The sequence below is a fragment of the Streptomyces sp. NBC_00988 genome (assembly GCF_045162645.1).
In the GTDB taxonomy this organism is placed as follows: domain Bacteria; phylum Actinomycetota; class Actinomycetes; order Streptomycetales; family Streptomycetaceae; genus Streptomyces.
The window spans coordinates 2866363-2981705 of sequence record NZ_CP108730.1; the positions used below are offsets into that span (position 1 = coordinate 2866363).

The following is a 115343-nucleotide window of genomic DNA, read 5'->3' on the forward strand; positions in this document are numbered from 1 at the left end:
ACCCGGCAACCGTGCGCGGGCGACTATGAGCCCGGCCTGTTCGGCTGAGCGAAACAACTACCGGCAGGGGAAGGGGATTCGGCGTGAGCAAGGTCGAGGAGTTCGAGGAGCTGCGGCCGCTGCTGTTCTCGATCGCCTATCGGATTCTGGGCAGTGTGGGCGAGGCCGAGGACGCGGTGCAGGAGACCTGGCTGCGGTTCGACGGCACGGCCACCCGGCCCACGTCGACCAAGGCCTTCCTGTCGGCCACGGTGACGCGGATCGCGATCGACGTGCTGCGTTCCGCTCGGGTACGGCGGGAGGAGTACGTCGGCCCCTGGTTCCCCGAGCCGCTGCTGAGCGACCCGTACCAGGATCCCGCGCGGTCGGTGGAGCTGGCCGACTCGGTGTCGATGGCGGCCCTTCTGCTGCTGGAGCAACTCAGCCCGCTGGAGCGGGCGGTGTTCGTGCTGCGGGAGGTGTTCGCCTTCGGCTTCGACGAGATCGCCACGACCGTGGGGCGATCGGAGTCGGCGTGCCGGCAGTTGCTGGTACGGGCACGGCGGCACATGGCCGACCGGCGTCCCCGGTTCGCCGCGGACCGGCAGGAGCGGGAGGAGCTGGCGACCCGGTTCTTCGACGCGTTGAGGGACGGCGACGTGGGCGGACTGCGTGAACTGCTCGCCGCCGACGTGCAGTTCGTCGGTGACGGCGGCGGGAAGGCCCCCCAACTGGCCAAGGCCGTCGCCGGGGCGGAGAACGTGGCCCGGGTGCTGGGCACGGTCTTCCCCTGGCTGATCCGCATCGACGTGTCGTGCGAACCGCACGAGGTCAACGGCCAGCCCGGCGCGCTCTTCCGCGACCGCGACGGGAAGGTGCTCCACACCCTGGCCCTCGACGTGCTCGACGGCCGGATCCAGACCATCCGCGCGGTGATCAACCCCGACAAGCTCGGCCACATCGGCCCGGTCGCCGACGCCTGGGCAGTCGACCGCGAACTGAGGCAGGCACGCCGCCGGCCGAGCTGACGGGTGGGGGCGCTGGAAGCTGGGGGTAAAACTAACCGCTGTCCACCCCCGTGACCGGTTAGAAATAACCCCAGCCTGCGGAGGGGGCGGGTCCGGCGAGCGGGTGGCGCGACGGCAGACGGTGGGACGAGTTGTCGTACGGCGGTCAGGCAGTTGTCTCCCGGGCGGCCGGCTCGCGTTCCGGGCCGCCGCCGGCCACCGGTTCCCCGGAGCTCTTCGTGGGTGCGGAGGACTGTGCGATGAAGGCGCCCAGCAGGACGACCGCTCCCCCGGCGATCTGCGGCGCTGAGAGGTGTTCGCCGAGCAGGATCCAGGCCAGGACGGTCGCGATGACCGCTTCGAGGCAGGCCACGACGCCCGCGACCTGCGGGGAGAGGCGGCGGACGGAGACGACTCCGGTGACGTACGCCAGAACCGTGGCGATCAGGACGATCCAGGCGAGCAGGAAGGCGGCCGGGACCGGGGTGCCGTTCATGTGGGCGTCGCCCGCGAGGATCGACCAGTCCATGGTCCACGGGCGGGCCACAGCGGTCAGCACGAGGGCGCCGACGAGCAGGCCGTAGGCGATCACGCCGAGCGGGTCGGGGGCCTCGTCGCCGGCGTCGCCGCCCTGGTCGGACAGGACGAAGTAGCCGACCTGACAGCAGGCCGCAGCGAGCGCGAGCAGCAGTCCCACGGCGTCGAAGCTCAGGCCCGCCCACACCTCGACGACACAGGCGAGCCCGCCGGCCGCGAGGACGACGCCGAGCGCGGCGGCACGGGTGACCGGCCGCCGCTGCACGAACCGCACCCAGCCGAGCACGAGGGCGGGTGCGAGGTACTCCACGAGCAGGGCGACGCCGACGGGTATACGGGAGATCGCGGCGAAGTAGCAGGCCTGGACACCGGCCACGGCGAGCAGCCCGAACCCGAGGAGCAGCGCGGGACGGCTCCGTACGAGCGCCCGGTGCCGTACGGCGAGGGGCAGCATCACGAGGGCCGCGCCGGCCACCCGCAGCCACACCACGTGCAGCGGGTCGAGCCCCGCCTCGATCAACGGCTTCGCCGCGACCCCGGACCCCCCGAAGGCCAACGCGGACCCGAGCGCCAGGCCCAGCCCGACACCCTTGCCACCGCCACCTCCGGCCGCACTGCTCTCAGACGTATGCACGGGCACATGATGACAGGGGATGACAGGACCGTCACCCCCGTTGACACCTGTCTCACGGCGTGGACTTTCAGGGCGTCGCCCCGACCAGTCCCCCGACCCGTCCCCTGACTCACACCGCCGGCCCGTTCAGCAGCCCGTCTCGGCGCCCCTGACGTACTCCCCCGAGCGGCCCTCGATCCAGATCAGCACCTCGGGGGACTCGATGCCCGCACGGTGGAGGACCTCGACGGCGCGGGCCTCCGGGTCCGCGACGATCGCGGCAAGGAGGTCGATGCCGCAGGCCAGGTCGCCGTCGCGGAGCTCGGCGCGCTCGCAGGCGTACTCCAGGGCCCCGGCGGCCAGCGGCGACCAGCCCTCCGCCGCGGGGATCACGGGGATCGCGCCGGAGTCCTCGACCGCGCCCTGCCAGCGGAGGCCGTAGCCGATGCTGCGCTGGACGAGGTAGCCGAGGAGCCGGGCGATCTGCGGGCCGTCGCCGAAGACGGCGCGTGCGTCGGGGTCCGATTCCAGGAGGCTGTGCAGCAGGTGGGCCGTGTCGATCTGGCGGTCCCCGTCCCGCAGGGCCCGGCGGCGCGCACCGGCGACCACCGCTGCCAGCTCTGCACTGAGTCTGGCATCGTTGTCCGCGCGGTGGATTCCTTGCTCGCGGGCCGACTGCCTGGGGATCCGGGGTTGCACACTCTTACCCCATCAGTCCCCCGCATTGAGGGCATCCCCGGAGGGTTGCATTTCGGCGTCCCACGCAAAGTGGACCCGGGCCGACGGAATCTCCTCCTTACGGATGAGATCACGGGCCACAACCCCGAGAGGCGCGCGCCTCCCCGCCGCGCGCCCCGTGCGCAACCGAGCTGCACCCGGCGTACGTCTTTCGCGAACATGGAGAGCAGGTGCTGGCTGGTGGCACTGCCGGCGGTCGACGGCAGGCAGTACGTGTACCGGGTGTACGCCCCGGAGGACGCACTGCTCGCCGACCTGTTCTGGGACGCGTGGCACTGCCACGACGAAAGCACCCACCCGCGCGCGTGGGACCTGTTCGACGCGGCGGAGATACGACGGGTGAGCTGAACGCGGCAAGTCGGCGCAGGTACACAATTTCTGACGGTTCATCAGTATTGAATGTTGCGCGCCCTGCGGCTACGTTCCGCGACACGGTAGCCCGATACGAAGAGGTGGTCGCATGGCCGAAATCAGCGCGGAGGCACGCATCGAGGCCCCGGCCGAGAAGGTGTGGACTCAACTCACGGACTGGTCCGCGTACGGCGAGTGGAACGCGACCCACACCAACTTCCCCAAGGGCGGCCCGGAAGTCCTCGAAGTCGGCGGGACCTTCCAGGAGAACATGAAGCTGATGGGCTTCCCGGCCGAGGTCGAGTGGACCATCGAGGAGGTCGAACCGGCCCGGGTGTTCGCCATCCGCGGCAAGGGTCCGATGGCCGTGAACGTCGCCACGCGCTACACGCTCACGCCCGACGGCGACGCCACGACGGTCCGGATCGACGGCGAGTTCACGGGTGCGGCTGTGTCGCTGATGGCGGGCAAGCTGAAGGACTCGGGTACGGCTGCCCTGAACGAGTCGCTGCGCAAACTGGCCGGGCTGGTGGCCTGAGGAACGCGCCGGGGCACCGCAGGAACGGAACGCGCACAGGGAAGGCGCCCCACGGAAGTTCCGTGAGGCGCCTTGGCCTGCCACCTCTTCCGACCCCGAGGACATCAGTCCTCGTCGGCCAGAATCAGGTACAGCTTCTTGCGGGCGTCGTTGATGACGGTCAGCGCCTTCTCGCGCTGCTCCTTGCTGCCGGTCTTCCAGACCTGGCCGAAGGCCTCCATCAGACCGAAGCCGGCCTGGCGGATCTCACTGAGGGCCTCCCAGTCGACCCCGCGGGAAGCCTCTTCCCAGGGGGCGTCCGGGCCCTCTTCGGCCGCGGTACGGCCGGCCTCGGTGAGGGCGAACAGCTTCTTGCCGCCCTCCGACTCACTGACGATCAGGCCCTCGTCCTCCAGCAGCTGCAGGGTGGGGTAGACCGAGCCGGGGCTCGGCTTCCACGCGCCGCCGCTGCGCTCGGCGATCTCCTGGATCATCTCGTAGCCGTGCATCGGCCGGTCCTTGAGAAGCGCCAGGATCGACGCGCGTACGTCACCGCGCCGCGCCCTGCCGCCCCTCGGGCCGCCGCGCCCTCGTCCGCCCCAGGGGCCGGGACCGAAGCCCGGTCCGAAGCCGGGGCCTCCGGGACCACCAGGTCCACCGGGCCCGAAGGGACCGAAAGCCCCACGCCGCCCGTCAGGGCCACCCCGGCCGCGCCGGGAGGGTCCGTCCTGTCCATGTCCACGCTCGTATCCGTGGGTACGCATCGCAATCACTCCATTCCATCGTTGATCTGTCGCGATGCGTCAACGATATATCGGAACTGTTCGGATGACAACCCCCTTCCGACAGCCTGGTCCGAGAGTCCGGTCCGACGGCCCCGTCCGCCCCCTTCTCACGACGCCCCCTAGAGTCACCGGCGTGACCGAGCAGCCGCCTTCCTACCTCGCCGCGATCCGGGAGTCGTACGACACCGTCGCCGCCGCCTACGTCCAACTCGTCAAGGAACCGGGCGAGTTGGACCCGCTGCCCCGCGCGATGCTGGCCGCGTTCGCCGAGACCGTGCGGGCGGCCGACCTAGGGCCGGTGGCTGATCTGGGGTGCGGGCCCGGCAAGATCACGGCCTATGTGGCGGGCCTGGGGGTGCCTGTCTTCGGCGTCGACCTCTCCCCGAGGATGATCGAGCTGGCCCGCCGCGCCCACCCGGACCTGACCTTCACCGTGGGCTCGATGACGGCACCGCCGATCGGGGACGGCGAGCTCGGCGGCATCCTCGCCCACTACTCCACGCATCACACGCCGCCCGACCAACTCCCCGTCATCTTCGGCGAGTTCCACCGCACACTGGCCCCCGGCGGCCACCTGATGCTGGCCGGACACGTCGGAGAGGGCCAACTCCTGCGTCCCACACAGGCGTACGGCGGCCATCCCGTGTCCTACGAGTCCCACCTGCTCCCGCCGGACCGGATCGCCGGGCTGCTCGCCCAGGCCGGACTCGTCCTCATCGCGCACCTGATCCTGGAACCGGCCGAGGGGGCGAAGCGGACCCACGCCGCCTTCCTGGCCCGGAAACCGGAACACCCCTCGCCGTCGTAGCGGCCCCGAATCGGTCCAGTCCCCCCGGATTGGCCTTGGCTCGCGGCTCCACGCTGCGCCTAGCGTCGAGCCATGCGGATTCGAATCGTCGACGCCTTCACCGACCGTCCCTTCGCCGGTAACCCGGCCGGGGTGCTGCTCCTCGACGCCTTCCCGGCCGACGACCGGCTTCAGAAGATCGCGGCGGAGGTGAATCACGCGGAGACGGCGTTCGCGCACCGGCTGCCCGAAGGCGGGGACGCCGACTGGGCGTTGCGGTGGTTCACGCCGGCGACCGAGGTCGCGATGTGCGGGCACGCGACCCTCGCCACGGCCCATGTGCTGCACACCACCGGCGCCCACGAAGGGACCGTGCGGTTCGCCACGCGGAGCGGGGTGCTCGTCGCCACGCCGGCCGAGGACGGGTCGATCACGCTCGACTTCCCGACCGCCCCGCTCACCCCCGAGACAGTTCCGGACGGCGTCGCCGAGGCTCTTGGGGCGGAGACGCTCCGCACCGCGTTCGACACCGGCCCGAACATCGGCGACCTCGTCGTCGAACTCGCCGACGCGAAGACCGTCGTAGGACTCGCGCCGGATCTCAAGGCGCTTGCCGCCGCCTCCGAGCGCGGCATCATCGCCACCGCCCGGGCCGAAGACCCCGGCCGGGGCTACGACTTCGTGTCCCGCTGCTTCTTCCCGAACATCGGGATCGACGAGGACCCGGTCACCGGCAGCGCGCACACGGCGCTGGCTCCCTACTGGTCCGAGCGTCTCGGCGGCACGGTCCTCACCGGGCTACAGGCCTCGCCCCGCTCGGGGCGCGTCCGTACCGAACTCCGGGGCGACCGAACCCTGTTGACCGGACGCGCGGTCACGGTCATCGACGGCGAGCTGCTCGCCTGAGCCTCAAGCCGCAAACCTCAAGCCTCAAGTGGCCTGCCCCGCACGGGACTTACGCCGTCGGCAGCCAGCCCACCTTCCCCGCCAGCAGTGCGTAGCCGACGAACGCCCCGATGTCGAGCAGGGAATGCGCCACCACCAGGGGACCCACGCGACCCCAACGCCGGTACAGGTACACGAACACCACGCCCATCACCATGTTGCCGACGAAGCCGCCGATGCCCTGGTAGAGGTGGTAGCTACCGCGCAGTACGGAACTGGCCACCAGCGCGGTGCCGGGCGTCCAGCCCAACTGGCCGAGGCGGCGCAGGAGATAGCCCACCACGATCACTTCTTCGAGGATCGCGTTCTGCATCGCGGAGAGGATCAGGACCGGGTACTTCCACCAGACGTCGGGCAGCGCCTCCGGCACCACCGTGAGGTTGAAGCCGAGGCCGCGGGCGGACAGGTAGAAAGCGATGCCGGTGCTGCCGATGACCGCCGCGATCGCAGCCCCACGGCCCAGGTCGGGCCAGGGGCGGGTGCGGTCGAAGCCGATCGTGCGCAGGCTCTCGCCCTCCCTCAGGAGGAAGTGCGCGACGAGCGCGACGGGGACGAGTGCCGAGGCGATCCCGAACAACTGCCAGGCGAGATCCAGCCACGGACGGCCCGGCGCGGCCGAGGCGTTGAGGGTGGCCGCCTGGTCCTTGAGACCTCCCGGTTTCGTGACCGATCCGACAAAACTGATCAGGGCTGACACACCGCTCGCACCGAGCGAAAGCCCCAGAACGAGCAGTGCCTCGGACCGGAGAATCCGCCGTGTGGGCCGCTCCAGCGGAAAAGATTCGGCCACCTGCCCTGCCTCCACCTGCACACCTGCCTTCAGTTCGGAAATCCCGCCTCATGCCCATCTTCGCCCCGCTAGGGTCTCGAAAGAACTTACGAAGATCGTGCGTGACAGGCCGTTGGGGGGACGGACGCGATTCGGGGCGTACCTCCCCCATGTCTGCCATACGGCCGCATACCGGCACGTGGTTCAACAGGGAGGGGCATCACCGTCATGGGACGTCACAGCTTGCCCGATCAGTACGGGGCGGGCGGCAGCGACCCCCGTCCTCGCGCGCGCCGCCGTACGGTGGCCATCGCCACGGTGCTCGTGCTGACCGTCGCCGGCGGTACCGCCGTGGCGGTGCAGAGCGGGTTGCTCTCCTTCGGTTCCTCCTGCCGGAAGGACGCGGTGCGGCTGAGAATCGCCGCCTCCCCCGACCTGACTCCCGCTCTGCGCGCGGCGGCCGGACAGGCGCGCGACGAGGGCATCACGTCCGACGGGCAGTGTCTGAACATCTCGGTGACCGCCCAGGAGTCGTACAAGTTCGCGGACACGCTCAAGGCGGGCAAGCACCCGGACGCGCAGGTGTGGGTGCCCGACTCGGAGCTGTGGGTGAACGAGGTCTCGTCGGCCGCCGACAGCGACGCCACGGAGGTCACTCCCGCGGGCAACGTGGCGTCGACACCGGTCGGGGTGGCGATGGTCCCGGCCGCCGCGAAGTCGCTCGGGTGGCCGCAGAAGACGTACAGCTGGCTGGACCTGGCCGGTGCCACCCTGACGGACGACTCGCTGCGGCTGGGCGCGGCCGACCCGGCGCGCAGCGCGACGGGGCTGCTGGCGCTCACGCAGCTGAGTACGGCCGCCGCGAAGGTCAAGGGCGGGGCCACGCAGGCGGCGGCGATGATGAAGACGCTGTCTCAGCGGACCTCGGACACCGACAGCCAGGTCCTGGACACCTTGCCGCGCAACGCGTCCGGCACCGAGCAGGGCAACCCGAAGCGCAACCAGGCACTGGTCCTCAGCGAGCAGTCGGCGTTCGCGTACAACGCGTCGGCCGACGGCGACGGGAGTCTCGACCTGTTCTATCCGAAGGACGGCTCCCCGCGGCTCGACTATCCGTACAACCTGGTCGACCAGGAACGGCTGACCACGGACCAGAGCCGGGCCGCGATCCGGTTCATCACGTATCTGAGCCAGCCGGCGCAGCAGAAGCTCATGGAGAAGTACGGCTTCCGCACGGATGACGATGCCGCGCCGAAGGACGTGGTCGCGAAGGCCGGTGGCAGCAGTCCGCAGCCGTACGCCGTGGCGGCGGCCGAGCCCGCCTCCGACGCGGCGCTCCAAGAGGCCCTGGGCACCTGGACGATCACGGTGCAGAGCGCGCGGATCACCACGGTCGTCGACGCGTCCGGCTCGATGGCGGAGACGGTGCCGGGAACCGGGCAGTCGCGGATGGACGTCACGAAGGCCTCGCTGCTGCAGGCGCTGGCCACGTTCACGCCCGAGGACGAGATCGGGCTGTGGGAGTTCTCGACGAAGCTCGACGGCGACAAGGACTACCGCGTGCTCGTACCGACCGAACGGCTCGGCGACCACAAGGGCGACGGCACCCAACGGGACGCCCTGTCAGCGGCGTTCGGCTCGCTGAAGCCGGTGCCGAACGGCGCGACCGGGCTCTACGACACCACGCTCGCCGCGTACAAGGCGGCCACGTCCTCTTACGCGAAGGGGAAGTTCAACGCGCTGGTCATCCTGACCGACGGGGTCAACCAGGACCCGGGCAGCATCTCCCGCTCCACGCTCATCAACCAGTTGCGGCAACTCGCCAGCCCTGAGCGGCCGGTGCCGCTCATCATGATCGGGGTGGGTCCGGAGGCCGACAAGGAGGAGGCCCGGCAGATCGCCGAGGCCACCGGCGGCTCGGGCCACGAGGTGACCGACCCGGCCCAGATCCAGTCGGTGATCCTCCAGGCCATCGTGGCGGCGGGCGCGTCGGGCGCATCGGCCAACGCGGGCTGACACAGCGGCAGTTCACCCCACCCCCACACCCCACCCCCACACCTCACCCCAGCGGCACCGGCTCCGGCAGCCCCACCGGCCATGTGTGCACCGGCTCCCCGAGGTGCATCAACTCGCTGTAGCGGCGGGTCGTCGCGGCCAGCGCGGCCTCCCGGGTGAGCCCCTGTTCCAGCGCGCGGTGGAACGTGGCGGACTGCCAGGTCGCGCCATTCGCGCGACGGCGGCAGCGCTCGTCGATCACACCCAAGTACAGGTCCCGGTCTGCCGGTTCGACCCCCCACGCGTCCAGGCCGGCCTCAGCGAGGGGCAGCAGTTCGTCGCGTACGAGGGCCACCGCGTCGATCTCGGTGGTGCCGCCGAGGCGTCCGCGCCGGGGCCAGAGCAGGCGGGCGTCGATGCCGTGGCGGCACGCGGTGTCGAAGTTGGCGGCGGCGGCCTCGAAGGGCAACCGGGTCCACACCGGCCGCGACTCCTCGGCGAGGGCGCGCACGACGCCGTAGTAGAACGCGGTGTTGGCGATGACGTCGGTGACCGTGGGGCCGGCCGGCAGGACGCGGTTCTCGACGCGCAGATGCGGGACGCCGTCGGCGATGCCGTAGACCGGGCGGTTCCAGCGGTACACCGTGCCGTTGTGCAGGACGAGTTCGGCGAGGGTGGGGATGCCGCCCGCGTCGAGGACGTCGAGGGGTTCCTCGTCGTCGTGGATCGGGAGCAGGGGCGGGAAGTAGCGCAGGTTCTCCTCGAAGAGGTCGTACGCCGACGTGACCCAGCGCTCGCCGAACCAGGTGCGGGGGCGGACGCCCTGGGCCTGGAGTTCTGGCGGGCGGGTGTCGGTGGCCTGCTGGAAGAGCGGGGGCCGGGACTCGTGCCACAGCTCACGGCCGAACAGGAAGGGCGAGTTGGCGCCCACGGCGACCTGTACGGCGGCGACGGCCTGGGCCGCGTTCCACACGTCGGCGAAGCGGTCCGGGGTGACCTGGAGGTGCAGCTGCACGGAGGTGCAGGCGGCTTCGGGCGCGATGGAGCCCGAGGTACAGGTGAGGTGCTCGACGCCGTCGATGTCGAGGACGAAGTCCTCGCCGCGGGCGGCCACGATCTGGTCGTTGAGCAGGGTGTACCGGTCGACCGCGGAGAGGTTCGAGGAGACCAGGTCGTCCCGGTCGAGCGTCGGCAGAATGCCGATCATCAGTATTCCGGCGTCGACCTCGCCCGCTTTCCGATGGGCATATGCCAGTGACGTACGGATCTCCTCGGCAAGCCGGTCGAATACCCGGCCCTCCAATCGGTGTGGGGCAATGTTGACTTCCAGATTGAACATGGCGAGTTCTGTTTGGAAATCTCGGCTCGCGATGCGTTCCAGCACCTCGCCATTCAGCATTCTCGGCATGCCGTCGGAGCCGACGAGGTTGAGTTCGATCTCCAGCCCCATGAGGTTCTTGGGACGGTCGAACCGCTTCTCGGCCAGCAGCCGCTCCAGTCCCGTCAGACAGCGCCGCAGCTTGGCGCGGTAGCGCTGACGGTCGGCGAGCTCGAACGATCCTCCCGAAACGACCTTCTCCCCCACGATGCGTCACCTCCTCGTCCCACTCGTCCCCGGGTCAGGAAGGATGATGCCCAGACCTGGCGATCGATAACGTCCCCGGACCGGCCCGGCGCCCGCTACTCTGGTCGAACGTGACCCGCGGCACATTCACGAGGCATGCGGCAGCGAGCAGTTCCCGCACAATGAGAACCTCGTGAAAAACGCCGACGAGAATTGGCCGACCCCATCGGTGCCATATCCCGAGGTCATCGCCGTAGGGCCCGTTCGGAACCGGGATGATTCCCGTGAATCGCTGGCCTAATAGGTCCTTGTTGTTCATACGGGAAACGGTTAGACGAAACATCGTCTGAACCCGTGTCGTATAAACTCCGCGAACAAGGCAGAAGGTTGGCGCCCCGGTCCTGGAACCTGCCGTCTAGGTGACGTGCGGCAGGCCGTACCCATGTTCACGGAACCCGGCCCGGCCTCCCTGACCCCGAGAGCTGACAGCGCCGTCCGCCCCCGCCCCGCCCTCGCGCCATCAGTGCCTGTCGAATGAGAGGCGACCCACCATGCCGCTGCATGTCCCCCCGGCTCCCGCGCCCGCCCTGCGCTCCGTTCTCACGGCACTCGGTTCCCCCACCGCGGTCCGCGAGGCCAAGACCCCGTCCCTGCGCGCGGCCCAGGGCCCGGCGACACCCGAACTCCCTCTGCCCCTGCATCTGTTGGACCGCGTGTCCGCGGACGGGACGGCCGTCACCCGGCTGGCCGGATGGCGTTTCCTGATCCGCTGCGGGGACCGCGCGGTCGCCGCGGCCGAGACCATGCTGACCCCCGACGGCTGGGCGTTCTCGCACTTCTTCGAGGGCCCCTACATCGCCTCCACCGAGCGGGCGCTGCGCCAGGCCGAGAACATGAAGGCCGCCTACCAGCCGCGCCTCCTCTCCGTGCCCGGCCTCTACATGCTCACGCTCTGGCTGCACGGCGACCTCACCGAGGACGGCGCCGGCGGCCACCCCGTCGCGTCCGATCTGCTGGTCCCGCTGGCCCCGGCACCGCCCGGCATCGCGGCCCATCGTCCGCACCGGGTCGCCGAGTTGCTGCCGATGCTGACCCATCGGGTGACTCCGGCGCCACTGCTCGGTTCTCCCGCCTGACTTTCCCCCGCCGTCACCCCCGTACCCCGCCGCCGAATTCCCGGCAGCGGGGTACGATCGCGTTTCCGGCCCTTTCACGCTCGTAACGCTCGTCCGAGCACGAAAAAGCTCGTACGAGCTGGGAATTGGGATGAACCGTCCGCGCGGGTGATGCGTCATCAACCTGTGAGAAGCGGTGCTGCTAAATCCCTGCGGATTGACGTCCATGGGGCAACACTGGGTTCGGACCGACTCAACACCACGGGGGACGGACATGACCACAACAGAGCGAGAGATCCCACCAATGTGCAAGCACCAGCCACCGTGTCCCACAGCCGAATCCGCCGACCGGGAATCCGCCCGCCTCATGGCGCACCACCCGGAACAGGGCTGGAGCCTGCTGTGCAACGGCGTTCTCCTGTTCGAGGACACCGGTGAGCTCCTGCCCGACGGGCAGATCATCGCCCCGCATCGCCAAGTGGTGACAGCCGCTTGAGCATTTCAGGGACATGAGGGGCCGGCCGCACACATGAGGTGCGCACCGGCCCCGACGCATTTCCGGGGTCGGTCACCCCGCGTAGTCGGCCGCTATCGGAGTGCCTCCTGGTAGTCGAACCAGTCGAAGGCCGCTTCCCCCTCAGTGACGTACATTCCGATCACCCGTCCGGTGAATCCCCCCGCCACTTGCGTGGACAGATAGCGTCCGTCCAACTCGGCCAGTTCTACGGCGCCTTCGGGACCCTCCACGGAAAAGGTGAGGATGTCGGGGGCGCGTGTGTCGCCGTCGGTCGCGGCGATGTCGACGGTCAGCGTGACCGGCCCCGGCTCCACCGGGTACTCGGCGACCCGCTGCCCTACAGGGCCGATCCGCGCGACCACGCTCACCACTCCCCCGGCGACCTCGATGTCGTAGTGATGCGCCTCGTCCATGCGGACGGAGAGGCCGGCGCGGCCGGAGCCGGGGTCGATCCGGGTGGAGGCGCGGCAGTCGGGGTGCTGCTGCCTGCGGGCGAAGAACGCGGGGCCGGACTTCGCGTCGAGGGTCAGCCAGCCTGGGCGCTCGGTCAGTGACCAGCTATGGTCCGGCCTGCTGCGCGGGGAGATCCAGGAGTGGGCGAGGGTCGGGGCGTCGAAGTCGTCGCGTACCGGCGGGAGTTCGACGGGGTGCCAGGCCTCCGGTGCCGGGTGCTGTTCCCGTACCGGGCCGACCCGGGGCCAGCCGTCCGCCCACTCCACCGGGGTCAGGAACGTCTCGCGGCCGAGCACGTGGAAGCTGGGGAACCAGCCCCGCGGCCGGGTGCCGAGCAGCACCATCCACCAGGTGCCGTCGGGGGCGGTGACCAGGTCGGCGTGGCCGGTGCTCTGGATGGGGAGGGCGGTGCTGCGGTGGGAGAGGATCGGGTTCGCGGGGGCCGGTTCGTAAGGACCGCGCGGGGAGCGGGCGCGGGCGACGGAGACGCTGTGGCCGTCCGCGGTGCCGCCCTCGGCGATCATCAGGTACCACCAGTCGCCGACGCGGTAGAGATGCGGGGCCTCCGGGTGCTGGAGTCCGGTACCGGACCAGATCGGGAGCGGGCCCTCCAGGACCTTGCCGGTCGCCGGGTCGATGCGGGACACCGTCACCCCGGCGACGGCGCACCAGCAGTTGCCGTCCTCGTCCCAGGCCAGGTCGGGGTCGATGCCGGGCACGTCGACGAGCACGGGGTCCGACCAAGGGCCCTCGGGGCGGTCGGCGGTGACGAGGAAGGTGCCCTTGCCGCGCACGTCGGTGGTGATCAGGTAGAAGCGGCCGTCGTGGTGGCGGAGGGTGGGGGCGTAGATGCCGGCCGAGGCGGGGGTGTCGTCCGGCAGGTTCAACTGCCCTGGCCGGTCAAGGACGTTGCCGATCTGACGCCAGTGCACCAGGTCCCGGCTGTGGAAGAGCGGGACCCCGGGGAAGTACTCGAAGCTGGAGCACGCGAGGTAGTAGTCCTCGCCGACCCGGCACACGCTGGGATCGGGGTGGAAGCCGCCGATGACCGGGTTGTCGTAGGTCCGCATGTGTCCCCGCCCCTCCGTACCGCCCGTACTCGAAAGTTTCGGACCGTATGTCGAATATTACGGAGCCGGACTGTAGGTGGAACCTTCGGCGGGGGCAAGGGCGGGTGCGGGGGCGAGGTGGAGGCTGAGGACCATCGTGAGGCCGCCGCCCGGGGTGTCCTCGGCGCTCAGCGTGCCGCCGAGGGCCTCGGTGAAGCCGCGGGCGACCGCGAGGCCGAGGCCGACTCCGGCGCCGCGCGGGGCGTCGCCGTAGCGCTGGAAGGGTTCGAAGATGCGGTTCTTGGCCTCGTCGGGGACGCCGGGGCCGCGGTCGACGACCCGGATCTCGACGCGGTCGGCGATGGCACTCGCCTTGACCAGTACGGGAGTTCGCTCCGGGCTGTACTTCACCGCGTTCTCGACGATGTTGGCGACGGCGCGTTCCAGCAGGCCCTTGTCGACGGGGACCATGGGCAGGCTCTCGGGGATGTCGAGTTCGACGCTGTCCTCGGGGACTCCGCCCAGCGCCATCGGGATCACCTCGTCGAGGTCCGCCTCGCGGATGATCGGGGTGACCGTGCCGGTCTGGAGGCGGGACATGTCGAGGAGGTTCCCGACGAGGTTGTCGAGGCGGTCGGCGCCGTCCTCGATGCCGGCCAGCAACTCGGCCTGGTCCTCGTCCGACCAGGCCACGTCCTCGGAGCGAAGCGAGGACACCGCCGCCTTGATGCCGGCGAGCGGGGTGCGCAGGTCGTGGCTCACGGCCGCCAGGAGTGCCGTGCGGATGCGGTTGCCTTCCGCCAACGCCCTTGCCTGGTCCGCCTCTTCGCGGAGGCGGCGGCGGTCCAGGACCACGGCGGCCTGCGCGGCGAAGGCGGCCAGGACGCGGCGGTCCTCGGCCGGCAGGACGCGGCCGGAGAGGGCGAGGGCCATGTGGTCGCCGACCGGTACGTCGACGTCCGCGTCCTCCGGGTTCTGGCAGGGGCGGGGGCCCACGCTGCCCGCGCAGGTCCAGGGTTCGACGTCGCTCGCGCGCTCCAGCAGGGCGGCGGACTCCATGCCGAAGGTCTCCCGGACGCGTTCCAGGAGCGCCTCCAGGCTGGTCTCGCCGCGCAGTACGTTGCCCGCGAGGTAGGAGAGGATCTCCGACTCGGCGCGCAGCCGGGCCGCTTGGTGGGTGCGACGGGCCGCCAAGTCCACCACCGACGCGACCGACACCGCCACGGCCACGAAGATCGCGATGGCGACGATGTTCTTGGGGTCGGCGATGGTGAAGGTGTGCACGGGCGGGGTGAAGTACCAGTTCAGGAGCAGCGATCCGACCGCCGCCGAGGCCAGTGCCGGGAAGAGTCCGCCGAGCAGGGCCGCCGCCACCGTCAGGCTCAGGTACAGCAACATGTCGTTGGCCAGGCCGACTTCGGGGGCGACACCGCTCAACAGCCAGGTCAGCAGCAGAGGTCCGCCGATTCCGGCCAGCCAGCCCCAGACGATCCGGGCGCGCCCGAGCCGCGTGCCCCGGTTCACGGGCAGTCCGCGGCCCTTGCCCGCCTCGTCGTGGGTGATCAGGTGGACGTCGAGATCGGGGCCGGACTCGCGGGCGACCGTCGAGCCGACGCCGGGCCCGAAGACGTACTGCCAACCCTTGCGGCGGGAGACGCCGAGGACGATCTGGGTGGCGTTGACCCCGCGTGCGAAGTCCAGCAGTGCCGCCGGTATGTCCTCGCCGACGACGTGGTGGAAGGTTCCGCCCAAGTCCTCGACCAGGGTGCGCTGTTGGGCCAGTTCCTTCGGGGAGGCGGAGGTCAGTCCGTCGCTGCGGGAGATGTAGACCGCCAACACCTCACCGCCCGCGCCCTTTTCGGCGAGGCGCGCGGCCCGGCGGATCAGCGTGCGACCCTCCGGACCACCCGTCAGGCCTACGACGATCCGCTCCCGCGAGCCCCAGATCGCCGAGACGCGGTGTTCGCTGCGGTACTCCTGGAGGTAGGCGTCGACCCGGTCGGCGAGCCAGAGCAGCGCCAACTCCCGTAGGGCGGTGAGGTTTCCGGGGCGGAAGTAGTTGGAGAGGGCCGCGTCGACCTTGTCCGGTTTGTAGATGTTGCCGTGGGCCATCCGGCGCCGTAGCGCGGGCGGTGACATGTCGACCAGCTCGATCTGGTCGGCGCGGCGCACGACCTCGTCCGGGACGGTCTCCTGCTGCCGTACACCCGTGATGGACTCGACGATGTCGCCCAGGGATTCCAGGTGTTGGATGTTGACGGTCGAGATCACGTCGATGCCCGCCGCCAGCAGCTCCTCGATGTCCTGCCAGCGCTTGGCGTTGCGGGAGCCGGGGATGTTGGTGTGGGGCAGTTCGTCGACGAGGGCGACTTCGGGGTGGCGGGCGAGGACCGCGTCGACGTCCATCTCGGTGAACGTCGTGTCCCGGTAGGCGAGTTCGCGGCGCGGGATCTCCTCCAGGCCGTGCAGCATCACCTCGGTGCGCGGTCTGCTGTGGTGTTCCACGAAGGCGACCACGCAGTCGGTGCCCCGCTCGATTCGCCGGTGCGCCTCGGACAGCATCGCGTACGTCTTGCCGACGCCCGGTGCCGCGCCGAGGTAGATCCGGAGCTTGCCGCGTCCCATGTCATCCTTCGAAGCGGTAGCCCATGCCGGGCTCGGTGATCAGATAGCGGGGGCTCGACGGGTCCCCCTCCAACTTCCTCCTCAACTGGGCCATGTAGACCCGGAGATAGTTGGTCTTGTGGCTCTGGGTCACCCCCCACACCTCCTGCAACAGGTACTTCTGCGTGATCAGGCGGCCGGGGTTGGTGACCAGGATCTCCAGCAGATGCCACTCGGTCGGGGTGAGCCGGATGTCGTGTCCGGCGCGGGTGGCCTTCTTGGCGAGCAGGTCGATGGTGAAGTCGTCGGTGGTGACGAGGGTGGTCGTCGGGGCGAGCGGCACGTCCTCGACGCGGCGGACGGCGGCCCGTAGCCGGGCGAGGAGTTCGTCCATGCTGAACGGCTTGGTGATGTAGTCGTCGGCGCCCGCGTCGAGGGCGGCGACCTTCTCGTCGGAGGCCTGCCGCGCCGACAGCACCAGGATCGGGACCCGGGTCCAGCCGCGCAGCGCCTTGATGACGTCGACGCCGTCCATGTCGGGCAGCCCGAGGTCGAGCATCACGACGTCCGGCTGCCGCGCGGCCGCGAGCCGCAGCGCGGTGGCGCCGTCGGGGGCCGCGTCCACGCCGTACTGCCGGGCCTGCATGTTGATCACGAGGGCCCGTACGAGCTGCGGGTCGTCCTCCACCACCAGCACCCGTGTCATGGGGGTGTGCCTTTCGTGTGGTCCCTGGCATGGCGGCGGGAGTCGGCGACGCCGGGATCCCTCCCGGGCCGCCGACTCCCCTGCCGGTCGTGTAACGCCATCAGCTCTTCGTCACAAGGGACTTGAGCGCGATGTTGAGCTCCAGCACGTTCACCGTCGGCTCGCCGATGAAACCGAGGGTGCGGCCGTCGGTGTGCTCGTCGACCAGCTTCTGCACCTGGGTGACGGACAGGCCGTTCTTCTCGGCGATGCGGTGGACCTGGAGGTCCGCGTACGCCGGGGAGATGTCCGGGTCGAGACCGGAGCCAGAGGACGTCACCGCGTCGGCGGGCACCTCGGACGCCTTGACCGTGTAGCCGGGCACCGAGTTGTCCTTGACGACGGCGGCCTTGGCGTCCTTCACCTGCTGGACGAGGACCTTGCTGTCGGCGGAGAGGTTGGTGGCGCCGGAGAGGATCAGCTTGTACTGGGTGTTGATCGAGTTCACACCCAGCCCGTTGGCCGGTCGGCCCTGGAACCACTTGAGGTCCGGGTCCGGGGTCTCCTGCCCCTTCTTCAACGGCAGGTTGTACGACTGCCCGATGAGGGACGAGCCGACGACCTTGCCGTCCGCCTTGATCTCCGAGCCGTTCGCCTTGCCGGGGAAGATCCCCTGGGCGATGCCGGTGACGACCAGCGGGTAGATGACACCGGTCACCAGGGTCAGCACGAGCAGGGCGCGCAGGCCCGCCCAGAGCAACCGGGCTGTGTTCGATACCGAGTTGTTCATGCCGATCAGCCGATTCCGGGGATGAGGGAGATGAGGAGGTCGATGATCTTGATGCCGATGAAGGGGGCGATCAGTCCGCCGATGCCGTAGATCCCGAGGTTGCGGCGGAGCATCTTGTCGGCGCTGACCGGCCGGTACTGCACGCCCCGCAGGGAGAGCGGGACCAGCGCGATGATGACCAGCGCGTTGAAGATGACCGCGGAGAGGATCGCGGAGTCGGGCGAGGCCAGGTGCATGATGTTGAGCTTGTCGAGGCCCGGGTAGACGGCCGCGAACAGCGCCGGGATGATCGCGAAGTACTTCGCGACGTCGTTGGCGATGGAGAACGTCGTCAACGCGCCCCGGGTGATGAGGAGTTGCTTGCCGATCTCGACGATCTCGATGAGCTTGGTCGGGTTCGAGTCGAGGTCGACCATGTTGCCGGCCTCCTTCGCGGCCGACGTTCCGGTGTTCATCGCGACGCCGACGTCCGCCTGGGCCAGCGCGGGCGCGTCGTTCGTGCCGTCACCGGTCATCGCGACCAGCTTGCCGCCGGCCTGCTCCCGCTTGATGAGCGCCATCTTGTCCTCGGGAGTGGCCTCCGCGAGGAAGTCGTCGACGCCCGCCTCCTCGGCGATCGCCTTGGCGGTCAGCGGGTTGTCGCCCGTGATCATGACGGTTTTGATGCCCATGCGGCGCAGTTCGTCGAACCGCTCGCGCATGCCCGCCTTGACGACGTCCTTGAGGTGGATGACGCCCAACACCCGTGCGCCTTCGGTGTCTTCGACCGCCACGAGCAGCGGGGTGCCGCCGGCCGCGGAGATCCGGTCGGTGAGCGCGCCGGCGTCCTCGGACACCTCGCCGCCCCGCTCCCGGACCCAGGTGACGACCGAACCGGCCGCGCCCTTGCGGATCTTGCGCCCGTCGACGTCCACACCCGACATCCGGGTCTGCGCGGTGAAGGCGATCCACTCGGCGTGGGCCAACTCGCCCTGGTGGCGCTCCCGCAGACCGTACTTCTCCTTCGCCAGGACGACGATGGAACGACCCTCGGGCGTCTCGTCGGCCAGCGAGGAGAGCTGGGCGGCGTCGGCGACCTCGGCCTCGGTGGTGCCGGTCACCGGCACGAACTCGGAGGCCTGACGGTTGCCGAGGGTGATGGTGCCGGTCTTGTCGAGCAGCAGCGTCGAGACGTCACCGGCGGCCTCAACCGCCCTGCCGGACATGGCCAGTACGTTCCTCTGCACCAGTCGGTCCATGCCCGCGATGCCGATCGCGGAGAGCAGTGCGCCGATCGTGGTCGGGATCAGACAGACCAGCAGAGCCACCAGCACGATCATCGTGAGGTGCGTGCCCGCGTAGTCCGCGAACGGCGGCAGCGTGGCACAGGCGAGCAGGAAGACGATGGTGAGGGACGCCAACAGGATGTTCAGCGCGATCTCGTTGGGCGTCTTCTGCCGGGCGGCGCCCTCGACCAGGGCGATCATCCGGTCGATGAAGGTCTCGCCGGGCTTCGTCGTGATCTTGATGACGATGCGGTCGGAGAGGACCTTCGTACCGCCGGTGACGGCCGACCGGTCGCCGCCGGACTCACGGATGACGGGCGCGGACTCACCGGTGATGGCCGACTCGTCGACACTCGCCACTCCCTCTACGACGTCACCGTCGCCGGGGATGACGTCGCCGGCCTCGCACACGACCAGGTCGCCGATGCGCAGCTCGGTGCCGGGGACCTGCTCCTCGGTCGTGCCGTTGAGGCGGCGGGCCACCGTGTCGGTCTTGGCCTTGCGCAGGGTGTCGGCCTGGGCCTTGCCGCGGCCCTCGGCGACGGCCTCCGCCAGGTTGGCGAAGATGACGGTCAGCCACAGCCAGGCGCTGATCGCCCAGCCGAACCAGTCGCCCGGGTCCTTGAAGGAGAAGATCGTGGTCAGCACGGACCCGATCCACACCACGAACATGACGGGCGACTTGACCATCACGCGCGGGTCGAGCTTGCGGCAGGCGTCGGGCAGGGACCTGATCAGTTGCTTCGGGTCGAACAGGCCCGCGCCGACCCGTCCCTCGTCCTTGTGACCGGTCGGCACATCGCTGTGCGGCGCCCGGGTCGGAGTGGCAGTGGACATCGAGTCCTCTTGGTCTTCTTGGTTGTCTGTGCGGGTGGTCATGACGCCAGCCCCTCGGCCAGCGGTCCCAGCGCCAGCGCCGGGAAGTAGGTCAGACCGGTGATGATGAGGATCGCGCCCACCAACAGGCCGGTGAACAACGGCTTTTCGGTGCGCAGGGTTCCTGCCGTGACCGGCACCGGCTTCTGCTCGGCGAGCGAGCCGGCCAGCGCCAGCACGAACACCATCGGCAGGAAGCGGCCGAGCACCATCGCGAGTCCGGTCATGGTGTTGAACCAGTCGGTGTTCGCGTTCAGCCCGGCGAAGGCGGAGCCGTTGTTGTTGGCGGCTGAAGTGAAGGCGTACAGCACCTCGGAGAAGCCGTGCGCGCCGGAGTTGAGCATGGAGTGCGGCGGGGTCGGCAGCGCCATGGAGGCGGCCGCGAAGATCAGCACCAGGGCCGGGGTGATCAGGATGTAGCAGGCCGCGAGCTTCATCTCACGGGTGCCGATCTTCTTCCCCAGGTACTCGGGCGTACGGCCGACCATGAGCCCGGCGATGAACACCGCGATGACCGCCATGATCAGCATTCCGTAGAGGCCGGAGCCGGTGCCACCGGGTGCGATCTCACCCAACTGCATGCCCAGGATGGTGATTCCGCCGCCGAGACCGGTGAACGAGGAGTGGAAGGAGTCCACCGCGCCCGTCGAGGTCAGCGTCGTCGACACCGCGAAGATCGAGGAGGCGCCGACGCCGATGCGCGTCTCCTTGCCCTCCATCGCTCCGCCCGCGGCCTGCAACGCCGCGCCGTGGTGGGCGAATTCGGTCCACATCATCAGGGCGACGAAGCCGACCCAGATGGTGGCCATGGTGGCGAGGATCGCGTAGCCCTGCTTGATCGAGCCGACCATCACGCCGAAGGTGCGGGTCAGCGCGAACGGGATGACCAGCAGCAGGAAGATCTCGAAGAGGTTCGTGAACGGGGTCGGGTTCTCGAAGGGATGGGCGGAGTTGGCGTTGAAGTAGCCGCCGCCGTTGGTGCCGACCTCCTTGATGGCCTCCTGGGAGGCGACCGCGCCGCCGTTCCACTGCTGGTGGCCGCCCATGAACTGGCCGACCTCGTGGATCCCGGAGAAGTTCTGGATGGCGCCACAGGCGACGAGCACGAGCGCGGCTACGACGGACAGCGGCACCAGGATGCGGATGACGCCACGCACCAAGTCGGCCCAGAAGTTGCCGAGTTCACCGGTGCGCGAGCGCGCGAAGCCTCGTACGAGAGCCACCGCGACGGCGATACCGACGGCCGCGGAGACGAAGTTCTGCACAGCAAGCCCGGCGGTCTGCACGACGTGACCCATGGTCTGCTCGCCGTAGTACGACTGCCAGTTGGTGTTCGTCACGAACGACACGGCCGTGTTGAACGACTGCGCCGGGTTGACCGAGGAGAACCCCAGCGAGCCGGGCAGGATGCCCTGCAGGCGCTGGAGCAGATAGAGGAACAGGACGCCGACCGCCGAGAAGGCGAGCACGCTGCGCAGATACGCGGGCCAGCGCATCTCGGTGTTCGGGTCGGCACCGATGCCCTTGTAGATCCACTTCTCGACACGCAGGTGCTTGTCGGAGGAGTAGACCCTGGCCATGTAGTTGCCGAGGGGGATGTAGGCGAGTGCCAGCGCGCCTATGAGGGCGAGCAGCTGGAGGACGCCTGCGAGTACGGGACCCATGTCGTGGCTCAGAACCTCTCCGGGAAGATCAGGGCGAGGACGAGATAGCCCAGCAGGGCGACGGCCACGACGAGGCCGACGATGTTCTCGGCGGTCACAGCTTCGTCACCCCCTTGGCGACGAGGGCCACCAGCGCGAAGACCGCGATCGTGGTGACGACGAAGGCCAGATCGGCCATCGTGAGCTCCTGGAATGAGGTTCGGATGGAACGGACGCTTAGAGGTAACCGCGCCCGTGACCCGATTCGGCCGCCGTTGACGGCTCCCTTACGGCGACGCACACGCCTTTGACGCGACTCTTACGGCGGGGCCGCGAACCGGGCGCGTGCACCGCGCCCGGGGATCAGAACAGCCGGAACCGCAGCCGGCAGATCACCGCGTCCGTGTCCCGCCGTACGGCGTGGGCGACGAGGGCGCCCCGCTGGTTCTGGAGCAGGCGCTGCCACAGCCGTACGGGCTCCACCTCCGCGATCAGGACGGTGACCCGGGTGTCCGGTTCCGTCGCCGAGACGTCCCGTACGTAGGCGGCGATGGGGCGGCCCAACGTGCGGCGCTCGCAGGCGAGTCGGACCAGGGGGACGCCGGGGTCCCATTGGGCCCAGGCGCGTTCCAGGGCGTGGAGGCTGGCGCGGTCCTCGGGGTCCGGGTAGCAGACCGTGACCGCGCGTACCTCGTCGCCGAGGGAGGCGGCGGCCGTCAGTGCCTCGGAGGTGAGGCGGGAGAGGGACGAGACGGGCACGATCACGACGGACCGGTCGCGGTGCGGGGGTTCCGGGATACGGCCGAGGCCGAGCCGCTCGCCGATGTGCGCATAGGCGCGGTGCACGGTCTCGAAGGCCAGCACGAGCAGGGGCAGGGTGATCACGATCAACCAGGCGCCGTCCTCGAACTTGGTCGCGGTGACGACGACGGCCGCGACGCCGGTGAGGAGCGCGCCGAACCCGTTCAGCAGGGCTTTTCCACGCCAGCCGGTGCCGCGTTCGCCGCGCCAGTGCCGGACCATGCCGACCTGGGCGACGGTGAAGCCGACGAAGACGCCGATCGCGAAGAGCGGCACGAGGGTGTTGGTGTCGCCGCCGGAGAACACCAGCAGGCCCGCCGAGACCGCGGCCAGCGCAAGCACCCCGTGCCGGTGCACCTGGCGGTCGGCCTTGAGGGCGAAGACGTGCGGGAGGTAGTTGTCGCGGGCCAGCAGCTTCAGCAGGACCGGCAGCCCGCCGAAGGACGTGTTCGCGGACAGGGCGAGCAGGATCATCGTCGCGAACTGGATGACGTAGAAAGCCCAGTTGTGGCCGAGCGAGGCGTCCGCGAGCTGGGCGAGGACGGTGACTCCCTGGACCGGCTGCAGGTGGAAGCGGGAGATCAGCACCGACAGGCCGATCAGCATCACGCCGAGCACCGCGCCGAGGGCGACCTCCGCGCGCTGGGCCCGCTTCGCGCGGGGCGTGCGGAAGGACGGCACGGCGTTGGCGATGGCCTCGACGCCGGTGAGGGCGCTGCATCCGGAGGCGAAGGCCTTCAGCAACAGCAGGGTGCCGACGCTCGTGGCGTTGTCGGCGAGCGCGGAGGCGTGTCCGTCGGCGGTCGCGGTGCTCACCGGCGCGGACCGGAACAGGCCGACCGCGATCAGCACGAGGATGGAGCCGACGAACACGACGGTCGGCACGATGAAGGCGCGGGCCGACTCGACGATCCCGCGCAGGTTCACCGCCGTGACCAGCACGAGCACGGCGAGGCAGAGCCACAGCCGGTCGTCGTAGAGTCCCGGAAACGCCGAGGTCAGAGCCGCGACACCGGCGGTGACCGCCACGGCGACGTTCAGGACGTAGTCCAGCACCAGCGAGGCAGCCGCCACCAGGCTGGTCCGCGCGCCCAGGTGGGTCTTCGCCACGGCGTAGGAGCCGCCGCCGTCCGGGAAGGCCGCGATGACCTGCCGGTACGAGGCGACGAGCACCGCGAGCAGACCGGCGATGGCGAGCGTGACCGGCAGGGTGAAGCCGAGCCCGTGCGCACCGGCGGCGGCCAGCACGAGGACGATCGCCTCGGGCCCGTAGGCGACCGACGCCATGGCGTCCAGGGACAGCGCGGCGAACCCGGCGAGGGCGGTCAGCCGGTGGCGTTCGCCGGTATCCGGGGGCTCCTCGTCGGCCGGTGTCTCACCCGGCTGGACAGTCAGAACGGTCATGCTGGTGGCTCCTTCACGTACGGACGCGCGGTGACGGGAACGCGCGGGTGCGCTTCAGGTTCTGTCCCGCCGCCGCCGGTTTCTCCTTCTCCTTGCGTCTTCTTCGCGCCGAACACGCGTTCTTTGACGCGAACTTGACGACCGTGTGACCAGGGCAACTGCCCGCCACCGCTGCGACGGCGTCAAGAACCGCCGGCCACCCGTCAGAGTCGCGTCAAGGCCCGGCCCCCGCACGCCCGGAGTCCCTACCGTCACCACCATGGGACGCCCCGACGACGCGCACGCGTCCGCGCACGACCGCCGGTGGAGGCGCGACCTGCGCGACACGTTCCGCTGCGCGGGCGCGCTGCTCGGACTCCTGCTGCTCGTCGACGACTTGAGCGGCCGGCTCACCCTGTGGCGCGGCGCGCTCTGGCTCGCCCTCGCCGTCCTGCTCCTCGTGGTGCTGTACCCCGCCCGGATCCGGGCGGGCGAAGGCTGGCTGTCCTCACGCGGGCTGCTGCGCGAACGCCACGTCCGCACGGACCGGCTCAAGTCCGTACGCTGCCTGGACGGGGTCTCTCAACGGCTGGTCCTGCGCGACGAGTTGGGCGGCCGGGTGGAGATCGATCCCGATGTGCTGGTGCAGAACCCGGACCTGTGGCACCGGGTCTCCGAGGACTCCCGCAAGTCGGTGGCTTCCGGCTCGCTCACATGCGGGGCGACCGCGCTGCGCCGGGTCGCGGAACGCGTCGAGCGCGAGACCGCGGAGACCGTGTTCAAGATGTCCGGCCTGGAGTAGCGGCCGCTGTTGAGGCTGTCGGGTCCATCCGTTCGGCCAACGGCAAGGACACGACCATCGTCAGGCCTCCACCCGGCGTGTCCTCAGGTGTGAGCGTCCCGTTCATCGCCTCGGTGAGGCCGCGCGCGAGGGCGAGACCCAGCCCGAGCCCGGTGGTGTTGTCCGTGTCGCCGAGCCTCTGGAAGGGCTCAAAGAGCCTCTCGCGCCCGGTAGTTGGCAGCCCAGGGCCTCGGTCTACGACCCTCAACTCCACCCGCCCGCCCAGCGCACTGGCGGTGACCATGACCCGCCGCCCGGCCGGGGTGTGCCGGGCCGCGTTGCCGGCCAGGTTGGCGATCACACGTTCCAGCAGCGGCGGATCGACGAGCACCGGCGGAATCGACTCCACGTCCCGCAGATCCACATCGGGCACGTCCGCGAGCGCCATCGGCAGCACCTCCTCCAGACTCGTGGCCCGCAGGCTCAATGGAAGGACGCCCGCCTCAAGCCGACTCAGGTCGAGGAGGTTCTCCAGCAACCGGTTCAGCTTGGCCATCGACTCGTCGGCGGTGGCGAGGAGTTCGTCACGATCCTCGGCGGAGAACTCGACATCCCGCCCGCGCAACGAGGTGACGGCCGCCCACCCCGCAGCGAGCGGCGTCCGCAGATCGTGTCCTACGGCCCGCAGCAGCGCGGTACGCAAACGGTCGGCGGCCTTCACCGGCTCGATCTCGGCGGCGGCTTCGGCGAGTTGGGCCCGTTCGACGGCGGAGCCGACATGCGCGGCGAAGGCGGCCAGCACCCGGCGCTCCGAGGATGACAGGGTGCGTCCGCGCAAGACCAGGTAGGCGCCGGGACCGGCGGGGACGGTGGTGACACCGACCCCGACCTCGTGGTCCGGTGGCTCGTCGACGAGTTCCGCCGAGTCGGTGCCGAAGGTCTCGCGGGTGCGTTCCAGCAGGGCCGGGATCGTCTGGCCGCCGCGCACGATGCTGCCCGCGAGGGACGACATCGTCTCCGCCTCGGCGGTGGCACGCGCCGAGCGGCGGGAGAGTCGTAGCGAACGGTCGACCACGGCGGCCACGGTTGCCGCGACCACTGTGAACACCCCTAGCGCCAGAAGGGCGTTGGGGTCGTTCAGGGTGAACTGCCCGATGGGCGGGATGAACCAGTAGTTGAGCAGCAGCGAGGCCGTGACCGACGCGATGACCGCCGAGGCCACGCCGCCTATGCAGGCCACCCCGACCACGGCGAGCAGGAACAGCAGCGCCTCGCTGGTGAGGTTGACCGTGCCGCGCACCTGGGCGAGGCAGACGGTGAGCAGGACCGGCAGCACAAGTCCCGCCACGGGCCCGGCAATTAGCCGTGCCGTCGAGAGAGTACGGCGGCGGGACGGCAGCAGGGTGCCGCGCCCGGCCCGCTCGTGGGTGACTCGATGAACGTCGATGTCTCCGGACAACTCGGTCACCGTCTCGCCCGTGCCGGGCCCGGTCAGGAACCGCTCGAACCGGCCCCGGCGGCTGGTGCCGAGGACGAGTTGGGTGGCGTTCTCGGTGCGGGCGAACTCGACCAGGGCGGTGGCGACACCGTCGCCGACCACCGAGTGGTAGCTGCCGCCCAGGTCCTCGACGAGGCGCCGCTGCCGGGCGAGCGAGGCATGGGACACCCCGGCGGCGAGTCCGTCGCTGCGGGCCACGTGCACAGCGAGCAGATCGCCGCCGGCGGACCGGTCGGCGATGCGGGCCGCGCGCCGGATGAGCGTGTCGCCCTCGGGCCCGCCGGTGAGCGCGACGACCACCCGTTCCCGGGTCTCCCACACCCCGCCGATCGCGTGCTCGGCGCGGTAGGTGTGCAGGGCCTCGTCGACCCGGTCGGCGACCCACAGCAGCGCCAACTGCCGCAGGGCGGTGAGGTTTCCGGGCCGGAAGTAGTTGGCGAGGGCCGCGTCGATCTTCTCCGGTGTGTAGATGTTGCCGTGCGCCATGCGCCGCCGGAGTCCCTCGGGCGGCATGTCGATCAACTCGATCTGGTGGGCCCGGCGTACGACGTCGTCGGGCACCGTCTCGTGCTGCGGGACCCCGGTGATCTTCTCGACGACGTCCTTGAGCGAGGCCAGATGCTGCACGTTGACGGCGGTGACGACGTCGATGCCGGCGGCGAGCAGCACATCGATGTCCTGCCAGCGCTTGGCGTTGCGCCCGCCGCCGGGGACGTTGCTGTGCGCGAACTCGTCGACGACGGCGACCTCGGGGTTGCGCGCGAGCACGGCGGGGAGGTCCATCTCCTCGAACTCCCCGCCCCGGTAAGCGCATTGGGCGCGCGCGACGACCTCCAGGCCGTCGAGCATCGCCTCGGTGCGCGGGCGCCCGTGGCACTCCGCGAACCCCACCACCACATCGGCGCCGCGAGCGGCCCGGCGCCGTGCCTCGTCGAGCATGCGGTAGGTCTTGCCGACACCCGGGGCCGCCCCGAGGTAGACCTTCAGTCGCCCGCGTCGTACGTCGTTCATCGCCTCCCAGACAAGCGCCCCGCAGCCCCTCGGGCGGGCTTCTTGACGCGTCTCTGGCGCCGCCCGCGAGGACGTTGACACTGTCTTGACGGCGCCCGGCCGGGTTAGGGTGACCGCGGTGTGCCGGGAAGTCTGGTCGGCGGGGAGTCCGCATGGGCTCGTCCAAGACCACAAGGGGACGGCATGCGCGGCGTCGGTACGGTTCTGGCACTCGTGGTTCTGGCGACGCTGGTCGCGACGTTCGCCCGCCGCTGGCGGATCCCCGCTCCCTCCCTGCTCGTCGTCGCCGGCCTCGCCGTGGCCCTGCTGCCAGGCACCCCGGCGATCGAGATCAGCCCGGACGTGATCGGCCTGGTCGTCCTGCCGCCGCTCCTGTACGCCAGCGCCGAGGAGATGTCCTGGCGCGAACTGAAGGCGGTGTGGAAGCCGGTAGGGATCCTCGCGATCGGCCTGGTCCTCGCGTCGGCAGCAGCCGTGGGCTGGGTGGCATCGACAGTCACCCCACTCTCCTGGCAGATGGCGTTCGTGCTCGGCGCGGTCCTGGCCAGCACCGACCCGGTCGCCGTCACCGCACTGGGCCGACGGCTCGCCCTGCCGCCCCGGGTCCAGGTCCTGGTCCAGGCGGAGTCCCTCTTCAACGACGCGACCTCGCTGGTCCTGTTCCGGGTCGCGGTGAGCGTCGCCGTGGCCTCGGCGGCGGCCAACTGGGGTGCGGCGGGCGGGGAGTTCGTCGTGCTCGCGGGCGGCGGCACGGTCATCGGGGCGGCCGTCGCCTACGTCGTCACCCTGATCCGGCGGCGCACCGAGGACCCGGTCCTGGAGACGGTGATCTCCCTGGTCACGCCGTACGCGGCCTACGTCCTGGCGGAGGGCGCCCACACGTCCGGCGTGACGTCGGTCGTGGTCGCCGGGGTCGTCCTCGGCGGTCGCGGCGACCGCCTCACCAACGCCCGCATCAGGCTCCAACTGCACGCCGTCTACGGCACGGTGGTGTTCCTGCTGGAGAGCGTGGTGTTCTCCCTGATCGGATTGGCGCTGCCCGCCCAGGTGCGGGCACTGTCCGACGGCGACCGCGCGTGGCCCCTGTACGCGCTCGCGGTGGCGGGCACCCTGATCGCCGTACGACTGCTGTGGCTGGCGCCGCTGTCGGCGGTGGTGCAGCGCAAGGGCGGTGTGCACAGGGTGAATTGGCGGGTGCCGATGGTCCTGACGTGGGCGGGCACCCGGGGTGTCCTCCCGCTGGCGGCGGCCCTGTCGATCCCCGAGGTCACCAAGACCGGCGCCACCCTGACCGACCGCCCCCTCGTCCTGGTCCTCACCACGTCGGTCGTGGTCGTCACCCTCGTCGTCCAGGGCTTCACCCTCGCGCCGGTCGTCCGCCGCTCCGGAATCGCCCTCGAACCCGACCACACGGAACGCGAAGAGGCCTCCGCCCGCTGCCGGTTGGCCGACGCGGGCATCCGCCGCCTGGACGAACTGGCCGAGCTGGAAGCGGTCCCGGACGTGGTCCTCGACCGCCTCCGCCGCGGCCTCAACGCCCGCCTCGACGACGCCCGTGACCGCCTCTCCGACAACAACGGCCAAGCGGCCCACGCGGAGTCGGCCGACCTGGTCTACCGCCAACTCCGCCGCGACCTGATCGCCGTGGAGACGGTCGAACTGCAGCGCCTCTACGACGACCACACCATCAGCGACACGACCCGCAGGCGCCTCCAGCGGTCCTTGGACCTGGAGGAGGCACGGCTGGCGGACGTGTGACCGCTCACCGGAACCCGGCGGGCCGCACCCCGCTCCCGGTAACTCTCGGTGTCCGCCGAAGACCACCGCCCGCCCATCACCCCCATACAGCCCAACGTGCCCCAGATCGGTCCCGGCCACCCCTTCCTGATGCGCCCCCTCCCCCAACCCGGCCAGTCTTAACGCAAGATTGACGCCGAAGGCCCCCGCATCCGTGGGCCCACGCGTCACTCTCCGCTTACGCTAGTGCCGCCGTCCGCGTGATGGCCAGAGACCACACGCTGACCCGCACTCCAGGAGCACGCCGATGGCCACCACCGAACACCCTCCTCCCAGTCGCCTGCGCGCCTGGATGCTGGAGGGGCTGGCCGACATGGGCAAGGGCGGGCAGCAGGCCACGCGGAGCGCGCCGGAACCCGAGCTGCACGTCCACCAGGGCCAGCGCTGGTGGCGGGTGATGTGCCTGACCGGCGTCGACTACTTCTCCACCCTCGGCTACCAACCCGGCATCGCGGCCCTCGCCGCCGGCCTGCTCTCCCCCGTCGCGACGATCGTCCTCGTGATCGTCACCCTGGCCGGCGCCCTCCCGGTGTACCGCCGCGTCGCCGAGGAGAGCCCGCACGGCGAGGGCTCCATCGCGATGCTGGAGCGGCTGCTGTCGTTCTGGAAGGGCAAGCTGTTCGTCCTGACCCTGCTCGGGTTCGCGGCGACGGACTTCCTGATCACGATCACCCTGTCGGCGGCGGACGCCTCCACCCACCTCGTGGAGAACCCGCACCTGACGAGCATGCTGCACGACAAGCAGATGCTGATCACGCTGATCCTGGTGGCCCTGCTCGGCGCGGTGTTCCTCAAGGGCTTCCTGGAGGCGATCGGCGTCGCCGTGTACCTGGTGGCGGCCTATCTCAGCCTCAACGTCGTCGTCGTGATCGTCGGCATGTGGCACGTGGTCACCGAGGAACATGTCGTCACTGACTGGACGAGCGCCCTGACCACCGAACACGGCAACATCTTCGCGATGATCGGCGTGAGCCTGCTGGTCTTCCCCAAACTCGCCCTCGGCCTCTCCGGCTTCGAGACCGGCGTCGCCGTCATGCCGCACGTCGAGGGCGACCCGGACGACACCCACGACAACCCCAAGGGCCGTATCCGCGACACCAAGAAGCTGCTGACGACCGCCGCGCTCATCATGAGCGTGTTCCTGATCGCCACCAGCTTCATCACCACCGTGCTGATCCCGGAGAAGGAGTTCAAGGCGGGCGGTCAGGCCAACGGCCGCGCGCTCGCGTATCTCTCGCACGAGTACCTGGGCAACGCCTTCGGCACGGTCTACGACCTCTCCACCATCGCCATCCTGTGGTTCGCCGGCGCCTCCGCGATGGCCGGCCTCCTCAACCTGATGCCGCGCTATCTCCCCCGCTACGGCATGGCCCCGCACTGGGCCCGCGCCGTCCGCCCGATGGTGATCGTCTTCACCCTGGTCGCGTTCCTGGTCACCTGGATCTTCGACGCCAGCGTCGACGCCCAGGGCGGCGCCTACGCCACCGGCGTCCTCGTCCTCATGTCCTCCGCGGCGATCGCGGTCACCATCGCGGCCCGCCGCGCCCAGCAGCGCAACTGGACCGTCGTCTTCGGCATCGTCTCCGCGGTCCTCCTCTACGTCACCGTCGTCAACGTCATCGAACGCCCCGACGGCGTGAAGATCGGCGCCTGCTTCATCGCCGGCATCATCCTGGTCTCCCTGCTGTCCCGGCTGGCCCGCGCCTTCGAACTCCGCGTGACGAGCGTGCAGTTGGACTCCATGGCGGAACGATTCATCCGCGACATGGCCAGCCGGAAGATCCGCTTCGTCGCCAACGAGCCCGACCGCCGTGACAAGGCCGAGTACCGGGACAAGATCGAGCAGATCCGCAACGACAACGACATCCCCGGCGAGGACTTCGTGTTCGTCGAGGTGACGGTCCTCGACGCCTCCGAGTTCGAGGCGGGCCTGACGGTGCGCGGCGAGGTCCTGCACGGCCGCTACCGGGTCCTGACCCTGGAGTCGTCCTCCATCCCCAACGCCCTGGCCGCGCTGATGCTGCACGTCCGCGACTCGACGGGCCGTATCCCGCACATGTACTTCGAGTGGACCGAGGGCAACCCGTTCGCCAACTTCCTCCGCTTCTTCCTCTTCGGCCAGGGCGAGGTCGCCCCGGTCACCCGCGAGGTCCTGCGCGAGGCGGAACCGGACCGCACACGACGCCCGCGCGTCCACACGGGCTGACCGCACACCGCGACCGCGTATGCACACCGGCGACCGTTCGCAGACCGCCCGAGCCGACGTCACCGTAAGAGGCACGACAAAATCCGGCACCGGTGTGTAAGAGCCCCGTCAGCGGCCCGCGCGGCGCGCTCGTGGCGGCCTACCGTCGGCCTCATGCCGCACAGCACCCTCCCACCGGACCCGACCGGCGACCGCCACTGGCGTGGCGACGCCCGGCTGGCGACGGGCTGCGCGCTCGGCTTCCTCGTCATGACCCTGCTGGTCGACGGGGAAGCCGGAACCCTCACCCTGATCCGCGCCCTGCTGTGGTTCGCCCTGTCGGCAGTGCTCTTCGTCGTCCTGCTGCCGCACCGCGTCACCGCGGGCCCCGGCTGGCTCACCGTGGACAGCCCGCTGCTCCGACGCACGGTGCACACGGACGCGCTGACCGTCGTACGACAGTACGGCGACGTCTCCACACGCCTGGTCCTGCGGGACACGTACGGTCAATGGCTTGAACTGGACCCCCGGGTCCTGGTCGCCAACCCCCTGCTCTGGCACGAGCTGGACACGGGCATGCGGCACTCGATGGAACGCGGCACACTGCGCCAGGGCACCGATGTCCGGCGTCACCTGGGTCATCTGATCGACGACGAGACCGCGCGGTCGGTCCTCAGGGCGTCGGGGATTTCCTGACCCCGCGCCGCGTCCGGCGCACCACGACCTTCCCCAGCCGTATCTGCCCGACGATCTCGATCCGCAGGCCGACCGGCGCATCGGCGTCAGCGCGCCCGCGCTTCTTGATCTTCCCGTAGCTGAACACCAGGGAGTCGGTGTCCACCACGATGCCCGGCGGGATCAGCAGCCGTAGCGCACCGAGGTGCATGTCGAGGTCGATGCGGAGCGTGGGCTGGGTGATCACCGCCTGGGTGAAGTCGAGTGTCACGTCGCCCAGGCTCGACTGGATCTCCAACCGGCGTGGCACCACCCAGCCGTCACCGCGCTGCGCCGAACCGCCGTGCTGCTCGATGCGGACGACGTCCCTGACCTCGGCCGCGACCGTACCGGCAACCACCGGCAGGTCGGCCGTCAGGACCGCCAACTCGCCCATGGTGCGGGCGGTCAGGGCCGCCTCGACGCGCTCGTCGAGTTCCTCGGCGGTCAGCCGTCCGTCACCGGCCGCGCCGGTCAGCACGTCCACGACGCGGTCCCGGTCCGCATGCGAGGCCCGCAAAGCGGTCGTGCTCATCAGCTCACCCGACATACCCTCACCCCGATCGACGGACTGACGCTATATCGCGTTATACCCCAGAGCCAACCCCCCGTCCACCGGTTCACGTTTCTGGCCCTAGGGTGGCGCGTATGCAGTCCTACACAATCGGCCAGGCGGCGCGGCTGCTCGGCGTGAGCCCGGACACCGCGCGCCGGTGGGCGGACGCGGGCCGGGTGACGACCCACCGCGACGAGGGCGGCCGTCGGCTCATCGACGGGGTCGCTCTGGCCGCGTTCTCGGTCGAGTTGGCGAAGGCGGGCGAGGTCGAGGAGGACCCTTCCTACACCTCGGTCCGCAACGCCTTCCCTGGCATCGTCACCGCGATCAAGCTCGGCGATGTCGCGGCCCAGGTCGAGATCCAGTCGGGCCCGCACCGGCTGGTCTCCCTGCTGACCCGCGAGGCCGTCGAGGAACTCGGCCTGGAGGTCGGCATGGAGGCCACCGCCCGCGTGAAGTCGACGAACGTGCACATCGACCGCGTGTGAGACGTGCGGTGGCCTCCGTCCGTCACCGCGTCACTTGTTGACCGAGTAGGAGTGCGCGCCGGTACCCGCCAACGCCCCGCCGTCCACGATCAGATACTCGTCCCGGATGGGCCGCCCCGCGAAGAACGCCTCCAGGATCTCCCGCGTGCCCGCCGCGTACCGGGCCTGCGCCGACAGCGACGAACCGGAGATGTGCGGGGTCATCCCGTGGTGCGGCATGGTGCGCCAGGGGTGGTCCGCCGGGGCGGGCTGCGGGAACCAGACGTCACCGGCGTAACCCGCCAACTGCCCACCGCGCAGGGCCCGGTCGACGGCGTCCCGGTCGACGATCTTCGCCCGCGCGGTGTTGATGAGATAGGCGCCGCGCTTCATCTGCGCGAGCAGCTTGTCGCCGAACAGCCCCTCCGTCTCGGGGTGCAGCGGCGCGTTGATGGTCACGACGTCGCAGTGCGGCACCATGTCCTCGGCACTCTCGTGCCAGGTCAGCCCCAACTCCCGCTCCACGTCCCCGGGAAGCCGGTGCCGGTCGGTGTAGTGCAGCTTGACGTCGAAGGGCGCGAGCCGCCGCAGCACCGCGAGCCCGATCCGCCCCGCGGCGACCGTCCCGACGTGCATGCCTTCGAGGTCGTACGAACGGGCCACGCAGTCCGCGATGTTCCAGCCGCCGTCGAGCACGACCTGGTGGGACGGCAGGTAGTTGCGCACGAGGGACAGCGTCATCATCACGACGTGTTCGGCGACGCTGATGCTGTTGCAGTACGTCACCTCGGCGACCGTCACGCCGTGCGAGATCGCCGAGTCGAGGTCGACGTGGTCGGAGCCGATGCCGGCGGTGACCGCGAGCTTGAGGTTCTTGGCGGCGGCGATGCGCTCCGGGGTGAGGTACGCGGGCCAGAACGGCTGCGAGATCACGATGTCGGCGTCGACCAGTTCCCGGTCGAAGACCGAGCCCTCGCCGTCCTTGTCGGAGGTGACGACCAGGGTGTGCCCGGCCGCCTCCAGGTAGGCACGCAGGCCGAGTTCACCGGAGACGCTGCCGAGCAACTGGCCCGGGGTGAAGTCGACCGCCTCGGGAGTGGGGGTGGTCTGGCCGCCGGGGTAGTGGTCGATCACCGGCAGGTCGTCGCGGGCGTACGAGGTCGGGTATCCGTCGATCGGGTCGTCGTACAGGACACAGAGAACCTTGGCCATGTCGCGGCTCCTCAACTCCGTTGTCGGAAGATGCACTTCACGATCCTCGGGGTGAATCGCCCTGGTCAAAGCGAACGTTGCTATGCCGACATAGCCCGCTCCTATCAACGACCGTCAGCGTCCGTCGCCGCCCAGATAGGTGTGCAGCAGTGCGTCGAGCTCGTCCCGTACGCCCGCCTCCCTCGCCACCTTCAACAGCGCCTCCGCCAGCACCGATCGGGGCTCGCTGCGGGCGACGACCAGTCCGACCCGGGGCCCGTGCGCGGGCCCCTTCAGCGGTACGACCCGCATCCCCTCCGGTACGTCGAACATGTGCAGCCACGCATGCGAGATCACGCTGGACCAACGGCCGCCCGGCAGCAGCGTGTAGAGCCCGGCGACGCTGTCCGACTCGATCGCCGGGGAGGCCGTCGCGCCCTCGGCCGCGAAGCACTCGTCGATGATGCGGCGGTTGCGCATCCGCGAGTTGAGCAGGCAGAGGGGAAGAGTCGCCGCCTGGGCCCAACTGGCCTTGGAGACACCGGCAAGTGGCCCGTCGACGGGCGTGAGGAGCACATACCGCTCCTCGTAGAGCGGGAGTCGGCGGACGTTGCGGAGCGTGTCGTCGTCCAGGTACGTCATCGCCGCGTCCAGCTCGAACTCGGCGAGCCCCTGGGTGATGCCGACGGACGACAGCGACTCCAGGGCGACCCGGGCCCGGGGATGCCGTACGCAGAACGGGGTGGTGAGAAGGGACGCGGCGGGCAGCGCGGTGGGCACCACACCCAGCCGCAGCGTGCCGGTCAGTCCACCCCGCAGCACCGACAACTCCTGGTGCAGCGCGTCCCGTTCGGCCAGGATGCGGTGCGCCCAGGCCAGCACCACCTCGCCCTCCGGGGTCAGCCCCTCGTACCGTCTGCCGCGCCGCACGATCGGTACGTCCAAGTCGTGTTCCAGGCGACGGATCGCGGCCGAGAGCGAGGGCTGCGAGACGTAACAGGCCGCAGCGGCGCGCGCGAAGTGCCGCTCACGGGCGAGCGCGACCAGGTACTCCAGCTGACGCAGCAACATGTCCAACCTCCCCTGACGTGCAGGTTAGGCGCTGTCCGCCCGGCACAACAGGGCCGCCCGCAGGTCGAGGCGGTCGTAGAGGCGGGAGAGGTCGCGGCCGGTGAAGTGCTCGATGCGCCCGATCCGGTAGTGCACGGAGTTCACGTGCAGATGCAGCGCCTCCGCCGTCCGCGCCCAGGAACCGTCACAGGCCAGGAAGGTCTCCAGCGTCTCCAACAGCACGGCGTTGGACCGCAGTTCACCGAGGACGGTCCGGCTGTAGGCGGTACGGACCTCCGCCGGAACACCGGTGAGCAGCGCGTCGAGCCCCGTGAGGGTGGAAGCGTCGGTGAGCGCCGAGCCGTCCGCCGCAGCGGTACTCCGCGCCGAGACGAGCGCGTAACGCGCCTCCGCCAGCGCCCCGTTGAGCTCCCGCGCGGTGGCGACTGGTGCCCCGGTCCCGCCGTAGAGCGGCACAGCGGGTTCGGCCGCGGCGACGAGCGGCCACACCTCGTGCAGCGCGTCGGCCTCGGCGGTCCCGGCCACGACCGCGAACGCGGCACCGTCGGGCAACCGTCCCACGGCACCCGCGACCGCCGTACCGTCCGGCACCGCATGCGCGACGACTTCCGCCAACGCCCCCTCCGCCAGCCCCGCCCGCTGCGCCCCGGTCTCCGCGACCAGTACCCGATACGGCCCGTCGTCCGGCAACCCACAGGCCCGCAGCGCAGCCGCCACAGCCGCGCCATCGACACCCGGCACGGCGAGCAACGCCCCCAACTCGTCGGCCGTCTGCCGCTCTTCGGCCCGCGCGCGGACCCGCGCCTCCTGGCAGCGCCCCAGCACCGAGGCCAGCTCGTGCACCATGCGCGGCGGCGCGTCATCGGGATCGGGAAGGTAGAGGTGCCAGCGCTCGTACGGCGAGACCCCGTCGGCGTCGACGGGCACGGCCTCCGCCAGCAGGCCGGCCGCCTTCCCCACCGGTATCGCGGGCGCACCCGGCGTCGCCGCGACGGTCCGTCCGGAGGGCGTGAGGACATACGCGACGGCCCGTTCGAGGTGGGCGAAGGCCGTCGTCACGATCGCCTCCGGACCCGCACCCTGCGCGGCCATCCGACTAAGCCGCCCCCGTACGTTCTCCGGCAGCGTGTGCCGACGGCTCAGCTCGCCCCATCGCCCGAGGTACACGGTGTCGGTGATCGCGCGGAACATGATGTGCGCCGGTACGGCGGCCACCGGGACTCCGTGCCGCACACAGGCCTCGACAAGATCGTCCGGCACCGAACCGTGCGTCTCCTCCCCCGCGAGCAGCGCGGCGGCCCCCGCTCCCCGCAGAGCGGACACGAACCGCTCGGCCCGCGCGGGCCCGTCCTCGGCCGACCACCACACGAGCCCACTCAGCACGACCTCGTCCCGCCGCACGAACCGCGCGGGGTCCTCCAGGTCGGTCACGGTCACTCCGCTGATCTCCCGGGCCAGCTGGGCGTCCTCGGCCCACAGCAGGCGCAGGCCGAGGGACTCGTCCTGAAGAAGGTGTTCGACGTGCATGGTTCCGGCTCCTCGCATCTCGCATTCGCCAGGTGAATGCGAGTGATTGCATGGTAAGTGCAAGACCAATCGGCCGAAACGCCTCTTGGTTGATCCTCCAGTGTCCGGCCGTGGAACGTCGGCGTTTCCGTGCTGTGAACCAGTCGTCCCGACCGGGTCCGCGTTGCTTCACTGGCGGTCATGGACCTGAACACGGTGGCCGAGATCCTCGACGCCCGGCAGCCGACACCCTGGCGGCCGGGCGACGCCTGGCTCGGCGGCGGCACGTATCTCTTCTCCGAGCCGCAACCGCACCTGCGCCGCCTGGTGGACCTGAGTCGCACCGGCTGGACACCCGTCGAGCGACACCCCGACGGTTCCGTAGAGATCGCCGCGACCTGCACGATCGCCCAACTCTCCCGTTTCGCGAAGGAGTTGACGACCACCGCGGCCCCGCTCTTCGAGCAGTGCTGCCGCGCCTTCCTCGCCTCCTTCAAGATCTGGAACATGGCGACGGTCGGCGGCAACCTCTGCAACGCCCTCCCCGCGGGCCCGATGATCTCCCTCACCGCCGCCCTGGACGCCGAGTGCCTCCTCCTGTCCCAGGACGGCCTACGGCGCCGCGTCCGCGTCGCCGACTTCGTTACCGGCGCGGGCCGCAAGGACCTGTCCGACGGCGAACTGCTCCGCTCGATCACCGTCCCGCCCCGCACCCTGACCTGCCGCACTGCCTTCCGCCAGGCCTCGCTCTACGGCCTCGGTCGCTCCGGAGTCCTGGTCATCGGCACCCTGGACCCGCTCGACGGCTCCCTCGCGCTGACGATCACCGCGTCGACGGTCCGCCCGTTCCGCCTGTGGTTCCCCCTGCCACCGACGGCCGAGCAACTGCGCACCGCGATCGCCGCCGCCGTAGCGGACGACGAGTGGTTCGACGACATCCACGGGCTGCCGGAATGGCGAGCGCACATGACGTTCCACTACGCGGAGGAGATCCGCCGGGAGCTGGGAGAGACCGCAGCATGAAGATCGAGGTCAACGGCCGGTCCTTCGCCGAGGAACCCCGCCCGGGTCAGTGTCTGCGCACGTACCTCCGCGACCGCGGCTGGTTCGGCGTGAAGAAGGGCTGCGACGCGGGCGACTGCGGCGCCTGCACGGTCCACGTGGACGGCGAACCGGTGCACAGCTGCCTCTACCCGGCCTTCCGCGCCGACGGCCGTACCGTCACCACGGTCGAGGGCCTGGCCGCCGAGGACGGCGAACTCCACCCCGTCCAGCGGAAGTTCCTCGACGCCCAGGGCTTCCAGTGCGGTTTCTGCACGGCCGGCTTTCTGATGACGACGGCCGCCCTGAACGAGGACCAACTCACCGACCTCCCGAGGGCGTTCAAGGGCAACCTCTGCCGCTGCACCGGCTACCGCGCCATCGAGGACGCGGTACGAGGCGTCTGCCACGCCGAGGCACCGGCCGCGGGCGAGGCGGTGGGCCGCAACCTCCCCGCCCCGGCCGGCCCCCAGGTGGTCACCGGCACCGCCCGCTACACCTTCGACATCGACGTCCCGGGCCTGCTCCACATGAAGCTCCTCCGCTCCCCGCACGCCCACTCCCGCATCACCGCGATCGACACCGCTGCCGCTCTCCAAGTCCCGGGCGTGCAAGCGGTGTTCACCCACTACGACGCCCCCGAACGCCACTTCTCCACGGCCCGCCACGAGCACCCCACCGAGGACCCGGACGACACCCGCGTCCTCGACGACACCGTCCGCTACGTCGGCCAGCGCGTCGCCGCCGTGGTCGCCGACAGCGAGGCCGCCGCCGAGGAGGGCTGCCGACGCGTAGAGGTGACGTACGAGATCCTGCCCTCGGTCCTCGACCCGGAGGAGGCGATGCGCCCGGGCGCCCCGGTCGTCCACGACAAGGACGCTGCTACGGCGAGGATTTCGCGCCCCCACGACAACGTGGTCGGCGAGGCACACGGCGAGATCGGCAGCGTGGAGGCAGGCTTCGCGGAGGCCGACGCCGTCTACGAGGACACGTACCGCACCCAACGCGTCCAGCACGCGAGCCTGGAGACGCACGGTGCGGTGGCATGGTTCGACGAGAACAACAGGCTGACGGTACGCACCAGTTCACAGACCCCGTTCCTCACCCGTCGTGCCCTGTGCGCGCTGTACGACCTCCCCGAGGAGCAGGTCCGGGTCGTCGCCGGCCGGGTCGGCGGCGGCTTCGGCGGCAAGCAGGAGATGCTCGTCGAGGACATCGTCGCCCTCGCGGTCCTGCGCCTGCGCCGCCCGGTGAAACTGGAGTACACCCGCGCGGAACAGTTCTACGGTGCGACCACCCGCCACCCGTTCACGATCAACGTGAAGGCGGGCGCCCGCCGCGACGGCCAACTCACCGCACTCCAGCTACGCGTTGTCTCCAACACCGGCGCCTACGGCAACCACGGCCCCGCCGTCATGTTCCACAGTGTCGGCGAGTCGATGGCCGTCTACCGCGCCCCGCACAAGAAGGTCGACGCCTTCTCCGTCTACACGCACACCGTCCCGGCGGGCGCCTTCCGGGGCTACGGCCTCGGCCAGGTGATGTTCGCCGTGGAGTCGGCCCTGGACGAACTCGCCCGCCAACTCGACCTGGACCCATTGGAGTTCAAGGCGAAGAACATCATCGGCCCCGGCGAGCCGATGCTCTCCCCCGGCGGCGAGGAGGAGGACCTGCACATCGCGAGCTACGGCCTCGACCAGTGCCTCGCGATCGTCCGCCGCGCCCAGGCGGAGCCCGTCTCCCAACTCCCCCCGGACGGCTGGCTGGTGGGCGAGGGCACCGCCCTGGCGATGATCGCGACGGGCCCGCCCGGCGGCCACCTCGCCGACGCGAAGGCGAGCCTTCTCCCCGACGGCGGCTTCGATCTCGCCGTGGGCACAGCGGAGTTCGGCAACGGTACGACCACGGTCCACCGCCAGATCGCGGCCGGTGAACTCGCCACCACCGTCGACCGGATCACCGTCCGCCAGTCCGACACAGACGTCGTACGGCACGACACGGGCGCCTTCGCCTCCACGGGCACGGTCGTCGCGGGCAAGGCAACCCTCCGCGCTTCCCGCACTCTCGCCGACCAGCTGCTCGACTTCGCCGCCGCCCACCTGCAACTCCCGCGCGCCGACTGCGCGTTGGCCGAGGAGGCCGTACTGCACCCGGGCGGTCGTCTCACCCTGAAGGAGCTGCACGCGGCGGGTGCGGCGGTCGGGGTGGAGTTCAGCGCCGACGGGCACTTCGGCGGGACACCTCGCTCGGTGGCCTTCAACGCGCAGTGGTTCAGGGTCGCCGTGGACCCGGACACGGGCGAGATCCGCATCCTGCGCAGTGTGCACGCGGCCGACGCGGGCAAGGTGATGAACCCGATGCAGTGCAGGGGGCAGGTGGAGGGCGGGGTCGCCCAGGCGCTCGGCGCGACGCTCTTCGAGAACGTCCGCATCGACGGGCAGGGTGCGGTGGAGACAGCCGCGTTCCGGCGTTACCGGCTCCCGCAGTACGCGGATGTGCCGCGCACCGAGGTCCACTTCATGGAAACGGCGGACGCCATCGGCCCGTTGGGCGCCAAGTCGATGAGCGAGAGCCCCTTCAACCCGGTCGCGCCCGCCTTCGCCAACGCGCTGCGGGACGCAACCGGCGTGCGCTTCACCGAACTTCCGCTGACCCGAGACCGGGTGTGGCAGGCACTGGCCGACTCATCCCGTATCCCCCGTCCACCCGTATCGCGCTGATCCCACTGATGTGCCGGGCCCCGCAACGGTCCTGCGGAAGCACCAGTTGCGGTCCGGCACGGTCGAGAGGGGTGTCGTCGATGCTGACAGCGAGCAGAACAGGGGCATGAGCGAAGTCGGGGTCGATCTCGGCCCAGGACAGCAGCGCGTGGTGCCCGTCCGCACCGCTGACCGCGATGAGGAAGCGCAGCCGGTCCTTGCGGCGGACGGGGTCGAAGCCGGGGCCGGCCGAGGTCAGGACGTCGTAGAGGCGCGGTCCCGCGAAGCGGTGCACTTGGGTGCCGCTGGTGGCGCACTCGAAGCTGACCCGCACGTGGTGCAGCGGCCAGTCGAACAGGTCGGGCACGGTCAGCCGGGCCGGGCGGGCGAGGTCCCCGGTCAGGTCGAGCTGCGCGAGCGTCACGAGCCATCACCTCCCGGAATGTGGTACCCGGACGGCACTCCCGTACAAACGCACATGCGCACCCCACAAGCGAACAGTGCAGCTCATGCGATGCGACAGGAGACTTATGCCTTGCATATGCGGCAGTATCATCGCGGCACGGCCGTTGCGGTCGTCCCAGGGCGCGACAACCCCTTTCATGAGCCCCTTTCATGAAGAGACCAGAGGAGTAGAACCGTGATGACCCGTTCCGCGCGTCGGACCCGCCGGACCCTGCAGGTAGCGGGGGCCGGAGCCGCCGCGCTGCTGGCCCTGAGCGCCTGCTCCTCCAGCGACGACTCGTCCTCCTCGAAGTCCGACTCCTCGGCGTCCGCGTCCCCGAAGATGTCCGGCACCGTCACCGTCTTCGCCGCCGCCTCGCTCCAGGAGTCGTTCACGACCCTGGGCAAGGAGTTCGAGACGGCCCACCCGGGCACCAAGGTCACCTTCAACTTCGGCGGCAGCGACACCCTCGCCGCGAGCATCACCGGCGGCGCCCCGGCCGACGTGTTCGCCGCCGCGAGCCCCAAGACCATGGCCATCGTCACGAACAAGGGCGACGGCGTCGGCACGCCGGCCACCTTCGTCCGCAACCAGCTGGAGATCGCCACCCTGCCGGGCAACCCCGACAAGGTGACCTCCCTGAAGGACCTCACGAAGTCCTCGCTCAAGGTCGTGCTCTGCGACAAGACGGTGCCGTGCGGTGCGGCGGCCCAAAAGGCGCTGACGGCAAGCAAGTTGAAGCTCACCCCGGTGTCGTACGAGGCGGACGTCAAGAGCGCCCTGACGAAGGTGGAGCTGAAGGAGGCCGACGCGGCGGTCGTCTACAAGACCGACGTGCACGCCGCCGGCAGCAAGGTCCAGGGCGTGGAGTTCCCCGAGTCCGCCAACGCCATCAACGACTACCCGATCGTCCTCCTCAAGGACGCGCCCAACGCCGTCGCCGCCAAGGCGTTCATCGCGCTGGTGCAGTCCACCGAGGGCCAGAAGGTGCTGTCCACGGCGGGCTTCCTCAAGCCGTGACCCAGCTCGACACCTCCGACGCCGCGGCCGAGACCCTCAAGGGCGGTCCGCGGCGTCGCCGTGTCCGGATGACAGGGCGGGGAGTGCCACTCCCCCTCCTGATCCCGGCGCTGGTAGGGCTGGCGTTCCTACTCCTGCCGCTGATCGCCCTGCTGGTACGGGCCCCATGGCGGTCCCTCCCATCCCAGCTGACGAGCACGGAGGTCTGGCAGGCGCTCCAGCTGTCCCTGTTCAGCGCGACCGCGGCGACGGCCGTGAGCCTGGTCCTGGGCGTACCGCTGGCCTGGGTACTGGCCCGCACGGAGTTCCCCGGCCGCGGCTTCCTCCGCGCCCTGGTGACCCTCCCGCTGGTCCTGCCACCAGTGGTCGGCGGTGTGGCACTCCTGCTCGCCCTCGGCCGCAACGGCGTCGTAGGCCAGTGGCTGGACTCGTGGTTCGGCATCACGCTCCCCTTCACCACGACCGGTGTCGTGGTCGCCGAGGCCTTCGTCGCGATGCCGTTCCTCGTCATCAGCGTCGAGGGCACCCTGCGCGCCGCGGACCCCCGCTACGAGGAGGCGGCCCAAACCCTCGGCGCCTCCCGTTTCACGGCGTTCCGCCGGGTCACGCTCCCCCTGATCGCCCCGGGCATCGCGGCGGGCGCGGTCCTCGCCTGGGCCCGCGCACTGGGCGAGTTCGGCGCGACGATCACCTTCGCCGGCAACTTCCCCGGCCGCACCCAGACCATGCCGCTAGCGGTTTACTTGGCCCTCCAGAACGACCCGGAGGCGGCCATCGCGTTGAGCCTGGTCCTCCTGGCCGTGTCGATCGCGGTTTTGGCAGGCCTACGGGACCGTTGGATGACCACGTCATGAGCAACACCCGTACGACCGCCCGCACATCAGCCCCCTGGACGTGCACGTCATGACCGACACCGCCGACGTCGAACTCACCGGCGCCCAGGGCCTCGACGCCCATCTCGTCGTGGACCGCGGCACCTTCCGCCTCGACGTAGAACTGACCGCCGCCCCCGGAGACGTCGTGGCCCTGCTCGGCCCGAACGGCGCGGGCAAGACGACCGCGCTACGCGCCCTGGCCGGCCTGGTCCGCCTGACGGACGGTCATCTACGGCTGGACGGTGAGCAGTTGGACCGCACACCACCGGAGTCCCGCCCGGTAGGAGTCGTCTTCCAGGACTACTTGTTGTTCCCCCACCTGACAGCACTCGACAACGTCGGCTTCGGCCCACGCTGCCAGGGCGCGACGAAGGCGGAGTCCCGCGCCATCGCCGCCGAGTGGCTGGACCGCATGGGCCTCGCCGAGCACGCGGCCGCCAAGCCCCGCAGACTCTCCGGCGGTCAGGCCCAACGCGTCGCCGTGGCAAGGGCGTTGGCGACCCGCCCGCGCCTGCTCCTCCTCGACGAACCCCTCGCCGCCCTGGACGCCCGCACCCGCCTCGACGTACGCGCCCAACTCCGGCGCCACCTGGCCGAGTTCGAGGCGGTCGCCGTCCTGGTCACCCACGACCCGCTGGACGCCATGGTGCTGGCCGACCGCCTGGTCGTGATCGAGCAGGGCACGATCGTCCAGGAGGGCACCCCCGCCGACATCGCCCGCCACCCGCGCACGGACTACATCGCCCAACTCGTAGGCCTCAACCTCTACAAGGGCCGGTCCGACGGCCACACGGTCACCCTCGACACCGGCCCCACGGTCACCACCACGGAGGACCTCCAGGGCGAGGTCTTCGTAGCGTTCCCGCCGAGCGGCGTAACTCTCTACGGCGACCGCCCCACCGCCGCCAGCGCCCGCAACCTCTGGCACTGCGAGGTGGCGGGCCTGGAAACCCACGGCGACCAGATCCGCGTAGACCTGACCGGCGAACTCCCCCTGACCGCCGACCTCACGACAGTAGCGGCGGCCGAACTGGACCTGCACCAGGGCGCGTTGGTCTGGGCCGCGGTGAAGGCGACCCAGACGCACGCATATCCGGCTTGAGATGCCCCGCGCCCGAAGTCCCGGTCTACCAGCGGAGCGTCTAGTCCTCGTAGGCGTCCAACGGCGGGCAGGAGCACACCAGGTTCCGGTCACCAAAGGCCTGGTCGATCCGCCGCACCGGCGGCCAGTACTTGTCGGCGACGGACACACCGGCCGGGAAGACAGCCTCCTCACGCGTGTACGCGTGCTCCCACTCCCCACCCAACGCGGCAGCGGTGTGCGGCGCGTTCCTCAACGGGTTGTCCTCGCCCGGCCACTCCCCCGCGCCGACCTTCTCGATCTCGCCACGAATGGCGATCATCGCCTCGCAGAACCGGTCCAGCTCGATCAGGTCCTCGGACTCGGTCGGCTCGATCATCAGGGTCCCGGCCACAGGGAACGACATCGTCGGCGCGTGGAAGCCGTAGTCGATGAGCCGCTTGGCGATGTCGTCGACGCTGACGCCGGTCGCCTTGCTGATCGGCCGCAGATCGATGATGCACTCGTGCGCGACGAGCCCACCGGGCCCGGTGTAGAGCACGGGGTAGTGCGGCTCAAGGCGCTTGGCGATGTAGTTGGCGCTGAGCACCGCCACCTGCGTGGCCCGCTTCAGCCCCTCGCCACCCATGAGCCGGACGTACGCCCAAGAGATCGGCAGGATCCCGGCGGAACCCCAGGGAGCCGCCGAGATCGGCCCAACTCCCGTCTCCGGCCCGGCCGCAGGCTGCAACGGGTGGTTCGGCAGATACGGCGCGAGGTGCGCGCGCACCCCGACCGGCCCGACCCCCGGACCACCGCCACCGTGCGGAATGCAGAACGTCTTGTGCAGATTCAGATGCGAGACGTCCCCGCCGAAGTGCCCCGGCTTGGCAAGCCCCACAAGGGCGTTGAGGTTGGCGCCGTCGACGTAGACCTGCCCGCCGGCTTCGTGCACCTGCGCGCAGATGTCGGCGACGTGCTCCTCGAACACCCCGTGCGTGGACGGGTAGGTGATCATCAGCACCGACAGCTCGTCGCGGTACTGCTCGATCTTCGCCCGCAGATCCTCGACGTCGATCTCACCGTCCTCGGCGGTCTTCACGACGACGACCTTCATCCCGGCCATCACCGCGCTCGCGGCGTTGGTGCCGTGCGCGGACGACGGAATCAGACAGACGGTCCGCTGCTCATCGCCATTGGCCCGGTGATACCCGCGTACGGCGAGCAGCCCGGCCAACTCCCCCTGGGAACCGGCATTCGGCTGCAACGACACCTTGTCGTACCCGGTGACCTCGGCGAGCCGCTCCTCCAACTCCCGGATGAGCGTGAGGTATCCCTGCGCCTGCTCGGCGGGCGCGAAGGGGTGCAGCTGTCCGAACTCGGGCCAGGTGACCGGCTCCATCTCGGTGGTCGCGTTGAGCTTCATGGTGCAGGAACCGAGCGGGATCATGCCCCGGTCCAGCGCGTAGTCCCGGTCGGCGAGCCGACGCAGGTACCGCAGCATCGCGGTCTCGGAACGGTGGTCCCGGAAGACGGGGTGCGTGAGGTAGGCATCGGTGCGCAGCAGCCCGGCGGGCAAGGTGTCCTCGGCACTCGCATCAAGCGCCTCGATGTCCCCGTCGACCCCGAACGCGGTCCATACGGCGGCCAGTTGGGCACGCGTGGTGGTCTCGTCGCAGGCGATGGACACCTGGTCGGCGTCCACGAGGTGCAGGTTGACGCCGTCCTCGCGCGCGGCGGCGACGACCTCGGCGGCCCGGCCGGGAACGCGCGCGGTCAGCGTGTCGAAGTAACCACCGTGCACGACCTCGACACCACCGGCCTTCAGACCCGCGGCAAGGATCGTGGCGTACCGATGCGTCCGCCGCGCGATGCCCTTCAGCCCCTCGGGCCCGTGGTAGACGGCGTACATGCCGGCCATCACCGCAAGAAGCACCTGGGCGGTACAGATGTTGCTGGTGGCCTTCTCGCGGCGGATGTGCTGCTCGCGGGTCTGCAGGGCGAGGCGGTAGGCCTTGTGTCCGTCGGCGTCGACGGAGACGCCCACGAGCCGCCCGGGCAGGCTGCGCGCGAACTTCTCGTGCACGGCCATGTATCCGGCGTGCGGCCCGCCGAAGCCCATCGGCACCCCGAACCGCTGCGTCGTACCGACCGCGATGTCCGCGCCCAGCTCACCCGGCGACTTCAGCAGCGTCAGCGCGAGCAGATCGGCGGCGACGGTGACGAGCGCACCGAGCGCGTGCGCCTGCTCGATCAGCGGCTTGATGTCGCGTACGGCTCCGGAGGCGCCCGGGTACTGCACGAGCACGCCGTTGATCTCCCGCTCCGCGATCCTGGCCGGGATGCCCTCGCTGAGGTCGGCGACGACGACCTCGACACCGGCCGGCTCGGCACGCGTCTCGATCACGGCGATGGTCTGCGGCAACACGTCCGCGTCGACCAGGAACAGCCCCTTCTTGTTCTTGCCCATGCGCCGCGACAGCGCCACGGCCTCCGCGGCGGCGGTCCCCTCATCGAGCAGGGAGGCACCGGAGGTCGGCAGCCCGGTCAGATCGGCAACCATCGTCTGGAAGTTGAGAAGGGCTTCGAGCCGCCCCTGGGAGATCTCCGGCTGATACGGCGTGTAGGCCGTGTACCAAGCCGGGTTCTCCATGACGTTGCGCAGGATCACGGGCGGGGTGAAGGTCCCGTAGTACCCGAGCCCGATCATGGAACCGAGGACCTCGTTGCGGTCCGCGAGGGAACGCAGCTCGGCCAGCACCTCGGCCTCGGTACGGGCGCCCGGCAGATCGAGAGCGTCGGCGTTCTTGATCACATCCGGGACCGCGGCGGCCGTGAGCTCGTCGAGCGAGCCGTAGCCGACCTGCGCGAGCATCTTGGCCCGCGCCTCCTGGTCGGGACCGATGTGACGCTGCTCGAACGGGATTCCCTGTTCGAGCTCGGAGAGCGGAATGCGAGGGGCAGTCATTAGGGAGGCCTCCTGGTCGGACACGACCTTCGAGGGCACCACGACAGCGGGGTGCCGGACGGCCTCCCCCTCTGTCATCTCAACCTGAGAGCTTCACCGGGCATCCCGAAGGCACCCGGCTTTCACCGTCGGTGAGGGCGAAAACCGTCGACACCGTCGACGACACCCGCCCTGCTTTCCAGAGTGACCTCGTCCGTGCGGTACGTGAGCCTGAGAGATTCCGGGGAGGATTTGCTCCTTCGGCGCCTCCGATGAAGTCTGGAGGACTCTCCCGCACGGGGTCAGCAGCCGATGGCCAGCCTACCAGCGAGCGTTGAAGCCGAGCTTTCGAGTGGCCACCTTCCCCAATGTGCTCTTTTGTAGTGCTTACGGATGAGTTGCGACCAGGAGGAGGGCCCGTGCAGACCGATATCGATCCGCGCAACCTGATCGGCCGCAAGGCGTTCGACCGCACCGGCGCCAAGATCGGCACGATCGACGAGGTCTACCTCGACGACGCGACCGGCGAACCGGAGTGGGCGGCCATACGCACCGGCCTGTTCTCCAGAGACGCCTTCGTCCCCCTGGAGCCCAGCGAACTGATCGAGGGGACCCTGCACATCCCCTTCGACCGCTCCCTGATCAAGGACGCCCCCGACTTCGGCGTAGGCCGCCACCTCTCCCCGGACCAGGAACTCCAGCTCTACCACCACTACGGCCTCGACGTGGGCCCACCCCCATCGCTCCCAGACCACGACTTCGGCAAACTGGCGGGCTCCGACGACACGTGAACGGGTTCGGCGGGCGGGGCGTCGCTGGGTCGTGCAGCCTCCGGGGGTGACGACGCGCCGGGCTGGGCATCCGGGCGTCGAGTGTCAGGGGGCGTTGATACGGCGGGCTGGGTATCCGGTTGCGCCGCCACCAAGGGCGTCCGCGCAGCAAGTCCGACGCTGGAACGCCACGCGTCGTCCGGTGACACCTGAACCCCGCGCAACCGACAGCAGCGACTCGCTCTGCGGGACAACGAGGCCCGGCTCCACCAACGGCGTCAGCGCGGAAGCCACGACCTCGGAACGCCACACGACCGACGGCAGCAGCTCGCTCTGCGGGACAACAAGGCCCGGCTCCACCAACGGCGTCAGCGCGGAAGCCACGACCTCGGAACGCCACACGACCGACGGCAGCAGCTCGGCTCGCGGAACGCCAGGGCTCGGCTCGACCGACGACAGCGGCGTACCCCGCGGAACGCCGGGACTTGGCTCCACCGACCGCACCGGCTCAGCGGGCTCGGCGCCGGAACCCCGCGCAACCGATGGCAGCATCTCGGAAGACGGCTCGTCGGGGCCTCAACTTTCTAACGGCGTCGGCGCCGCAGGCAAGGCGTCAGGATGCCGCGCGGCCGACGCCGACGGCTCAGCAGGCAAGCCACCGGGACCCCGTGCCGACAACGGCAGCGCCTCACCCCGCAGGGCATCGAGGCCTGGCTCCACCGACGGCAGCAATTCGACAGGCGGCTCGCCGTAGCCTCGGCCCTCCGGGGCCGCCGGCAGGGCATCCGGACGCCGCGCGACTGACGCCGACGACTCGATCGGCGGGTCGTCGGGGCCCGGCGCCGCCAACGGCATTGGCATCGGCTCCCCGGGCAAGTCACCCCGCTCCCGCCCCGCCAAAGGCAACGGTTCCTCCGACGGTTCACCAGAACCTCGCGCCACCAACCCAGGCGCCGCACCCGGCACCACATCAGGAAGCCGCGCCACCAACGGCAACGGCTCCGCCAACTCCAGCTCAGGATCGTCGGTCCGGAACGTCCGCACCCGCCCCGGCCCCGAATCCTCAGGCGTCTCGAACCGCACAGTGACCCGCCCCAGCCCGCTCCCCTGCACCCACCCATGCCCGAACCCGGCGTGCCGCACATCGTGCCCCGCGGGCCAGCGCCGCTCCACCGGTGCCGCCGGCTCCTCGCCCCCCTCCTCCTCGGTGTGCTCCTCCTCAAGAAGATCGGCCTGTTCCCCCGCCGCCTGCGCGAACAGGTCCTCCTGCGTGTAGTCGGCGAGCCCGGAGACACCCACCCCAAGCAGCCGTACCCCGCCCGTGGTGTCCACTGAGTCCAGCAACCGGGCCGCCGCCTCCCGCACCACCCCCGGGTCGTCGGTGGGCCCGCGCAGCGTCTCGGACCGGGTCAGCGTCGAGAAGTCGTACCGCCGCACCTTGAGCACGATGGTCCGCCCCGACAACCCGGCCGCGCGCAGTCGCCGTACACACCGGTCGGCGAGCCGCTGCACCTCCAGCCCCACCCTGATCCGGTCGTGGATGTCGACGTCGTACGTGTCCTCGACCGACACCGACTTCGTCTCCCGCTCGGCCACCACGGGCCGCTCGTCGTGCGCGAGCGCCATGGCGTACAGCGACTGCCCGTGGGCCTTGCCCACCAGCCGTACGAGCTCGTCCTCACCCGCCTCGGCGATCTCGTCGACCGTGGTGATCCCGGCCCGCCGCAGATGATCACCTGTCGCAGGCCCGACACCCGGCAGCGTGCGCACGGACAACGGTCCGAGCAGAGCCCGCTCACTGCCCGGCTCGATCAGCACGAGTCCGTCCGGCTTGGCGCGCTCGGAGGCGATCTTCGCGATCATCTTGGACGCGGCGAGGCCCACCGACCCCGTGAGCCCCGTGACCGCCCGTATGTCGGCCCGCAGCCGTGCCCCGGTCAGCTGCGCCGACTCCGCGTCCCAGGCCGCTCCCGCGGCCTCCAGGTCCACGAACGCCTCGTCCAGGCTCAACGGCTCCACCAGCGGCGACAACGCCCTCAGCAGCCCCATCACCTGCTCGCTGATCGACCGGTAGAACCCGAAGCGCGGCACGAGATACGCCGCGTTCGGAGCGAGCCGGCGCGCCTGGGCCATGGGCATCGCCGAGTTCACCCCGAAGACCCGTGCCTCGTACGACGCGGTGGCGACCACCCCGCGCGGTCCGAGCCCGCCCACGACGACGGCCTTCCCGCGCAGGCTCGGCTTGGACGCCTGCTCCGCCGAGGCGAAGAAGGCATCCATGTCGAGATGCAGGATCGTGGGCGCGGTTCTCACATCTCCGATGCTGCCCTACGCCACTGACAATGCCCCGCTACGGCTCCCGCCGGGCCCTCAGACGGCCCGGTTGCGCCGCCTGGCCAGCTCGTCGGCGGGGTTGGACCCGACGAGTGTCTCGCCGGTGTCGACGCGCTCCCCGTGCAGTTGCGACAGGGCGCTCTCGACATCCCGCCACACGACCCCCACGGCGATCCCGAAGACCCCCTGGCCGCCCTGGAGCAGCGCGTGGACCTCGTCCGGCGACGTGCACTCGTAGACCGTCGCGCCGTCGCTCATCAGCGTCATGCGCTCCAGGTCACGGAAGCCGCACTCCCGCAGGTGCAGAACGGCGCTGCGGATGTTCTGCAGCGACACACCCGTGTCGAGGAACCGCTTGACGATCTTCAGGACGACGACGTCCCGGAAGCTGTAGAGCCGCTGTGTCCCCGACCCGTGTGCGGGCCGCACGCTGGGCTCGACGAGCCCGGTGCGCGCCCAGTAGTCCAGTTGCCGATAGGTGATGCCGGCCGCCGCACAGGCCGTAGGGCCCCGGTAACCGATCTCCTCGGACGCCATGGACGTCGCCCCTCCGCTGCTCGGCACTGCCGCCGGCCGCTGCGGAATGCGATCGGCCGTACTGCCGTGAAGCGGGTACGGGCCTCTGTCCCCGAAACTGCGTTCCGGGGCACCCCCAGCCGTACCGTCGCCGCTGCTTCTCACGCCGACCTCCGTCCTTGACCTGCCTTCTCGACGGTAGGCAGTCACCAGGGGTGCGTCAACGATCGCCACACTCGGCACGCCGAGTGATAATCACCCTAGGAGTGGTTTCCCGTGTCCCACCGCGGGGAAAGGCTAGCCGAATGCGCTCGCGGAGAGCCGCAGGACGCTCTCACACGCCGGTGGCAAATGCCAGCATTTTCTCGCCGACCCTCGGCTCACTGGCTGTTGGTGCCGAAGTCCTCGGGCGAGATCTGGTCGAGGAACTCGCGGAACTTCTCCACCTCGTCCTCCTGCTCGTCCGGGATCGCGATGCCCGCGTCGTCGAGCACACCGTCACTGCCGTAGATCGGCGTCCCGGTGCGCAGCGCCAGCGCTATGGCGTCGGACGGGCGGGCGCTCACCTCGACGCCGCTGGCGAAGACCAGCTCCGCGTAGAAGACGCCCTCCCGCAGATCCGTGATGCGCACTTCGGTCAGCTCCTGGCCGACGGCCTCCAGCACGTCCTTGAACAGGTCGTGGGTCAGCGGTCGTGCGGGGGCCATGCCCTGCTGCGCGAAGGCGATCGCCGTCGCCTCCCCGGGCCCGATCCAGATGGGGAGGTAGCGGTCGCCTCCCACTTCACGCAGGAGCACGATCGGTTGGTTGGAGGGCATTTCGACCCGGACACCTACGACATCGAGCTCGTTCACACAGCAACCCTAGGCCGTGCCCGGGACGTTTGGGTAGTCGGGCCGAGAACGGGTGACCGATCAGGCAGCCGCAGAGCCGTCCGCCTCAGGGCAGGCGCACGCCCAGCGCGGTCTGCACCAGAGCCGCGTGCAGCTTCACCGTGAGTCCCGCCAATTCCTTCGTACGGGCCTCCGCGTGGGCCCTGGTCTGCGGATTGCGGTGCCGCTTGAGCGGGGCCACCACCTGGTCGACAAGCCCAGCCTCACGGTCGGCGGCCGCCTTCATGGCGCGCAGATGCCGCGGCTCGATCCCGAACCGCCCGAGTTCGAGAACAAGTCCGGCCACCGTGACGGCTTCCGCGTCGTAAACCCCGTCCGGCAGCGGGGCGATGAGTCCGTACGACTCCCACTCGTCGAGCTCCTGCTCGCCGATCCCGGCGGCGGCCATCAGCTCGGCCCGCCCGATCCGGGCCGCCGTGGGCCCCTCCACGGGCTCCAGGACGACCTCGCCGTCCCGCTGACGCCCCACCGTGGGCAGGGGCGCGGCCTCACCGCGCTCCATGGCGTCGAGATGCTCGCGAATCACCTTGAGCGGCAGATAGTGGTCCCGCTGCATCCTCAGGACATGGCCGAGGCGCTCGACGTCGGCGGGGCTGAACTTGCGGTACCCGGAAGGGGTCCGCTGCGGCTCGATGAGGCCCTCCGACTCCAGGAAACGGATCTTGGAGATGGTGACTTCGGGGAACTCGTCGCGCAGCGCGTTCAGCACCGTGCCGATGCTCATCAGCCCAGTGTCCGCGGCGGCGGTACCGTGCCCGGCACCGCCGCTCGGTGTTTGAAGCATGGACCTTCCTGGGGGAATCCCCCGGACCCAGTCCGAGGGAGGGTCAGTAACCCCGCTGGCTCGCGTAGAACACCAGCCGGTACTTGCCGATCTGCACCTCGTCACCGTTGGCCAGCGAGACCGAGTCGATGCGCTCGCGGTTGACGTACGTGCCGTTCAGGCTGCCGACGTCGGCGACCGTGAACGAACCGTCAGGAGAGCGCCGGAACTCCACATGGCGGCGCGAGACCGTCACGTCGTCCAGGAAGATGTCGCTCTGCGGATGACGGCCGGCCGTGGTCAGCTCGCCGTCCAGCAGGAAGCGGCTGCCCGAGTTCGGACCGCGCCGCACCACCAGCAGCGCCGAGCCCAACGGCAGGGCGTCGACGGCGGCCTGCGCCTCCGGGGAGAGCGTGGGCATCTGCGTCTGACCGGTCACTTCGGCGTCGTAGGCCTCAAGACCGGAGATGGAGATCGTGGAGGTCGTCTCGGACGGACGCTCCGGAGTCGCGCCGGGGCGCAGCGGCGCACCGCAGTTGGAACAGAAGCGGCTGTTCTCCGCGTTGCGGTTACCGCACCTCGTACACACCAGGGCCGACATAGGGGAAAACCCTCCACCCGTACTTGAGGTTGACGGTTGCCCGAAACCTATGTCGCCGGACTGCGCAGGGTCAACCGACGGCGCGCCCTGGCCTGCGACCTGGTCGCGGAACAGCGGGCGCTGGCCTTCTGCGTCCGGTTGTGCGCGGTGGCGAGCGGTCTGGTTGTCGCTGCTCTCTTTCGCACTCTTGCCGAACAACTTCGCAAACAACTTCACGGGCGATTCCCCTTGACCGAAACAGACCCGCCCGTGGGGCAGGACGAACCCTGATTGAACACACCGGTTGACCCGGACATCCTCACAACGTCCGTATCCACCAGACAGTTTCCACCACGCACCACCCAATCGGTGCGTCGACCCCCCGCAACCTCATGCCCTCGCGCAACGGCCCCCATGCACCCGGGGTTCACCGGGAGGACGACCGAGCGTAGTCAGGCTGCTTCGCCGCCCGCAAGGCATCCACGACGATCTTGGCCGACCGCCCGACGGTAACGGTGGCCTGCTCCTTCTCAAGAGTCTGCACCACACCTCCAGGGATGTTGAGCGCCGGTTCCAGATCCTGCGGCTTGCCGATGACCTTGAAACGATAGGGGGCGTTGATCTTGTTCCCGTCGACGCTCACGCTCTTGCCGGAGTCCGTCAGGTACGTGTTGGCCACGACCCGGACATCGTTCACCTGGATCGCCTCCGCGCCGGCCGCGCGCAACTCCTGGACCGCGTCGAGCAGCATGTCCGCCTCGACCGTTCCCTTCGTGTCGTCGATGGTCATCGTGATGCCGGGTCCCTGCGCGGCCACGGTGCCCGCCAGAATGCCGAGTTGCTTCTCCTTCTCGGCCGTCTGCTTGCGGGCCTCCTCGGCCTGGTCGGAGCTGTTCTCCAGCTCGTCGCGCTGTTTCTGCAGACCCTGCTTCTCGTCTTCAAGACGCTGAGTACGGTCGTCCAGTTCATCGAGAATGCGCACAAGATCTTCCTGCCGTGCCCCACGCAGCGCGCTGTCACTGTTGCTGTTCGAGGCGACCTGTACGGCCAGCCCGAAACCGAGACCGAACAGCAGCACCGCGACGATGAGTTGGGCCCTGCTCGCGCGCGGCGGCCACAGCCCCTGCACCAGCCGCTGCCGACCGGTCACGGTGGGCCCGGACTTCTCCTCGGTGATCGGCGCCTCCGAGGAAGCAGACGCCGGTACCTCTTCGGGCAGTTCCCTGCGCAGCCGGTGTTCCGACCGCTCGTCCTCGTTGCTCATCGACCTCACGCCCGGAAGACGTGCCGGCGAATGGCCGCGGCGTTGGAGAAGATCCGGATACCGAGGACGACCACGACACCCGTGGACAGCTGGGCGCCGACGCCCAACTTGTCGCCCAGGAACACGATCAGGGCGGCCACGACCACGTTCGACAGGAACGACACCACGAAGACCTTGTCGTCGAAGATGCCGTCGAGCATGGCCCTCAGCCCACCGAAGACCGCGTCGAGCGCCGCGACGACGGCGATCGGCAGATAGGGCTCCACGACCACCGGCACCTCAGGCCGGACCAGGATTCCGGCCACCACTCCCACGATGAGGCCCAGTACGGCGATCACGATGTGCCCTTCTCAGTTCTCGGCTGTGCTGTACGTACGATCACACTCGGCGCGGCGGGCAGCCGGAGATCGCTCTCCACGGCGATGGTCGCCCTGATGCCGTAGTTGTCTTCCAGGGCGTGCAGATAGAGCCCGTCGGCAGCGTTCTGGAACCTGGTGCTCAGCCGTTGGCCGTCCCCCACCGCGAGCACCGTATAAGGCGGTACCAGTGGCCTGTTGTCGACCAGTATCGCGTCACCCGCGGCCCTGATCGCGGACAGCGCCGTCAGCCGCTGCCCGTTGACGGAGACGGCCTCGGCGCCCGCCGCCCACAGTCCGTTGACGACGCGCTGCATGTCGCGGTCGCGCACCCGCCCGGTGTCGGAGAAGTCGGCGGTCTCACGCGGGTTGTCGCCCCCGCCGGAGCTGGCTTCCTTCGCGTCGTCGACGACGAGCTTCACACCGGGACCGTGCACCGCGGTGGCACCGGACAGCATGCTCACGAGATCCGCCTGGCCGCTGCCGCCGCTCGTCTTGAGCGCCGCCCGCTGCCGCGCGCTCACATCGTCACGGAGCTCGTCGACAGTGCCTTCCAGCTTGTCGGCCGACGTCGTCTCCTTGTCGATACGGTCGATCAGCTCCTGGCGCTCCTTGGCCACCACGGGGGCGGCCACACGCGCCTGTGCCGCACCCAGCGTCACGACAAGGGCCGCCAGCACCAGACCGGCGGCGAGACCGAGCTTCGCCCGGAGGGTCTTCGGCATGCCGCTCTCGCCCGCGGCCTTCTTCCGGGCGGCGGCCTCGGCGTAGCCGTCGTCGAGGCTGTGGTCCATGACATTGGTGAGCAGCGACATGGACGCGTCCGGGCGCGCAGGGCGCGTGGGTGTGCTCCGAACGGGGGGCTGCTGCGGCATGCCGCACATCGTCGCACGTGGTGGCCTGTACCTCCGAATGGCCCCACCGGCGTGCCGGACAGGCCCCCTTGGGGACGCATGTCCGGCACGCGCGCGTGCGTGGTGTTTTACCGCCCGGCGCTGTCCACGACCGCCGACCACTCGTCCAACAGGGCCTGCGCGGAGGCGTCGTCGGGCCCTTCGGCCCACAGATGCGTGACCGCCTCGGCGGGGTCGGGCAGCACCATCACCCAGCGCCCATCCGTCTCCACGACCCGCACACCGTCCGTCGTATCGACAAAGCGATCACCGGCCGCCTCGACGACCCGCCGCATCACAAGTCCCTTGACGGCCCAGGGAGTCGCCAGGTCCCGCTTGAGGACATGCGCCCGCGGAATCCGGGCGTCGATCTGGCTCAGTGTCAGCTGCGTACGCGCCACCAGTCCGATGAGTCGTACGAAGGCTGCCGCGCCGTCGAAGACGCTGCTGAACTCCGGGATGATGAACCCGGCCTTGCCGTCCCCGCCGAAGATGGTCGTCTCGTCACGGCCGACCCTGGTCAGGTCGTCCGGCGAGGTCGTCGTCCACTCGACCTGCGTCCCGTGATACGCCGCCACCTGCTCGGCGATCCTCGTGGTGGTCACCGGCAGCGCCACCCGCCCGCTGCGCCGCTCCGCGGCCACCAGGTCGAGCATCACGAGCAGGGCCCGGTCGTCCTCGACGATCCGCCCCTTCTCGTCGACGAGCGAGAGCCGCTCACCGACGGGGTCGAACCGCACCCCGAACGCGGCCCGCGCGGAGGCCACGATCTCGCCGAGCCGCACCAGCCCCGACCGCCGTGTGTCCGCGGTCTCCGTCGGCCTGGACTCGTCGAGCCCTGGATTGATCGTCAGCGAGTCCACACCGAGCTTGCCGAGCAGACTGGGCAGCACGAGCCCGGCACTGCCGTTCGACGCGTCCACCACGACCTTGAGACCGGATTCGGCGATCCCAGTCGTGTCGACATTCCGTAGCAAGGACCCGGTGTACGAGTCGAAGACACTGGCCGGGAAGTGCAGGTCCCCGATCTCGCCGGGGAACGCACGCCGGTACTCCTGCCGCGCGAAGACCCGGTCCAGCTTGCGCTGACTCCCCTGCGAGAGGTCGGCGCCCTGGCTGTCGAAGAACATGATGTCGACGGAGTCCGGCACACCAGGGGTGGTCCGGATCATGATCCCGCCGGCACTGCCCCGCGCGGTCTGCTGCCGGGCCACGGGCAGCGGTACGTTCTCCAGGTCCCGTACGTCGATGGCGCTCGTCTGCAAGGCGGAGATCACCGCCCGCTTGAGCGCACGGGCGCCTCGGGAGTGGTCGCGGGCCGTGGTGACCGTCGACCCCTTCTTGAGGGTCGTGGCGTAGGCGCCGGCCAGACGGACGACGAGCTCCGGCGTGATCTCCACGTTCAGGATCCCGGACACACCGCGTGCGCCGAAGAGGTGCGCCTGGCCTCTGTTCTCCCAGATGACCGACGTGTTGACGAAGGCACCGGCTTCGATCGTCTTGAACGGGTAGACCCGCACATTGCCCTGCACGATCGATTCTTCACCGATCAGGCACTCGTCACCGATGACCGCGCCGTCCTCGATCCGGGCCGCACGCATGATGTCGGTGTTCTTTCCGACGACACAGCCCCGCAGATTGCTGTGCTGCCCGACGTACACGTTGTCGTGCACGACGGCCCGGTGGAGAAAGGCCCCGGTCTTCACGACGACGTTGGAACCGATGACGGTGTGCTCACGGATTTCGGCACCGGCCTCGACCTTGGCGTAGTCACCGATGTACAGCGGCCCGCGGAGAACCGCGTCGGGGTGCACCTCGGCGCCCTCGGCCACCCATACGCCCGGCGACAGCTCGAAGCCGTCGATCTCGACGTCGACCTTGCCCTCCAGGACATCGGCCTGCGCCTTCACATAGCTCTCGTGGGTGCCGACATCTTCCCAGTAGCCCTCGGCGATAAAGCCGTAGACCGGCTTGCCTTCCTTCATCAACTGCGGGAAGACATCGCCGGACCAGTCGACGGGAACGTCGGCCTCGACATAGTCGAAAACCTCGGGCTCCATTACATAGATGCCCGTGTTCACCGTGTCGGAGAAGACCTGACCCCAGGTCGGCTTCTCAAGGAAACGCTCGACCTTTCCCTCTTCGTCGACGATGGTGATGCCGAATTCCAGCGGATTGGGCACACGGGTCAGACAGACCGTGACCAGCGCGCCCTTTTCCTTGTGGAAATTGATCAGTTCGGTGAGGTCGAAGTCGGTCAGGGCATCACCGGAGATGACGACGAAGGCATCGTCCTTCAACGCCTCTTCGGCGTTCTTGACGCTTCCGGCGGTACCGAGTGGCTTCTCCTCATTGGCATACGAGAGCTCCATCCCGAGCTCTTCGCCGTCACCGAAGTAGTTCTTGACCAGCGAGGCCAGGAACTGCACGGTGACTACGGTCTCATTGAGCCCATGCCTTTTGAGCAGCCTGAGCACGTGCTCCATGATCGGTCGATTGACCACGGGCAACAGTGGCTTGGGCATGCTTGAGGTCATGGGGCGAAGGCGTGTGCCTTCGCCTCCGGCCATCACGACGGCCTTCATGTCGGAAGCGTCCTCCTCTGCGAGACGACGGTCTAGCCGACTTCACCAGTCCAGATTGTCCCGCACTTTTGCGCAACGGGCCATCGAGCGACTGTTACCGCCCAATCGGCAAGGTCAGTCGGCCATGGCGTCCGCACGCAGTAGGCGGCGGACTTGTACCACGTAGAGGACTCCTGCCCACCAGTAGAGCGTTGTACCCCATCCTGCGAACGCCCATCCGAAAATCGCTGCGAGTGAGGGAAGCCATCCACTTCCGTCACTGAGCAGCAGCAACGGGAACGCGTACATCAGGTTGAACGTAGCCGCCTTGCCCAGGAAGTTCACCTGCAGCGGCGGATAGCCGTGCCGCCTGAGGATGCCGACCACCACGAGCAGCACCAGCTCTCGCGCCAGCAGTACGGCGGTCAACCAGATTGGCAGAATCTCGCGCCAGGTGAGTCCGACGAGAGTCGAGAGAATGTAGAGCCGGTCCGCAGCGGGATCGAGGAGCCGGCCAAGGCTGCTGATCTGGTTCCAGCGGCGCGCGAGCTTGCCGTCCAGGTAGTCGCTGATCCCACTCAGCATCAGCACCAGAAGCGCCCAGCCGTCGCTCTTGGGGCCACCGAACTCGGGCCTGAGGATCAACCACAGGAAGATGGGTACGCCGACCAGGCGCGCCATGCTGAGGATGTTCGGGATGGTGAGCACCCGCTCTGTCTGGACGCGGGTCTCCTGGACCTCCACCCGGGGGCCTCCTGTGGGAAAACGTGCCGACGATGCCCCCTGACCTTACCCCAACGCAAAAAAGCTCTGGCTCTTGGGCTGTATGCCCAAGAGCCAGAGCTCTAAAAGGAGTTCGGCGGTGTCCTACTCTCCCACAGGGTCCCCCCTGCAGTACCATCGGCGCTGTAAGGCTTAGCTTCCGGGTTCGGAATGTAACCGGGCGTTTCCCTCACGCTATGACCACCGAAACACTATGAAACAGACAACCGCACCACACCCAGTGGCCCCCGGGCATGGGGTTGTTCGTGGTTTCAGAACCAACACAGTGGACGCGAGCAACTGAGGACAAGCCCTCGGCCTATTAGTACCGGTCACCTCCAGCGGTTACCCGCCTTCCAGATCCGGCCTATCAACCCAGTCGTCTACTGGGAGCCTTAACCCCTCAAGGGGGTGGGAACACTCATCTCGAAGCAGGCTTCCCGCTTAGATGCTTTCAGCGGTTATCCCTCCCGAACGTAGCCAACCAGCCATGCCCTTGGCAGAACAACTGGCACACCAGAGGTTCGTCCGTCCCGGTCCTCTCGTACTAGGGACAGCCCTTCTCAATGTTCCTGCGCGCGCAGCGGATAGGGACCGAACTGTCTCACGACGTTCTAAACCCAGCTCGCGTACCGCTTTAATGGGCGAACAGCCCAACCCTTGGGACCGACTCCAGCCCCAGGATGCGACGAGCCGACATCGAGGTGCCAAACCATCCCGTCGATATGGACTCTTGGGGAAGATCAGCCTGTTATCCCCGGGGTACCTTTTATCCGTTGAGCGACGGCGCTTCCACAAGCCACCGCCGGATCACTAGTCCCGACTTTCGTCCCTGCTCGACCCGTCGGTCTCACAGTCAAGCTCCCTTGTGCACTTACACTCAACACCTGATTGCCAACCAGGCTGAGGGAACCTTTGGGCGCCTCCGTTACTCTTTAGGAGGCAACCGCCCCAGTTAAACTACCCATCAGACACTGTCCCTGATCCGGATCACGGACCCAGGTTAGACATCCAGCACGACCAGACTGGTATTTCAACGACGACTCCCCCTGAACTGGCGTCCAGAGTTCACAGTCTCCCAGCTATCCTACACAAGCCGAACCGAACACCAATATCAAACTGTAGTAAAGGTCCCGGGGTCTTTCCGTCCTGCTGCGCGAAACGAGCATCTTTACTCGTAGTGCAATTTCACCGGGCCTATGGTTGAGACAGTCGAGAAGTCGTTACGCCATTCGTGCAGGTCGGAACTTACCCGACAAGGAATTTCGCTACCTTAGGATGGTTATAGTTACCACCGCCGTTTACTGGCGCTTAAGTTCTCAGCTTCGCCACCCCGAAGAGTGACTAACCGGTCCCCTTAACGTTCCAGCACCGGGCAGGCGTCAGTCCGTATACATCGCCTTACGGCTTCGCACGGACCTGTGTTTTTAGTAAACAGTCGCTTCTCGCTGGTCTCTGCGGCCACCCCCAGCTCAAGGAGTAAATCCTCTCACCGGTGATGGCCCCCCTTCTCCCGAAGTTACGGGGGCATTTTGCCGAGTTCCTTAACCATAGTTCACCCGAACGCCTCGGTATTCTCTACCTGACCACCTGAGTCGGTTTAGGGTACGGGCCGCCATGAAACTCGCTAGAGGCTTTTCTCGACAGCATAGGATCATCCACTTCACCACAATCGGCTCGGCATCAGGTCTCAGACTATGTGAGTGGCGGATTTGCCTACCACTCGTCCTACACCCTTACCCCGGGACAACCACCGCCCGGGATGGACTACCTTCCTGCGTCACCCCATCACTCACCTACTACCATCTTGGGCCGGCGGCTCCACCACTTTCCATTCCCCGAAGGGTCCGGAACGGCTTCACGGCCTTAGCATTAATGGGCTCGATGTTTGACGCTTCACAGCGGGTACCGGAATATCAACCGGTTATCCATCGACTACGCCTGTCGGCCTCGCCTTAGGTCCCGACTTACCCTGGGCAGATCAGCTTGACCCAGGAACCCTTAGTCAATCGGCGCACACGTTTCTCACGTGTGTATCGCTACTCATGCCTGCATTCTCACTCGTGAACCGTCCACCACTAGCTTCCGCTGCGGCTTCACCCGGCACACGACGCTCCCCTACCCATCCATACAGGCGTTGGCCCTGTTGTATGAATGACACGACTTCGGCGGTACGCTTGAGCCCCGCTACATTGTCGGCGCGGAATCACTAGACCAGTGAGCTATTACGCACTCTTTCAAGGGTGGCTGCTTCTAAGCCAACCTCCTGGTTGTCTCTGCGACTCCACATCCTTTCCCACTTAGCGTACGCTTAGGGGCCTTAGTCGATGCTCTGGGCTGTTTCCCTCTCGACCATGGAGCTTATCCCCCACAGTCTCACTGCCGTGCTCTCACTTACCGGCATTCGGAGTTTGGCTAAGGTCAGTAACCCGGTAGGGCCCATCGCCTATCCAGTGCTCTACCTCCGGCAAGAAACACACGACGCTGCACCTAAATGCATTTCGGGGAGAACCAGCTATCACGGAGTTTGATTGGCCTTTCACCCCTAACCACAGGTCATCCCCCAGGTTTTCAACCCTGGTGGGTTCGGTCCTCCACGAAGTCTTACCTCCGCTTCAACCTGCCCATGGCTAGATCACTCCGCTTCGGGTCTTGAGCGCGCTACTAAATCGCCCTATTCGGACTCGCTTTCGCTACGGCTTCCCCACACGGGTTAACCTCGCAACACACCGCAAACTCGCAGGCTCATTCTTCAAAAGGCACGCAGTCACGACGCACCAAGTAAACTTGATGCGCGAAGCTCCCACGGCTTGTAGGCACACGGTTTCAGGTACTATTTCACTCCGCTCCCGCGGTACTTTTCACCATTCCCTCACGGTACTATCCGCTATCGGTCACCAGGGAATATTTAGGCTTAGCGGGTGGTCCCGCCAGATTCACACGGGATTTCTCGGGCCCCGTGCTACTTGGGTGTCTCTCAAACGAGCCGTTGACGTTTCGACTACGGGGGTCTTACCCTCTACGCCGGACCTTTCGCATGTCCTTCGCCTACATCAACGGTTTCTGACTCGTCCTGTCGCCGGCAGACGACAGAAGAGAGATCCCACAACCCCGTACACGCAACCCCTGCCGGGTCTCACACGTATACGGTTTGGCCTCATCCGGTTTCGCTCGCCACTACTCCCGGAATCACGGTTGTTTTCTCTTCCTGCGGGTACTGAGATGTTTCACTTCCCCGCGTTCCCTCCACTTGCCCTATGTGTTCAGGCAAGGGTGACAGCCCATGACGACTGCCGGGTTTCCCCATTCGGAAACCCCCGGATCAAAGCCTGGTTGACGACTCCCCGGGGACTATCGTGGCCTCCCACGTCCTTCATCGGTTCCTGGTGCCAAGGCATCCACCGTGCGCCCTTAAAAACTTGGCCACAGATGCTCGCGTCCACTGTGCAGTTCTCAAACAACGACCAACCACCCATCACCCCCGGTCTGCACCGGAGTTCACTGGGGTCGGCACTGAAGGCAGCCTCTCGGCCGTGCCCTCAGACACCCAACAGCGTGCCCGGCATCCCCGTCACTCGTGATCAGCTTTCCACGCCCCGAAGAGCAGTACTTGCAGCCCGAGATGAGCGGCGACACCGAATAATCAACGTTCCACCCTTGAGCAACCACCGTCGGACATCTGCCGACGTAATGGCCCTGGACCACCAAGCGAACTTGGCGGCCTAGATGCTCCTTAGAAAGGAGGTGATCCAGCCGCACCTTCCGGTACGGCTACCTTGTTACGACTTCGTCCCAATCGCCAGTCCCACCTTCGACAGCTCCCTCCCCACAAGGGGGTTGGGCCACCGGCTTCGGGTGTTACCGACTTTCGTGACGTGACGGGCGGTGTGTACAAGGCCCGGGAACGTATTCACCGCAGCAATGCTGATCTGCGATTACTAGCAACTCCGACTTCATGGGGTCGAGTTGCAGACCCCAATCCGAACTGAGACCGGCTTTTTGAGATTCGCTCCACCTCACGGTATCGCAGCTCATTGTACCGGCCATTGTAGCACGTGTGCAGCCCAAGACATAAGGGGCATGATGACTTGACGTCGTCCCCACCTTCCTCCGAGTTGACCCCGGCGGTCTCCTGTGAGTCCCCGTCACCCCGAAGGGCACGCTGGCAACACAGGACAAGGGTTGCGCTCGTTGCGGGACTTAACCCAACATCTCACGACACGAGCTGACGACAGCCATGCACCACCTGTACACCGACCACAAGGGGGGCACTATCTCTAATGCTTTCCGGTGTATGTCAAGCCTTGGTAAGGTTCTTCGCGTTGCGTCGAATTAAGCCACATGCTCCGCTGCTTGTGCGGGCCCCCGTCAATTCCTTTGAGTTTTAGCCTTGCGGCCGTACTCCCCAGGCGGGGAACTTAATGCGTTAGCTGCGGCACCGACGACGTGGAATGTCGCCAACACCTAGTTCCCACCGTTTACGGCGTGGACTACCAGGGTATCTAATCCTGTTCGCTCCCCACGCTTTCGCTCCTCAGCGTCAGTAATGGCCCAGAGATCCGCCTTCGCCACCGGTGTTCCTCCTGATATCTGCGCATTTCACCGCTACACCAGGAATTCCGATCTCCCCTACCACACTCTAGCTAGCCCGTATCGAATGCAGACCCGGGGTTAAGCCCCGGGCTTTCACACCCGACGTGACAAGCCGCCTACGAGCTCTTTACGCCCAATAATTCCGGACAACGCTTGCGCCCTACGTATTACCGCGGCTGCTGGCACGTAGTTAGCCGGCGCTTCTTCTGCAGGTACCGTCACTTGCGCTTCTTCCCTGCTGAAAGAGGTTTACAACCCGAAGGCCGTCATCCCTCACGCGGCGTCGCTGCATCAGGCTTTCGCCCATTGTGCAATATTCCCCACTGCTGCCTCCCGTAGGAGTCTGGGCCGTGTCTCAGTCCCAGTGTGGCCGGTCGCCCTCTCAGGCCGGCTACCCGTCGTCGCCTTGGTGAGCCATTACCTCACCAACAAGCTGATAGGCCGCGGGCTCATCCTGCACCGCCGGAGCTTTTAACCCCCACACATGAGTGCAGGAGTATTATCCGGTATTAGACCCCGTTTCCAGGGCTTGTCCCAGAGTGCAGGGCAGATTGCCCACGTGTTACTCACCCGTTCGCCACTAATCCCCACCGAAGTGGTTCATCGTTCGACTTGCATGTGTTAAGCACGCCGCCAGCGTTCGTCCTGAGCCAGGATCAAACTCTCCGTGAATGTTTTCCCGTAATCGGGAACGACACACACGAGAGCGGAACAGTCAGGCGGAATAAGCCCGACCGTTCACAGCGTCCTCGCTGTATGTTTTCTTCAAAGGAACCACGCCCCAGACATCAGATGATGACTGGAGACGGGGTATCAACATATCTGGCGTTGATTTTTGGCACGCTGTTGAGTTCTCAAGGAACGGACGCTTCCTTTGTACTCACCCTCTCGGGCTTTCCTCCGGGCTTCCCTTCGGTGTTCCAAACTCTATCAGTGTTTTTCCGGCCCCCTGACCACCGTCCTGCAGGCATGCAGAAGGTGACCCCGGGATAGGATCTGACAAGTTGAGTGCTGCCAGGCCAAGCAAAGACGCTTGGTCGCGTCGCTCGGCCTCAAGCAGGAGCACGACTGTACATGCGGCCGTAGAGCAGGTGCAAATCGATTAGAGGTGTGGTCTAGACCACTAATCCGGACCTCTCGGGCGGAACCATTACTACATATGACATACCCTGCTGCTCAGTGTGCCGTCCGGGACAGGTAGTGACGGCCCCATCACATTTCCACCCCTGGGAGGCTTCCCATGACCAGCGTGACGTCCCCTCTCGCAGGACGTGCCATCGGACTGGCCGCGGTGCCGGATCCGGTCTTCTCCGGAGCCATGGTCGGCCCCGGCACGGCCATCGACCCCGTACGTGAGCCCTCCGAGGCTGTCTCTCCCGTGGACGGAGTCATCGTCTCCCTCCACCCGCACGCCTTCGTGGTCGTGGACAGTGAGGGGCACGGCGTGCTCACTCACCTGGGTATCGACACCGTGCAGCTCAATGGCGAGGGCTTCGAGCTGCTCGTCAACAAGGGCGACACCGTGACCCGCGGCCAGAGTGTCGTGCGCTGGAACCCGGCCGCCGTCGAGGCCGCCGGCAAGTCCCCGGTGTGCCCGATCGTGGCTCTCGAAGCCACGGCCGACGCCCTCTCCGGTCTCCGCGAGGACGGCGACGTGAAGGCCGGCGACAGTCTCTTCACCTGGGAGTGACGTCAATGCCGTCGTATGACGGTGCGCAGGACAACCACCGCGGCGGCGGGACCCGCCGCACTATCGGAGACGGGTGAGATGGAGACAACGCTGCGAGGCGTCGGTGTGAGCCACGGTGTGGCGATCGGCGAGGTTCGGCACATGGGGACGGCGGTTCTGGAACCGCCTGCCAAGCAGATTCCGGTGGAGGACGCGGAGCGTGAACAGGGGCGCGCCCGCCAAGCCGTGGACGCTGTGGCGGCCGACCTGATGGCGCGCGGCAATCTGGCGGGGGGCGAAGCCCAGGCGGTGCTCGAAGCGCAGGCCATGATGGCCCAGGACCCCGAGCTGATGGCAGACGTGGAACGCCGTATCGCGGTCGGCAGTACCGCGGAGCGGGCTGTCTACGACGCCTTCGCCGCCTACCGTGCTCTGCTGGCCGGTGCCGGTGAGTATCTCGCCGGCCGGGTGGCCGATCTCGATGACGTGCGGAACCGTATCGTCGCCCGGTTGCTCGGGGTGCCGATGCCGGGTGTTCCGGACAGCGACGAGCCGTACGTCCTTATTGCTCGTGACCTTGCGCCTGCCGATACGGCGCTGTTGGACCCGACGCTGGTGCTCGGTTTCGTCACCGAGGAGGGCGGGCCGACGAGTCACAGCGCGATCCTGGCGCGGGCGCTCGGTGTGCCGGCCGTGGTGGCGCTGCCGGGGGCCGGGGAGTTGGCCGAGGGCACGGTGGTCGCCGTGGACGGCAGCACCGGTGAGATCTTCGTGAACCCCAGTGATGAGAAGAAGGAGCAGTTGGAGGCCGCGGCCGCCGCGCGCAGGGCCGCTCTCTCCGCTTCCACCGGTCCTGGTGCCACCTCCGATGGGCACAAGGTGCCGCTGCTGGCCAACGTCGGCGGTCCTGCTGATGTACCGGCCGCGCTGGAGGCGGGGGCCGAGGGTGTGGGGCTCTTCCGTACCGAGTTCCTTTTTCTGGACGACAGCAAGAACGCGCCGTCCGAGGAGAAGCAGGTCGAGGCCTACCGGCAGGTGCTTGAGGCGTTCCCCGAGGGGCGTGTCGTCGTGCGGGTGCTGGACGCGGGCGCGGACAAACCGCTGGACTTCCTGACGCCGGCCGACGAGCCGAACCCGGCTCTGGGCGTGCGCGGTCTGCGGTCGCTGCTCGACCACCCCGACGTGCTGCGTACCCAGCTGACGGCGCTCGCGAAGGCCGTCGAAGGGTTGCCGGTCTACCTTGAGGTCATGGCGCCGATGGTCGCGGACCGTGCGGACGCGAAGGCGTTCGCGGACGCGTGCCGGGAGGCCGGGCTGCGGGCCAAGTTCGGTGCGATGGTGGAGATTCCGTCGGCCGCGCTGCGGGCGCGCTCGATTCTGCAGGAGGTCGAGTTCCTGTCGCTGGGGACCAACGACCTCGCGCAGTACACCTTCGCCGCCGACCGTCAGGTGGGCGCGGTGTCCCGTCTGCAGGATCCGTGGCAGCCCGCGCTGCTCGACCTGGTCGCGATGTCCGCCGAGGGTGCGAAGGCCGAGGGCAAGAGCTGTGGTGTCTGCGGTGAGGCCGCGTCCGACCCGCTGCTGGCTTGTGTGCTGACCGGTCTTGGGGTCACCTCCCTTTCTATGGGTGCGGCTTCGATTCCTTATGTGCGCTCGATGCTGGCGAAGTACACGCTGGCGCAGTGCGAGCGGGCCGCGCTGGCCGCGCGCGCCGCGGACAGTGCCGAGGAGGCGCGTTCGGCGGCTCAGGCGGTCCTGTCCGGCGAATAGTCGAAACTAGTCGTCGGGCGGGAAGCCGTCCGTCGGTTGTGTTCCAGGGGCGCCTCACCAGTGGGTGAGGCGCCCCTGGCGTGTTCAGTGGTGGTGTCCTCCTTGGGGTGGCTCTAGATCTCCGAGGTCCGGCGGTACGCAGTAGTCGACGCCTGATTCCGGGGAGATGAGGTCGCCGGATTCGACGTCGGTGCAGTAGGCGTCGAAGACCTCGCCGGCGGTCAGGGCCTCCAGGCCGTCGCCGCGCAGGCGCCAGCCGTAGATGCAGTCGGGGCTGGTGGGGCTGGTGGTGCGCATGACGAGGCCGCCGGGGCTTCGGGTGGCGAGGCCGAGGGCGAGGATCGTGGTGAATTCGAAGGCCTCGGCGTCGTCCAGGTGTGTGGTGCCGTCCTCGTCCTGGTCGGCGTGGAGGACGGAGACGATGGTTTCCGGTGCTCCCGAGACGCTGCAGACGAGGTGTCGGTTGCCGGGTCGGGCTGTGTCGAGGATGCGGATGAGGAGGCCGGAGGCCCGGGTGAAGGCGGCGCGGCCGATGTCCTCGCCGCAGGAGGCGCAGGCGCCGAGGCGGGCGAGGAGTGTGGTCGCGTACTCCCAGGTCGCCTGGCGGACGGCCTCGTCGACCAGGGCCGGGAGGAGGTCGGCCAGGGGCTGGCCTTCGTAGAGCAGGGTGGGGCCGGTGGCCGCGAGTTCGGCGGTGAAGCGGGCGCGGCTCGACGGGTTGTCGGGGTCGAGGTCGCTGCCGGCGCAGAACTCGGCGTATTCCTCGGGGTCGAACAGGGCCACGCTGGTGTGGCTGCCCTGGAGGGCGCGGCTCCTGAGGAGTGCCTCCACCTGCTGGAGGTAGGCGGTGTGGTCGTCGAAGGTGAAGCTGCGATAGCGCCGCATGGCGCTGAAGTCCTGCTCGTCGGTCAACAGGCCGATGGTGCCCGCGATTTCGCGGCGCAGAACGCGTCGCATGGTCTGGTGGTCGGTGTGCGCCATGTTTCCCCCTGTGCACGGTCGATCAATGCTCACTCACAGTAACCGGCGGCACTGACAACGGCGTCCGAGCCAGTGGCTCGCGGACCAGGCGGTGCTGAATCATGCAGGTCAGAGCGATGGTGGCGCCGAAGACGGTCCAGCCGACGGGACCAGTGGCGATGGCCGCGGTGACCGCGAGTGGGCCGATGCTGCGCTGGGTGGACTGGGCGAGTCCGTGCACGCCGAGGTAGGCGCCCTGTGCGGTGTGGGGTGCGAGGGCGACGGAGAGTTCCCACGAGATGGTGGCGTGGAGCATTTCCGCCATGGTGAAGGCCGCTGCCGAGGCGGTGAGGAGCACGATCGCCGTGACGGCTCCGCCGGTGGCCGACAGCGCCAGGGTGGCGCCGCCCAGGGCGAAAGCGACGGAGAGCGGTATCAGCAGGTTGCGGGTGGCCGCCGTCGAGGTGGCGAAGCGGGCCAGGGGGACGATGAGCGCCACCACCATCACGTTGTTGAAAACCATCAGCAGGGGTGCCAGTCCGTGCGGTGCGTCGCCGGCGTGGGCGATCCAGAGTGGCAGGCCGACCTTGAAGACGGCGTCGTCGAGGAAGAGGACGGTCTCGGTCGCGACGTACGCGAGGTAGGTGCGGTCGCGCCAGGGGTTCGGTGGCCTGCTCACGGGTGGCGCGTCCTTCGACGTCGCTACGGTGCGCTGTGGCGACGGGGGTTCGCCGCAGCCCACGGTGAGGGTCGCGACCGCGACGAAGGAGAGGGCGTCGCCGAGGAGGAGCCAGTGGTAGGCGGCGGTTGTGCCGAGGGCGAGGGCGGCCGCGGCGGTGAGGCCGCCCAGGGCCCAGCCGGCGTTGGCCGCGGTTCGGCTGATGGCCTGGTAGCGGATGCGGTCCGGGCCTGCGACGCGGGTGGCGTAGAGCTTGGTGAGCACGTTGGCGGCGCGGTCACCGAAGCCGCCGGCGGCCGAGAAGACGATCAGCAGGACGTAGTTGTCGGTGGTGAGCAGGGCGAACGAGGCCAGGGCGCGCAGGAGTTGGAGGGCTACGAGGACGCGGGTGAGCGGGAACCTGTCGGCGAGGCGCCCTCCCAGGGGTGCGCCGGCGATGCCGATGGCCCCGGCGATGGCGGCGAGGGTGCCCACCTGGGCCACGGAGAGATGCGAGACGTAGGTGAAGTACAGGACGGACACGGAGGCCCACAGGCCGCTGCCGGTGCGGTCGACGAGGGCGATCGCGAGCATTCTGCGGCCGTCGCGTCCTCCGGGTATGCGTTTCGGCCGTACGGCTGCGCGACTCGTCCTGCCCACTGCTCCCCCTTGCGTTGAATTATGTATTGATACATAGTAATTGGCGTGGCAATACAATATGGGATCAGTGGTACGACGGCCAAGGGGATTGCCGCGTCCGTCGAACGGCGTGTGGCCGAGGGGGCGTTGGGGCCGGGTGCCGCGCTGCCTCCGGTGCGACGGCTCGCGGACGGGCTCGGGGTGAGTCCGGGGACCGTCGCCACGGCGTACAAGGAGTTGCGGCAGCGGGGCATCGTCGTCACGCGCGGGCGGGGCGGGACGGTGGTGGCGCAGGCTCCGGCGGTGGCGTCGCGGCGGCCGCCCCGGGTCCCGGAAGGCTTGCGGGACCTGGCCGGTGGGCACCCCGATCCCGCGTTCCTGCCGGCCCTGGTGCCGCCTTCACGGCTCTCCCCCGGTGCGCGGTCCCACCGGTCGACGCCGCGGCTGGCGCGGTTGGAGGAGGCCGTACGGCAGTGGCTTCGGCCCGACGGTGTGCCCGTTGAGCACGTGACCTTCGCGCACGGGGCGCTGGATCTGATCGGGCGGCTGCTGTCCGTGGAGTTGCGGCCCGGGGACGCCGTCGCCATGGAGGACCCTGGTTATCACCATCTCCTGGATCTGGTCACGGCGTTGGGGCTGCGGTTGGTGCCTGTCGCCGTGGACGACGAGGGCATGCGTCCCGATGCCCTGCGCGCGGCGCTGCGGGCGGGTGTGCGCGCCGTGGTGTGCAGTCCCCGGGCGCAGAATCCGTACGGGGGCTGCTTCTCGGCAGCGCGCCGGGACGAGCTCGTCGAGGTACTCAGGGATGAGCCGGAGGTGCTGGTCGTGGAGAACGATCACGCGTCCTCCGTGGTGGCCGCTCCCCTGTGGTCGCTGGCCTCGGGTGGGCTGTCGCGTTGGGTGCATGTGCGGACGGTGAGCAAGTTCCTCGGCACCGACCTGCGGTGGGCCGCGGCCGCCTGCGATCCGGTCACGCTGGCACGGCACGACGGACGGTTGCTGCTGACGTCCGGCTGGGTCAGTCATCTCCTCCAGGAGACCGTCCACGGGCTGATGACGGACGACGGCACGCGCGCGTTGGTCCTGCGCGCGCAGGAGGCTTATGTGCTGCGCCGGGAGACCCTCCGCAAGGACTTGAGCGGGCGGGGAATCGACGCGCACGGGGCGAGCGGCATGAACCTCTGGGTGCCCGTGCGCGACGAGTCCGCGGTGGTCAACGGGCTGCGGTCGTACGGCTGGTGGGTCGCCGCAGGGGCGCGCTTCCGGCTGTCGTCCGAGCCGGGCGTACGGATCTCCGTCGCCGAGCTCGAACCGGCCGACGCGGCGCGGCTGGCCTCGGACTTCGCCGCTGTGCTCGGCGAGGGCGAGTCCGAGGCCACCTATGGAGGGTGATCGCCCTCCACTGGAGGGCGATCAGACGCGCTTGCGGGCGAGGTCCTCGTAGAAGCTCAGCAGGTCGAGGTTGTCGATGGAGCCCGGGTTGACCGCCTTCTCCAATGGGGTGCCCTGGAGGAGGCGTTTGACGGGGACCTCGATGCGCTTCCCCGTGAGGGTGTGCGGGACGCCGGGCACCTCGATGACCTCGTCGGGTACGTGGCGTGGGGAGAGCTGTTCGCGGATGGTCAGCTTGATGCGGCTCAGGAGGGCGTCGTCGAGGACGGCTCCGGGGGCGAGGTGGACGAAGAGGGGCATCCAGTAGCCGCCGTCGGGCTGTTCGATGCCGATGACGAGGGATTCCCTGATCTCCGGGAGTCGTTCGACCGCTTCGTAGATGTCGGCCGAACCCATGCGCACGCCCTGCCTGTTGAGCGTGGAGTCGGAGCGGCCGTGGATGACGACGGAGCCTCGCGAGGTCACGGTGATCCAGTCGCCGTGGCGCCACACTCCGGGGTACGTGTCGAAGTAGCTGTCGTGGTAGCGGGTGCCTTCGGGGTCGTTCCAGAAGTAGATCGGCATGGACGGCATGGGGTTGGTGACCACGAGTTCGCCGACCTCGTCGACGAGGGGTTCGCCGTTCGGGTCCCAGGACTGGAGGTCGGTGCCGAGGCCGGGAGCCTGGAGTTCGCCGATGTACACCGGGAGGGTCGGTACGGCTCCCGCGAAGCAGGAGCAGACGTCCGTGCCGCCGCTGACCGAGGCGATCCACAGGTCGGCCCCGCTCTCTGCGAACTCGTCGTGCAGCCAGCGGAACCCGTCCGGGGGCAGGGGTGATCCGGTGGTGGCGACGCACTTCACCTTGGAGAGGTCGAAGTCCCGGGACGGATGCAGGCCCGCCTTGCGGCAGGCCATGACGTACGCGGCCGAGGTGCCGTAGAGGGTCGCCCCGGTGCGTTCCGCGATGCGCCACTGGGCGCCGATGTCGGGGTACCCGGGGCTGCCGTCGTAGAGGACGATCGTCGTGCCCGTCAGGAGGCCGGAGACGAGGAAGTTCCACATCATCCAGCCGGTGGACGTGTACCAGAAGAAGCGGTCCTCGGGGCCCAGGTCGCAGTGCAGGCCGAGTTGTTTGAGGTGTTCTACGAGGATGCCGCCCTGGGACTGGACGATGGCCTTGGGGAGGCCGGTCGTGCCCGAGGAGTAGAGCACCCACAAGGGGTGCTCGAAGGGGACCTCTTCGAAGACGGGCTCCACGTCGGCCGAGGTCAGGGACGACCACTCCAGGGCGCCCTCGGGGGCGTCGGTTCCCAGGAGGGGGATGTGGACCACGGCGCGCAGGGTGGGGAGTTCGCGGCGGAGTTCGGCGACCGTGTCGCGGCGGTCGTGCTCCTTGCCGCCGTAGCGGTAGCCGTCGACGGTGAACAGGACGACCGGTTCGACCTGTTGGAAGCGGTCGAGGACGCTGCGGGCGCCGAAGTCGGGGGCGCAGGACGTCCAGACGCCTCCCACGGCCGCTGTGGCGAGCAGGGCGACGACGGCCTGCGGGATGTTCGGGAGGTAGCCGCTGACGCGGTCTCCGGGGCGTACGCCGATGGTGCGCAGTTCGGCGGCCAGGGAGCCGACCTGGCGGCGCAGCTCCGCCCAGGTGACCGGGCTCGGCTCGTGGGTCTCGTCGACGTACAGGAGGGCCGGTTCGTGGGCGCGGGTCGTCGCGGCGCGCAGGGCGTGCTCGGCGTAGTTGAGGGTCGCTCCGGGGAACCAGTGGGCGCCGGGCATCGAGCGGTCGCCGAGCACGCGCGCGTAGGGGGTCGAGAACCGGACGTCGAACCACTGGGTGACGGCCTGCCAGAAGGTGTCCAGTTCGTCGACGGACCAGCGGTGCAGGGCCGCGTAGCCGCCGTCGGAGGGGGCTCCGTGGTGTTCGGCCGCCCAGGACTGGAACTTGGTGACCTGTGCCTGGGCGATGCGTTCCGGATCTGGCTGCCAGAGCGGCAGGGGGTTCGCGGTCGACATGGGGCGGCTCCCGGGACTGTGCGCGTCGTGTGCGTCGGTCGCGCACGTGCGGGGGTGTGCGCGTGACGCGGCTGACACGGACGATGCCATGTGATCGACTTCTGCACCAGGGCAGGCCCCACATGGTCCGTGTCGTGAAGATGTGGTCCCACCACGGGTGAACGGCAGTTGAACGACACGGTTATCCGGGGCTTGTAATGGCAGGGTGAGCAGCATGGACGGTCGTGACCTGGTGCGTTCGGTGAAGGTGGTCGGCTCGACGGGGGCGGCGCAGGGTTTGCGTACCGTACGGGCGGCATGGCGCAGAAGGCGTGCCGACGCCACCGGGCTGCCCTCGCGGGGCGCTGAGCGGGCTCGTGTCCCCGGGCCGGTGCGCGAGGCGGAGCCGGGGCCCGGCGGCGGGGTCGTCCGGTTCAGCCGCTCCGAGCTGCGCATCACCGTCGCCGTGAACGGAGCTGTCTTCTGGGGCTGGGACGGGGCCGGTCCTGAGCCGTCGTACGCGCTCGGCGGGCGTTGCCCGGAGCCGGATCCCCGGGCGGTCCTGGAGCCGGACAAGGACGGCGGCTGGCGGGTCGTGGCGGAGCGGGTGACGGTCGCGGTGTCGCGGCACGGCGCGGTCGAGGTGCGTACGCCCGGAGGTGTGACGCTGCGCCGGGATCTGCCGCCGCGTTGGTGGGAGCCGGTGGGCGGGGGCACGGCTCGCTGGATGCAGCGCTCGGAGGTGGCGGCGGACGCCCGGTTCTTCGGGCTGGGCGGTCGCGCGTCGGGCCCGCGGCTGCGCGACGGGACGTACCGACTGTGGAACACCGACCCCGGGCACGCCTTCGCGCCGGGTGACGATCCGCTGTACATCACCATGCCGGTGCAGTTGGTGGTCGCCGACGCGGCCACGCATCTGGTGTTCCACGACACCTCCTGGGACGGCACGGTGACTCTGCGGGAGGGCGAGGAGGGCGCCGGTTCCGGGCACGACCGGGCCGGGGCGTCCGAGCTGCGGATGGACGGCGGCCCGCTGCGCTGCTGGGTGATGGTCGGCACCCCCGCGCGCGTGCTGCACGCCTGGGCCTCGCTCACCGGCGCTCCCGCGCTGCCGCCGGCGTGGGCGCTGGGCCACCATCACGCGCGGTGGGGCTTCGGCAGCGAGCAGGAGATACGGCGGATCGTCGCCGGCTACCAGGAGCGCGGCCTGCCGCTGGACGCCGTCCACCTGGACATCGACCACTACGACGAGCACCAGGTGTTCACCGTCGACCACGAGCGCTTCCCGGAACTGCCGGTGCTCGCCGAGGAGTTGCGACGGGACGGCATCCGCCTGGTGTCGATCGTCGACCCCGCGGTGAAGGCCGAGCCGGGAAACGCCGTCTACGACAGCGGGACGGCCGAGGACGCCTTCGTGCGGGACGCCTCGGGGCGGCTGGTGCGGGGCGTCGTATGGCCCGGGGAGGCCGTTTTCCCGGACTTCACGCACGCGCGTGTGCGTGACTGGTGGGGCTCGCTCTACAAGGAGCGGCTCGCGCAGGGGTTCGCGGGTTTCTGGCACGACATGAACGAGCCCACGTCCTTCACGGCCTTCGGGGAGTCGACCCTGCCCCGTTCGGCTCGGCACGACCTGGAGGGGCGGGGCGGGGACCATCGTGAGGCGCACAACGTGTACGCGCTGTGCATGGCCAGGGCCGCCTACGAGGCGTTGCGCGAACTGGCCCCCCAGGAGCGGCCGTTCCTCTTCTCGCGCTCCGGGTGGGCCGGGATGCAGTCCTACGGGGGCACCTGGTCCGGCGATGTGGCCACCGGCTGGCCGGGGTTGCGGGCCTCGCTGTCGCTGGTCATGGGGCTCGGGCTGTGCGGGGTCCCGTACTCGGGTCCGGACGTGGGCGGCTTCGACGGGAGTCCCTCGCCCGAGCTGTATCTGCGCTGGTTCCAACTCGGCGCGTATCTGCCGCTGTTCCGCACCCACGCGAGCCTGCGGGCGGGGCGCCGGGAGCCCTGGGAGTTCGGTGCCGACGTGCTGGAGCACGCGCGCGTGGCACTCGTCGAACGGCGGCGGCTGCTGCCGTACTTCATGACGCTGGCGCATCTCGCGCGGCGGACCGGAGCGCCCTATGTGCGGCCCCTGTGGTGGGGTGCGCCGGAGGATCGCGCCCTACGGGACTGCGAGGACGCGTTCCTGCTCGGGGACTGTCTCCTGGTGGCGCCGGTACTCGACCCCGGGTCGGACCGGCGTGCGGTGCAGTTGCCGCGGGGGCGCTGGTACGACACGGAGACGGAGCAGGCCTACGAGGGGCCGGCCCAGATTCTCGTCGACGCCCCGTTGTCGCGGATTCCGGTGCTCGCGCGCGCGGGTGCGGTGCTGCCGGTGCGGGGCGCGGACGGCGGCCTGGAGCTGGAGGTGTGGGCGCCCGCCCGGGGGCGGACCGGGGGCGGGCTGGTGGTGCCGGACGCGGGCGACGGCTGGGACGAACCGGAGATCGAGCGGTACGTCGCCCGCTGGGAGGGCCGACGGGTGGTCGTGGAGCGGGAGTTGGAGGACGGCGTGAGCGCGCCGTCCTACCCGGTGCGGGTGCGAGGGCTGGGTGAGGGCTGACCTCAGATGTACCGGCCCTCGAACCAGGCCTTGACGGCCACGGAGTGCAGCGGGAAGGCGAGCTCCTCCGGCCGGCGCAGAAGGTGCCAGCCTTCCGTCTCGTCGGTGGCGACGGACTTGGGCAGTCCCTCGACCGGGCGCTCGGGGAGGACTCCGAAGAGCAGGAGATGCCCGTCGGGCGAGCTGATGGCGTCGACGAGCCGTACGTCGCGGCTCGCGGAGTCGATGCCCGTCTCCTCCCTGAGTTCGCGGACGAGGGCCTGTCGCCAGTCCTCGCGGTCGTCGACGTAACCGCCCGGCAGGGCGACGCCTCCGCGCGCGGGGGACACGGTTCGGGTGATGACGACCAGGGCGGTGCCCTTCGTGTCGTACACGGGCTGGAGTGCGACGGCTACGGGCAGCGGGTTGCGGTACGCGACGGTTCCGCAGGCCGGGCAGGTACGGGGCCAGCCGGAGACGCCCTCTCCGTAGGGCGATCCGCAGCTCGAACAGTGGCTGTTCGGCCCGGAGTTGGGGACGGAGGCTTGAGTTTCGGACACCCGGCGGACTGTATCCGATCAAGCAGAGGGCGTCTTTCCGGGGGCCGCGCGCGTGAACGGGAAACGGCCGGAACCACCCCCGTGGGCCCCGGCCGTCTCTCCCGATACGACGACGCCGTAAGTGGCTCGATGGTTCACCGAAACGCCCTGCTCATTTTCCGTTGCCCGTGGCACACTTCTGACGTTCCGTCAGATCCAGTGCTGTGGAGGGACGTTGTCGCGGACACGCACACCTGTGGTCACCGATTGGTTCACCGGGGACGGGGACGACTTCCGGCTCCTCGGCACGCGCTGTTCCGCGTGCGCCTCGGTCTTCTTCCCGCGTGAGGACGGCCACTGCCGCAATCCGGCCTGCGGGGGCGGCGAGTTGGCGGAGGTCCCGCTGTCGCGGAGCGGCCGGGTCTGGTCGTACACGGACAGCCGGTACCGGCCACCGTCACCGTATGTGAGCGATCCGGAACTTCCGTGGGAACCGTACGCGTTGATCGCTGTGGAGCTGGAGTCCGAGCGGATCGTGGTGCTGGGACAGGCGGTTCCCGGGATCACCGTCGCCGATCTGACGGTGGGCATGGTGATGGAGGTCGTCCCCGGTGTGCTGAGTGAGGACACGGAGACGACCTGGACGACGTGGCACTGGCGGCCTGCGGGGGTGACGGCATGACGGCGGACGTGGCGGTGCTCGGCGCGGGCATGCACCCCTGGGGGAAGTGGGGGCGGGGCTTCGTCGAGTACGGGACGGCGGCGGCCCGGGCGGCGCTCGCCGACGCCGGGCTGGAGTGGCGGGACGTCGGCTCGATCGTCGGCGCGGACACGGTGCGTGGCGGATATCCCGGGTATGTGGCGGGCGCGACGTTCGCGAAGGCGCTGGGTTGGCAGGGTGCCCGGGTGGCGAGCGTGTACGCGGCGTGCGCGTCCGGGGCGCAGGCCGTCAACGCGGCGCGGGCGCAGATCCTTTCGGGGCTCGCGGACGTGGTGCTGGTCGTGGGCGCCGATGCCGCCCCCAAGGGGTTCTTCCGGCCGGCCGGCGGCGAGCGGCACGACGATCCGGACTGGCTGCGCTTCCGGGTCCTCGGGGCGACGAATCCGACGTACTTCGGGCTGTACGCGCGACGGCGGATGGCCCTCTACGGGGACACCCCGGAGGACTTCGCCCAGGTCAAGGTGAAGAACGCCGCCCTGGGGGCGCTGAATCCGTACGCGCGCTACCGCAAGCGGGTCTCCGCCGAGGAGGTCGCCGCCTCCGCGGTGGTCGCCGATCCGCTGCGGCTGCTCGACATCTGCGCCACCTCGGACGGCGGGGCCGCCCTGGTGCTGTCCAGCATGGAGTTCGCGCGCCGGCACGGGGCGCCGGACCCGGTGCGGATCCGGGCGGTGTCCACGGTGACGCCGCGCTATCCCAACACCGTGCTGGACCTCCCGGACATCGCCACGGACTCCGCGGCAGCGGTGGCACCCCCGGACGAGACGTTCCGGGCGTCGATCGCCCGCGCGGCCTACGAGGAGGCGGGCGTCGGCCCCGAAGAGCTCTCCCTGGCCGAGGTCTACGACCTGTCCACCGCCCTGGAGCTGCAGTGGTACGAGGATCTGGGGCTGTGCGGCGAGGGCGAGGGCGCCAAGCTGCTCCGGGAGGGCGCGACGGCCCTGGGCGGGCGCATACCCGTGAACGCCAGCGGTGGACTGGCCTCCTTCGGGGAGGCGGTTCCGGCGCAGGCCATCGCCCAGGTCTGCGAGTTGACCTGGCAGTTGAGAGGCGACGCCGGTGACCGGCAGGTTACGGGCGCGCGAGTGGGGCTCACCGCGAACCAGGGGCTGTTCGGGCACGGGTCGGCGGTGCTCGCCGTGCGGTGACCGACGGCGCACCGCGCACACGGTGTGATCAGCCCGCAAGGCTGCGTGAACGTCTTATGAACTGGGCCTCGGCGTACGCCGGTGGCGTCATCATGCTGCCGTGCGCTCCTCGACGGACACTCTCCGCTTCGCCTTCCAGCCGGTGGTCAATCTGACCACCGGTGGGGTCGCGGGGCTGGAGGTCCTCGTCCGCCCGGAGACCGGGGACATCCTGGCCGAGGCCCGCCGCGACCCCGAACTCGACGGCAGGCTCGCCGTGTTGGCAGTCCGCGCCGCCGCGCGCAAGGAGACGCTGCTGCCGCTGCACATCAACGTGTTCGCCGGCACCCTCGCCGACCTCGGCGGGCTCACCCCGCTGCACAGCGCGGTGCGCGAGGCGGGGCGGCTCCCGTGGGAAGTCACGATCGACATCGTCCCGCCGTACACGCACGTGCCCCAACGGGCGCTCCTGGAGGCGGTGTCCGAGCTGCGCGGCCAGGGGTTCCGGATCTGCGCGGACGGCGTCGGCGACGGTGACGTACCCCTGCGGCTGCTCACGGACCTCGCGCCCGACCTGGTGAAGCTCGACGCGTCGCTGCTGGAGCGGCCGGCCGCGGTGCGGGCGATGCGGACCCTGTGCGAGCAGTTGGGCGCCCTGCTGTCCGTGGAGGGCGTCGAGACCGAGACGCAGTGCGCGACCGCGCGGTCGGCCGGGGCCCAGTTGGCGCAGGGCGAGCTGTTCGCGCCGCCGACGCGGATCCCCACGGCGGACGTATACGTTCCGCCCCGCGCCCCCGGTCTCGCGACGACACCGCCGTCAGGGCCCTGGGTGCGGGAGTTCGTACGGCCGGCCGCGCTCCTGCCCGACACCGCGTCCGCCGGTCAGGTGCGGGCGCTGCTGACCGGCTCGCCGGACGTCTCCGGGGTGGTCCTCGTGGACCGGGACGGGATGCCGGTCCGCTCGGTGCACCGGTCGCGCTTCCTGCTGTCGATGTCGGGGCGCTACGGCCACGCCCTGTACGCCGACCGGCCCGCGGCCAAGCTCGGGGACGTGCCGCGGACGGTCGGCGTCGACGCGACCGCCTGGGAGGTCCTGGACGTGGTCGCGGTCGGCGACCGGGACCGTACGTCGGACGATGTGGCCGTGGTCGACCGGTACGGGCGGTGTGTCGGCGTCGTACGACTCGCCGATCTGGTGCGGACGTTGGCCGAGACGCGGGTGGAGGAGGCCGCCGGTCTCAACCCGCTGACCAGGCTGCCCGGTTCGGACGCGATCACCGGCGAGGTGGACCGGCGGATCGCGGACGGGCGGACGTTCGCGCTGAGTTGGCTGGATGTCGACCACTTCAAGCAGGTCAACGACGGGGCCGGTTTCGCGGCGGGCGACGAACTGATCCGCTCGGTGGGGCGCGCGCTGCAGCAGGCGGCGACCGGGCACACACGCGTGGGGCACATCGGCGGGGACGACTTCCTGGTGCTCACCGATCCGGAGGGGCTGCGTCCGCTGGCCGCCGCCGTGCTCGACGTTCCCTGGGAGGCGGGCGGCAGGGCCGTGACGCTGTCCCTGGCCACCGTCCTGTGCGTGCCGGGCGGGGTGACCGGCCACCGGCAGGTGGCCGCGTGTCTGGCGCCGCTGAAGAAGGCCGCGAAGGCGCTGGACGGCACGAGTTGGGTGCTGGGCCGGGCGGAACGGGGCGACTACGAGATCCTCCGCGGATCACATGTGACGCCCGCACAGGCCCCCTGCACAGCCGCGGAGTCCCCCGGGCGCTGAGCGCGGCCCGACGGCCTCCTATGGGGCCCCAGGGGCCGTCAGGGCGGGTGTCACCGTTGCCGTCCGCGACCTTGACGCTCCACAGGCACCGGTGAACACTTCCCGGTGTCGGTCGACATCGCCGTACATTCTCGGCGTACCAGGCACTGCGCCGCGCGGGCTCTGCCTGCGCTCAGGCCCACTCCCACGGGCGATTCGGCTGCGACGGCACGCTCGTCACGGACGCCGGGCGGGGTTCGGGACCCTCCCTGCCTTCGGCTGAAGTCGCCAAGGGAACCGCACCCTGCACGGAGGACCGGGGCCGACCGTCCCGGGCGAGGGCCTAGGAGCCGCCATGAGCAATGGAGACATATTCCTCGGTGAGGTCATCGGCACCGCGATACTGATCCTCTTCGGCGCCGGCGTGGTCGCCGCCGTCGTACTGAACTACTCCAAGGCACAGAACTCCGGTTGGATCGTCATCGCCTTCGGATGGGGCTTCGGCGTGATGGCCGGGGCGTACACCGCCGCACCGCTGTCCGGCGGGCAGCTCAATCCAGCCGTCACGATCGGCATCGCCATCGACACCGGGAAGTGGGACAAGGTCCCGCTCTACATCGCGGGGCAGATGGTCGGCGCCATGCTCGGCGCGGTGCTGTGCTGGCTCGTCTACTACGCGCAGTTCCAGGCCAACGCCGAGGAGGAGATGGCCCAGCCCACGCTCGGGATCTTCTCCACCACGCCCACGATCCGCAATGTCGTGGCGAACCTGATGACGGAGATCATCGCGACGATCGCGCTGGTCCTGCCGATCCTGGCCTTCGGGCTCACCAAGGGACTCGGTACGTCCGGCACGGCGGTGCTGGTCGTGTCCTTCCTGGTGGTCGGCATCGGTCTGTCCCTCGGCGGTCCCACCGGGTACGCCATCAACCCGGCCCGTGACCTGGGCCCGCGCATCGTCCACTCGCTGCTCCCGATCCCGAACAAGGGCACCTCGGACTGGAGTTACGCGTGGATCCCGGTGGTGGGACCGCTGATCGGCGGGGCGCTCGCCGGAGTCATCTTCAACGCAGCCTTCTGACAGCAGTGTTCGATCAGTCTTCCGAAAGCAGCCCTCCGAAGGACGGGAGCAGTCCTTCGGAGGACCCGAGGGACACGACAAAGGGGTCGTCATGACGGACAGGTTCGTCGCCGCAATCGACCAGGGCACCACCTCCAGCCGCTGCATCGTCTTCAACCAGGACGGCGCGATCGTCGCCGTCGACCAGCGCGAGCACCGCCAGATCTTCCCCAAGCCGGGCTGGGTGGAGCACGACGCCACCGAGATCTGGTCCAAGGTGCAGGCGGTGGTCGCCGGGGCGATCGCCAAGGCGGGACTGCGCGCCGACCAGCTCAGCGCGCTCGGCATCACCAACCAGCGGGAGACGACGGTCCTTTGGGACCGCGCCACCGGCAAACCCGTGCACAACGCCATCGTGTGGCAGGACACCCGCACCGCGGCCCTGTGCAAGCAACTGGGCGGCTCGGACGGGCCGGACCGCTTCCGCGAGCAGACCGGGCTGCCGCTCGCGAGCTACTTCTCCGGCCCCAAGGCGGCCTGGCTGCTCGACAACGTGCCCGGCCTCCGGGACCGTGCCGAACGCGGCGAGATCGCCTTCGGCACGATCGACTCCTGGCTGATCTGGAACCTCACCGGCGGCACCGACGGCGGCAAGCACGTCACCGACGTGACGAATGCCGGGCGCACCATGCTGATGAACCTGGAGACCCTCCAGTGGGACCCGGCCATCCTCTCCGCGATGAACGTCCCCGAGGCGGTCCTCCCCGAGATCAAGTCCTCCGCCGAGGTCTACGGCACCGCGGTCGGCCAACTCGCGGGCGTGCCCGTGGCATCGGCCCTGGGCGACCAGCAGGCCGCCGTCTTCGGGCAGGCCTGCTACGACGTGGGCACGGCCAAGAACACCTACGGCACGGGCAGCTTCCTGCTTCTCAACACCGGGAACCGGCCCGTCCCTTCGAAGAACGGGCTCCTCACGACGATGGGCTACAAGATCGGCAGTGAGGCGCCGGTCTACTGCCTGGAGGGCTCAATCGCCATAACGGGCGCCCTCGTTCAGTGGTTCCGCGACCAACTCGGCATCATCCGCAACGCCGACGAGATCGAGACCCTCGCCGCGAGCGTGGACGACAACGGAGGCGCGTACATCGTGCCCGCGTTCTCCGGCCTGTTCGCCCCCTACTGGCGCTCCGACGCGCGCGGAGTCGTCACCGGGCTGACCCGGTACGTCACGAAGGCGCACCTCGCGCGCGCGGTGCTGGAGGCGACGAGCTGGCAGACGCGCGAGGTCGTGGACGCCATGTTCCAGGACTCCGGGGTGCAGATCACCACCCTGAAGGTGGACGGCGGCATGACCAAGAACAACCTGCTGATGCAGCATCAGGCGGATGTCCTCGGGGTGCCAGTGATCCGGCCCAAGGTCTCCGAGACGACCTGCCTGGGCGCCGCCTACGCGGCCGGGCTCGCCACCGGGGTGTGGAACGACCTGGACGAGCTCAAGTCGCACTGGCAGAAGGACGTCGAGTGGACGCCGTCCATGGAGTCGTCGGTGCGGGACCGCGAGTACCACAACTGGCGCAAGGCCGTGGAGAAGAGCTTCGGCTGGCAGGAGGACGGCGACAACTAGGCACACACGCGTGGGTCGTTCACGCGGCACACGCGCGTGCGTGTCGTTCCGCGAGCCGCGGCCCGTACCCCGGTCGGCGTGGGTACGGGCCGCGCCCGTACCTCAGCTGATGACGCTCTGGCGGCGCTTCGCGCCGTAGGCCATCGCGTGCTGGACGACCTCGATGAGGACCTCCTTGACCGACGCGCGGTCGCGTGCGTCGCAGAGCATGAGCGGTACGTCCTCGTCGAGGTCGAGGGCCTGGCGTACGGCGTCCACGGGGTAACGGTCGGCGCCCTCGAAGCAGTTGACGCCGACGACGAAGGGTATGGAGCGCCGCTCGAAGTAGTCGAGGGCGGCGAAGCAGTCCTCCAGGCGGCGGGTGTCGGCGAGCACGACGGCACCCAGGGAGCCCTCGGAGAGCTCGTCCCACATGAACCAGAACCGCTCCTGGCCCGGCGTGCCGAAGAGGTACAGCACCAGGTCCTCGCGCAGCGTGATGCGGCCGAAGTCCATGGCCACGGTGGTGGTGTGCTTGCCCTCCACCCCGCTGGTGTCGTCGACCGGACGCCCTGCCTCGGTGAGCAGTTCCTCCGTGCGCAGCGGCCGGATCTCGCTGACCGCGCCGACGAGGGTGGTCTTGCCCACGCCGAAGCCGCCGGCCACCAGGATCTTGAGCGTGACGGGCTCGACCGGAGGCTTGCCTCGCTCAGAACGCCCGAAGATCATCGGTCTTTTCTCCTGCTTGATGATGGGGGTAGGGGGTGGTGGCTCGCGCCGCTCACAGGGCCCGGAGGCCGGAGATCACGTCGCGCAGAATACTCTCGTCCACCAGTTCCGCAGGGGGTACGGGACGTGACACATGGACGAGTTCGCCGTCCACGAGGTCGCCGATGAGGACCCGTATCACCCCGATGGGCAGGTCGAGTTCGGCGGCGAGTTCGGCGACCGACTGCGGGGCGTCACGGCACAGACCGACGATGTCCACGTGCTCCGGGGACAGCGTCTGGTCCGCTTCCGAGTCGTCCTCGTGGGACTCCGCGATCACCACCGCGATGAGGTCGAGGCGGTGCTGGGCCGCACTGGTGGTGCGGCCGCGCGTCATCGCGTACGGCCTGACGACCGGTCCGGCCTCGTCGTCGAACCAGTGGCTTCTTCCCTGACCGTCTCCGCTCATGTCACTCCACTACCCGCCGGAGGACAGGTCGGTGCGCGGAGCGGCCCCCAGATGCACACCGACCCGCTTCACGAGCAGTGTCATCTCGTAGGCGACCTGTCCGACGTCCGAGTCGGCGTCCGCGAGGACGGCGAGGCAGCTGCCGTCGCCCGCGGCCGTCACGAACAGGAACGCCTCGTCGAGTTCGACGACCGTCTGCCGCACGCTGCCCGCCTCGAAGTGGCGGCCGACGCCCTTGGCGAGGCTGTGGAAGCCGGAGGCCACGGCGGCCAGGTGTTCGCTGTCCTCGCGGGTCAGGTCCTGGGACACGCCGGTGGCGAGGCCGTCGCCGGAGAGCACGATGGCCTTGCGGATGCTGGCGACGCGCTCGACGAGGTCGTCGAGGAGCCAGTTCAGCCCGCGCTGGTCGGTGCTGTGGCCGGTCTCCTTCGGTGCGGTCATCGACCGTCCCCCTTAGTTCCTTGTGCTGTGCCGCCTTGAGCGTCGTCGCCCTCGGCGTTCTCCTCGCGGCCGCGCTGCCAGCCGCGCTGGAGCGAGGCCATACGGCTGCGCACCTCGTCGGCGTCGCGCTCGGCGACCTCCGCCGGGCTCGCGGCGCGCCGATCGGGGTCCTGTTTCAGCTGCGGGGCCAGATTGGCCTGACGTACACGTCTGGGCAACGCTCCGGTGCTCGGCGGGGTGTCGGAGTCCGGTACGCCGGCCGCGAGTTCGGCCCGCCGGGTGCGCCTGGGGAGAGCGGGGGTCTCGGGCGGCTCGCCGGGTCCGCGTCCCGGGGAGACGGGTGGCTGCGCGGATTCGGCGCGGCCACCGGGCACGTCGGTACGGCGCCGTAGCGGCGTGTCACCTCGGCGCCGGGCCGGGAGCGGTGCGGGGCCGTCCGTTTCCGGTGCGCCCAGGCTCGGAGCCGTAGAGAGGCCGTCGAAATCGGCCTCTACGGAGTCCCCCGTTTCGCGTCGGGAGCGCTGCTCGACGACCGGGCGTCCATGGGAGCTGACCAGCTTGGGTGTACGGCGTCGGGGCAGCGGAAGCGGGTCGCTGCGGTGGCCGTCCGTGTCGGCCTCGGAGACCTGCTGATGCACGTCTACGGGGCGGACGGGGGCGAGGTCGTCCCGGTGGGTGGAGGCGCGGCGGGGGCGGAAGATCCCACCGCGCTCGCCGTCCTCGTCGTCGAGCCCGTTCGGGAACCCTTCGAGGGCGTCCAGGTCGACGGGGGCTTCCAGTTCGACCGGTCCGTCCAGGAGGGCGGGCGGCAGACCGGGCAGCTTCACGGGCACCTGGGAGAGCGCGGAGCGGCGGCTCTCCTCCAGCTCGGCCTCCTTCGTCGGCCGGGGCCGGTCGAGGCGGAAGCCGATGCCGTTGGTGTCCGGGACCTCGTCGCTCAGCAGGGCGTCGGGAATGAACACGACGGCGGTGGTGCCGCCGTAGGGGGACGGCTGGAGCGAGACGCGGACGTTCTGCCGCTGGGCGAGCCGGCTGACGACGAACAGACCGAGGCGGTCGGTGTCGGAGAGTTCGAACTCCGGTGTCTCGGCGAGCCGGAGGTTGGCGTCCAGGAGTGCCTCGGCCGCCATGCCGAGGCCGCGGTCGTTGATCTCCAGGGTGAAGCCGTTCGCGACCCGCTCACCCAGGACCTGGACGGCGGTGTGCGGCGGGGAGAAGACCGTGGCGTTCTCCAGGAGTTCGGCCACCAGGTGCGTGAGGTCCGCCACGGCGGGGCCGGTGACGGCTATGCGCGGCAGCCTGCGGACCTCGATGCGCTCGTAGTCCTCGACCTCGGCGACGGCCGCGCGAACGATGTCCATGAGCTGGACCGGCTTGCGCCACTGGCGGGACGGGGCGGCCCCGGAGAGGATCACCAGACCCTCGGCGTGGCGGCGCATACGGGTCGTCAGGTGGTCGAGGCGGAACAGGTCGGCGAGTTCGTCGGTGTCCTCGGTCCTGCGTTCCATGGTGTCGAGCAGGGTGAGCTGCTTGTGCAGCAGGACCTGGCTGCGCCGGGCGAGGTTGACGAACACCTCGGAGACACCGGACCGCAGTTCGGCCTGCTTGACGGCGGCTTCGACTGCCGCGCGCTGCAAGGTGTTCAGGGCCTGGCCGACGTCGCCGATCTCGTTCCTGTCGTACTCCAGGCGCGGGACCTCGGTCTCCACGTCGACCACTTCGCCGACGGACAGACGGCGCATCACGCTGGGCAGCCGGACGCCGGACGCCTCGTGTGCGTCCAAGCGCAGTTGGCGCAGGTCGCGGATGAGGCCGCGGCCGATGCGCACCGACAGGAACAGCGAGAACAGGAGGGCGATCAGCCCCAGGACGCCTGCGACGGCCGCCTTGAGGATGACCCGCATCGCGACCGGGCGGACACGGTCCTGGTAGCGGTCGTTGGCCTGGTCGTCGAGGGTGCCGAGCTTGGCCAGCACCGCGCCGGCCGCGGTGTTCCAGGTCTGCGCGGTGACGTTGCGGGGCGTGCCGGACGTGGTGGAGGCGGCGGCCTGTTCGGCCACCCGCAGCGGGGCACTGGCCGCGTTCTTCCAGAAGCGTTCGAAGTGGCCGCGCTCCGAGGAGGGCAGCAACGGCAGGTTGATGTCGTACAGCAGGGTGCGCTGGGCGACCAGGTCGGAGACGTCGCGGGTCTCGTCCCGGGTGAGCTTGCCGACGACCAGGGAGGAGCCGAGCAGGGCGTCCTCACGGGAGAGGAACTCCCGCGCGCGGGCGAGGTTCACGAGGGCGCGGTACTGCTTGTCCATCTCGACGTTGTCGACGACATGGAGGTTGGACAGCAGCACGTAGCACGGGTCGACCAGGTGGTTGTAGAGCCCGAGGGCCTGGCCGCGGTTGACGGTGCCGTCCTCGACGCTGCGCCGCAGGGACTGGAGCCCGTCGAACGCGTCGAGGACCGCGGCGACACGGCTGTCGGTGGCCTGCCCCATCGCGTCGCGCACGTCCGGGTTGTCGGCGTTCTTGCGGATCTTGGCGACGGCCTCGTCGGTCGCGGCTCGGCTGCGCCTGAGATCGGTGAGCCCGTCGGCGGCGCGCGGGTCGGCGAGATAGACGAGCGACTGCCGGCGTTCCTGCTGGATGACCCGGACCGTGTCCTCGGTGGGATAGCCGATCTTCTCGACGACCGACGACACGTTGAACAGGTCCCCGGCGGCCCGGCCGGTGAGGACCGTGGCGAACGCCCAGATCGCGGTCAGTGACACCAGCGGCACGAGAAGGAGCGCCACGATCTTCCGGCGGATGGACTTCCCGCGAAAGCGCATGGCCTCCCCCAGCTGGACCCCCGCCGGCCGGGGGTACACATGTACGTCAACAAACGGCGCGAGCCTACTACTGACACAGAGGTAACTCGAAGAGCTGTCCGGAGCGTGAACTTCCGCAACAGCGACCGGACATGGGGAGTTGTCGGGTCATTGCGGGAGATTGCCGCCCCGATATCCCCGGGATCACCACACCCCACCCCATCGGTCCCCTTGGCCAGTTGGCCGGAATTTTTCGTCCGTTGGGAATCTTCGTGGCATGTTGTTCGTCTTTCTCTACGGGACATGGGGGCGGAACCGGCCACACGAGCCGCATCCGCAACCGTGCGGCGTAAAACAGCGCAAGCCGGGCACCCACTGGGGAGTCGGAGTCTTCGGACTCCGGGGCGAGTGGTGTACCGGCGGTGGGGAGGACACGTTGATGGGCACGGCGGAGCGGCAAGAGGCGCTTGAGGACGGCGTGGCGGCGCGGTCGACGGCGCAGCGGCGCCGTGAGGCACCGGATCGCGACATCGCGGCAGACGGTGGTACGACGACGGGCGGCGGCGAGGCCCAGAGGGGCTCGGGCGAGCCCGCGGCGGCGGAATTCGACGAGCCGCGTTCGGCTCGCGCGGCAGCGCAACAGCAGGAGTACTACCGGCCGTTGTGGATCGAGGAGCCCGCGCGTCGGCGCCGGCTGCCCGATCCGGTGCGTACGGCGGCCGTGCGGGCGGTGATCATCATCGCGGTGACGCTGATCCAGGCGACGGTGGCCTTCCTGTGCACGATGGCCGGCTCCTGGCTGGCGTTCCCGATGGTGATCAGCAGCGTGGTGAGCACGGTGGTGGCCACCTGGGGCGCCCTGGACGTATGGGTGACCCGCCAAATGTGGAACCAGCGGAACGGCGTGGTCTCGGAGCCCAGCAGCACAGCGAGGGCCCTCCGCCGGGAGCGGCGTCGGGCCCAGCGTCAGGCGCGGTCCAGCGAGCGTGCCCAGGAGCGGATAGCCCGCAAGAGCCGCGCCGGGCAGCTGTCACACTCCTGAGGCTCGTCAACGGACGGTTCGTCTACGGAGTGGTCGGCGCCGGACGCTTGAACATCCGGGTCGCCGTGATCTCGCTGTGCACCGACTCACCTTCTCCGGCGGGGGCCTGCTGCGGCAGGCCCGGCCGGAGATGCTCCTCCACGCTGATGTACTTCAGGCCCGCCCGCAGGTCGGCATCGTTGCGCAGCCGGATCACCAGCGGGAACTCGGCCAGTGCCGTGGTGTCGAACAGGCCGGTGGTGTACAGGAGTTGGACACCGAGCGCGTCGGACACGGCGCGCTGCAGCTCCAGCAGGTAGGTCGCGTTGGCCCGCCCGATGGGGTTGTCGAGGAAGAGTGTGCCGGCGTGCCGGTGCTTGTCGCGGCCCCGGTCGTTGGAGCGCAGCGCGGCCATCGTGCAGTACAGGGCGATGGCCGCGGTGAGCAGCTGACCGCCGGAGAACACGTCGCCCATCTGCCCGACCGGCACGCGCTCGGCGCGCAGGACGGCGTCCGGCTTGAGGATCTCGACGGCGACGCCCTTGGGCTCAAGGGCGGCGCCAACTCCCCTCAACAGCAGGGACATTCCGTCGCGCCGCATGTCGGAGTTCTTCTTCACGGCGGCCCGGGTCGCCTCGTCGACGACCACACCGAGCCGCTCGGTGAGCGTGGCCTGGTCGGGCTCCTCGAAGCGGATCCGCAGGAACTCCTGCCCGGACCACTCGCCGAGCCCCTCGGGCAGCCGGGACAGCCGCTGCGCGGACCTCAGTGTCGCCAGCGCCGACTCCACGAGCCCGCGGAGCCGGTCCACGATCGAGTCGCGGTTGCGCTCCAGCTGCGCCAACTCGTCGGTGAGGACCCGGAGTCGGGGCAAGAAGGCGTCGGCCCACTTCTGCGCGTGCTCGGGCAGCGCGGACGCGGGCAGCTCACGGATCTGCTGCCGCGCGGGGGTCCGTACCTGCTCGTAGCGCGTGGAGTTGGCGTGCCGCACGAGCACATCGCTCGCCTCGCGTACGGCGCCCTCGGCGGCGGACAGGTCGGCGGCGCAGCCGCGCAGCGAGCGGCGGGCCTCGGCGGCGGAGTGCCGGGCCTCCTCCACGCTGCCCGGGTACGGCTCGGGCTCCTCCTGCTCCTCGTCCGAGGAGTGTTCGCGCATCAGGTCCCGGAGCATCGCGGCGGTCTCGTCGAAACCGCCGGCCCCGTCCTCGGCGGCGCGGTGGGCGTCGAGGAGTTCGGCGTGGGCCTCGCGGGCCTGGCCCAACGCGTCGGTGCGGGAGCCGAGTTCGGCCGTCGCCGTGCGCAGCAGGGCCTGGGCGTGCTCGGCGTCGCGCGGGACGAGTTCCTCGGCCAGTTCGGTGTGTGCCTCGCCGTCCTCGGGCGCGTGCCGCTCCGCCTCGCCGCGCAGCCGCCCGAGCTGCTCGCTCGCGGTCGACACCCGGGTCTCCAGCAGCTGCACCAGCTCTTCGGCACGCGCCGCGGCGGCCTGCCGAGACGGCCCGTCGGAACCGTCGGGTGACTCCAACAGCTGGGCCGCGCGCGTGCGGACCTTGTTGCTGAGGCGGTCCAACTCGGCGATCGCCGCGCTCTCGTCGCTCTCCGCCCGCGCCTGCTCGGCCCGCAGATCGGCGCCGACGCCGACCTTCTCGTAGAGCTGCGAAGCGGCCCGGTAGGCCTCACGGAGGGCGGCCAGCGCGGGCCTGGGGACGTCCGGGTCGTCTTCCGGTACGTCGTCGGGGGCGCCCGCGATCTCGGAGCGCTCGGCGCGCAGCGCACGGGCCGTACGGCGGGCGTCGTCGGCGGCACGCTGGGCGGCGCGGCGGTCCTCGTCGGCGGCGCGGGCGCGCTCCAGGCAGGACTGGGCGCGGGCCTCCGACTCGGCTGCCTCGTCGGCGAGTTCACGCAGTTTCACCTGCCAGCCGGCGCGTTCCCGCAGCCGGAAGGCGAGTCCGGCTAGGGCGTCGGCGGCACGCCGGGCCTTCTGCGCGGCCTCCTGCCGCTCGTCGCGCACCTGGGCGGCCTCGGCAGCGGTCTCGTCGGCCTCGGCCCGCACGGTCCGCGCCTCGGCGAGCTCGGCCTCGGCCTCCTCCGCGAACGCGCGCGTGTCCCGCGCGGCCTGCGCCAGCTCGACCAGCCGCCCGCTCGGGCAGCCGGTGCGCCAGGACGCGAGCCGCGCCGCCAGCTCCCGGTCCTTGCCGAGCCGCGCGGCGAGCGTACGGATCTCCTCGTCCCGCTGCCCCGCCCGCGCGCGCAGCGCCTGCCGCTCCTCGTCGGCGGCGTGCTCGTCGTGCATGGCCGGGTTCGGCGGTACGAGGAAGACGTCACTGGTCTGCGCGTCGGGCGCCGGGGTCGGGGCAAGCAGGGCGGCGGCCGTACCGACGGCCACGGCGGACCGGGGCAGCAGGGCCGCGTCGTTCAGTGCCTCGCGGGCACGCGCGTGCGTGTCCGGGTCGGTGATGATCACGCCGTCGACCAACTCGGGCCGGGCTGCGAGCACGCGCGCGTGGTCGGTGGGGTCGACGGCCTGGGCGAGATAACGCCAGCCGGGCAGCGCGGGGATGCCGTGCTCACCGAGGTACTCCACGGTGGCCAGCACGTCCGGACCGGGCGGCAGCAGCCCGCCGTCACCGAGCGCCCCGAGAATCCGGGAGTCGTCGGCGGCGGCGGTGCGCAGGTCGAAGAGGTTCCGCTCTGCGGAGGAGACCCCGTCGTCGAGCAGCTCGCGCAACTCGTCGGCGAAGCGGTCGAGTTCCTCCGGCGTGAGAGGGCCTTCAGCGAGGGGACGGGCGGGCTTGCCGGCGCCGGAGTGGGCGACCGAGGAGGCGTTGGCGGCGGAACGGCCGCTTCCGGCAAGGCCGTTGGCCGAAGCACCGGTACGCGCGTCCGACTCGGCACCGTCACCGGCGGCACCCGAGCGCGCGCCCGCGCCGCCTACGGCCCCGGCGTCACCCTGTCCCGTCGCCGCCCCGTCGCCCGCGCGCTCACCGCCCGCGCCACGCGGCACCGGCACACCACCACTACCGCCTGCGGCACCACCGGCAGAACCGGCACCAGGCAGGCTGAGCAGCTCCGCGAGGCGCTCCTCCCCCGCCAGTCCCTCGGCGAGGCGCCGCTCCGCGTCGTAGGTCCGCTCGGCGGCGGTGGCCGCGTCGGACGCGCGGGCCGCCGTCAACTCCGCGCGGGATTCGGCGGAAGCCGCTTCGCGGGCGTGCTCGGAGGCGCGGCGCGATGCCTCGCGTGCGATGTCCCAGGAGGCCACGGCGGTCTTCTCGGCGTCGCTCGCAGCGAGAGCGGCGCGGGCCGGGTCGGCGTCGGGGGCACTGTTGTCGAGCCAGCCGGCGCGCACCGCCTCGGCGGTCTCCTGCTCGACCTCGGACAGGCGCTGACGCAGATGCCCGACCTCACTGCGGGCGCGCTGCGCCTCGGTGGCGGCGGAGGTGGCGTCCCGGTGGGAGGTCTCGCCGACCTCCTGGAGCGCGGCGGAGCGCTCCTCGCCCTCGTTGGCGAGGTTCTCGGCGCTCTCGACGGCCGAGTGCAGGGCCCGTACGAGATCGACGGCGGCCTTGGCACGGGCGGCGAGCGCCGGTGCCGCGTCCCGTTCGGCCTCGCTGATGGCGACGGCCACGCGCGCGGAGCGGTCGGCGGCGGCACGGTGCCGTAGCACCGCCTCGGCGGCCTGCCAGGCGGCGTGCAGGGTGCGGGCGTCGGCCAGCTCGCGCTTCTGCGCGGCGGCGGACTTCTCCATCGTGGCGAGCGCCAACGAGGCGTGCCGGTACGCCAGTTCGGCGGCGATCAGCGCGCTGCGCTCCCGCGCCCCCTCGGCGTGCGTGACGGCGTACGCGGCGGCGGTGACCCGCTGGGCGAGGTCGGCGGCCCGCACCCGCTCCTGCGCGCCCCGCGCGGACAGCCGTCGGGCCAGGGTGCGTGTACGGCGCTCGGCGCCGGCGTGGATGTCACGCGCGCGTGCCCGTACCTCGGCGGCCTCGACGATGCGGCCGAGCAGGTCCGCGGAACCGGCCGTGAAGTCCCGCTCGGCGATCAGCTCGGCCCGCCGCCCCAGCTTGTTGCCGAAGCCGCCGACCAGGTCGGCGAGGCCGTCGGTGTCCCGGGTGTCGGTGACCGCGCGGAGCAGCAGGTCGGTGAAGTCGGAGTCCTTCTTGACCGCGAAGAGACCGGCGGCCTCGCCCTCGTCGGCGTTCATCTCCCGCTGGTAGCGGAAGAGTTCGGGGTCGAGGCCGAGGTCGCCGAGGTGCTCGATCCAGCGGTCGTGGATCTCCTCCCAGTGCACTTCGAGGTGCGGATACGCCTTGCCCGCCTCGGTGATGGCGTCCCGGAAGCCCTTCATGGTGCGGCGCCGGCCCTGCGCGCCGGACGCGCCCTCGACGGGCGGCCGTACGGAAGTGGCCTCGGCGACGGGGAGGTTGTCCAGGCTGAGCCCCGGCCCGGGCCGGAACGAGTACCAGGCCTCGGCGAACTTCCGCGGGTCGTTGGAGACTTGACGTCCCCGCCACTCGCTGGCCTTGCCGACCACCACGCACTCGCCGGTCAGTGTGTGCTGCCACTCCAGGGCGACATGGCCGCAGTCGTCCGCGAGAAGGAACTTGCGCAGCACACCGGAGCTCGCGCCGCCCAGCGTGTTGCGGTGGCCCGGCAGCATCACGGAGAAGATCAGCTTGAGCAGGACGGACTTGCCGCCGCCGTTCTCCAGGAAGAGCACACCGGCGGGCGCGGGGCGGCGCGGCGGGCCGACGGGCTCGTCCTCGAAGAACTCCGCCTGGGTGGGCGCGGGATCGGGCACGGGCTGGCCCACGCCTCGCAGGTCAAGCACGGTGTCGGCGTAGCGCGCACCGGCGGGCCCGATGGAGTAGAGGCGGACCCGGGACAGCTCGTACATGGCGGACTCTCGTCGTATGTCTTCGGCAGGTGGGGGGAGTTGAGGAACCTCAGGAGCTGAGGAATCTCAGGAGTGGAACGGCAGCCCGGCGTCGGCCACCAGCTCCAGATCCTCGGTGTCCTCGGCGGGCATCAGGGTCGCGGTGCCGTCGGTGACCGGGACGACGCCCAGCTCCAGCAGCTCGGCCATGGCGGCGCTTCCGGCCATGTCACGCACCTGGAGCTGATAGCGGGCGGTCGTGCGATAGGTCCCGCCGTTGTCGTCGCCGGTGCGCTGCAGGAACCCGGAGTCGGTAAGGAAGGCGGCCGCCTTGCCGACGATGCCGGTGGTCGAACCGGCCAGTCTCCGGGCGTCCTTGGTGGCTCCGGTCGCGCTGCGTCTGACCCAGATCCGCCAGGCGGCCTCCAGACCGGGCGCGTCGGTGGCCGGGTCGGTGTTCATGCCCTGCTCGTCGGCCCGCTCCTCCAGCCGACGGCAGGCCTGCCGTACGAAGGCGTCGACCCCGTTGACCGTGACGCGCCCGATGTACCCGTCGTCGGCAAGATCCTCGGGCCGCGGAAACGCCATGGCGGCGACGGCAAGATGCGCGAGCCCATGCAGGAACCGGTCCCCGGAGTCGGCAGCCGTACGACGCGCGTAGTCCCCCATCCGCACGGCGAACACCGAGTCCTCGGCGGCGGTTACGGCCATCCCCGCGCGCGGAGACACCTCCAGCACGACCAGCCCGAGCCCGGCAGCCACGGCGTCGGCAAGCCGGGCGAACGGCGGATCCTCGCGGTATCGGCGGAGCAGCTCCGCGTACTCCTGGTCCCGCGCGGGCTGCAGTTTCGGCTGCAGCCCAAAGGCAACGAGCCGAGCGGCGTCGGCAGCATCGGCAGGCGTGACAGCGGCGCTCACCGCCGGGGCGGCAGCCTCCGGCTCACTCCATTCGACGTGCTCACTCACGACTGCAACTCCTTGGTCTTCCATACGAGGTCGAGGGCAGGCGCCTCTTCAGGGGCGCGGGGCTGTGACATATGCGGCTCCGCCGCGTGGGCGCGACCAGCCACAACGGACCCGCACCCGAGGAACAACAGACCCATCACGCCGCCTCACTCCGCCCCGCAGCCATTCCCACCGTGTCCAAAAGGGCCATCCCCACAATCAGATCGGCCCCACCGAACTCGGGATCATCCAGCTCGACCCCGTCGTCCACGGCGAACAAGAGCTTCGGCTCCCCCTGCCGATAGGCAGTACCAACGGGCGGACTGGCCGCATGCACAGCCAACAAGGCCACCAGATAAGGAAGTTCGGGATCCCGCCGCCGCGCGTCCGCAAGCAGCCCCGACAACCTCCGAGGCGCATCCGCAGGCAGATCAAGCAACTCCATGGCCGCTGCAAGTTGCTCCTCGCTGAACCGACTGTCATCCGGTGTGGCGATGAGATCCGGCTCAGGCATCTCCGCCCCGAGATGCTCCCGCTCGGCAGGCGGGGTGAGCAGTATGTCGACCAGGTCCCCCACCCGAACGGACACCGGCGTACGCAACCCGGTCCCGCGGGCGAAGAACGCGTCAGTGACCCGGATCGCCTGCTCCAACGGCAACGGCAGAACGGGCGAGACGAGATGCCCGTAGAGGTCGATCCCCGAGGTCGTCATCGGCGTGGCGAAGGCCTGCCGATCCTGCTCGGCACGGAACAGCGGCCCGGCCTCCAGAAGACGCGACTGAAGCTGCGTGTGCCGCCGGATGCAGTCCTTCACGATGTCGACCAACTCGGCCGCACGCCGCTTCTGTTCGGCGTCCTCGGACTCGTCACGGGCCTTGCGGATATTGGTCAGGATCGCGTTCTCGTGGCGATACCGATCAGCAACGTGATCGAGGGCCTCGGCGATCATGTCCGGCACGGTGTTGAGCCAGTCCACCGCGCGGACGTTGCGTCGCGTGGCGTCCAGCGCGCGCCGCAACGTCTCCGAGTACTGCACCGTCCGGTACCGGGCCTGCTCGGCGGCGAGTTGCGCGTCGGCGAGCCGCCCCCGGCTGATCAGCACTTCAAGCTTCACCTCGGCGGCGATCTGCGCACTGGTGACGTCGGTATCCAGCGCGCCCACAAGGACGTTGACGGCCTCGTCGGTCGTGCGGAGGTACACGCTGCCCCCGTAACCGGGGACCTCTTCGATCAGCTTGAAGTCGTAGTCGCGGCGCACGTACGTGCCGTCCTGGGCGAACGTGCCGTAGACCGTGCGGAAGCCGCGGTCGACGCTGCCGACGTTGATCAGGTTCTCCAGGACCCAGCGGGCCACGCGCTCGTGCTCGACGACGGGGCGCTGCGGGGCCTGGGCGGCGATGCGCGGGATGAGCCTGGCCACTATCTGGTCGTGGTCCGCGCCGGTGTCGAAGTCCATGTTCAGGGTGACCAGGTCGATGGCGGCGAGGGCCACCTCGGCCATGCCGTAGACCGAGTACTCGCCCGCGAGATTCGCCTTGCGTGCGTCGAGGTCGTGCAGCGGCGCGGTGCAGGCGAGCGCGCGCAGTCGCCGCGCCAGTCCCTCGTCGGCGGCCGGGCCCGGGGCAGGGCGCGGCCCCGCGCTGAACTGGGGCGGAACGCTGTCCGTCGATGCAGGCGAAGTCACGGTGCACAGACTAGGTCCTCGGTCTGACAACGACCCAAACGACGCAGAAGCGACTACCGCCTCAGCCGTGTGTGCGAGTCGGTCGAGCGCCGTGCCGTCCTCAGTCGAGCGCCGCGCCGTCCTCGCCGACCCGACTCCGGTACGCGTCGACGACCCGTTCGAGCGAGTCGTCGAGGTAGACCGCGAGCAGTTTCTCGGCCTCGGCGGGGTCGTTCGCCTGGAGTGCCTGGAGGATCAGGCGGTTGCGCTGGAGGTACGGCTCGTGGAGCGCCTTCGGGTCGTCCACGAGGTGGAAGGCGAGCCGGAGTTCGGCGAAGACGCTGCGCATCAGCTCGTCGGTGCGGGCGCTGCCGGCGAGGGCGACGAGTTCCCGGTGGAAGTGGATGTTGGCCGTACCCACGCCTTTCCAGTCATCTTCGACGGACGCCAACTGCCCTTCCGTAACAGCCGCGGCGAGCCGTTCGAGGGCGTACGGCGGTTCGCCCAGTCCGCGGACGACGGCGCACTCGACGAGGCGGCGGGTGCGGTAGATGTCCTCGACGTCCTCGACGCTCAGGACCCGGACGAAGACGCCCCGGTTCAGCTCGTGGACGAGCAGTCGCTCATGGGTGAGCAGCCGGAACGCCTCGCGGAGTGTGTTGCGCGACACACCGAGCGCCCCGCCGATGCTGTCCTCCGAGAGCCGGGTGCCCGGCGGGAAATAGCCGTCCGCGATTCGGCTCCTGAGGATGTCCGAGACGCGTTCCGCGGTGCTCGTACGGCCCAGGAGGGCTCGGTCGTCGGCCAGTCCCGCCAGCTGCTCTGCCATGCCCGGAATTCAACCGCAGATACAAGAACGAAACAACATGGGTATTGAGGGATCGTTCAACGATCCTCTACCTTTCTCGGCATGGCGCCACCGCTCACCCCGGCGCCGACGGCTTCCGCACGGCCCGGCTCACTCCCAGCACCCTCCGTCCTCCCTCTGCGAGGTGCCCATGAGCACGACCCCTCCACCTCAGGCCCCGGTGACCGGCGTACATCCGGATACGGATGAACTCACCGCCGACGACGGCGCGTTGGCCTGGCTGCGCGCGCTCGGTCCGAACGGCCGCCGCGCCTTCGCCGGCGCGTTCGGCGGCTACGCCCTGGACTCCTACGACTACTTCACGCTGCCGCTGAGCATGGTGGCGCTGGCCGCGTACTTCGGCCTGGACAGCGGCCAGACCGGTCTGTTCACCACGGTCACGCTGGTCGTCTCGGCGGTCGGCGGCGCCGTGGCGGGCGTCTTCGCCGACCGGGTCGGCCGCGTCAAGGCCCTGATGATCACGGTGATCACTTACGCCGTCTTCACGGTGGCCTGCGGCTTCGCGCCGAACTACGAGACCCTGCTGGTGTTCCGCGCGCTCCAGGGCCTCGGTTTCGGCGGCGAGTGGGCGGTCGGCGCGATCCTGGTCGCCGAGTACGCGAGCGCGAAGCACCGCGGCCGTACGCTCGGCGCGGTCCAGAGTTCCTGGGCGGTGGGCTGGGCGCTGGCGGCGGTCGTCTACACGCTGGTCTTCTCGTTCCTCGGCGACGACCTGGCCTGGCGGGTGATGTTCTGGACCGGCGCGCTGCCCGCGCTGCTGGTGCTCTGGGTGCGGCGCCGGGTGCACGACGCCCCGGAGGCGACAGCCGCCCGCGAGCAGAACCCCCAGAAGGGCACGTTCGCGGCGATCTTCAAGCCGGGCACGGCCGAGTCCCCGGGCCTGCTGCGCACGACGGTCTTCGCGGGCCTGCTCTCCACCGGCGTCCAGGGCGGTTACTACACCCTCGCCACCTGGGTGCCGACGTACCTCAAGACGGAGCGCGGCCTGTCGGTCGTGGGCACCGGCGGCTATCTGACCTTCCTGATCTCCGGCGCCTTCCTGGGCTATCTGACCGGCGGCTACCTCACCGACGTACTGGGCCGTAAGCGCAACATCTGGCTCTTCGCGCTGCTCTCGGCGATCTGCATCCTGGTGTACACGCACATTCCCAGCGGCGCCAACACCCTTCTCCTGGTGCTCGGTTTCCCGCTCGGGTTCTGCATGTCGGCGATCTTCAGCGGCTTCGGCTCGTACCTGAGCGAGCTGTATCCGACGGCGGTGCGCGGCACGGGACAGGGCTTCACGTACAACACCGGCCGCGCGGTGGGCGCCGTCTTCCCGACCCTGGTGGGCTTCCTGGCCGACAGTTGGGGTGTGGGCGGAGCGCTCGTCTTCGGGGCCATCGGCTACGGCATCGCGGCACTGGCGCTCTTCGGACTGCCCGAGACCCGCGGAAAGGAACTGGCGTGAACCGCACGGAAGACCGCCCCCTGACCCTCGTCGACGAGCACGCGCACGCGTGGAGCCCGCGTTCCGCCCGGGCCCGCTTCCGGGCCGGGCTGACGGGTCCCACGGCCGGGGTCGCGGCGGGCCACACCCAGGTCAACCTGATCTCGGTGCCCGCCGACTGGGCCTACGACATGCTCCTGTTCTGCCAGCGCAACCCGAAGCCCTGCCCGGTGCTCGACGTCACGGACGCCGGCTCCTGGAAGACGGTGCTGGCCGACGGCGCGGATCTGCGCACCGATCTGCCGCGCTACCGGGTGTGGCGGGACGGCGAGTTGACGGACGAGCCGACGGACGTTCGGGCCTACTGGCGCGACGACCTGGTGTCGTTCCTGATCGGCTGCAGCTTCACCTTCGAGTGGTCACTGAGCGAGGCGGGCGTCCCGATCCGTCACATCGAGCAGGGCCGCAACGTCCCGATGTACGTGACCGGGCGCCCGTGCCGCCCGGCGGGACGGCTGCACGGCCCGCTGGTGGTGTCGATGCGCCCGGTGCCGCCGGAGCATCTGGCGACGGCGATCCGGGAGACGGCGCTGCTCCCGGCGGTGCACGGCAGCCCCGTACACTGCGGCGATCCCTCGGGACTCGGCATCGACGACCTCGGCCGGCCGGACTTCGGTGATCCGGTGGACGCGGCGCCGGACGACATCCCGGTGTTCTGGGCCTGCGGAGTGACCCCGCAGGCCGCGGTGATGGCCTCCCGCCCGCCGTTCGCGATCACCCACGCGCCGGGCCAGATGTTCGTCACGGACGCCCGCGACGAGCAGTACCGCGTCGCCTGACCCGTCGCCCGACCAGGAGAGATGATGATCGATCTGAACGCCGACCTAGGCGAGGGCTTCGGCCGCTGGCATCTCACCGACGACGAACAGCTCCTGTCCGTCGTCACCAGCGCCAATGTGGCCTGCGGCTTCCACGCCGGGGACCCGGTCACCATGCGGCGGGTGTGCGAGCTGGCGGCCGAGCGCGGGGTGCGGGTCGGCGCGCAGGTGTCCTACCGGGACCTGGCGGGGTTCGGGCGGCGCGCGATGGACGTGCCGTCCGCCGAGCTGACGGCCGAAGTGGCGTACCAGATCGGTGCCTTGGAGGTGTTCGCCCGGGCGGCGGGCACGCGCGTGTCGTACGTCAAGCCGCACGGGGCGCTCTACAACCGGGTCGTGCACGACCCTGAGCAGGCCGCCGCGGTGGTCGAGGGTGTGCTCCTGGCCGACGCCTCGCTGCCCGTGCTCGGGCTGCCCGGCTCGGTCGTGCTCGACCTGGCCGCGAAGGCCGGGCTGCCGGCCGTCACGGAGGCGTTCGCGGACCGCGCGTACACCGACGAGGGCACGCTCGTGCCGCGCGGCCATGACGGCGCGGTGGTCACCGACCCTGAGGCCGTCGTGGAGCGCTCGCTGAGCCTGGCCCGCTTCGGGACGGTCGACGCGCTCTCCGGGGCGCGCATCGAGGTACGGGCCCGCTCCCTGTGCCTGCACGGGGACACACCCGGCGCGGTCGACCTGGCCCGCAGGGTCCGCGCGCGGCTCCTGGAGTCGGGCGTCCGGGTGGAGGCCTTCGCATGAGGGCGCTACCCGTCGGCGACAGCGCGCTGCTCGTCGAGGTCGCCTCCGGGGAGGAGGCCCAGGCCGTCCACGCGGAGCTGCTGCGACGCCGCGCGGAGGGCCTGCTCACCGTCCGCGAGATCGTCCCCGCCGCCCGCACGGTCCTCCTCGACGGCCTCGACGACCCGGCCCGGCTGGCCTCCGAACTCACCACCTCCGAGGTACCCCCCGCTCCCCCACGCGCGCGTGAGGTGGTCGAACTCCCGGTGCGCTACGACGGCCCCGACCTCGCCGACGTCGCCGCGCTGTGGGACGTCCCCGAGCGGGAGGTGGCCCGCATCCACGCGGCCACCGAGTTCCGCGTCGCCTTCTGCGGGTTCGCCCCCGGCTTCGGCTACCTCACCGGCCTCCCGGCCCGCTACGACGTCCCGCGCCGGGCCACCCCGCGCACGGCCGTCCACGCCGGTGCCGTGGGCCTGGCGGGCCCGTACACCGGCGTGTACCCGCGTGCCTCGCCCGGTGGCTGGCAGCTCATCGGCACGACGGACGCGGTCCTGTGGGACACCGCGCGCGAGCCGGCCGCGCTGCTGTCGCCGGGCACGCGCGTGCGCTTCGTCCCGGTGGGGGACGTATGACGGACCGCGCGGTCGCCGTCGTACGGGCCGGGGCGCTGACGACGGTGCAGGACCTGGGACGGCCCGGACACGCGCACCTGGGGGTGCCGCGCTCCGGGGCGCTCGACGGGCCCGCGGCGGCGCTCGTCAACCGGCTGGTCGGCAATCCGCCCGAGGCGGCCGTCCTGGAGACGACCCTCAACGGCTGTTCCGTACGGCCTCGTTCAACGACCCTCGTGGCCGTCGGGGGCGCACCCTGCCCGGTCACGGTGGACGGACGTCCCGTCGCCTGGGGAGCACCCGTGCACGTACCCGCCTGCGCGCTCCTGGACATCGGGACGGCCGTCTCCGGAGTGCGCTCCTACGTCGCCTTCGCCGGTGGGGTCGGGGTCGAGCCGGTGCTCGGCAGCCGTTCCACGGACCTGCTGTCGGGGCTCGGTCCGGCACCGCTCACGAACGGCGCCATACTGCCGCTGGGTTCCCCGATGAGCCCCCACGCGTGCGTGGACGTCGCCCCGCAGCCGCGCCCCCCGGTCGAACTCGTCCTGCGGGTGACCCTGGGACCCCGCGACGACTGGTTCACCCCGGAGGCCGTACGCACGTTCACGTCCCGCGTGTACCGGGTGTCCTCGGCGAGCAACCGCATCGGGCTGCGCACCGAGGGGCCCGCCCTGGAGCGGGCCCTTACCGGTGAACTCCCCAGCGAGGGCATGGTCCTCGGTGCCGTCCAGGTCCCCCCGGACGGCCGCCCGGTGGTGTTCCTCGCCGACCATCCGACCACCGGCGGCTATCCGGTGATCGCCGTCGTCCGCCCCTCGGACCTCCCGGCGGCCGCTCAGGCGGTGCCCGGAACCCCGGTCCGTTTCGTGGCCGTACGCCGCCGCTGAGGCCCCGGACGCCCTATGCGACGTCCGGCTGCTCCTGCTGCACCGACAGTGAGGCCAGCGCCATCGACACGGCGTGGGACGCGCTCAGGTCGAGGCGCGCGCTGGTGCCCCGCGCGCGGTGCCGCATCTCGTCGGCGGCCAGCCTCAGGAGCTGCGGCAGCAGGTCGGTGCAGCGGCGGGCCACCCACCCGGTGCCCGCGGTCGCCAGCCACAGCAGGCTGGCCGACCTGGTGGGCACCGGGAACTCGGGCTCGGGCGAGGGCGCGACCCCCGAGGCCACGCCCTCCTCGGTGAGCAACGCGTGGAAACGCAGCGCCAGTTGGCGGTGCCCCCGCTCACTGGGGTGCAGCCGGTCCGCGCTCCAGATCTCGCGGCCCATGATCCACTCGCCCTCCGCCGCGTGCAGATGCACGGCCCCGTACCGCTCGGAGAGCGCGTGCACCACGGTGTTGACGGCTCGTTGCCGTCGGGCCAGCGGGCGGGCCAGCGCGCCCGGGAGGCCGAGCATCGCGCCCGGGTCGGGCAGACAGGCCGTGAGGAGGGTCGCGCCCTGCGCCGTGAAGGCCGCGTAGACCTCGTCGAGGCGGGCGGCCACGGCCTGGATGTCGAATGTGCAGCGCAGCGTGTCGTTGACGCCTATGACGACCGACACGACGTCCGGGTTCAGGGCGAGCCCCGCCGGGGTCTGCCGTTCCAGCACGTCCCGCGACTGCGCCCCGCTCACCGCCAGGTTCGTGAACTCCACGGACCCTTCGGGCTGTTCGGCCAGCCCGCCGGCGAGCAGCGCGGCCCACCCGCGCCACGCCTCCCCGACGGGATCGCCCACGCCCTCGGTGAGCGAGTCACCGAGGGCGACGAAACGGACCGTTCTCATGCCACGCCTCCGGGCACGAACCGCCGAACCGGAACATCCGCGTCGTGGGCGGTGAGGAACGCGTCGACCGCCGTGTGCCAGCCGAAACACTCGGCACGCGCGCGTGCGACCTCGCGACGCTCCGCCTCGGGGCGTTCGAGCAGCATGTCCACGGCGTCCGCGAAGGCCCTCCCGTTGTCCGCGGCCGTGGCGCCGGCGGAGCCGATGACCTCGGGCAGTGCGGACGAGGCGCTGGCCACCACGGGCGTGCCGCAGGCCATGGCCTCCAAAGCGGCGAGCCCGAAGGTCTCGGCGGGCCCGGGTGCCAAGCACACGTCGGCGGAGGCCTGGAGCGCGCCGAGGAGTCCCCGGTCGGAGACGTGCCCGAGGAAGGTGACCGGCAGTCGGCGCTCCCGCGCCCGCTGTTCGAGCCGGGCCCGCAGCGGCCCGTCCCCGGCGACCACGAGGACCGCCCGCCGCCCGCGCCGTACCAGCGCCTCCAGGGCGTCGAGCGCCGTACCGGGCTTCTTCTCCACGGACAGCCTGGTGCAGGTCACCAGCAGAACCTCGTCCACGCGCGCGTACTCCGCGCGCACCACCGGGTCCCGCAGCGCCGGACTGCGCCCCACCAGGTCGACTCCCAGCGGAGCCCGTACGACATTGCGGGCGCCGATGCGGACGAACTCCCGCTCGGCGAACTCGGTGGTGCACACCACGCGCGCGTAGGTGTGCGCCGTACGGACGTTGAGGGCGTCGGCGGTGCGCCGGGACATGTTCTCCGAGAGGCCCCAGGTGCGCAGGACGCCGTCGGCGGTCTCGTGGGACACCATCACGGCGGGGATCCGGGCCCGCCTGGCCCATTTGCCGGTCCAGCGCAGGGTCGTACGGTCGGAGACCTCCAGGCGGTCGGGGGCGAGTTGTTCCAGGAGGGTGGCCACGCGCCGCTTGTCGGCGAGGACGCGGTAGCCGCCGGTGCCGGGGAGCAGCGGCCCGGGCAGGGTGATGACCCGGCCCTGCTCGGTCTCGCGGTCGGTGTGGCGCTCGCCGGGCACGATGAGGACCGGATCGTGCCCGGCCTCCTTGAAGCCCTTGCCCAGCTCGCGCAGGGCGGTGCGCAGCCCTCCGGAGGAGGGGGCCACGAAGTTGGCGAGGCGGACGATCCGCAGCGCGGCGGTGTTCATGCCGCCACCACCACCTTGCGCGCGGCGAGGACGTCGCCGTAGTGCGCGATCAGCTGGTCGCCGACGGCCGCCCAGGTGCGGCCCTCGACCATGGCCCGCGCGGCGGTGCCGTACTCGGCGCGCAGTGCGGGATCGGCGGCCAGGGTCCGCACGGCGTCCGTCACGGCGGCCTCGTCGCGCGGCGGGAAGAGGAACCCGGTGCGCCCGTGGGCCACCAGGTCGAGCGGGCCGCCGGCGGCGGGCGCGACGACGGGGACGCCGCTGGCCATGGCTTCCTGGACGGTCTGACAGAAGGTCTCAAAAGGTCCGGTGTGCACGAATATGTCCAACGAGGCGAAGATACGGGCGAGCTCGTCTCCGGTACGCCGGCCGAGGAAGACCGCGCCCGGAAGTGCCTCGTCGAGGTGCGGCCGACTGGGTCCGTCGCCGACGACCACGACCCGGACGCCCGGGAGACCGCAGGTTCCGGCGAGGAGCTCGATCTGCTTCTCGGGGGCGAGCCGGCCGACGTAGCCGACGATCAGCTCGCCGTTCGGGGCGAGTTCGCGGCGCAGCGCCTCGTCCCGGTACTCGGGGCGGAATCGCTCGGTGTCGACGCCGCGCGGCCAGAGACGGACCCGGGGCACGCCGTGCGCCTCCAGGTCGCCCAGGGCCGCGCTGGAGGGCGCGAGGGTGCGGTCGGCGGCGGCGTGGACGGAGCGGATGCGCCGCCAGGCGGTGGCCTCGCCCGCGCCGACGTACGTACGGGCGTATCCGGCGAGGTCGGTCTGGTAGACGGCGACGGCGGGGATGCCGAGCCGCGCGGCGGCGGCCATGCCGCGGACGCCGAGGATGAAGGGGCTGGCCAGGTGCACGATGTCGGCGCGGTGTTCGGTGATGGCCGCGGCGACGCGTCGGCTGGGGAGGGCGACGCGGACCTGGGGGTAGCCCGGGAGCGGTAGGGAGGGGACACGGATGACGGGGCACGGCGACTCGGCGTCGGGCCCGGGACCGGCCGAGGTGGCCGGCGCGACGACGAGCGGATGATGACCGCGATCCACGAGGTGCCGGGCGGTCTGGAGCGCGCAGTGGGCCACGCCGTTCACATCGGGGGGAAAGGATTCGGTCACGATGACGACACGCATACCCGTGTTCTCGCCGCGCTGGACGTGCCCGCGTCAACGTGGATCTATGCGAACGGTGAACGTCCCATGAGCGTTGCGCTGCACACCCGAGCAGGTCAGACGGCGTCCATGCGCGTCTGACCCGCGGGTCATCCCACGTTCACACTGCGGGGGCGTCGGGCCCGATCCGGCTCCGTACGGCTGTCTGGACTTCCGCTTCCTCGGCCGGGTCGGCGGCGAGCCTGCGGAGCTGCTCCACGACGCGGGCGTCGGCGGTCTCGGCGTGCCGGGCGGCGATCTCGCGGGTGGTCTCCTCGCAGTCCCAGAGGCACTCGACGGCGAAGCCGGTGGGGTAGGAGGGGTCGGTGGCGGCCAGGGCGCGGGCGGCCCGGCCGCGCAGATGGGACGAGGCGGTCTCGCGGTACACATGGCGCAGGACGGGGGCGGCGCAGGCGATGCCGAGGCGTCCGGCGCCGTCGACCAGGGTCCAGAGGGTGGGGGCGTCGGGTCCTTCGCCCATGACGGCCTCCCTGAGTGCGCCGAGGACGAGGTCGCTGTCCTGGGCTCCGCCCCGGCAGGCGAGCATGCGTCCCGCGGCGGCGCCGAGCGGGTCGGGCCGGCGGGCCCAGCCGCGGGCGCGGTCCACGGCGGCGACGGACCGCATCCGTTCGAAGGCGTCCACGGCGGCGTCCACGACGGGTGCCGGGCCGGTGGCCACCGCGCGTTCGATGAGGGGGAGGGCTTCGGGATCGTTGCTGTCGGCGAGATAGCGCAGTGCGGTGCAGCGGGCGCCCTCGCCGCCGTCCTTGGCGGCCTCGACGATCTCGGGCCGGTCCTCGGGACCCGCCACGGCGGTGAGGCAGCGGGCGGCGGGGACGTGCAGCGCGGCTCCGCGTTCGAGACCCTGTTGGGCCCATTCGAACACCGCTTGCACGCTCCACCCCGGACGGGGCCCGGTAGGTCGCATCTGGCGTTGCCAGAGGTCGAAGCAGCCGGCTTCCTGGGCGGCACGCACGCGCGTGGCGATCGATTCGCGTGGATCCTCGGCCCACAGCCGCCAGGGCCGGGGTTCGAAGGCGTCGCGCACTGCGGTGGCCAGTTCGGCCTCGCCCTCGGGGTCGGCCGGGAAACGCGCCAGCACGGGAGCGGCGAGGGCGCGCAGGCCCGCGTCGTCGTCCCTGAGCGCCAGCTCGTCCAGCGCCCAGGCCCAGTTACTGCCGGAGGCCGCGTACCTGCGCAGCAGGGCGAGCGCGTCCCGCCTGCCGTAGGAGGCGAGGTGCCCGAGGACGGCGAGCGCGAGGCCCGTGCGTGACTCCTCGGTGTCGAGGACGTCCTCGGTGTCGAAGAGGTGGGCCTCCACCGCGTCCAGGTCGCCGCCCAGATCGAGGTACAGACGGGCGTAGTACAGGGAGCGGTTCTCCACCTGCCAGTCGTGGCGGGGGTCGCGCAGCACACAGTGGTTCAGTGCCGCGAGTGCCTCGGCACGGGGTGCGGTGAGCGCGTGCAGTGTGCCGTCGCCGCGGCCCCGCTGAAGCAGGCCGAGCAGCGTACCGCTGGGCGCTATGACCGGATCGAACATGGGAAACAGCCTCACATCAAGCGTCGACGCAACCGGGGGACGTGCACTACCTGGCCGCGTGACAACACGTCGGGGCGCCCGCCGTTTCCTGCTTGCTGTAGACCATTTTCCTCTGCCTCTCGTAGGTGGCCCATGCGGGCCGCAACTACGGCCCGCGCGGTGCGGCAACACCTGCCCAGCCATCGCGTCCGTAAATCACGACGTCATGATGACCCGGCAGTTCTCGATGCCGCGACCGAAATTTCGGGCGGCGCCGTGCTGCCTTCCCCCGTTTTCCCCCGTTTTCCTTGTCGTACCTGGTCAGAAGGCCCGTCTTCGCTGCCGACGGGCCGCGTGTCAGTGCGCGCCGAACAGCTCCAGCAGCTCGGCCTTGGCGAACATCCTGGCCGTGTCGACCGCCGACGGGGTGCCCGCGGCCGGATCGGCGCCGGCCTCCAGCAGGACCTCGATCACCTCTTGCTCGCCCTTGAAGACGGCTCCGGCGAGCGGTGTCTGGCCCCGGTCGTTGATCCGGTCGGCCTCTGCACCCCGCGCCAGCAGGGCCCGTACCGCGTCCGCGTGCCCGTGGTAGGCGGCGAGCATCACCAGGGAGTCGCCGCGGTCATTGGTGAGGTTGGCCGGGACGCCCGCGTCCACGTACGCGACCAGCGTCTCGGTCCCGCCCTGGCGGGCCAGGTCGAAGATCTTGGTCGCGAGCTCCACGACCTCGGGGTCGGGGGCTTCGCTCATCGGCCTGACCGCCTCTCACTAGTACGGGTGAATCGCCAGCGTACTGGCTCCGCGGACACATGACCGGCCCCCTCCGAGGCAAAGATCACCCTTGGGCCCGACACAGGTGAAACCCCTGCTCAGACGGCCCGAAAGCGCTCCGCCATCCGAGGGAAATTCGCCGAAATTCACCCACTTGCACCTTTTATCGTATGGATACATCCTGTGATCCTGGAACAACTCATGGTGACTGTCCCCACGAACCAGGAGAGCTCAAATGATCCTGTCCATGTCAGGCGTCGTCCTTCTCGGCATCATCGTCTTCCTCTTCTTCAAGAAGGACGGACTCAAGGCCTCCCACGCCCTGGTGGCCGCACTCTTCGGCTTCTACATGGCCAGCACGGCCATCGCGCCGAGCATCAAGGCCGGCGGCGAGAGCCTGGCGAGCCTCCTCGGCGGCATCAAGTTCTGACGCAACCACCCGTACGGACCTTCAGGAGACAGCAGTGGCCCGGCGCCCCCTCCCCCGCATCCTGAGCAACGGCACCGCCCAGATCGCCCGGAGCCGGGAGCTGGCCCGGACGGCTGCCGACAGCGCCACCGACGTCCTCCATCCGCTGATCACGATCAGCAAGGGTCTGCGCCGGCTGGCATCCGCCGGCCGGCGCAGATGGGCCGAGACCCCCAAGGACAAGCGCGGGCCGCTGCTCTTCCTGGTGGCCTCGGTGATCCTGGTCGTGGCCCTGGTCCCGTACGGCCCGCTGCTCGCCGCCATCACCCTGATGGCGGCGGCGGCATGGCAGGGCCGGGACCGCACCCCGCCGGCGCCCGAAGGGCCCGACGAGTCCCAGACCCAGCGCCTGCAGTCCCTCTACGAGGCGCTGGTGCCCTACTTCTCGGCCGCCGAGGACCCGGCGCCCCTGTTCGCCCACGGCGGAGACTGGGAGAAGGCCTTCCCCGCCCACGAGTTCGACGGCGCGGGCCGGATCTCCCATCTGGTCGTCCGCTATCCGGCGTACTTCACCGACGGCGAGGCCGACTCCCGCGCGCGGATCGAGCAGCTGCTCACCGCGAAGTCGGGCCGCGGCCGGGAGTACCACTTCGCGTGGGACGAGGAGGGCAACCAGCTCACCATCGGCGTCCTCGCCCCGCTCCCGACCGACATCGCCGCCCAGCGCTTCGTCACCGCCCCCGGCGAGACCGTCCTGGGCTTCACCGACCCGACCCAGGTCCACCGCACGCTCCCCCTCACCCACGGTGCGGAACAGCGCGACGTCCCGCCGGTCGTCTGGCGCACCGGCATCCGCTCCACCGAGCCGAACCTGCTGGTCATGGGCCAGCCCGGCAGCGGTACCTCCACACTGCTGCGCTCGATCGCCCTGCAGGCCCTGCAGTACGGCGACGTCCTGATCGTCGAGGGCGGCGGCACCGGCGAGTACGCGTGCCTCACCGGCCGGGACGGGGTCCTCGCGGTCGAGTGCGGGCTGGCCGGCGCCCTGGCCAGCCTGGAGTGGGCGTCCCACGAGACGGAGCGCCGGCTGATCGCGGCCAACCGCGCCCGCCAGTTGGGCGACCCGGCGCCGGACGACACCAGGCGCCCCCTGTGGATCATCCTGGACCGCCCGAGCGCCTTCGCCCACGTGGCGACGGCCGACGGCTACAAGGACCCGCAGTCCCTGCTCCAGGTCCCCCTCCGACACGGCCGCGCGGCCAACGTGACGGTCGTGGTGGCCGACCAGTTCGACAGCGCGGACACCCTCAGCGACGCCGTACGACAGCACACACGCGCGCGTGTCGTCCTCGGCCCCGCCACCGCCGCCCAGTTGGAGGCGGTACTGGGCGCTCCCCCGCACACCACGCCGATCGCCCAGGTCCCCCCGGGCCGCGGCTACGCCCGCCTCGGCAGCGGCCCCGTCCACCGCCTCCAGGTCCCGGCGACCCCGGACCCGTACGACGACGCGACGAACGACGCCCACCGCCAGGCGGTCCTGGCCCTGCTCCCGCCGCGCACGACACCGGCGGACGCGGAGGAGACGGTAGCGACGGAAGCGGTGGTCGAGGCCGCCGTGGCGGAGACTTCGTAGCGGCCCGGTTTCGGTGCGGGCGGCCGGGAGTCGCCCGCCCGCACCGAAACCGGGCGCCTGGAGCCTCTTCTACGCCACGAACGTGCGCGGCGACTCGCCGCCGCCCCCGGTGACCCCGTTCTCCACCAGCCGGGCCGCCGCGGCCAGCCGTGCAGCGGCCTCCTCGGCCACCGCGCCGCCCACGGTGAACGGCAGCCGCACATACCCCTCGAAGGCGCCGTCGACGCCGAAGCGCGGCCCGGACGGCACCCGCACCCCGACGCGCTCCCCCATCTCGGCGAGCCGTGAGCCCGACAGTCCGCCCGTGCGGACCCACAGCGTGAGCCCGCCCTTGGGTACCTCGAACTCCCAGTCGGGAAGCTCCCGTCGTACCGCCGCGACCAGCGCGTCCCGGTTCTCGCGGGCCTGTGCACGCCGGATGTCCACAGCCTGTTCCCAACCGCCGGTGCTGAACAGCCAGTTGACGGCGAGCTGCTCCAACACCGGTGTGCCGAGGTCGGCGTAGGCACGGGCCGAGACCAGGCTGCGGATGACGTCGGGGGCCGCGCGGACCCAGCCGATGCGCATGCCCGCCCAGAAGGCCTTGCTGGCGGAGCCGACGGTGATGACCGTCGAGCCCGCCGGGTCGAAGCCGCAGACCGGGCGCGGCATGTCGACGTCGTCCAGCCACAGCTCGGTCATCGTCTCGTCGGCGACGAGCACCGTGCCGGCCGAGCGGGCCGCGTCCACGAGGCGGCGCCGCTGGTCGTCGTCGGCGAGGGCGCCGGTCGGGTTGTGGAAGTCGGCGACGACGTACGCGAGCCGGGGCGCGGCGTCGCGCAGCACCTGCCGCCAGCGGTCCATGTCCCAGCCGGAGAGCCCGTCGGCCATCGCCACGGGCACCAACCGGGCGCCCGCCTCGCGCATCAGCTGAAGGATGTTGGCGTAGGAGGGCGACTCGACGGCGACCCGCTCGCCGCGCCCCGCGAAGAGATGACAGATGGCGTCGATGGCGCCCATCGCGCCGGTGGTGACCATGATCTGTTCGGGCATGGTCGGAATCCCGCGCAGGGTGTACCGCTCGGCGATCATCGCGCGCAGCGCGGGCAGCCCGGCCGGGTAGTCGCCGTGCGTGTGGGCGTACGGCGGCAGTTCCTCCAGGGCGCCGTGCACGGCCCGGGTGAGCCACGGCTCGGGCGCGGGCAGGGCGGCGCAGCCCAGGTCGATCACCGAACCGAGGGCCTCCGGGGGCAACGGCTCCAACCCGCGCGCGGGGAGCGGGTTTCCGGCCGGTACGGCGGTCCAGCTGCCAGCCCCGCGCCGGGACTCCAGGAACCCTTCGGTGCGCAGCGCCTCGTAGGCGGCGGCGACGGTGGTGCGGCTGACGGACAGCGCGAGCGCCAGCTCCCGCTCGGCGGGCAGCCGGGCGGCCACCGGGACGCGCCCCTCCAGCACGAGCAGCCGGATGCCGTCCGCGAGCGCGCGATAGGCGGGCGGCCGGCGGGTGCCGGGTCCGGCAGGCCGGTCCTGCTGGGAGTTGAGCAGCCGGGCGAGCTGCGCGGCGCCCATCGCCGAGGTCCACTGCGCCATGGAAACCAGTCCACCTTCCCGGAATTGGCCATGGATGGCATTCGTTCTCAAGCCACAGAGTGCCATGTGTCAGGCCACTACCACCACCAAGGAGCCCCCTTTGTCCACGCAGAGCCGCCTCGGACGACGGTTGGTCCAGCTGTACGTCGGACTCGCCCTCTACGGCGCCAGCTCGGCGCTCCTGGTGGTGTCGGGCCTGGGCCTTGAACCCTGGAACGTGCTGCACCAGGGCCTCGCCGAACTCACCGGCCTGACGATCGGTGTCGTCTCGATCATCGTGGGCGCGGCGGTGCTGCTCCTGTGGATCCCGCTGCGCCAGCGCCCGGGCCTCGGCACGGTCTCCAACGTGTTCGTGGTCGGCCTGGCCATGGACGGCACCCTCGCGCTGGTGCCCGACGCGCACGGTCTGGCCGTACGGATTCCGCTGCTGCTGGCGGGCATCGTGCTCAACGGAGCCGCCACCGGGCTCTACATCTCCGCGAACTTCGGGCCGGGACCCCGCGACGGGCTGATGACCGGGCTGCACCGGCTCACGGGACGTTCGATCCGCCTGATGCGGACGGTGATCGAGGTCACGGTCGTGGCCGCCGGCTTCGCGCTCGGCGGCACCGTCGGCATCGGCACCCTGCTGTACGCCCTGGCGATCGGCCCGCTGGCCCAGCTGTTCCTGCGGGTGTTCGCCGCTCCGTCGGCATCCGGCGGCAGCACGGTCGTAGCCACCGGGTCACCGGAACGGGCGATACTGCCCCGGTGACCCGGCTCATACGTCATCCGTACCTCGACCACCCCGGCCCCATCCCCTTCGCCCACCGGGGCGGGGCGGCGGACGGCCTGGAGAACACCGTGTTCCAGTTCCGCCGCGCGGTGGAGCTGGGCTACCGGTACATCGAGACCGACGTCCACGCCACGGCGGACGGGAAGCTCGTCGCCTTCCACGACGAGACCCTGGACCGGGTGACCGACGGCGCGGGCCGGATCGCGGACCTGTTCTGGTCCGACGTGAGCCACGCGCGCGTGGCGGGCAAGGAACCGGTGCCCCTCTTCGAGGAGCTGCTGGAGACCTTCCCCGAGGTGCGCTGGAACGTCGACATCAAGGCGGAGCCGGCACTCCGCCCCCTCCTGGACCTCCTGGAGCGCACCGACTCCTGGAACCGCGTCCTCGTCGGCTCCTTCTCCGAGAAGCGCGTGGTCCGCGCCCAGCACCTGGCCGGGCCGCGCCTGGCCACGTCGTTCGGCACGCGCGGGGTGCTGAACCTGCGGCTGCGGTCCTGGGGCGCGCCTCTCCCGGTGCGCCGTTCGGCGGTCGCCGCACAGGTGCCCGAGGAGCAGTCGGGCGTCCCTGTGGTTGACCGGCGCTTCGTGCAGGCCGCACACGCGCGTGGAGTGCAAGTCCACGTGTGGACCATCAACGAGGCCGATCGCATGCACCGGCTCCTGGACCTGGGCGTCGATGGCATCATGACCGATCACATCGACACACTGCGCGAGGTCATGGTGGAGCGGGGCGTCTGGGCCTGAGCCCCCGGGACGACGCGTTCACGGGGAAGCGAGGGCACGGGTGGGTACCGACACCCTGCGGTCACTGTCGGCCGACGAGGCCGCCGAGCGGCGGCGCGAGCAGCGCGGCTGGTACTTCTACGACTGGGCCTGCTCCGTCTACTCGACGAGTGTGCTCACCGTGTTCCTGGGCCCGTATCTGACCTCGGTCGCGAAGTCGGCGGCGGACCCGGACGGGTTCGTGCATCCCCTGGGGATACCGGTCCGGGCGGGGTCCTTCTTCGCCTACACCGTCTCCGCGTCCGTCATCGTGTCGATCCTCGTCATGCCCCTCGCGGGCGCGGCGGCCGACCGTACGGGCCGCAAGAAGCCCCTCCTGGCGCTCGCCGCCTATGTGGGCGCGACCGCCACCACAGGGCTGTTCTTCCTGGACGGCGACCGCTATCTCCTCGGCGGCTTCCTGCTGATCGTCGCCAACTCGTCGGTGGCCGTCTCGATGGTCGTGTACAACTCCTACCTTCCGCAGATCGCCCCTCCGGAGGAGCGCGACGCGGTCTCCTCCCGAGGCTGGGCTTTCGGCTACGCGGCGGGCTCCCTGGTCCTCGTCCTGAACCTGATCCTGTTCACCGCCCACGACTCCTTCGGCCTCTCCGAGTCGATGGCTGTGCGCATCTGTCTCGCCTCGGCCGGGATCTGGTGGGGCGCCTTCACCCTCGTACCGCTGAAACGGCTGCGCGACCGCGGCCGTACGACGTCCGAGGCGCCGACGGCGCAGGGCTGGCGGCAGCTCGCGGCGACCGTCCGGGACATGCGCGGGAAACCGCTCACGCTGTCCTTCCTGTTCGCCTATCTGATCTACAACGACGGCATCCAGACGGTGATCTCCCAGGCGTCCGTGTACGGCTCCGAGGAGCTGGGCCTGAGCCAGTCCACGCTCATCACGGCCGTCCTGATGGTCCAGGTGCTCGCGGTGGCGGGCGCGCTGGGCATGGGGCGACTCGCCCGGACGTACGGGGCCAAGCGGACGATTCTCGGCTCGCTGGTCGCGTGGACGGTGACGCTGGCCGCCGGGTACTTCCTGCCCGCCGGCGCGCCCGTCTGGTTCTTCGTGCTGGCCGCCGGGATCGGCCTGGTCCTGGGCGGCAGCCAGGCGCTGTCCCGGTCCCTGTTCTCCCATCTGGTGCCGCCCGGGAAAGAGGCCGAGTACTTCTCGGCGTACGAGATGAGCGATCGGGGCATGAGCTGGCTGGGTCCCCTTCTGTTCGGGGTGACCTACCAGCTGACCGGAAGTTATCGGGACGCGATCATCTCCCTGGTGGTCTTCTTCGTGGTGGGATTCGTGCTGCTCGCACGGGTTCCGGTGGCGCGGGCGATCAGCGACGCGGGGAATCCTCTTCCCGAGAGGATTTAGCGCTGGAGGCGAAAGGGCGGTAGTGTACGCGTTTGGCCTGCCTGGCGTACCGTTACTGCGCGTCAAAGATGACGAATCGCTAGGTGACATCTGCTCATAGATGTGACAAACCGGGTGCTGGTGGGTACAACAAGGGGCGGCTACGACGGCGACGCATGACCCCGTACGGGAATCTTTACCGCCGACCGGACGTTGACCGGATGACGACGACAGCGACACCTGTCCTGTGGGCGACAAGCCCGGGAGGCACGATTCATGAGTGAGCGAGCTCTTCGCGGCACGCGCCTCGTGGTGACCAGCTACGAGACGGACCGCGGTATCGACCTGGCACCACGCCAGGCCGTGGAGTACGCATGCGAGAAGGGACATCGCTTTGAGATGCCCTTCTCGGTCGAGGCGGAGATTCCGCCGGAGTGGGAGTGCAAGGTCTGCGGGGCCCAGGCACTCCTGGTCGACGGCGACGGCCCTGAGGAAAAGAAGGCCAAGCCCGCGCGTACCCACTGGGACATGCTGATGGAGCGGCGCACCCGCGAGGAACTCGAAGAGGTCCTTGAGGAGCGTCTTGCCGTTCTCCGTTCCGGCGCGATGAATATCGCGGTTCACCCGAGGGACAGCCGCAAGTCGGCCTAGTCCTGAAGGTGCGGAGCGGTTCTACCGCACGAACAAGTACAAGCAAGTAAGCGCGGGCGCCGTACGAACATGTACGGCGCCCGCGCTTTTGCGTGTCCAGGTGTCGGCGATGAGCGTTAGTGGGTGAGCGGCGGGCGCGGGCCCTGCGGGGCGTCGCCTGCGGGCTCGTCCCGGATGACCTCGCCCTGGACGACCTTGCCGTCCGGGCGGTGCATACGGGCCTGCTGGAAGGCGTCTCCCAGGGTGCCGGGCGCGGCCTTGCCGAGCTTCCGCTCGACCACGCGCTCCGCGTAGCGCGCCAGGGCCTTCTGGACCGGCGGAATGAGCAGGAGCAGGCCCAGGGCGTCCGAGATCAGACCGGGGATCATCAGCAGCAGGCCGCCGAGCATCATCAGGCCGCTGCCACCGCCGCTGGCCGGGGCGGTGCCCTGCTGCACGGCCTGGCTCAGGTTCTGGAAGGCCCGCCGGCCCGCCCGCTTGATCACCACGGCGCCGAGCACGAACCCGGCGAGCAGCAGCAGGAAGACCGTCAGCCCGCTCGACGCGCCCGCGACCACCGTCAGCAGCCAGATCTCCAGCACCAGCCACACGGCGATGCCCAACGGCAGGAACGTACGCAGCCGGGAACGCGGAGGCCGGGCGGCGGAGGAAGGGGTGGGTGCGCCAGTCGTCATACGTCCAGTGTGCCTGGGCCCGGCTCAGGGCGGGATAAGCGGACGATCAACGAGGCCTGTGAAGTCGCAGGGCTACGGCTGTGAGGGCTTTCTCCCGGGGTTCGCGCGGCCGCGGAGTTTGCCGACGCGCTCGCCCACGCCCCACGTCGTGACCCGCCACAGGGCCTCGACGAGGATGTCGCGGCTCATCTTGGAGTCGCCGAGTTCGCGCTCCACGAAGGTGATGGGGACCTCGACGACGTGGTAGCCGGCCCGGACGGCGCGGCGGGCCAGGTCGACCTGGAAGCAGTAGCCCTGGGAGGCCACGTCGTCCAGGCCGAGGCCTTCGAGGGTCTCGCGGCGGAAGGCGCGGTAGCCGCCGGTAATGTCGCGCAGCGGCAGGTCGAGGGCCACGCGCGAGTAGAGGCTGCCGCCGCGGGAGATGAACTCGCGGGACTTCGGCCAGTTCACCACCCGGCCGCCGGGCACCCAGCGGGAGCCGAGCACCAGGTCCGCGCCCTTGAGCGCGGTGAGCAGCCGGGGCAGCTCCTCGGGCTGGTGGGAGCCGTCGGCGTCCATCTCGATGAGGACGCCGTAGCCGTTGTCCATGCCCCAGTGGAAGCCCGCCAGGTAGGCGGCACCGAGGCCTTCCTTGCCCTTGCGGTGCAGCACCTGGACCTGTTCGTCCTCGGCCGCCAGCTCGTCGGCCAGCTTGCCGGTGCCGTCGGGGCTGTTGTCGTCCGCCACGAGTACATGTGCCTCGGGGACCGACTGCCGCACCCGACGGACGATGGACTTGATGTTCTCCGCCTCGTTGTAGGTCGGGATGATCACCAAGGCCGTGCCGAGCGGGCCGAACTTCCGCCCCTGGGCCTGTGCCGCGAGGGCTCCGTCGCCGTCGTTCACTGCTGCCCCTTCATGTCCGTACGCAGGCGTCCACCATAGTGGCCGCGGCCTGCGATGACGTGCCACGTCGTTCGTACGGTGGTGTCGATTCGACAAGAACGGGGTAAGACTGCCCCTTTTGGCACCTGTGTACTGCGGATGGGGGCCCGGCGCCCTTCGGGCCGACCTGGGACCCGCCGGCTGCGGGTCGACCAAGGCCGTTGTCTACTGGACGTCCGGGCCCCACCCGGGTCACACCAGCCGACCGGCCGGAACGTTCCCTCGCCGTGGCGCGGGCGCTGAGCCTGGCTCCCAGTGACGGTGCCCGGTGCGGCACACCGACCCTGACCCAGCGGCGCTTCGGCGATTGCTCGGAGGTTCCCCGGTCGGGCGTCCGGTGGTGGACTCGGACGAACCTACCGGCCCCCTGCGGCCGCCTGTCAACAGCCGTTTGACCTGGACTTTCTCCCTCAACCGGCTGGTCAGGGCAGAGGATGCGCAGGTCGCGCGACGGGGCGGCGGCCACGGATCGGGGGCGCGCCACCCCGGGAGATCACTCGCCCGGCCGTACGAACACCGTGCGTCCGCCCACGACGGTGCGCAGACAGACGGGAAGGTCGCCGCCCGGCGTCAGGTCGGGCAGTCCGGGTGTGCCGGAGCGCGGGTCGGTCGACCAGCGCGCGACCCGGTCGTCGGGCGCCTGCACCACCAGGGCGTCCGTCCGCCAGACGGCGTAGTCGGCGGGCGCGCCCGGCACCAGAACACCCGCGTCGTCCCGTCCTACGGCCCGCCAGCCGCCCCGCGTATGCGCGGTGAACGCGGCCCGCACCGAGACCCGATGTTCAGCCGTCCGGTGGAACGCGGCGGCGCGGACCGTCCCCCACGGGTCGACCGGCGTGACCGGGCTGTCGGAACCGAAGGCGAGCGGCACACCGGCCCGCAGCAGGGCCGCGAAGGGGTTCAGGGCACGCGCACGCTCCACGCCCAGCCGCTGGGCGTACATGCCCTCCTCGCCGCCCCACAGCGCGTCGAAGGCGGGCTGCACGGAAGCGGTCAGGCCCAGCTCGGCGAAGGCCGCGATGGTCTCCGGGGTGAGCATCTCGGCATGCTCGACACGGTGGCGGGCGGCACGGACGCGGCCCAGGCCGACCTTCTCCGCGGCTGCCCGGAAGCCGTCGACCACCGCGGTCACGGCGGCGTCCCCGATGGCGTGGAAGCCCGCCTGGAGGCCCTCCTCGGTGCAGGCGACGACATGGGCGGCGACGGCATCCGCGTCGAGGTACGCGATCCCGGCGTGCCCGGCATCGGTGTACGGCTCGTGCAGACACGCGGTGTGCGACCCGAGAGCACCGTCGACGAAGAGGTCGCCCGCCGCTCCTACGGCGCCCAGCTCCCGCGCCTTCGCCACGTCCTGCTCGGCCCAGTAGCCGACGACACGCGGACCGAGCTCCTCGGCGGCGAGCCGCAGCAGGCCCGTGAAGTCGTCCTCGGAGGAGATCTCGGGCCCGGCGCA

General features: G+C 70.1%; 92 protein-coding genes, 3 rRNA genes, 1 pseudogene and 1 riboswitch (2 of these 97 only partly in view). Of the genes and pseudogenes, 41 read left to right on the forward strand and 55 right to left on the reverse strand.

Going from position 1 to position 115343, the window contains the following annotated elements; translation table 11 throughout:
• Both OG496_RS12995 and OG496_RS13000 read left to right on the forward strand, forming a co-directional pair.
• Positions 1–48, forward strand: partial view of a carboxymuconolactone decarboxylase family protein gene (locus OG496_RS12995; RefSeq protein WP_405970983.1) — the 3' portion only. It extends 429 nt beyond the left edge of the window; 48 of the gene's 477 nt are visible here — the last part of the coding sequence; its start codon lies off the left edge, out of view; its stop codon occupies positions 46–48.
• A gap of 35 nt (positions 49–83) precedes the next feature.
• Positions 84–1007: an RNA polymerase sigma-70 factor gene (locus OG496_RS13000; RefSeq protein WP_366497315.1), complete on the forward strand. Its 924-nt coding sequence runs from the start codon at positions 84–86 to the stop codon at positions 1005–1007.
• A gap of 145 nt (positions 1008–1152) precedes the next feature.
• Here OG496_RS13000 and OG496_RS13005 read toward each other — a convergent pair whose 3' ends face one another.
• Together OG496_RS13005 and OG496_RS13010 are read right to left on the reverse strand one after the other, a co-directional pair.
• Positions 1153–2163, reverse strand: a complete 1011-nt coding sequence (locus tag OG496_RS13005; RefSeq protein WP_405970984.1) for an EamA family transporter — start codon at positions 2161–2163, stop codon at positions 1153–1155.
• A gap of 120 nt (positions 2164–2283) precedes the next feature.
• Positions 2284–2835, reverse strand: a complete 552-nt coding sequence (locus OG496_RS13010; RefSeq protein WP_366497317.1) for a Clp protease N-terminal domain-containing protein — start codon at positions 2833–2835, stop codon at positions 2284–2286.
• A gap of 219 nt (positions 2836–3054) precedes the next feature.
• Here OG496_RS13010 and OG496_RS13015 point away from each other — a divergent pair, with 219 nt between their 5' ends.
• Positions 3055–3222 (forward strand): hypothetical protein, encoded by a 168-nt coding sequence (locus tag OG496_RS13015; protein ID WP_366497318.1) that lies wholly within the window; start codon positions 3055–3057, stop codon positions 3220–3222.
• Positions 3223–3334: 112 nt separating this feature from the next.
• The gene (locus OG496_RS13020) at positions 3335–3763 is read left to right on the forward strand and encodes an SRPBCC family protein (RefSeq protein ID WP_366497319.1); all 429 of its coding nucleotides are present in this window, start codon (positions 3335–3337) and stop codon (positions 3761–3763) included.
• A 104-nt stretch (positions 3764–3867) separates the two neighbouring features.
• Here OG496_RS13020 and OG496_RS13025 read toward each other — a convergent pair whose 3' ends face one another.
• A complete protein-coding gene (locus tag OG496_RS13025; RefSeq protein WP_366497320.1) occupies positions 3868–4506 on the reverse strand; it encodes a PadR family transcriptional regulator in 639 nt (212 codons plus the stop codon).
• Between the two features lie 154 nt (positions 4507–4660).
• Between OG496_RS13025 and OG496_RS13030 the strand changes: the two genes are divergently transcribed.
• Both OG496_RS13030 and OG496_RS13035 read left to right on the forward strand, forming a co-directional pair.
• Positions 4661–5335 (forward strand): class I SAM-dependent methyltransferase, encoded by a 675-nt coding sequence (locus OG496_RS13030; protein WP_405970985.1) that lies wholly within the window; start codon positions 4661–4663, stop codon positions 5333–5335.
• 72 nt (positions 5336–5407) lie between these two features.
• Positions 5408–6220: a PhzF family phenazine biosynthesis protein gene (locus tag OG496_RS13035; protein ID WP_405970986.1), complete on the forward strand. Its 813-nt coding sequence runs from the start codon at positions 5408–5410 to the stop codon at positions 6218–6220.
• Between the two features lie 49 nt (positions 6221–6269).
• Here OG496_RS13035 and OG496_RS13040 read toward each other — a convergent pair whose 3' ends face one another.
• Positions 6270–7070 (reverse strand): CPBP family intramembrane glutamic endopeptidase, encoded by an 801-nt coding sequence (locus OG496_RS13040; protein ID WP_033283384.1) that lies wholly within the window; start codon positions 7068–7070, stop codon positions 6270–6272.
• Positions 7071–7256: 186 nt separating this feature from the next.
• Here OG496_RS13040 and OG496_RS13045 point away from each other — a divergent pair, with 186 nt between their 5' ends.
• Positions 7257–9044 carry a substrate-binding and VWA domain-containing protein gene (locus OG496_RS13045; protein ID WP_405970987.1) on the forward strand — a complete coding sequence of 596 codons (1788 nt, stop codon included), beginning with the start codon at positions 7257–7259 and terminating at the stop codon, positions 9042–9044.
• 43 nt (positions 9045–9087) lie between these two features.
• On the opposite strand, the gene OG496_RS13050 is transcribed toward OG496_RS13045, so the two are convergent.
• On the reverse strand, positions 9088–10608 hold the full coding sequence (locus tag OG496_RS13050; protein WP_405970988.1) for a glutamate-cysteine ligase family protein: 1521 nt from the start codon (positions 10606–10608) through the stop codon (positions 9088–9090).
• Between the two features lie 530 nt (positions 10609–11138).
• Here OG496_RS13050 and OG496_RS13055 point away from each other — a divergent pair.
• Both OG496_RS13055 and OG496_RS13060 read left to right on the forward strand, forming a co-directional pair.
• Positions 11139–11723 carry a hypothetical protein gene (locus OG496_RS13055; protein ID WP_405970989.1) on the forward strand — a complete coding sequence of 195 codons (585 nt, stop codon included), beginning with the start codon at positions 11139–11141 and terminating at the stop codon, positions 11721–11723.
• A gap of 283 nt (positions 11724–12006) precedes the next feature.
• Complete coding sequence (locus OG496_RS13060; RefSeq protein WP_033283380.1) at positions 12007–12198, forward strand: DUF5999 family protein; 192 nt, start codon at positions 12007–12009, stop codon at positions 12196–12198.
• A gap of 92 nt (positions 12199–12290) precedes the next feature.
• Here the strand turns inward: OG496_RS13060 and OG496_RS13065 are convergent, their stop codons facing one another.
• The 8 genes from OG496_RS13065 to OG496_RS13100 all read right to left on the reverse strand — a co-directional run bounded on the left by OG496_RS13065 (position 12291) and on the right by OG496_RS13100 (position 23789).
• Complete coding sequence (locus OG496_RS13065; RefSeq protein WP_405970990.1) at positions 12291–13742, reverse strand: glycoside hydrolase family 43 protein; 1452 nt, start codon at positions 13740–13742, stop codon at positions 12291–12293.
• Positions 13743–13799: 57 nt separating this feature from the next.
• Positions 13800–16346 (reverse strand): DUF4118 domain-containing protein, encoded by a 2547-nt coding sequence (locus OG496_RS13070; protein ID WP_405970991.1) that lies wholly within the window; start codon positions 16344–16346, stop codon positions 13800–13802.
• A 1-nt stretch (position 16347) separates the two neighbouring features.
• On the reverse strand, positions 16348–17031 hold the full coding sequence (locus OG496_RS13075; RefSeq protein WP_405970992.1) for a response regulator: 684 nt from the start codon (positions 17029–17031) through the stop codon (positions 16348–16350).
• A gap of 100 nt (positions 17032–17131) precedes the next feature.
• Positions 17132–17800 carry a potassium-transporting ATPase subunit C gene (locus OG496_RS13080; protein WP_366497330.1) on the reverse strand — a complete coding sequence of 223 codons (669 nt, stop codon included), beginning with the start codon at positions 17798–17800 and terminating at the stop codon, positions 17132–17134.
• Positions 17801–17805: 5 nt separating this feature from the next.
• The gene (gene kdpB / locus OG496_RS13085; protein ID WP_405970993.1) at positions 17806–19944 is read right to left on the reverse strand and encodes a potassium-transporting ATPase subunit KdpB; all 2139 of its coding nucleotides are present in this window, start codon (positions 19942–19944) and stop codon (positions 17806–17808) included.
• Positions 19941–21605 carry a potassium-transporting ATPase subunit KdpA gene (gene kdpA / locus OG496_RS13090; RefSeq protein WP_366497333.1) on the reverse strand — a complete coding sequence of 555 codons (1665 nt, stop codon included), beginning with the start codon at positions 21603–21605 and terminating at the stop codon, positions 19941–19943. Before kdpA ends, kdpB begins: the two co-directional genes overlap by 4 nt.
• A gap of 8 nt (positions 21606–21613) precedes the next feature.
• Complete coding sequence (gene kdpF / locus OG496_RS13095) at positions 21614–21703, reverse strand: K(+)-transporting ATPase subunit F (RefSeq protein ID WP_016434100.1); 90 nt, start codon at positions 21701–21703, stop codon at positions 21614–21616.
• A 244-nt stretch (positions 21704–21947) separates the two neighbouring features.
• On the reverse strand, positions 21948–23789 hold the full coding sequence (locus OG496_RS13100) for an APC family permease (protein WP_405970994.1): 1842 nt from the start codon (positions 23787–23789) through the stop codon (positions 21948–21950).
• 259 nt (positions 23790–24048) lie between these two features.
• Between OG496_RS13100 and OG496_RS13105 the strand changes: the two genes are divergently transcribed.
• The gene (locus OG496_RS13105) at positions 24049–24570 is read left to right on the forward strand and encodes a hypothetical protein (RefSeq protein ID WP_405970995.1); all 522 of its coding nucleotides are present in this window, start codon (positions 24049–24051) and stop codon (positions 24568–24570) included.
• Here the strand turns inward: OG496_RS13105 and OG496_RS13110 are convergent.
• Positions 24548–27058: an ATP-binding protein gene (locus tag OG496_RS13110; protein WP_405970996.1), complete on the reverse strand. Its 2511-nt coding sequence runs from the start codon at positions 27056–27058 to the stop codon at positions 24548–24550. The genes OG496_RS13105 and OG496_RS13110 overlap by 23 nt on opposite strands.
• Positions 27059–27241: 183 nt before the next feature.
• On the opposite strand from OG496_RS13110, the gene OG496_RS13115 reads away from it, so the two are divergent.
• The 3 genes from OG496_RS13115 to OG496_RS13125 all read left to right on the forward strand — a co-directional run bounded on the left by OG496_RS13115 (position 27242) and on the right by OG496_RS13125 (position 31736).
• Positions 27242–28816 (forward strand): Na+/H+ antiporter, encoded by a 1575-nt coding sequence (locus OG496_RS13115; RefSeq protein ID WP_405970997.1) that lies wholly within the window; start codon positions 27242–27244, stop codon positions 28814–28816.
• 286 nt (positions 28817–29102) lie between these two features.
• Positions 29103–31061: an amino acid transporter gene (locus OG496_RS13120; RefSeq protein ID WP_366497338.1), complete on the forward strand. Its 1959-nt coding sequence runs from the start codon at positions 29103–29105 to the stop codon at positions 31059–31061.
• 153 nt (positions 31062–31214) lie between these two features.
• On the forward strand, positions 31215–31736 hold the full coding sequence (locus OG496_RS13125; RefSeq protein WP_405970998.1) for a hypothetical protein: 522 nt from the start codon (positions 31215–31217) through the stop codon (positions 31734–31736).
• On the opposite strand, the gene OG496_RS13130 is transcribed toward OG496_RS13125, so the two are convergent.
• On the reverse strand, positions 31714–32304 hold the full coding sequence (locus OG496_RS13130; protein WP_405970999.1) for a DUF1707 domain-containing protein: 591 nt from the start codon (positions 32302–32304) through the stop codon (positions 31714–31716). The genes OG496_RS13125 and OG496_RS13130 overlap by 23 nt on opposite strands.
• Positions 32305–32402: 98 nt before the next feature.
• On the opposite strand from OG496_RS13130, the gene OG496_RS13135 reads away from it, so the two are divergent.
• A complete protein-coding gene (locus tag OG496_RS13135) occupies positions 32403–32798 on the forward strand; it encodes a helix-turn-helix transcriptional regulator (protein WP_366497341.1) in 396 nt (131 codons plus the stop codon).
• Positions 32799–32828: 30 nt separating this feature from the next.
• Here OG496_RS13135 and OG496_RS13140 read toward each other — a convergent pair whose 3' ends face one another.
• From OG496_RS13140 to OG496_RS13150, 3 genes are all read right to left on the reverse strand, one after another.
• Positions 32829–33989 (reverse strand): NAD-dependent formate dehydrogenase, encoded by a 1161-nt coding sequence (locus tag OG496_RS13140; RefSeq protein ID WP_405971000.1) that lies wholly within the window; start codon positions 33987–33989, stop codon positions 32829–32831.
• A 114-nt stretch (positions 33990–34103) separates the two neighbouring features.
• The gene (locus tag OG496_RS13145; RefSeq protein ID WP_405971001.1) at positions 34104–35039 is read right to left on the reverse strand and encodes a LysR substrate-binding domain-containing protein; all 936 of its coding nucleotides are present in this window, start codon (positions 35037–35039) and stop codon (positions 34104–34106) included.
• 24 nt (positions 35040–35063) lie between these two features.
• Positions 35064–36566 (reverse strand): helix-turn-helix domain-containing protein, encoded by a 1503-nt coding sequence (locus OG496_RS13150; protein ID WP_405971002.1) that lies wholly within the window; start codon positions 36564–36566, stop codon positions 35064–35066.
• 180 nt (positions 36567–36746) lie between these two features.
• On the opposite strand from OG496_RS13150, the gene OG496_RS13155 reads away from it, so the two are divergent.
• Both OG496_RS13155 and OG496_RS13160 read left to right on the forward strand, forming a co-directional pair.
• The gene (locus tag OG496_RS13155) at positions 36747–37568 is read left to right on the forward strand and encodes an FAD binding domain-containing protein (RefSeq protein WP_405971003.1); all 822 of its coding nucleotides are present in this window, start codon (positions 36747–36749) and stop codon (positions 37566–37568) included.
• Positions 37565–40306 (forward strand): molybdopterin-dependent oxidoreductase, encoded by a 2742-nt coding sequence (locus OG496_RS13160; protein ID WP_405971004.1) that lies wholly within the window; start codon positions 37565–37567, stop codon positions 40304–40306. The genes OG496_RS13155 and OG496_RS13160 overlap by 4 nt, the downstream gene beginning before the upstream one ends.
• Here the strand turns inward: OG496_RS13160 and OG496_RS13165 are convergent.
• Positions 40221–40709, reverse strand: a complete 489-nt coding sequence (locus OG496_RS13165; protein WP_399396513.1) for a molybdopterin-dependent oxidoreductase — start codon at positions 40707–40709, stop codon at positions 40221–40223. The genes OG496_RS13160 and OG496_RS13165 overlap by 86 nt on opposite strands.
• Positions 40710–40928: 219 nt before the next feature.
• Between OG496_RS13165 and modA the strand changes: the two genes are divergently transcribed.
• The 3 genes from modA to OG496_RS13180 are packed head-to-tail and all read left to right on the forward strand — an operon-like array spanning position 40929 to position 43727.
• A complete protein-coding gene (gene modA, locus OG496_RS13170; RefSeq protein ID WP_405971005.1) occupies positions 40929–41750 on the forward strand; it encodes a molybdate ABC transporter substrate-binding protein in 822 nt (273 codons plus the stop codon).
• Positions 41747–42604: a molybdate ABC transporter permease subunit gene (modB, locus tag OG496_RS13175; RefSeq protein ID WP_366497349.1), complete on the forward strand. Its 858-nt coding sequence runs from the start codon at positions 41747–41749 to the stop codon at positions 42602–42604. Before modA ends, modB begins: the two co-directional genes overlap by 4 nt.
• A 49-nt stretch (positions 42605–42653) precedes the next feature.
• Positions 42654–43727, forward strand: a complete 1074-nt coding sequence (locus tag OG496_RS13180) for an ABC transporter ATP-binding protein (protein ID WP_405971006.1) — start codon at positions 42654–42656, stop codon at positions 43725–43727.
• Positions 43728–43767: 40 nt separating this feature from the next.
• Here OG496_RS13180 and gcvP read toward each other — a convergent pair whose 3' ends face one another.
• Entirely contained in the window at positions 43768–46653 is a 2886-nt protein-coding gene (gcvP, locus tag OG496_RS13185) for an aminomethyl-transferring glycine dehydrogenase (protein WP_405971007.1), read from the reverse strand.
• A 188-nt stretch (positions 46654–46841) separates the two neighbouring features.
• Positions 46842–46937, reverse strand: a riboswitch (glycine riboswitch).
• Between the two features lie 114 nt (positions 46938–47051).
• On the opposite strand from gcvP, the gene OG496_RS13190 reads away from it, so the two are divergent.
• Positions 47052–47423 (forward strand): PRC-barrel domain-containing protein, encoded by a 372-nt coding sequence (locus tag OG496_RS13190; protein ID WP_318015068.1) that lies wholly within the window; start codon positions 47052–47054, stop codon positions 47421–47423.
• Positions 47424–47507: 84 nt separating this feature from the next.
• Here the strand turns inward: OG496_RS13190 and OG496_RS13195 are convergent, their stop codons facing one another.
• The 14 genes and pseudogenes from OG496_RS13195 to OG496_RS13260 all read right to left on the reverse strand — a co-directional run bounded on the left by OG496_RS13195 (position 47508) and on the right by OG496_RS13260 (position 63592).
• A complete protein-coding gene (locus OG496_RS13195; RefSeq protein ID WP_405971008.1) occupies positions 47508–47897 on the reverse strand; it encodes a hypothetical protein in 390 nt (129 codons plus the stop codon).
• A 402-nt stretch (positions 47898–48299) separates the two neighbouring features.
• Positions 48300–49715: pseudogene (locus tag OG496_RS13200) on the reverse strand (DNA polymerase IV); the annotation flags it as partial.
• A gap of 57 nt (positions 49716–49772) precedes the next feature.
• Complete coding sequence (locus tag OG496_RS13205; RefSeq protein ID WP_327405541.1) at positions 49773–50417, reverse strand: MerR family transcriptional regulator; 645 nt, start codon at positions 50415–50417, stop codon at positions 49773–49775.
• 215 nt (positions 50418–50632) lie between these two features.
• Positions 50633–51106 (reverse strand): bifunctional nuclease family protein, encoded by a 474-nt coding sequence (locus OG496_RS13210; protein ID WP_006123076.1) that lies wholly within the window; start codon positions 51104–51106, stop codon positions 50633–50635.
• Positions 51107–51191: 85 nt separating this feature from the next.
• Complete coding sequence (locus OG496_RS13215) at positions 51192–51929, reverse strand: MerR family transcriptional regulator (RefSeq protein WP_366497353.1); 738 nt, start codon at positions 51927–51929, stop codon at positions 51192–51194.
• A 43-nt stretch (positions 51930–51972) separates the two neighbouring features.
• Positions 51973–52854 carry an FHA domain-containing protein gene (locus OG496_RS13220; protein WP_327405539.1) on the reverse strand — a complete coding sequence of 294 codons (882 nt, stop codon included), beginning with the start codon at positions 52852–52854 and terminating at the stop codon, positions 51973–51975.
• Between the two features lie 61 nt (positions 52855–52915).
• Entirely contained in the window at positions 52916–53752 is an 837-nt protein-coding gene (locus OG496_RS13225; protein WP_366497355.1) for a DUF881 domain-containing protein, read from the reverse strand.
• Positions 53753–53757: 5 nt separating this feature from the next.
• Positions 53758–54090 carry a small basic family protein gene (locus OG496_RS13230; RefSeq protein ID WP_019059351.1) on the reverse strand — a complete coding sequence of 111 codons (333 nt, stop codon included), beginning with the start codon at positions 54088–54090 and terminating at the stop codon, positions 53758–53760.
• A complete protein-coding gene (locus OG496_RS13235) occupies positions 54087–54923 on the reverse strand; it encodes a DUF881 domain-containing protein (protein WP_366497360.1) in 837 nt (278 codons plus the stop codon). The genes OG496_RS13230 and OG496_RS13235 overlap by 4 nt, the downstream gene beginning before the upstream one ends.
• Before the next feature lie 167 nt (positions 54924–55090).
• Positions 55091–57586 (reverse strand): mannose-1-phosphate guanyltransferase, encoded by a 2496-nt coding sequence (locus OG496_RS13240; protein ID WP_033287013.1) that lies wholly within the window; start codon positions 57584–57586, stop codon positions 55091–55093.
• 114 nt (positions 57587–57700) lie between these two features.
• Positions 57701–58309: a CDP-alcohol phosphatidyltransferase family protein gene (locus OG496_RS13245; protein WP_033287014.1), complete on the reverse strand. Its 609-nt coding sequence runs from the start codon at positions 58307–58309 to the stop codon at positions 57701–57703.
• A 110-nt stretch (positions 58310–58419) separates the two neighbouring features.
• Positions 58420–58536 (reverse strand): 5S ribosomal RNA (gene rrf, locus OG496_RS13250).
• 93 nt (positions 58537–58629) lie between these two features.
• Positions 58630–61752: ribosomal RNA gene (locus OG496_RS13255) — 23S ribosomal RNA — on the reverse strand.
• A gap of 312 nt (positions 61753–62064) precedes the next feature.
• Positions 62065–63592: ribosomal RNA gene (locus OG496_RS13260) — 16S ribosomal RNA — on the reverse strand.
• Together the 16S, 23S and 5S rRNA genes form the textbook arrangement of a ribosomal RNA operon.
• A gap of 568 nt (positions 63593–64160) precedes the next feature.
• Here OG496_RS13260 and OG496_RS13265 point away from each other — a divergent pair.
• Both OG496_RS13265 and ptsP read left to right on the forward strand, forming a co-directional pair.
• Positions 64161–64610, forward strand: coding sequence for a PTS glucose transporter subunit IIA (locus tag OG496_RS13265; protein WP_366495396.1), 450 nt, complete (start codon positions 64161–64163; stop codon positions 64608–64610).
• A gap of 78 nt (positions 64611–64688) precedes the next feature.
• Positions 64689–66359, forward strand: coding sequence for a phosphoenolpyruvate--protein phosphotransferase (gene ptsP / locus OG496_RS13270; RefSeq protein WP_399396146.1), 1671 nt, complete (start codon positions 64689–64691; stop codon positions 66357–66359).
• Between the two features lie 84 nt (positions 66360–66443).
• Here the strand turns inward: ptsP and OG496_RS13275 are convergent, their stop codons facing one another.
• Both OG496_RS13275 and OG496_RS13280 read right to left on the reverse strand, forming a co-directional pair.
• Positions 66444–67340, reverse strand: a complete 897-nt coding sequence (locus OG496_RS13275; protein ID WP_405971009.1) for a hypothetical protein — start codon at positions 67338–67340, stop codon at positions 66444–66446.
• 22 nt (positions 67341–67362) lie between these two features.
• Entirely contained in the window at positions 67363–68571 is a 1209-nt protein-coding gene (locus OG496_RS13280) for an MFS transporter (RefSeq protein WP_405971010.1), read from the reverse strand.
• Positions 68572–68682: 111 nt separating this feature from the next.
• Here OG496_RS13280 and OG496_RS13285 point away from each other — a divergent pair, with 111 nt between their 5' ends.
• Positions 68683–70008 (forward strand): aminotransferase class I/II-fold pyridoxal phosphate-dependent enzyme, encoded by a 1326-nt coding sequence (locus tag OG496_RS13285; protein WP_405971011.1) that lies wholly within the window; start codon positions 68683–68685, stop codon positions 70006–70008.
• 21 nt (positions 70009–70029) lie between these two features.
• Here the strand turns inward: OG496_RS13285 and OG496_RS13290 are convergent, their stop codons facing one another.
• Positions 70030–72006 (reverse strand): acetoacetate--CoA ligase, encoded by a 1977-nt coding sequence (locus OG496_RS13290; protein WP_405971012.1) that lies wholly within the window; start codon positions 72004–72006, stop codon positions 70030–70032.
• 214 nt (positions 72007–72220) lie between these two features.
• Between OG496_RS13290 and OG496_RS13295 the strand changes: the two genes are divergently transcribed.
• A complete protein-coding gene (locus OG496_RS13295) occupies positions 72221–74587 on the forward strand; it encodes a TIM-barrel domain-containing protein (protein ID WP_405971013.1) in 2367 nt (788 codons plus the stop codon).
• Positions 74588–74589: 2 nt separating this feature from the next.
• Here OG496_RS13295 and OG496_RS13300 read toward each other — a convergent pair whose 3' ends face one another.
• The gene (locus OG496_RS13300; RefSeq protein ID WP_366495403.1) at positions 74590–75126 is read right to left on the reverse strand and encodes an NUDIX domain-containing protein; all 537 of its coding nucleotides are present in this window, start codon (positions 75124–75126) and stop codon (positions 74590–74592) included.
• A 235-nt stretch (positions 75127–75361) separates the two neighbouring features.
• Between OG496_RS13300 and OG496_RS13305 the strand changes: the two genes are divergently transcribed.
• The 5 genes from OG496_RS13305 (at position 75362) to glpK (ending at position 81390) form a co-directional block, all read left to right on the forward strand.
• Complete coding sequence (locus OG496_RS13305) at positions 75362–75787, forward strand: zinc ribbon domain-containing protein (protein WP_366495404.1); 426 nt, start codon at positions 75362–75364, stop codon at positions 75785–75787.
• Positions 75784–76974: a lipid-transfer protein gene (locus tag OG496_RS13310; protein WP_405971014.1), complete on the forward strand. Its 1191-nt coding sequence runs from the start codon at positions 75784–75786 to the stop codon at positions 76972–76974. Before OG496_RS13305 ends, OG496_RS13310 begins: the two co-directional genes overlap by 4 nt.
• A 100-nt stretch (positions 76975–77074) precedes the next feature.
• Positions 77075–78727, forward strand: a complete 1653-nt coding sequence (locus tag OG496_RS13315) for an EAL domain-containing protein (protein WP_405971015.1) — start codon at positions 77075–77077, stop codon at positions 78725–78727.
• 334 nt (positions 78728–79061) lie between these two features.
• On the forward strand, positions 79062–79787 hold the full coding sequence (locus OG496_RS13320; RefSeq protein ID WP_363096632.1) for an MIP/aquaporin family protein: 726 nt from the start codon (positions 79062–79064) through the stop codon (positions 79785–79787).
• A 91-nt stretch (positions 79788–79878) separates the two neighbouring features.
• Positions 79879–81390, forward strand: coding sequence for a glycerol kinase GlpK (gene glpK / locus OG496_RS13325; protein WP_366495407.1), 1512 nt, complete (start codon positions 79879–79881; stop codon positions 81388–81390).
• Positions 81391–81492: 102 nt separating this feature from the next.
• Here glpK and OG496_RS13330 read toward each other — a convergent pair whose 3' ends face one another.
• Genes OG496_RS13330 through OG496_RS13345 form a run of 4 tightly spaced genes read right to left on the reverse strand, consistent with a single transcriptional unit; the run spans position 81493 to position 85806 of the window.
• Positions 81493–82098: a GTP-binding protein gene (locus OG496_RS13330; protein WP_405971016.1), complete on the reverse strand. Its 606-nt coding sequence runs from the start codon at positions 82096–82098 to the stop codon at positions 81493–81495.
• Between the two features lie 52 nt (positions 82099–82150).
• Positions 82151–82546 (reverse strand): DUF742 domain-containing protein, encoded by a 396-nt coding sequence (locus OG496_RS13335; RefSeq protein WP_033282377.1) that lies wholly within the window; start codon positions 82544–82546, stop codon positions 82151–82153.
• A gap of 9 nt (positions 82547–82555) precedes the next feature.
• On the reverse strand, positions 82556–82987 hold the full coding sequence (locus OG496_RS13340) for a roadblock/LC7 domain-containing protein (protein ID WP_366495408.1): 432 nt from the start codon (positions 82985–82987) through the stop codon (positions 82556–82558).
• Complete coding sequence (locus OG496_RS13345; protein ID WP_405971017.1) at positions 82984–85806, reverse strand: nitrate- and nitrite sensing domain-containing protein; 2823 nt, start codon at positions 85804–85806, stop codon at positions 82984–82986. The genes OG496_RS13340 and OG496_RS13345 overlap by 4 nt, the downstream gene beginning before the upstream one ends.
• Before the next feature lie 418 nt (positions 85807–86224).
• Between OG496_RS13345 and OG496_RS13350 the strand changes: the two genes are divergently transcribed.
• Positions 86225–86827 (forward strand): hypothetical protein, encoded by a 603-nt coding sequence (locus tag OG496_RS13350; protein ID WP_405971018.1) that lies wholly within the window; start codon positions 86225–86227, stop codon positions 86825–86827.
• A 22-nt stretch (positions 86828–86849) separates the two neighbouring features.
• On the opposite strand, the gene OG496_RS13355 is transcribed toward OG496_RS13350, so the two are convergent.
• From OG496_RS13355 to OG496_RS13370, 4 genes are all read right to left on the reverse strand, one after another.
• Positions 86850–91697, reverse strand: coding sequence for a hypothetical protein (locus OG496_RS13355; RefSeq protein ID WP_405971019.1), 4848 nt, complete (start codon positions 91695–91697; stop codon positions 86850–86852).
• A gap of 66 nt (positions 91698–91763) precedes the next feature.
• Positions 91764–92642, reverse strand: coding sequence for a hypothetical protein (locus OG496_RS13360; RefSeq protein WP_399396167.1), 879 nt, complete (start codon positions 92640–92642; stop codon positions 91764–91766).
• Positions 92643–92778: 136 nt separating this feature from the next.
• Positions 92779–94305 carry a hypothetical protein gene (locus OG496_RS13365; RefSeq protein WP_366495413.1) on the reverse strand — a complete coding sequence of 509 codons (1527 nt, stop codon included), beginning with the start codon at positions 94303–94305 and terminating at the stop codon, positions 92779–92781.
• Positions 94306–94405: 100 nt separating this feature from the next.
• A complete protein-coding gene (locus OG496_RS13370; RefSeq protein WP_405971020.1) occupies positions 94406–95113 on the reverse strand; it encodes a GntR family transcriptional regulator in 708 nt (235 codons plus the stop codon).
• Positions 95114–95282: 169 nt separating this feature from the next.
• Between OG496_RS13370 and OG496_RS13375 the strand changes: the two genes are divergently transcribed.
• From OG496_RS13375 to OG496_RS13395, 5 genes are read left to right on the forward strand one after another with little or no spacing between them, the layout of a single operon-like run.
• On the forward strand, positions 95283–96602 hold the full coding sequence (locus OG496_RS13375) for an MFS transporter (protein WP_405971021.1): 1320 nt from the start codon (positions 95283–95285) through the stop codon (positions 96600–96602).
• Positions 96599–97420, forward strand: coding sequence for a putative hydro-lyase (locus OG496_RS13380; protein WP_405971022.1), 822 nt, complete (start codon positions 96599–96601; stop codon positions 97418–97420). The genes OG496_RS13375 and OG496_RS13380 overlap by 4 nt, the downstream gene beginning before the upstream one ends.
• A 24-nt stretch (positions 97421–97444) precedes the next feature.
• Positions 97445–98197, forward strand: coding sequence for a LamB/YcsF family protein (locus OG496_RS13385; RefSeq protein WP_405976621.1), 753 nt, complete (start codon positions 97445–97447; stop codon positions 98195–98197).
• Positions 98194–98811: an allophanate hydrolase subunit 1 gene (locus OG496_RS13390; RefSeq protein ID WP_366495417.1), complete on the forward strand. Its 618-nt coding sequence runs from the start codon at positions 98194–98196 to the stop codon at positions 98809–98811. The genes OG496_RS13385 and OG496_RS13390 overlap by 4 nt, the downstream gene beginning before the upstream one ends.
• Positions 98808–99677, forward strand: coding sequence for a biotin-dependent carboxyltransferase family protein (locus OG496_RS13395; protein ID WP_405971023.1), 870 nt, complete (start codon positions 98808–98810; stop codon positions 99675–99677). The genes OG496_RS13390 and OG496_RS13395 overlap by 4 nt, the downstream gene beginning before the upstream one ends.
• Before the next feature lie 13 nt (positions 99678–99690).
• On the opposite strand, the gene OG496_RS13400 is transcribed toward OG496_RS13395, so the two are convergent.
• The 5 genes from OG496_RS13400 to OG496_RS13420 form a co-directional block, all read right to left on the reverse strand.
• Positions 99691–100551, reverse strand: coding sequence for an SGNH/GDSL hydrolase family protein (locus OG496_RS13400; protein ID WP_366495419.1), 861 nt, complete (start codon positions 100549–100551; stop codon positions 99691–99693).
• On the reverse strand, positions 100548–101711 hold the full coding sequence (locus OG496_RS13405) for a glycosyltransferase (protein ID WP_405971024.1): 1164 nt from the start codon (positions 101709–101711) through the stop codon (positions 100548–100550). Before OG496_RS13405 ends, OG496_RS13400 begins: the two co-directional genes overlap by 4 nt.
• A complete protein-coding gene (locus tag OG496_RS13410; protein ID WP_399396175.1) occupies positions 101708–102835 on the reverse strand; it encodes a glycosyltransferase family 4 protein in 1128 nt (375 codons plus the stop codon). Before OG496_RS13410 ends, OG496_RS13405 begins: the two co-directional genes overlap by 4 nt.
• Before the next feature lie 139 nt (positions 102836–102974).
• A complete protein-coding gene (locus OG496_RS13415; RefSeq protein WP_405971025.1) occupies positions 102975–104393 on the reverse strand; it encodes a HEAT repeat domain-containing protein in 1419 nt (472 codons plus the stop codon).
• A gap of 336 nt (positions 104394–104729) precedes the next feature.
• Complete coding sequence (locus OG496_RS13420; protein ID WP_366495423.1) at positions 104730–105122, reverse strand: ankyrin repeat domain-containing protein; 393 nt, start codon at positions 105120–105122, stop codon at positions 104730–104732.
• A gap of 256 nt (positions 105123–105378) precedes the next feature.
• Between OG496_RS13420 and OG496_RS13425 the strand changes: the two genes are divergently transcribed.
• The gene (locus OG496_RS13425) at positions 105379–105573 is read left to right on the forward strand and encodes a hypothetical protein (RefSeq protein ID WP_019059657.1); all 195 of its coding nucleotides are present in this window, start codon (positions 105379–105381) and stop codon (positions 105571–105573) included.
• 34 nt (positions 105574–105607) lie between these two features.
• Positions 105608–107185 carry a hypothetical protein gene (locus tag OG496_RS13430; protein WP_405971026.1) on the forward strand — a complete coding sequence of 526 codons (1578 nt, stop codon included), beginning with the start codon at positions 105608–105610 and terminating at the stop codon, positions 107183–107185.
• A gap of 69 nt (positions 107186–107254) precedes the next feature.
• Here the strand turns inward: OG496_RS13430 and OG496_RS13435 are convergent, their stop codons facing one another.
• Positions 107255–108754: a PLP-dependent aminotransferase family protein gene (locus OG496_RS13435; RefSeq protein WP_405971027.1), complete on the reverse strand. Its 1500-nt coding sequence runs from the start codon at positions 108752–108754 to the stop codon at positions 107255–107257.
• 64 nt (positions 108755–108818) lie between these two features.
• On the opposite strand from OG496_RS13435, the gene OG496_RS13440 reads away from it, so the two are divergent.
• The 4 genes from OG496_RS13440 to OG496_RS13455 all read left to right on the forward strand — a co-directional run bounded on the left by OG496_RS13440 (position 108819) and on the right by OG496_RS13455 (position 112292).
• Positions 108819–109508, forward strand: coding sequence for a YitT family protein (locus tag OG496_RS13440; RefSeq protein WP_399396178.1), 690 nt, complete (start codon positions 108819–108821; stop codon positions 109506–109508).
• On the forward strand, positions 109505–110272 hold the full coding sequence (locus OG496_RS13445; protein WP_405971028.1) for a glycerophosphodiester phosphodiesterase: 768 nt from the start codon (positions 109505–109507) through the stop codon (positions 110270–110272). Before OG496_RS13440 ends, OG496_RS13445 begins: the two co-directional genes overlap by 4 nt.
• A gap of 40 nt (positions 110273–110312) precedes the next feature.
• Positions 110313–111662, forward strand: coding sequence for an MFS transporter (locus tag OG496_RS13450; protein ID WP_405971029.1), 1350 nt, complete (start codon positions 110313–110315; stop codon positions 111660–111662).
• A gap of 255 nt (positions 111663–111917) precedes the next feature.
• Positions 111918–112292, forward strand: coding sequence for an RNA polymerase-binding protein RbpA (locus OG496_RS13455; protein WP_003977404.1), 375 nt, complete (start codon positions 111918–111920; stop codon positions 112290–112292).
• Positions 112293–112408: 116 nt separating this feature from the next.
• Here OG496_RS13455 and fxsA read toward each other — a convergent pair whose 3' ends face one another.
• The 3 genes from fxsA to OG496_RS13470 all read right to left on the reverse strand — a co-directional run.
• Complete coding sequence (fxsA, locus tag OG496_RS13460) at positions 112409–112966, reverse strand: FxsA family membrane protein (RefSeq protein WP_405971030.1); 558 nt, start codon at positions 112964–112966, stop codon at positions 112409–112411.
• Positions 112967–113038: 72 nt separating this feature from the next.
• Positions 113039–113851 (reverse strand): polyprenol monophosphomannose synthase, encoded by an 813-nt coding sequence (locus OG496_RS13465; RefSeq protein WP_266870020.1) that lies wholly within the window; start codon positions 113849–113851, stop codon positions 113039–113041.
• Between the two features lie 532 nt (positions 113852–114383).
• Positions 114384–115343 carry the 3' portion of an amidohydrolase gene (locus tag OG496_RS13470; RefSeq protein WP_405971031.1) on the reverse strand. 642 nt of this gene lie beyond the right edge of the window, so the window shows 960 of its 1602 coding nt (coding positions 643–1602); the start codon falls outside the window, past its right edge; the stop codon is at positions 114384–114386.

Coding starts and splice junctions, on each gene's coding strand:
- OG496_RS13385 (WP_405976621.1), top strand. CDS start 97,445: ATGATCGATCTGAACGCCGACCTAGGCGAGGGCTTCGGCCGCTGGCAT.
- OG496_RS13265 (WP_366495396.1), top strand. CDS start 64,161: ATGACCAGCGTGACGTCCCCTCTCGCAGGACGTGCCATCGGACTGGCC.
- OG496_RS13070 (WP_405970991.1), bottom strand. CDS start 16,346: ATGGGACGCGGCAAGCTCCGGATCTACCTCGGCGCGGCACCGGGCGTC.
- OG496_RS13415 (WP_405971025.1), bottom strand. CDS start 104,393: ATGTTCGATCCGGTCATAGCGCCCAGCGGTACGCTGCTCGGCCTGCTT.
- OG496_RS13395 (WP_405971023.1), top strand. CDS start 98,808: ATGACGGACCGCGCGGTCGCCGTCGTACGGGCCGGGGCGCTGACGACG.
- OG496_RS13355 (WP_405971019.1), bottom strand. CDS start 91,697: ATGTACGAGCTGTCCCGGGTCCGCCTCTACTCCATCGGGCCCGCCGGT.
- OG496_RS13225 (WP_366497355.1), bottom strand. CDS start 53,752: ATGAGCAACGAGGACGAGCGGTCGGAACACCGGCTGCGCAGGGAACTG.
- OG496_RS13065 (WP_405970990.1), bottom strand. CDS start 13,742: ATGCGGACCTACGACAACCCGGTCATCGGCGGCTTCCACCCCGATCCC.
- glpK (WP_366495407.1), top strand. CDS start 79,879: ATGACGGACAGGTTCGTCGCCGCAATCGACCAGGGCACCACCTCCAGC.
- gcvP (WP_405971007.1), bottom strand. CDS start 46,653: ATGACTGCCCCTCGCATTCCGCTCTCCGAGCTCGAACAGGGAATCCCG.
- OG496_RS13120 (WP_366497338.1), top strand. CDS start 29,103: ATGGCCACCACCGAACACCCTCCTCCCAGTCGCCTGCGCGCCTGGATG.
- OG496_RS13350 (WP_405971018.1), top strand. CDS start 86,225: ATGGGCACGGCGGAGCGGCAAGAGGCGCTTGAGGACGGCGTGGCGGCG.
- OG496_RS13140 (WP_405971000.1), bottom strand. CDS start 33,989: ATGGCCAAGGTTCTCTGTGTCCTGTACGACGACCCGATCGACGGATAC.
- OG496_RS13235 (WP_366497360.1), bottom strand. CDS start 54,923: ATGTCGCTGCTCACCAATGTCATGGACCACAGCCTCGACGACGGCTAC.
- OG496_RS13150 (WP_405971002.1), bottom strand. CDS start 36,566: ATGCACGTCGAACACCTTCTTCAGGACGAGTCCCTCGGCCTGCGCCTG.
- OG496_RS13155 (WP_405971003.1), top strand. CDS start 36,747: ATGGACCTGAACACGGTGGCCGAGATCCTCGACGCCCGGCAGCCGACA.
- OG496_RS13320 (WP_363096632.1), top strand. CDS start 79,062: ATGAGCAATGGAGACATATTCCTCGGTGAGGTCATCGGCACCGCGATA.
- OG496_RS13455 (WP_003977404.1), top strand. CDS start 111,918: ATGAGTGAGCGAGCTCTTCGCGGCACGCGCCTCGTGGTGACCAGCTAC.
- OG496_RS13340 (WP_366495408.1), bottom strand. CDS start 82,987: ATGACCGCACCGAAGGAGACCGGCCACAGCACCGACCAGCGCGGGCTG.
- OG496_RS13125 (WP_405970998.1), top strand. CDS start 31,215: ATGCCGCACAGCACCCTCCCACCGGACCCGACCGGCGACCGCCACTGG.
- OG496_RS13310 (WP_405971014.1), top strand. CDS start 75,784: ATGACGGCGGACGTGGCGGTGCTCGGCGCGGGCATGCACCCCTGGGGG.
- OG496_RS13080 (WP_366497330.1), bottom strand. CDS start 17,800: ATGAACAACTCGGTATCGAACACAGCCCGGTTGCTCTGGGCGGGCCTG.
- OG496_RS13045 (WP_405970987.1), top strand. CDS start 7,257: ATGGGACGTCACAGCTTGCCCGATCAGTACGGGGCGGGCGGCAGCGAC.
- OG496_RS13110 (WP_405970996.1), bottom strand. CDS start 27,058: ATGAACGACGTACGACGCGGGCGACTGAAGGTCTACCTCGGGGCGGCC.
- OG496_RS13075 (WP_405970992.1), bottom strand. CDS start 17,031: ATGACACGGGTGCTGGTGGTGGAGGACGACCCGCAGCTCGTACGGGCC.
- OG496_RS13420 (WP_366495423.1), bottom strand. CDS start 105,122: ATGAGCGAAGCCCCCGACCCCGAGGTCGTGGAGCTCGCGACCAAGATC.
- OG496_RS13240 (WP_033287013.1), bottom strand. CDS start 57,586: ATGAAGGCCGTCGTGATGGCCGGAGGCGAAGGCACACGCCTTCGCCCC.
- OG496_RS13180 (WP_405971006.1), top strand. CDS start 42,654: ATGACCGACACCGCCGACGTCGAACTCACCGGCGCCCAGGGCCTCGAC.
- OG496_RS13035 (WP_405970986.1), top strand. CDS start 5,408: ATGCGGATTCGAATCGTCGACGCCTTCACCGACCGTCCCTTCGCCGGT.
- OG496_RS13215 (WP_366497353.1), bottom strand. CDS start 51,929: ATGCTTCAAACACCGAGCGGCGGTGCCGGGCACGGTACCGCCGCCGCG.
- OG496_RS13410 (WP_399396175.1), bottom strand. CDS start 102,835: ATGCGTGTCGTCATCGTGACCGAATCCTTTCCCCCCGATGTGAACGGC.
- OG496_RS13135 (WP_366497341.1), top strand. CDS start 32,403: ATGCAGTCCTACACAATCGGCCAGGCGGCGCGGCTGCTCGGCGTGAGC.
- OG496_RS13115 (WP_405970997.1), top strand. CDS start 27,242: ATGCGCGGCGTCGGTACGGTTCTGGCACTCGTGGTTCTGGCGACGCTG.
- OG496_RS13390 (WP_366495417.1), top strand. CDS start 98,194: ATGAGGGCGCTACCCGTCGGCGACAGCGCGCTGCTCGTCGAGGTCGCC.
- fxsA (WP_405971030.1), bottom strand. CDS start 112,966: ATGACGACTGGCGCACCCACCCCTTCCTCCGCCGCCCGGCCTCCGCGT.
- OG496_RS13405 (WP_405971024.1), bottom strand. CDS start 101,711: ATGAACACCGCCGCGCTGCGGATCGTCCGCCTCGCCAACTTCGTGGCC.
- OG496_RS13345 (WP_405971017.1), bottom strand. CDS start 85,806: ATGCGCTTTCGCGGGAAGTCCATCCGCCGGAAGATCGTGGCGCTCCTT.
- OG496_RS13400 (WP_366495419.1), bottom strand. CDS start 100,551: ATGAGAACGGTCCGTTTCGTCGCCCTCGGTGACTCGCTCACCGAGGGC.
- kdpB (WP_405970993.1), bottom strand. CDS start 19,944: ATGACCACCCGCACAGACAACCAAGAAGACCAAGAGGACTCGATGTCC.
- OG496_RS13290 (WP_405971012.1), bottom strand. CDS start 72,006: ATGTCGACCGCGAACCCCCTGCCGCTCTGGCAGCCAGATCCGGAACGC.
- OG496_RS13335 (WP_033282377.1), bottom strand. CDS start 82,546: ATGAGCGGAGACGGTCAGGGAAGAAGCCACTGGTTCGACGACGAGGCC.
- OG496_RS13425 (WP_019059657.1), top strand. CDS start 105,379: ATGATCCTGTCCATGTCAGGCGTCGTCCTTCTCGGCATCATCGTCTTC.
- OG496_RS13130 (WP_405970999.1), bottom strand. CDS start 32,304: ATGTCGGGTGAGCTGATGAGCACGACCGCTTTGCGGGCCTCGCATGCG.
- OG496_RS13060 (WP_033283380.1), top strand. CDS start 12,007: ATGTGCAAGCACCAGCCACCGTGTCCCACAGCCGAATCCGCCGACCGG.
- ptsP (WP_399396146.1), top strand. CDS start 64,689: ATGGAGACAACGCTGCGAGGCGTCGGTGTGAGCCACGGTGTGGCGATC.
- OG496_RS13025 (WP_366497320.1), bottom strand. CDS start 4,506: ATGCGTACCCACGGATACGAGCGTGGACATGGACAGGACGGACCCTCC.
- kdpA (WP_366497333.1), bottom strand. CDS start 21,605: ATGGGTCCCGTACTCGCAGGCGTCCTCCAGCTGCTCGCCCTCATAGGC.
- OG496_RS13105 (WP_405970995.1), top strand. CDS start 24,049: ATGGGACGCCCCGACGACGCGCACGCGTCCGCGCACGACCGCCGGTGG.
- OG496_RS13375 (WP_405971021.1), top strand. CDS start 95,283: ATGAGCACGACCCCTCCACCTCAGGCCCCGGTGACCGGCGTACATCCG.
- OG496_RS13100 (WP_405970994.1), bottom strand. CDS start 23,789: ATGACCGTTCTGACTGTCCAGCCGGGTGAGACACCGGCCGACGAGGAG.
- OG496_RS13145 (WP_405971001.1), bottom strand. CDS start 35,039: ATGTTGCTGCGTCAGCTGGAGTACCTGGTCGCGCTCGCCCGTGAGCGG.
- OG496_RS13280 (WP_405971010.1), bottom strand. CDS start 68,571: ATGCTCGCGATCGCCCTCGTCGACCGCACCGGCAGCGGCCTGTGGGCC.
- OG496_RS13275 (WP_405971009.1), bottom strand. CDS start 67,340: ATGGCGCACACCGACCACCAGACCATGCGACGCGTTCTGCGCCGCGAA.
- OG496_RS13020 (WP_366497319.1), top strand. CDS start 3,335: ATGGCCGAAATCAGCGCGGAGGCACGCATCGAGGCCCCGGCCGAGAAG.
- OG496_RS13330 (WP_405971016.1), bottom strand. CDS start 82,098: ATGATCTTCGGGCGTTCTGAGCGAGGCAAGCCTCCGGTCGAGCCCGTC.
- OG496_RS13370 (WP_405971020.1), bottom strand. CDS start 95,113: ATGGCAGAGCAGCTGGCGGGACTGGCCGACGACCGAGCCCTCCTGGGC.
- OG496_RS13160 (WP_405971004.1), top strand. CDS start 37,565: ATGAAGATCGAGGTCAACGGCCGGTCCTTCGCCGAGGAACCCCGCCCG.
- OG496_RS13055 (WP_405970989.1), top strand. CDS start 11,139: ATGCCGCTGCATGTCCCCCCGGCTCCCGCGCCCGCCCTGCGCTCCGTT.
- OG496_RS13295 (WP_405971013.1), top strand. CDS start 72,221: ATGGACGGTCGTGACCTGGTGCGTTCGGTGAAGGTGGTCGGCTCGACG.
- modA (WP_405971005.1), top strand. CDS start 40,929: ATGACCCGTTCCGCGCGTCGGACCCGCCGGACCCTGCAGGTAGCGGGG.
- OG496_RS13440 (WP_399396178.1), top strand. CDS start 108,819: ATGTGTCAGGCCACTACCACCACCAAGGAGCCCCCTTTGTCCACGCAG.
- OG496_RS13435 (WP_405971027.1), bottom strand. CDS start 108,754: ATGGCGCAGTGGACCTCGGCGATGGGCGCCGCGCAGCTCGCCCGGCTG.